General features: G+C 50.8%; 73 protein-coding genes and 1 other RNA gene. 41 read left to right on the top strand and 33 right to left on the bottom strand.

Annotated features, from left to right (window positions below; translation table 11 throughout):
• Positions 1-114: 114 nt before the first annotated feature.
• The 3 genes from NXT09_RS10440 to NXT09_RS10430 form a co-directional block, all read right to left on the bottom strand.
• Positions 115-1,443, bottom strand: a complete 1,329-nt coding sequence (locus NXT09_RS10440) for an MFS transporter (RefSeq protein WP_268579628.1) — start codon at positions 1,441-1,443, stop codon at positions 115-117.
• A gap of 213 nt (positions 1,444-1,656) precedes the next feature.
• Positions 1,657-2,703 (bottom strand): L-idonate 5-dehydrogenase, encoded by a 1,047-nt coding sequence (gene idnD, locus NXT09_RS10435; RefSeq protein WP_268579627.1) that lies wholly within the window; start codon positions 2,701-2,703, stop codon positions 1,657-1,659.
• A gap of 110 nt (positions 2,704-2,813) precedes the next feature.
• Complete coding sequence (locus NXT09_RS10430) at positions 2,814-3,587, bottom strand: SDR family oxidoreductase (protein WP_205554160.1); 774 nt, start codon at positions 3,585-3,587, stop codon at positions 2,814-2,816.
• A gap of 180 nt (positions 3,588-3,767) precedes the next feature.
• Here NXT09_RS10430 and NXT09_RS10425 point away from each other — a divergent pair, with 180 nt between their 5' ends.
• From NXT09_RS10425 to sspB, 4 genes are all read left to right on the top strand, one after another.
• Entirely contained in the window at positions 3,768-4,472 is a 705-nt protein-coding gene (locus NXT09_RS10425; protein WP_010280187.1) for a FadR/GntR family transcriptional regulator, read from the top strand.
• 335 nt (positions 4,473-4,807) lie between these two features.
• Positions 4,808-6,052 carry an enolase C-terminal domain-like protein gene (locus tag NXT09_RS10420; RefSeq protein WP_268579626.1) on the top strand — a complete coding sequence of 415 codons (1,245 nt, stop codon included), beginning with the start codon at positions 4,808-4,810 and terminating at the stop codon, positions 6,050-6,052.
• Between the two features lie 419 nt (positions 6,053-6,471).
• Entirely contained in the window at positions 6,472-7,113 is a 642-nt protein-coding gene (gene sspA, locus NXT09_RS10415; protein ID WP_005975503.1) for a stringent starvation protein SspA, read from the top strand.
• A 5-nt stretch (positions 7,114-7,118) separates the two neighbouring features.
• Positions 7,119-7,622: a ClpXP protease specificity-enhancing factor gene (sspB, locus tag NXT09_RS10410; RefSeq protein WP_205592184.1), complete on the top strand. Its 504-nt coding sequence runs from the start codon at positions 7,119-7,121 to the stop codon at positions 7,620-7,622.
• Between the two features lie 58 nt (positions 7,623-7,680).
• Here sspB and NXT09_RS10405 read toward each other — a convergent pair whose 3' ends face one another.
• The gene (locus NXT09_RS10405) at positions 7,681-8,454 is read right to left on the bottom strand and encodes a (S)-acetoin forming diacetyl reductase (RefSeq protein ID WP_268579625.1); all 774 of its coding nucleotides are present in this window, start codon (positions 8,452-8,454) and stop codon (positions 7,681-7,683) included.
• 379 nt (positions 8,455-8,833) lie between these two features.
• Here NXT09_RS10405 and NXT09_RS10400 point away from each other — a divergent pair, with 379 nt between their 5' ends.
• Positions 8,834-9,247 (top strand): GFA family protein, encoded by a 414-nt coding sequence (locus tag NXT09_RS10400; RefSeq protein WP_268579624.1) that lies wholly within the window; start codon positions 8,834-8,836, stop codon positions 9,245-9,247.
• Between the two features lie 81 nt (positions 9,248-9,328).
• On the opposite strand, the gene NXT09_RS10395 is transcribed toward NXT09_RS10400, so the two are convergent.
• Complete coding sequence (locus tag NXT09_RS10395) at positions 9,329-10,747, bottom strand: glutamate synthase small subunit (RefSeq protein ID WP_268579623.1); 1,419 nt, start codon at positions 10,745-10,747, stop codon at positions 9,329-9,331.
• Between the two features lie 9 nt (positions 10,748-10,756).
• A complete protein-coding gene (gene gltB, locus NXT09_RS10390) occupies positions 10,757-15,217 on the bottom strand; it encodes a glutamate synthase large subunit (protein ID WP_039498171.1) in 4,461 nt (1,486 codons plus the stop codon).
• Between the two features lie 651 nt (positions 15,218-15,868).
• Here gltB and mnmL point away from each other — a divergent pair.
• The 5 genes from mnmL to NXT09_RS10365 all read left to right on the top strand — a co-directional run bounded on the left by mnmL (position 15,869) and on the right by NXT09_RS10365 (position 22,516).
• The gene (gene mnmL / locus NXT09_RS10385; protein ID WP_268579622.1) at positions 15,869-16,798 is read left to right on the top strand and encodes a tRNA modification radical SAM protein MnmL/YtqA; all 930 of its coding nucleotides are present in this window, start codon (positions 15,869-15,871) and stop codon (positions 16,796-16,798) included.
• A 111-nt stretch (positions 16,799-16,909) separates the two neighbouring features.
• Positions 16,910-19,279 carry an aerobic respiration two-component sensor histidine kinase ArcB gene (arcB, locus tag NXT09_RS10380; protein WP_205554153.1) on the top strand — a complete coding sequence of 790 codons (2,370 nt, stop codon included), beginning with the start codon at positions 16,910-16,912 and terminating at the stop codon, positions 19,277-19,279.
• Between the two features lie 467 nt (positions 19,280-19,746).
• Positions 19,747-20,400: an isoprenoid biosynthesis glyoxalase ElbB gene (gene elbB / locus NXT09_RS10375; RefSeq protein WP_010280199.1), complete on the top strand. Its 654-nt coding sequence runs from the start codon at positions 19,747-19,749 to the stop codon at positions 20,398-20,400.
• Positions 20,397-21,131 (top strand): monofunctional biosynthetic peptidoglycan transglycosylase, encoded by a 735-nt coding sequence (gene mtgA / locus NXT09_RS10370; RefSeq protein ID WP_120358114.1) that lies wholly within the window; start codon positions 20,397-20,399, stop codon positions 21,129-21,131. The genes elbB and mtgA overlap by 4 nt, the downstream gene beginning before the upstream one ends.
• Positions 21,132-21,220: 89 nt before the next feature.
• Positions 21,221-22,516, top strand: a complete 1,296-nt coding sequence (locus tag NXT09_RS10365; RefSeq protein WP_268579621.1) for an alginate lyase family protein — start codon at positions 21,221-21,223, stop codon at positions 22,514-22,516.
• Positions 22,517-22,657: 141 nt separating this feature from the next.
• Here NXT09_RS10365 and dolP read toward each other — a convergent pair whose 3' ends face one another.
• From dolP to NXT09_RS10345, 4 genes are all read right to left on the bottom strand, one after another.
• Entirely contained in the window at positions 22,658-23,230 is a 573-nt protein-coding gene (gene dolP / locus NXT09_RS10360; RefSeq protein WP_120358112.1) for a division/outer membrane stress-associated lipid-binding lipoprotein, read from the bottom strand.
• An 11-nt stretch (positions 23,231-23,241) separates the two neighbouring features.
• Positions 23,242-23,832, bottom strand: coding sequence for a DnaA initiator-associating protein DiaA (gene diaA, locus NXT09_RS10355; RefSeq protein ID WP_005975525.1), 591 nt, complete (start codon positions 23,830-23,832; stop codon positions 23,242-23,244).
• Positions 23,833-23,895: 63 nt separating this feature from the next.
• A complete protein-coding gene (locus NXT09_RS10350; RefSeq protein WP_039279491.1) occupies positions 23,896-24,252 on the bottom strand; it encodes a YraN family protein in 357 nt (118 codons plus the stop codon).
• Positions 24,249-26,267 (bottom strand): penicillin-binding protein activator, encoded by a 2,019-nt coding sequence (locus NXT09_RS10345; RefSeq protein ID WP_268579620.1) that lies wholly within the window; start codon positions 26,265-26,267, stop codon positions 24,249-24,251. Before NXT09_RS10345 ends, NXT09_RS10350 begins: the two co-directional genes overlap by 4 nt.
• 61 nt (positions 26,268-26,328) lie before the next feature.
• Between NXT09_RS10345 and rsmI the strand changes: the two genes are divergently transcribed.
• The 6 genes from rsmI (at position 26,329) to ygiD (ending at position 32,297) form a co-directional block, all read left to right on the top strand.
• Positions 26,329-27,216: a 16S rRNA (cytidine(1402)-2'-O)-methyltransferase gene (rsmI, locus tag NXT09_RS10340; protein ID WP_039510034.1), complete on the top strand. Its 888-nt coding sequence runs from the start codon at positions 26,329-26,331 to the stop codon at positions 27,214-27,216.
• Between the two features lie 25 nt (positions 27,217-27,241).
• Positions 27,242-27,620: RNase P RNA component class A (gene rnpB, locus NXT09_RS10335), an RNA gene on the top strand.
• 310 nt (positions 27,621-27,930) lie between these two features.
• A complete protein-coding gene (locus NXT09_RS10330; protein WP_039510035.1) occupies positions 27,931-30,123 on the top strand; it encodes an AAA family ATPase in 2,193 nt (730 codons plus the stop codon).
• 680 nt (positions 30,124-30,803) lie between these two features.
• Positions 30,804-31,058: a type II toxin-antitoxin system Phd/YefM family antitoxin gene (locus tag NXT09_RS10325; RefSeq protein WP_039282788.1), complete on the top strand. Its 255-nt coding sequence runs from the start codon at positions 30,804-30,806 to the stop codon at positions 31,056-31,058.
• On the top strand, positions 31,048-31,335 hold the full coding sequence (locus NXT09_RS10320; RefSeq protein WP_039282785.1) for a type II toxin-antitoxin system RelE family toxin: 288 nt from the start codon (positions 31,048-31,050) through the stop codon (positions 31,333-31,335). The genes NXT09_RS10325 and NXT09_RS10320 overlap by 11 nt, the downstream gene beginning before the upstream one ends.
• Before the next feature lie 176 nt (positions 31,336-31,511).
• Positions 31,512-32,297, top strand: coding sequence for a 4,5-DOPA-extradiol-dioxygenase (gene ygiD / locus NXT09_RS10315; RefSeq protein WP_268579619.1), 786 nt, complete (start codon positions 31,512-31,514; stop codon positions 32,295-32,297).
• Positions 32,298-32,367: 70 nt separating this feature from the next.
• Here the strand turns inward: ygiD and NXT09_RS10310 are convergent, their stop codons facing one another.
• The 3 genes from NXT09_RS10310 to tolC form a co-directional block, all read right to left on the bottom strand.
• A complete protein-coding gene (locus NXT09_RS10310) occupies positions 32,368-33,528 on the bottom strand; it encodes a glutathionylspermidine synthase family protein (RefSeq protein WP_268579618.1) in 1,161 nt (386 codons plus the stop codon).
• A gap of 11 nt (positions 33,529-33,539) precedes the next feature.
• Positions 33,540-34,214, bottom strand: a complete 675-nt coding sequence (locus NXT09_RS10305; RefSeq protein WP_010280216.1) for a DUF1190 family protein — start codon at positions 34,212-34,214, stop codon at positions 33,540-33,542.
• 270 nt (positions 34,215-34,484) lie between these two features.
• Positions 34,485-35,879 carry an outer membrane channel protein TolC gene (gene tolC, locus NXT09_RS10300; protein ID WP_039510039.1) on the bottom strand — a complete coding sequence of 465 codons (1,395 nt, stop codon included), beginning with the start codon at positions 35,877-35,879 and terminating at the stop codon, positions 34,485-34,487.
• Positions 35,880-36,216: 337 nt separating this feature from the next.
• On the opposite strand from tolC, the gene nudF reads away from it, so the two are divergent.
• The 14 genes from nudF to NXT09_RS10230 all read left to right on the top strand — a co-directional run bounded on the left by nudF (position 36,217) and on the right by NXT09_RS10230 (position 49,316).
• Complete coding sequence (nudF, locus tag NXT09_RS10295; RefSeq protein ID WP_268579617.1) at positions 36,217-36,849, top strand: ADP-ribose diphosphatase; 633 nt, start codon at positions 36,217-36,219, stop codon at positions 36,847-36,849.
• A gap of 4 nt (positions 36,850-36,853) precedes the next feature.
• On the top strand, positions 36,854-37,285 hold the full coding sequence (locus tag NXT09_RS10290) for a DUF1249 family protein (RefSeq protein WP_268579616.1): 432 nt from the start codon (positions 36,854-36,856) through the stop codon (positions 37,283-37,285).
• Positions 37,286-37,392: 107 nt separating this feature from the next.
• Positions 37,393-38,220 (top strand): 3',5'-cyclic-AMP phosphodiesterase, encoded by an 828-nt coding sequence (gene cpdA / locus NXT09_RS10285; RefSeq protein WP_010297432.1) that lies wholly within the window; start codon positions 37,393-37,395, stop codon positions 38,218-38,220.
• Entirely contained in the window at positions 38,220-38,801 is a 582-nt protein-coding gene (gene yqiA, locus NXT09_RS10280; RefSeq protein WP_039510043.1) for an esterase YqiA, read from the top strand. Before cpdA ends, yqiA begins: the two co-directional genes overlap by 1 nt.
• An 84-nt stretch (positions 38,802-38,885) precedes the next feature.
• Positions 38,886-40,781, top strand: coding sequence for a DNA topoisomerase IV subunit B (gene parE / locus NXT09_RS10275; protein ID WP_039282769.1), 1,896 nt, complete (start codon positions 38,886-38,888; stop codon positions 40,779-40,781).
• A 701-nt stretch (positions 40,782-41,482) separates the two neighbouring features.
• A complete protein-coding gene (locus tag NXT09_RS10270) occupies positions 41,483-42,193 on the top strand; it encodes a ferredoxin reductase domain-containing protein (protein ID WP_268579615.1) in 711 nt (236 codons plus the stop codon).
• Positions 42,162-43,643 carry a 4-hydroxyphenylacetate 3-hydroxylase family protein gene (locus NXT09_RS10265; RefSeq protein ID WP_268579614.1) on the top strand — a complete coding sequence of 494 codons (1,482 nt, stop codon included), beginning with the start codon at positions 42,162-42,164 and terminating at the stop codon, positions 43,641-43,643. Before NXT09_RS10270 ends, NXT09_RS10265 begins: the two co-directional genes overlap by 32 nt.
• Positions 43,627-44,004, top strand: a complete 378-nt coding sequence (locus NXT09_RS10260; protein ID WP_240584334.1) for an NUDIX hydrolase — start codon at positions 43,627-43,629, stop codon at positions 44,002-44,004. The genes NXT09_RS10265 and NXT09_RS10260 overlap by 17 nt, the downstream gene beginning before the upstream one ends.
• On the top strand, positions 43,994-45,199 hold the full coding sequence (locus tag NXT09_RS10255; protein WP_268579613.1) for a M24 family metallopeptidase: 1,206 nt from the start codon (positions 43,994-43,996) through the stop codon (positions 45,197-45,199). The genes NXT09_RS10260 and NXT09_RS10255 overlap by 11 nt, the downstream gene beginning before the upstream one ends.
• Before the next feature lie 12 nt (positions 45,200-45,211).
• A complete protein-coding gene (locus tag NXT09_RS10250) occupies positions 45,212-46,231 on the top strand; it encodes a cysteine synthase family protein (protein WP_174871738.1) in 1,020 nt (339 codons plus the stop codon).
• Positions 46,228-47,283 carry a quinone-dependent dihydroorotate dehydrogenase gene (locus NXT09_RS10245; protein WP_268579612.1) on the top strand — a complete coding sequence of 352 codons (1,056 nt, stop codon included), beginning with the start codon at positions 46,228-46,230 and terminating at the stop codon, positions 47,281-47,283. Before NXT09_RS10250 ends, NXT09_RS10245 begins: the two co-directional genes overlap by 4 nt.
• Positions 47,264-47,917: an orotate phosphoribosyltransferase gene (gene pyrE, locus NXT09_RS10240; RefSeq protein WP_240584338.1), complete on the top strand. Its 654-nt coding sequence runs from the start codon at positions 47,264-47,266 to the stop codon at positions 47,915-47,917. The genes NXT09_RS10245 and pyrE overlap by 20 nt, the downstream gene beginning before the upstream one ends.
• 301 nt (positions 47,918-48,218) lie before the next feature.
• Positions 48,219-48,671: a DMT family transporter gene (locus NXT09_RS10235; RefSeq protein ID WP_240584339.1), complete on the top strand. Its 453-nt coding sequence runs from the start codon at positions 48,219-48,221 to the stop codon at positions 48,669-48,671.
• 81 nt (positions 48,672-48,752) lie between these two features.
• Entirely contained in the window at positions 48,753-49,316 is a 564-nt protein-coding gene (locus tag NXT09_RS10230; RefSeq protein ID WP_268579611.1) for an LOG family protein, read from the top strand.
• Positions 49,317-49,622: 306 nt separating this feature from the next.
• Here NXT09_RS10230 and NXT09_RS10225 read toward each other — a convergent pair whose 3' ends face one another.
• On the bottom strand, positions 49,623-50,276 hold the full coding sequence (locus NXT09_RS10225) for a TetR/AcrR family transcriptional regulator (protein WP_268579610.1): 654 nt from the start codon (positions 50,274-50,276) through the stop codon (positions 49,623-49,625).
• A gap of 82 nt (positions 50,277-50,358) precedes the next feature.
• On the opposite strand from NXT09_RS10225, the gene NXT09_RS10220 reads away from it, so the two are divergent.
• The gene (locus NXT09_RS10220; protein ID WP_268579609.1) at positions 50,359-51,099 is read left to right on the top strand and encodes a 3-oxoacyl-ACP reductase family protein; all 741 of its coding nucleotides are present in this window, start codon (positions 50,359-50,361) and stop codon (positions 51,097-51,099) included.
• 154 nt (positions 51,100-51,253) lie between these two features.
• Positions 51,254-52,150: a LysR family transcriptional regulator gene (locus NXT09_RS10215; protein ID WP_268579608.1), complete on the top strand. Its 897-nt coding sequence runs from the start codon at positions 51,254-51,256 to the stop codon at positions 52,148-52,150.
• Between the two features lie 40 nt (positions 52,151-52,190).
• On the opposite strand, the gene NXT09_RS10210 is transcribed toward NXT09_RS10215, so the two are convergent.
• From NXT09_RS10210 to NXT09_RS10175, 8 genes are all read right to left on the bottom strand, one after another.
• Positions 52,191-52,772, bottom strand: a complete 582-nt coding sequence (locus tag NXT09_RS10210; protein WP_268579607.1) for an NAD(P)H-dependent oxidoreductase — start codon at positions 52,770-52,772, stop codon at positions 52,191-52,193.
• A 203-nt stretch (positions 52,773-52,975) separates the two neighbouring features.
• Positions 52,976-53,836, bottom strand: a complete 861-nt coding sequence (locus NXT09_RS10205; RefSeq protein WP_095993488.1) for a ketose-bisphosphate aldolase — start codon at positions 53,834-53,836, stop codon at positions 52,976-52,978.
• An 89-nt stretch (positions 53,837-53,925) separates the two neighbouring features.
• Positions 53,926-54,777 carry a class II fructose-bisphosphate aldolase gene (locus NXT09_RS10200; protein WP_268579606.1) on the bottom strand — a complete coding sequence of 284 codons (852 nt, stop codon included), beginning with the start codon at positions 54,775-54,777 and terminating at the stop codon, positions 53,926-53,928.
• An 11-nt stretch (positions 54,778-54,788) separates the two neighbouring features.
• The gene (locus NXT09_RS10195) at positions 54,789-55,880 is read right to left on the bottom strand and encodes a PTS fructose transporter subunit IIC (protein ID WP_014913895.1); all 1,092 of its coding nucleotides are present in this window, start codon (positions 55,878-55,880) and stop codon (positions 54,789-54,791) included.
• 26 nt (positions 55,881-55,906) lie between these two features.
• Positions 55,907-56,221, bottom strand: coding sequence for a PTS fructose transporter subunit IIB (locus NXT09_RS10190; RefSeq protein WP_010280229.1), 315 nt, complete (start codon positions 56,219-56,221; stop codon positions 55,907-55,909).
• A 13-nt stretch (positions 56,222-56,234) separates the two neighbouring features.
• Positions 56,235-56,714, bottom strand: coding sequence for a PTS sugar transporter subunit IIA (locus NXT09_RS10185; RefSeq protein WP_095701340.1), 480 nt, complete (start codon positions 56,712-56,714; stop codon positions 56,235-56,237).
• 48 nt (positions 56,715-56,762) lie between these two features.
• Complete coding sequence (locus tag NXT09_RS10180; protein ID WP_268579605.1) at positions 56,763-58,313, bottom strand: BglG family transcription antiterminator; 1,551 nt, start codon at positions 58,311-58,313, stop codon at positions 56,763-56,765.
• A 427-nt stretch (positions 58,314-58,740) separates the two neighbouring features.
• A complete protein-coding gene (locus NXT09_RS10175) occupies positions 58,741-61,152 on the bottom strand; it encodes a TonB-dependent receptor domain-containing protein (protein ID WP_268579604.1) in 2,412 nt (803 codons plus the stop codon).
• A gap of 300 nt (positions 61,153-61,452) precedes the next feature.
• On the opposite strand from NXT09_RS10175, the gene NXT09_RS10170 reads away from it, so the two are divergent.
• The 6 genes from NXT09_RS10170 to NXT09_RS10145 all read left to right on the top strand — a co-directional run bounded on the left by NXT09_RS10170 (position 61,453) and on the right by NXT09_RS10145 (position 68,655).
• Entirely contained in the window at positions 61,453-62,103 is a 651-nt protein-coding gene (locus NXT09_RS10170) for a hypothetical protein (protein ID WP_268579603.1), read from the top strand.
• 36 nt (positions 62,104-62,139) lie between these two features.
• A complete protein-coding gene (locus NXT09_RS10165) occupies positions 62,140-62,643 on the top strand; it encodes an SUKH-3 domain-containing protein (RefSeq protein WP_268579602.1) in 504 nt (167 codons plus the stop codon).
• 211 nt (positions 62,644-62,854) lie between these two features.
• Positions 62,855-65,125, top strand: a complete 2,271-nt coding sequence (gene parC / locus NXT09_RS10160; RefSeq protein ID WP_268579601.1) for a DNA topoisomerase IV subunit A — start codon at positions 62,855-62,857, stop codon at positions 65,123-65,125.
• A 150-nt stretch (positions 65,126-65,275) separates the two neighbouring features.
• Positions 65,276-66,013, top strand: a complete 738-nt coding sequence (locus tag NXT09_RS10155; protein WP_240584347.1) for a 1-acylglycerol-3-phosphate O-acyltransferase — start codon at positions 65,276-65,278, stop codon at positions 66,011-66,013.
• A 102-nt stretch (positions 66,014-66,115) separates the two neighbouring features.
• On the top strand, positions 66,116-67,531 hold the full coding sequence (gene ftsP / locus NXT09_RS10150; RefSeq protein WP_268579600.1) for a cell division protein FtsP: 1,416 nt from the start codon (positions 66,116-66,118) through the stop codon (positions 67,529-67,531).
• A gap of 386 nt (positions 67,532-67,917) precedes the next feature.
• Positions 67,918-68,655, top strand: coding sequence for a GntR family transcriptional regulator (locus tag NXT09_RS10145; protein WP_268579599.1), 738 nt, complete (start codon positions 67,918-67,920; stop codon positions 68,653-68,655).
• Between the two features lie 47 nt (positions 68,656-68,702).
• Here the strand turns inward: NXT09_RS10145 and dkgA are convergent, their stop codons facing one another.
• The 3 genes from dkgA to NXT09_RS10130 form a co-directional block, all read right to left on the bottom strand.
• A complete protein-coding gene (gene dkgA, locus NXT09_RS10140; protein WP_039504208.1) occupies positions 68,703-69,530 on the bottom strand; it encodes a 2,5-didehydrogluconate reductase DkgA in 828 nt (275 codons plus the stop codon).
• A gap of 282 nt (positions 69,531-69,812) precedes the next feature.
• Positions 69,813-70,976 (bottom strand): alcohol dehydrogenase, encoded by a 1,164-nt coding sequence (yqhD, locus tag NXT09_RS10135; RefSeq protein WP_268579598.1) that lies wholly within the window; start codon positions 70,974-70,976, stop codon positions 69,813-69,815.
• 3 nt (positions 70,977-70,979) lie between these two features.
• Positions 70,980-71,720 carry an NADPH-dependent oxidoreductase gene (locus NXT09_RS10130; protein ID WP_268579597.1) on the bottom strand — a complete coding sequence of 247 codons (741 nt, stop codon included), beginning with the start codon at positions 71,718-71,720 and terminating at the stop codon, positions 70,980-70,982.
• A gap of 233 nt (positions 71,721-71,953) precedes the next feature.
• Here NXT09_RS10130 and NXT09_RS10125 point away from each other — a divergent pair, with 233 nt between their 5' ends.
• A complete protein-coding gene (locus NXT09_RS10125) occupies positions 71,954-72,958 on the top strand; it encodes an AraC family transcriptional regulator (protein WP_268579632.1) in 1,005 nt (334 codons plus the stop codon).
• Positions 72,959-72,987: 29 nt separating this feature from the next.
• Here NXT09_RS10125 and NXT09_RS10120 read toward each other — a convergent pair whose 3' ends face one another.
• From NXT09_RS10120 to NXT09_RS10100, 5 genes are all read right to left on the bottom strand, one after another.
• Positions 72,988-73,647, bottom strand: a complete 660-nt coding sequence (locus NXT09_RS10120) for a DedA family protein (protein WP_039499708.1) — start codon at positions 73,645-73,647, stop codon at positions 72,988-72,990.
• Positions 73,648-74,111: 464 nt separating this feature from the next.
• Positions 74,112-75,302, bottom strand: a complete 1,191-nt coding sequence (gene metC, locus NXT09_RS10115) for a cystathionine beta-lyase (protein WP_205554091.1) — start codon at positions 75,300-75,302, stop codon at positions 74,112-74,114.
• 264 nt (positions 75,303-75,566) lie between these two features.
• Positions 75,567-76,859 carry a TRAP transporter large permease gene (locus NXT09_RS10110; RefSeq protein WP_010280255.1) on the bottom strand — a complete coding sequence of 431 codons (1,293 nt, stop codon included), beginning with the start codon at positions 76,857-76,859 and terminating at the stop codon, positions 75,567-75,569.
• Between the two features lie 15 nt (positions 76,860-76,874).
• A complete protein-coding gene (locus NXT09_RS10105) occupies positions 76,875-77,381 on the bottom strand; it encodes a TRAP transporter small permease (RefSeq protein WP_268579596.1) in 507 nt (168 codons plus the stop codon).
• A gap of 108 nt (positions 77,382-77,489) precedes the next feature.
• The gene (locus NXT09_RS10100; protein ID WP_268579595.1) at positions 77,490-78,467 is read right to left on the bottom strand and encodes a TRAP transporter substrate-binding protein; all 978 of its coding nucleotides are present in this window, start codon (positions 78,465-78,467) and stop codon (positions 77,490-77,492) included.
• A 705-nt stretch (positions 78,468-79,172) separates the two neighbouring features.
• On the opposite strand from NXT09_RS10100, the gene exbB reads away from it, so the two are divergent.
• Both exbB and exbD read left to right on the top strand, forming a co-directional pair.
• The gene (exbB, locus tag NXT09_RS10095; RefSeq protein WP_268579594.1) at positions 79,173-80,183 is read left to right on the top strand and encodes a tol-pal system-associated acyl-CoA thioesterase; all 1,011 of its coding nucleotides are present in this window, start codon (positions 79,173-79,175) and stop codon (positions 80,181-80,183) included.
• Between the two features lie 3 nt (positions 80,184-80,186).
• The gene (gene exbD, locus NXT09_RS10090; RefSeq protein WP_010280259.1) at positions 80,187-80,612 is read left to right on the top strand and encodes a TonB system transport protein ExbD; all 426 of its coding nucleotides are present in this window, start codon (positions 80,187-80,189) and stop codon (positions 80,610-80,612) included.
• A gap of 110 nt (positions 80,613-80,722) precedes the next feature.
• Here exbD and NXT09_RS10085 read toward each other — a convergent pair whose 3' ends face one another.
• From NXT09_RS10085 to NXT09_RS10075, 3 genes are read right to left on the bottom strand one after another with little or no spacing between them, the layout of a single operon-like run.
• Entirely contained in the window at positions 80,723-81,742 is a 1,020-nt protein-coding gene (locus tag NXT09_RS10085) for a substrate-binding domain-containing protein (protein ID WP_240584351.1), read from the bottom strand.
• 30 nt (positions 81,743-81,772) lie between these two features.
• Positions 81,773-83,182, bottom strand: coding sequence for a glycoside hydrolase family 32 protein (locus tag NXT09_RS10080; RefSeq protein ID WP_268579593.1), 1,410 nt, complete (start codon positions 83,180-83,182; stop codon positions 81,773-81,775).
• Entirely contained in the window at positions 83,182-84,552 is a 1,371-nt protein-coding gene (locus NXT09_RS10075; protein WP_268579592.1) for a sucrose-specific PTS transporter subunit IIBC, read from the bottom strand. Before NXT09_RS10075 ends, NXT09_RS10080 begins: the two co-directional genes overlap by 1 nt.
• Positions 84,553-84,556: the final 4 nt, after the last annotated feature.

Genomic DNA, 84,556 nt, shown 5'->3' with positions numbered 1-84,556 from the left:
ACAGGATTAAAACGAACAAGGCTCCCTTCTAGGGAGCCCCACTTTAAAGCCACCTCTTCAAGAGGTGGATTTTTACTTAGAATTTAGCGTTTACCTTTACTGCGATGGTGTCTGCTATTCCGTTGCGTTTTTTACATCATGCAGATCGCGATCTTTGACTTCTGGCATCAAAAGGGCGGATAGCAAGCCAATGCAGGAGTAGCAAATTAGCATCACAACGATGGGATACCACGACCCCGTTATTTGGCAAAAAATACCCGCTAGCAAAGGTCCGAGCCCCGTAGCGAATAACCCACCAATTTCTTTGGAAATTGCCATCTGGGAGAAGCGGTTTTTTGAACCGAACATCTCTGCCATTGTGATCCCTTCGATAGCGGCTTGCCCCAACACCGCGATGTTATGAATGAGGATTAAGCATACCGTTATCGTGGCAACTGCCTGCTCTTTATTCACGATGATTGAAATCATCGGATAAGCGAGAAGGATAGAGCCCAGCGTGAGGATAATATAAGGAATGCGGCGCCCGATTTTATCTGATAGCCACCCCATCAATGGGATTGTCAGAAAACCGATGACTGAACTAATCATGATGGCATCGGTGGGGACGGCCTTGCTAAATAGTAGTGTTTGTACCATGTAGCCAGCCAGGAAAGTCTGGATAATGCCCGAGTTCCCTGCCTGTCCGAAGCGAAGGCCTGTTGCAATCCAAAAGGATTTCCCTTTTAGCAAAGACCAAAAAGGAGTGGGCTGTTGAGCGACTTCTTCTGTTTCTTGTACCCCTTCAAATACCGGACTTTCTTTCAGATTCAGACGTAACCAGATAGCAAACCCCATCACCACGAAACTCGCAAGGAAGGGAAGACGCCACGCCCAGTCAATAATCTCTTCATTGCTAAAGAGGTAAAACATCGCAGCCCAAATGGCCGTCGCGCTCAAGGTTCCGCAGTTGGTTCCCATTGCAACCAGCGAGGCAATAATGCCTTTTTTACCCTTAGGCGCATATTCTGCCAGCATGGTACTGGCACCAGAGATCTCTGCACCGGCACCCAGTCCCTGAATAATTCTGAGCAATACCAATAGAATCGGTGCCAGAATGCCAACCTGCTGGTAAGTCGGGAGTGCGCCTATTAATGTGGTACAAACGCCCATTAATGCAATGGTAATAAACAGGACCTTTTTCCTGCCGACTCTATCTCCCATTTTCCCGAAGAAGACGGCACCGACAATACGGGCAATGTATCCTGCACCGTAAGTTCCCATCGCGAGAATTAATGCCATAGCAGCCGATTGTTCAGGGAAGAAAATTTCATGGAAGACCAGTGCGGCACCAAGAGAATAGAGCTGGAAATCCATGAATTCTAGTGTGGTACCGAGCCAGCCAGAAACGGATGCCCTGGCAAGATCGGAGGTGCTTCTTTTAACCTTAACTGGAGATGAGTTCATAGTGTCACCATATGATTATTAGATTTAATTCAATATGTGGTGAGGTATAAATACCTGGTGGCACACACGAAGAATCATTTCCAGACAATGTGTGGAAATAATTAATCGGTAGAAGAATAAGAAAAACACCACATCTTGATTTTTGGTCAACAGCGTATTGTCAGCATTCCTTTGCCGTATTCTTCCGATTTAAAATTAAAGGTGATGTCTTTATTAAAATTTAACGAGTATTTTTGAGGAAATATTTTTATCACTCGCAGCAATTAATGCATCTTCAACATCATGATAAGAATATTCAGCGGAGATAATGGGCTGTGGGTTTATAATACCTTTCTCCAGCCATTTAACCGCAGTAGCAAATTCATTAATGAATCGGAATGACCCTTTCCACGTGAGTTCTTTTACTAGCATTTGTGCAACGGGATATTGAACAGGGCTTGGCCCCATACCAATTTGTACAATCAAGCCATTAGGGCGTGTCGCAAAGACCGATGAGGCGATTGCCGCAGGCGCACCGCTGGCCTCGAATGTCACATCAAAGTAGCCTTTATTTTGGTTATAGATTTCCATTGCACTTTCATCAAGCGGATTGACGGAGGTATCGGCTCCCATTTCCAGCGCGATGTTTCTGCACCTTTCACTGATGTCGGACGCGACAATCTCTACGGCGCCTGAGGCTTTCGCTGCGGCAATTGTCAAGGCACCGATAGGACCCGCCCCGATGACCAGAACTTTTTTACCGACCAGGCTGCCTGCGACGTTGATGGCATGAATAACAACCGCAGTCGGTTCCGCAAGTGCCATAATTTGCGAAGGGACATTTTCGTCATAGGGATAGCACTGCTGTGCGGAAACCGTGACATATTGGGCAAAACCGCCGTGTACGTGCGGATTAAATTGGGCGCTTCCCATGAATCGCATACTGGGGCATTCGTTCTGCTTGCCTTCCAGACAATAGTCGCATTTGTTGCACGGTTGGGAAGGATTGATCGCCACTTTTTGGCCGACTTTTAATGGACTATTGGCAGGAGCCTGATGAATTCTGCCAACAAATTCGTGACCAATGACCATGGGATGTTTTATTACAGACAAACCGGCATGGCCTTCATGATAATAATGAATATCTGAACCGCAAATACCGCCGCATTCAACGTTAACGACAATATCGTTTTCGGTATAAGTCAGTTCACGACTTTCTACTTTTACGTCTTTTTTTCCATGGACAATACATGCATCAAAGGTAAGCGTATCTTGTTTCATATTGATACCTCTAAAATAATATAGTGTGGTTTTCCTTTGTCGCGGTGGAGAGAATTAAAAACCACACGTTGACTTATCAATCATCCCTGACAAATATCGATTCCTGAGAATCAAAGTACCGCTAACCATCCGCCATCAACATAGATGACCTGACCATTGATATAATTCGATGCATCAGCAGACAGGAAAATAGCCGTACCGATAAGTTCTTCGGTTTTTCCCCAGCGTTTAGTTGGGTTGCTACTTTTGACCCACTTGTCGAATTCAACATCTTTAATCAAGGCTTCATTCATGTCGGTCAGGATGTAGCCGGGGCCGATTGCGTTCGCTTGAATGTTATATTCTGCCCATTCCGCCGACATGGAGCGCGTCAACATTTTGATTCCGCCTTTAGCGGCGGTATAAGGCGCGACGGTAGGACGTGCTTGTTCACTGGTCAGTGAACAGATATTGATAAATTTGCCGCCGCGGCCGCGTTTTATCATGCGGATTGCCGCCTCGCGCGATACGAGGAATGTCCCTGTCAGGTGAATGTCCATGACGCGCTGCCAGTCCTGTAGCGCGAGGTCGACTAACGGTTGACGATGCTGGATCCCTGCGTTATTAATCACAATGTCGATTTCTATACCAGCGGCATCCATCAGGTTGAATGCATTGACGATCTGGTCTTCTTTTGAGACGTCAATCACGTAACCTTTGGCGTTATAGCCCTTTGCCGTTAGCTTTTCTACCGCCTCGTTCAGCGTTTCTTCTCTGATGTCGCTGAGCACAATGGCGGCACCCGCTGATGCGAGTCCTTCTGCATAGGAAAAGCCGAGGCCTCTTGCAGAACCGGTAATGAGTGCAGTTTTCCCTGATAGATCAAATAGTTTTGCGGCATCCATTATCAACTCCTTAACTGATTATTGAGCAGTGAATAGGTTATTTTTTAAGAGGTAGTATTGTCATACATCATGTTGTCATACAACTAACGAGTGGAAGTGATGGTGTCGCTTTGTTATACTTCAATCAACAGTCAAAGCGTTTTTTTGTGATCATGATTCCAATAATTGATTTGAGGCGTTATGGACAATATAGAATCAATACCAAGAAATAATATTGCTGAAGCCGTCTATCAGAAGATGCAGAAAAAGATACTCAGCGGTGAGTGGAAGCAGGGTGAGAAATTACCGTCTGAGTTTGAATTAAGTGAAGCTTTTGAAGTAAGTAGAACGAGTATTCGCAGTGCGGTGCAAAAATTGAGGAACCTAGGAATCATCTATACCAAACATGGTCGAGGTTCTTTTGTTTCAAATGAAATTGAAAGCTTCCGTATGCAGGCGAATGACAAGCCGATTCTTCACCTGACGAAAGGTGAATTCATGGACATGATGGTGTTTCGGCAAACGGTGGAATTTAAGTGCATCGAGTTAGCGGCAAAAAATGCAACGGATGAGGATATTGCGCTTATAGAAGATGCACTTAACCGAATGCTGGTCAACAAAAACGACTATAAAAAGTACTCTCAGGCAGACCTGGATTTCCACATGGCGATTATCAATGCGGCGCACAATAAAGTGTTTTCACATGCTATTAAATATGTGAAAAATATGTACTATTTCTATCTGGAAGAGTTAAACCGTGTGTTAGGCATCACGTTAGATAGTATTGACGCGCATATCAAAATTTTTATGGCGATAAAAAATCGTGATGTTGAAACCGCTAAGCTATGTCTGGATCAGGCAATGGAATGTAACATTGTTATGATTAACAACCTTGATAATAACTAACGCGTAAATATCGCCCTATTTCTCAGGTCGCTTACCTCTCCTTTATTCGTATGTCAGTAACGGCCTGCTGATGCTTGCTTTGCAGCATCGGCAATTGATATTACTTCGCGATATTTTTGTATCTGAAATGTACCCATAGCGATCCACTATTTATCTAATTTATTAAAATTACTACCTTTAGTGACACCCCTTCAGCCCGCTGTACTTCCCTGTTTTCTCTTCGATATAAGTTGCTTTTATTTTTTTCTTTTGATAGTAATACCTCAAGAGATATGATGTCATACAACAAATGAGATTCTACATAATCTGATTGTGGCTATCACAGGAGTTTTTGAATGATAAAGGTAACAAACGTAAAGACGATTCTAACGGCACCGGGTGGCATTGATCTGGTTGTCGTGAAGGTCGAAACCAATCAGGACGGCTTATACGGTTTGGGATGTGCAACCTTTACCCAGCGTATTTTAGCGGTTGAAGCGGCCATTAATGAGTACATGAAGCCTTTCCTGATCGGGAAAGATCCTTCTCGTATTGAAGATATCTGGCAGTCTGCTGTCGTGAGCGGCTATTGGCGCAATGGGCCGGTGATGAACAATGCGATTTCGGCTATCGATATGGCGCTGTGGGATATCAAGGGTAAAGTCGCTAACCTGCCGGTCTATGAATTGCTGGGCGGCAAATGCCGTGACGGTATTCCGCTTTATCGTCATTGCGATGGTGCAGATGCGGTCGCGGCGGAAGATAACATCCGTGCGGCAATGGAAGAAGGCTACCAGTACGTTCGTTGTCAGATGGGCATGTACGGTGGGGCCGGGACGGAAGACCTCAAACTGATTGCCACTCAGTTGGATAAAGCCAATATCACGCCGAAGCGCTCACCAAGAACGAAGACGCCCGGTATTTATTTCGACCCTGATGCTTATGCCAGAAGCATTCCGGCCTTTTTCGATCATCTGCGCAATAAGATTGGGTTTGATGTTGAATTTATTCATGATGTTCATGAGCGGGTATCGCCGGTTACCGCGTTGCAAATGGCGAAGTCTCTGGAAGATTACAAGCTCTTTTATCTTGAAGACCCCGTCGCTCCAGAGAATGTTGATTTCCTTAGCGTGATGCGCCAACAAACATCTACCCCAATCGCGATGGGAGAACTGTTTGTTCATGTTGCCGAATATAAGCACCTGATAACCAATCATCTGATTGATTTTATTCGCTGCCATATCAGTATGATCGGTGGGATTACACCAGCCAAAAAACTGGCGACGCTTGCCGAGTTTCATGGCGTGAGAACCGCCTGGCATGGTCCGGGGGATATCTCTCCTATCGGCGTCGTCGCGAATATGCATATTGATATGAGTATTACTAATCTGGGTATTCAAGAATATACGCCGATGAATGAGGCGCTGCGGGACGTTTTCCCTGGTTGCCCGGATATTGAAGGCGGATACGCGTACCTGAACGATAAGCCAGGACTAGGGATTGATATCGATGAGCAAAAAGCGAAGCAATTCCCTGTTGAAGGTGGATTGCCGTCATGGACGAATGCACGCTTGCCGGATGGCACTGCGGCACGACCTTAACCATCGGCTTAACCGCATCAATTTGCTTTAATTTCGCTTACTTAGAAGCCGACGGCCCTCGTCGGCTTCTAGGCGATTGACGACTCAGCGCAGGTCAATACAGGGGATAGATTATTCTCTGGCGGCGTTGTTTAGACTTCGCTATTGCAAATGAAAAATTTGTATTTAATAAAAAAATTATTATTTATCATCTTGTTAAATAAGATTATCCGCTTATATCCCCACAAAACGAACAAAATCTGATAAACTATCCGCCGATTTTATGCCTGTGTGTAAGCTATCGTGTAGCTGTTTAAAACAGCTGGATTTTTGTCCGGTGACGTTTACACACATTGGCGAGCAGCATTTCGAATAGCGGTTTGCAGGTTACTGACTGCGCGGTTATTCGCCATATTTTCTCGATAAACTTGGAGGTTTTCATGGCTGTCGCTGCCAACAAACGTTCGGTAATGACGCTGTTTTCTGGTCCATCCGACATTTTTAGCCATCAGGTCCGCATCGTATTGGCGGAAAAGGGTGTGAGTGTCGAGATTGAGCAGGTAGACATGGATAATCTGCCTCAGGATCTTATTGACCTCAATCCTTACGGTTCCGTGCCAACGCTGGTCGATCGTGAACTGACGCTCTATGAATCCCGTATTATCATGGAGTATCTGGATGAACGTTTTCCTCATCCGCCGTTAATGCCTGTCTATCCGGTTGCGCGCGGTAACAGCCGCCTGATGATGCACCGCATTGAGAGCGACTGGTATTCTTTGCTGAAGAAAATTACGCACGGCAGCGCTCAGGAAGCAGACGCAGCGCGTAAGCAATTGCGTGAAGAGCTGCTGGCGATTGCCCCTGTGTTCAACGAAGCGCCTTATTTCATGAGCGAAGAGTTCAGCCTGGTGGATTGCTATCTGGCTCCGCTGCTGTGGCGTTTGCCGCAGTTAGGCATTGAACTGAGTGGTTCGGGCGCGAAAGAGCTGAAAGGCTACATGACTCGCGTCTTTGAGCGTGATGCGTTCCTGGCTTCCCTGACGGAAGTGGAACGTGAAATGCGTTTGCAAACCCGAGGTTAAACCGTATGGCGTTGTCTCAACTGTCTCCGCGTCGTCCGTATTTATTACGGGCTTTTTATGATTGGTTGCTGGATAACCAATTAACGCCTCATCTGGTGGTAGATGTCACTCTGCCGGATGTTATGGTGCCGATGGAGTTCGCCCGTGACGGCCAGATCGTGCTGAATATCGCACCGCGCGCTGTTGGCGGCCTTGAGTTAGCTGATGACAGCGTTCGTTTCAATGCCCGTTTTGGCGGCGTCCCACGTCAGGTTTATGTGCCCATGGCGGCCGTCATGGCGATTTATGCACGTGAGAACGGGGCTGGAACGATGTTTGAGTCCGAACCTGCTTACGAATCTGCAGGTGAATATGAAGACTTTCAAGATGGCGCACCCGCTTCAGGGACGGTCATGTCGATTGTCGATAGCTCACCTGATTCTGAAGCGCCTGACGATGGCTCGGGTTCTGATGATGAACCACCACAGCCACCTAAAGGTGGCCGACCGTCGCTACGGGTCGTGAAGTAATGTTTAAGGGCACCCTTGTGGTGCCCTTTCTTATTCCCGTTGTTCGCTGAATATGCGATTAACTGAACACCATTCCGCCATCAATCAATAGCGACTGCCCCGTCATATAGTCGGAATCGTGGCTGGCCAGATAGGACACGCAGGCAGCGACATCTTCCGGCTCGGAAAGGCGGCCCAGCGTGATGCGTTTGGCGAATTCTTCCGTCGCATAGCCACGCTGTTTCCCTGCGGATTCGGAGATCTTCCGATCGATTTCATCCCACATTGGCGTTTTTACGATACCCGGACAGTAACCATTGACCGTGATGCCCAGCGGCGCTAAATCGCGTGCAGCCGTTTGCGTTAAGCCACGAACTGCGAATTTACTTGAGCTGTAGACGGCGAGTTCGGGATTGCCCACATGCCCAGCCTGCGAACAGGCATTGATAATTTTTCCGCCGTGACCCAGAGATTTGAAGGCATCGAGCGCTGCTTGAATGCCCCAGATAACGCCTTTGACGTTGATGTTATAAACGCGATCGACAACGTCTGGCGTGATGTCTTCAATCAGGGTTGAAGGGGCAACACCAGCGTTATTGACGATGACGTTAAAGTCACCAAAGCGCTTTTTAGTTTCTGCGACAGCGGCGAAAACTGCCTCACGATCCGCAACGTCCGCCTGTAGTGCGATGGCCTGTCCGCCGGATTTTTCGATTTCCTGTGCCACGCTGTGTGCGGTTTCTTGGTTATAGTCCACGATGGCGACGGCAAAACCGTCTGCCGCCAGTCTGAGAGCAATAGCGCGGCCAATACCTTGACCGGCTCCTGTTACAAGAGCCACTTCGACTGTCATAGTTCCTCCTTAATGAAATCCAATCTCAATAAAGACAAGTTAATGTCGGAGGTAAGTGTAGGTCTTTAACGTGATATTGCAGGATTTATTACGAAAGGTTCTTTAGAACACAGTGGAAAGACGACGATTTTATTAGCCTGTTTGGTGTGATATTCCGAGAAAGAAGTGCAGCACGTCGCCATCGATTGCTACCGCACGACTTATTTCATTTTCTTGCTGCGCCGTTAGGGGAATACCGATTGAACGTTGAGCATTGTCCAATTTCCTGAGAATGAGAAAAAGCACGTATATAACCTATGCTATAACCGACATTCACGGTGATATTCCTTTTTTATAGGGTATTGCGATTCCAGAACGCAGAGCATCAGGAGGGGGAGCAATGCATCAAGGTCGTTGTTTATGCGGTGGTGTGACGATTTCCACGGCGCACTCGGTGAGTAAGGTAGATGCCTGCCACTGTGGAATGTGCCAGACGTGGGGCGGTGGTCCGCTCATGGCTGTTGAGTGTACGGATCCGGCGATTGCTATTGAGGGCGAGGAAAATATTACGGTCTGGCCGTCATCGGAATGGGCCGAGCGCGGTTTTTGCCGCGTATGTGGAACGCACCTGTTCTATCGGTTGCGTAGCGGTGGTACTTATCATATTCCGGCGGGCTTTTTTGCTGACGAGACCAATAAAACGTTGGTATCGCAGATTTATATTGATAAGAAACCGAGCTACTACTCGCTTGCTGAGAAAACGCCGATGCTGACGGAACAGGATGTAATTGACCTGTATTCCGGTAAAGATTGAGTATTCAAATAAAGACGGAATCGGGTGAAGGCTGAAAAAGAAAAGGGCAGCCAGCGCTGCCCTTAAGAGAAGTGGTACGTTCTACACTTCCAGATAGTTCATGATACCGTCAGCGGCTTTACGACCTTCTGCGATGGCCGTAACCACCAGATCGGAACCGCGTACTGCATCTCCACCCGCAAAGATTTTCGGGTTGCTGGTCTGGAACGCGTTATCGCAACTTTCCGGTGCGACAATGCGACCTTGGTCGTCCAGCTTGACGTCATGTTCTGCCAACCACGCCATTTTGTGCGGACGGAAGCCAAACGCCATGATGACCGCATCGGCTTCCAGTACGTGCTCGGAACCCTCTACGATTTCAGGACGACGACGGCCGTTGGCATCCGGTGCGCCCAGCGCCGTACGCGCCATTTTCACGCCGCACACCTTGCCCGCGCCATTGATCTCGACGCTTAACGGTTGCAGGTTGAATTTGAACTCGACGCCTTCTTCACGCGCGTTTTTCACTTCGCGTTTGGAACCCGGCATGTTCTCTTCATCACGACGATAGGCACAGGTAACGTGCGTTGCGCCCTGACGAATCGAGGTACGTACGCAGTCCATCGCAGTGTCACCACCGCCCAGTACCACAACGCGTTTGCCTTGCATGCTGACGTAAGGCTCGTCTGCTGCGGCTTCAAAGCCCATCAGCTGCTTGGTGTTGGCGATCAGGAACGGCAGCGCATCGTAGACGCCCTGAGCGTCTTCATTGTCCAATCCGCCACGCATAGACTGATAGGTGCCGACGCCGAGGAATACTGCATCGTACTCGTCCAGCAGCGCTTTCATCTGCACGTCTTTACCGACTTCGGTATTCAGACGGAATTCGATGCCCATCTCGGTGAAGATCTCACGACGTTTCACCATCACTTCTTTTTCCAGCTTGAAAGAAGGGATACCGAAGGTCAGTAGGCCACCGATCTCAGGATGACGATCGAACACGACGGCCTGTACGCCACCGCGTGCCAGCACGTCGGCACAAGCCAGCCCTGCCGGACCTGCGCCAATGATGGCGACGCGCTTACCGGTCGGTTTGACGTTGGCAACGCTTGGCTTCCAGCCCATCTCTATCGCTTTATCATTGATATAGCGTTCGATGTTGCCGATGGTGACCGCGCCGAATTCATCATTCAGCGTACAAGACCCTTCACACAGACGGTCCTGCGGGCATACGCGACCGCAGACTTCCGGCAGGCTGTTGGTCTGGTGCGATAACTCAGCCGCTTCGATAATGCGGCCTTCGTTCGCCAGCTTCAGCCAGTTCGGGATGTAGTTATGTACCGGACACTTCCACTCACAGTAAGGGTTACCGCACGCCAGGCAGCGGTCTGCCTGGGCTTTGGACTGGCTTTCTGAGAACGGCTCGTAGATCTCAACAAATTCAATTTTGCGAATCTTCAGCGGCTTCTTGGGCGGATCAACGCGCTGTAAGTCGATAAACTGGTAAACATTCTGACTCATGATGACCTCTTACTGCGCCTGAACCCGCAGCTCGGCTGCGGAACGACTACGGTGACCCAACAATGCCTTCACATCACTTGACTTCGGTTTCACCAGAGCAAATTTCGGTGCCCAGGTCGGCCAGTTAGCGAGGATCTCTTCTCCGCGGTGTGAACCGGTATTCTGCACGTGCTCGGTGATCAGGCCACGAAGATGTTCTTCATGGATAGCCAGTTCTTCGACATCCAGCACTTCCACCAGTTCCGGGTTAACGCGTTTGCGGAATTCACCGTCTTCATCCAGCACGTAGGCGAATCCACCGGTCATCCCTGCGCCAAAGTTCACGCCAGTACGACCCAGTACGCAGACGATACCGCCCGTCATGTATTCACAGCCGTTATCGCCGATGCCTTCTACCACGGTGATACAGCCAGAGTTACGTACGGCGAAACGCTCACCTGCACGGCCTGCGGCAAACAGCTTACCGCCAGTAGCGCCGTAGAGGCAGGTGTTACCGATGATGCTTGCTTCGTGGCTGCGGAAGGCAGAGCCTACCGGAGGACGCACGGAGATACTGCCGCCCGCCATGCCTTTGCCCACGTAGTCGTTGGCATCACCAGTTAGTTTCAGTTCCACGCCGCCGGCGTTCCAGACGCCGAAGCTCTGACCTGCGGTACCGGAGAAGTGCGCTTTAATCGGATCGCCCGCCAGCCCTTGATCGCCATGTTTCTCGGCAATTGCGCCAGACAGCGTTGCGCCGACGGAGCGATCGGTGTTGCGGATGTCGAAGTAGAGCGCTTTACCCTGTTTCGCATCGATGTGCGGCTGTGCCTGAGCCAGCAGCTCTTTGTTCAGTAAGCCTTTATCGAACGACAGATTGCTTTCAGTGCAGTACAGCGCTTTGCCCGGCTGAGGCTGTGCCGCGTGCAGCAGCGGCGACAGATCCAGCTTGTTCTGTTTCGCACTGAAACCGTCCAGCTCAACCAGCAAGTCGGTACGACCAATCAGATCCACCAGACGGCTGACGCCCAGCTCTGCCATCAGCACGCGAGTTTCATGCGCGATGAAGTGGAAGTAGTTGGTTACACGCTCAGGCAGGCCGTGGTAGTGATCGCGGCGCAGCTTCTCATCCTGTGTTGCAACGCCTGTCGCACAGTTATTCAGGTGACAGATACGCAGGTATTTACAGCCCAGCGCAACCATCGGTCCGGTGCCGAAGCCGAAGCTTTCTGCACCCAGAATCGCCGCTTTGACGATATCCAGACCGGTTTTCAAGCCACCGTCCACCTGAAGGCGGATTTTGTGGCGCAGGCCGTTGGAGACCAGAGCCTGTTGCGTTTCAACCAGACCCAGCTCCCAAGGGCAACCCGCGTATTTCACGGAGGACAGCGGGCTGGCACCGGTACCACCGTCGTAGCCGGCGATGGTGATCAAATCGGCGTACGCTTTGGCAACGCCCGTAGCGATAGTCCCGACGCCCGGTTCGGACACCAGTTTTACCGAAATCATCGCTTTCGGGTTGACCTGCTTCAGATCGAAAATCAGCTGTGCCAGATCTTCGATAGAGTAAATATCGTGGTGCGGCGGTGGTGAAATCAGCGTCACGCCCGGCACGGAATAACGCAGACGAGCAATGTACGGCGTGACTTTATCACCCGGTAACTGACCGCCTTCGCCTGGCTTCGCGCCTTGCGCCACTTTAATCTGAATCACATCGGCGTTAACCAGATAGGCTGGCGTCACACCAAAGCGGCCAGAAGCCACCTGCTTGATACGGGACACTTTATTGGTGCCGTAACGCGCTGGATCTTCGCCGCCTTCACCGGAGTTGGAGAAGCCGCCCAGTCCGTTCATCGCTTCAGCCAGCGATTCATGGGCTTCCGGGCTGAGTGCGCCGATGGACATGGCCGCGGTATCGAAGCGTTTGAACATTTCAGAAGCGGGTTCGACGCTGTCGATTGCGATGGCCGCGCCTTCTTGCGGTTTCAGTGCCAGCAGGTCGCGTAAGGTCGCTGCTGGACGCTCGTTAACCAGTTTGGCGTATTGCTCGTAATCGCTGTACTCCCCGGTTTTCACCGCGGTTTGCAGCGTGGTGACGACATCCGGGTTGTAGGCATGGTATTCGCCGCCGTGAACAAATTTCAGCAGGCCGCCCTGTTCCAGCGTTTTGCGTTTCAGCCAGGCACGTTTGGACAGGTTCAACAGATCCTGTTCGAAGTCGCTGTAGTTTGCACCGCCGATACGGCTGACGACGCCCAGGAAGCATTGCGTCGACACATCTTTGTGCAGGCCCACGGCTTCAAACAGCTTGGAACAGCGATAAGACGCAATCGTCGAGATGCCCATTTTGGACATAATCTTGTACAGGCCTTTATTGATGCCGTTACGGTAGTTCAGCATCACGGCACGATAAGGTTTGTCGATGGTGTGGTTATCGACCATCCGCGCCAGCGTTTCGTAGGCGAGGTAAGGGTAGATAGCCGTCGCACCAAAGCCTAACAGCACGGCAAAGTGGTGCGGATCGCGCGCACTGGCGGTTTCGACAATGATGTTGGCATCACAGCGCAGGCTCTTTTCGACCAGACGGCGCTGAACGGCACCCACGGCCATCGGCGCAGGGACCGGCAGGCGTGATTCGCTAATGCCGCGGTCTGAGAGCACCAGCAGCACGGCACCGTCTCTGACTTTGCTTTCAGCCTCGTCACACAGTTTCTCGATCGTCTGTTGCAGCGTTTGCTGCGACGGATCAAACGTCAGATCCAGCGTGTCGGCGCGATAGTGCAGTTCATCCTGCGACGTCAACTGGGTGAAATCGGAGTAAAGCAGGATCGGCGATTTAAAGCTCAGGCGGTGAGCCTGACCTTCTGCTTCACAGAACACGTTCATCTCGCGGCCAATGCTGGTCGCCAGTGACATCACGTGTGCTTCACGCAGCGGGTCGATTGGCGGGTTGGTCACCTGCGCGAACTGCTGACGGAAGTAGTCATAAATGATACGTGGACGGCTCGACAGCACGGCGAACGGCGTGTCGTCACCCATCGAACCGGTGGCTTCCTGACCGTTCTCGCCCAGCACGCGGATGACCTGATCCAGCTCTTCGCTGCTGTAACCGTACTGTTTCTGGAAGGTCTCCAGCAGCTCATCGTCGAATTCACGGCTGCCGACCTGATCGTCTGGCAATTCTTCGAACGGCACCAGACGCTTAACGTTTTTCTCCATCCACTCTTTGTAAGGGTGGCGGCTTTTCAGATCGTCATCGGTTTCGGCAGAGTGCAGGATGCGACCGCTGCGGGTGTCGATCACCATCAGTTCGCCAGGACCAACGCGGCCTTTTTCAACCACTTCATCCGGCTGATAATCCCAGATACCGACTTCAGAGGCACAGGTGATCAGCTTGTCTTTGGTGATGACGTAGCGCGCAGGGCGCAGGCCGTTACGATCCAGGTTACAGGCGGCATAGCGCCCGTCGGACATTACGATACCGGCCGGGCCATCCCACGGCTCCATGTGCATGGAGTTAAAGTCGAAGAAGGCGCGCAGTTCAGGATCCATATCCGGGTTGTTCTGCCAGGCTGGCGGAACCAGCAGGCGCATGGCACGGATGATATCCATCCCGCCGCTCAGGAACAGTTCCAGCATGTTATCCAGCGAGCTGGAGTCGGAGCCAGTTTCGTTGACGAACGGTGCGGCATCCTGCAAATCCGGGATCAGCGGCGTTTTGAACTTGTAAGCACGTGCGCGTGCCCACTGACGGTTACCGGCGATGGTGTTGATCTCGCCGTTGTGCGCCAGATAGCGGAACGGCTGCGCCAGCGGCCAGCGTGGAACGGTGTTGGTTGAGAAGCGCTGGTGGAACAGGCAAATTGCCGACTCCAGACGCAGATCGGCCAGATCGAGGTAGAAGCGTGGCAGATCCGCCGGCATGCACAGACCTTTATAGATCGTGACCAGATTGGAGAAGCTACAAACGTAGAACTCTTTATCTTCAATGCGCTTTTCGATACGGCGACGCGCCATGAACAGGCGACGTTCCATATCACGTTGACGCCAGCCAGCCGGGGCGTTAACGAAAATTTGCTCAATACGCGGCATGGACGACAGGGCAATTTCCCCCAGTACATCAGGGTTGGTCGGAACTTCACGCCAGCCCAGTACGGACAGCGTTTCGTTCTGCAACTCTTCTTCTACAATCCGACGTGTGGCGCGAGCCAGTTCTTCGTCCTGATTGAGAAACATCATGCCAACGGCGTAGTTTTTGGCTAAACGCCAGCCGTGCTCTTCCGCCACCAGACGAAAGAAACGGTCGGGCTTCTGAAGTAATAAACCGCAGCCGTCGCCAGTCTTGCCGTCAGCAAGGATTGCGCCACGGTGCTGCATGCGTGCAAGTGCGTGAATGGCAGTACGCACTACTTTATGGCTCGGCTCACCTTCTATATGGGCGATTAATCCGAAACCACAGTTATCTCTCTCTTGGGATGCATCGTACAACATGTTAGTGAACCTCCCCAGGCTCTGTGTGACTCTCACAACCTACTGCGAGAAAGCACCGTGGCGTTGAGCGGCTAGTATTACGCTCTCTTCTTCGGCCTCTCGTGACGGTCTCACAAGTGGTAAATGACTTGTTTTTAGAGGGAGTCTTCATTTACTGCATAAATATGACGAGTCGTGAACCCGTCAGGAAAGCTTCCAGCGGATCCCCAAATTAGCGAGAAAGCCTGTTCAGGTCAAATACCAGTGTGAAATGTGCTGATATGCGATAATTTTTAATTATACCTATGAAAGATAATGATTTTTTTAGAAAAACTATCTCGATAAATGGATATGGAGTTTAATTGAAGTGTGAGCTGTATCACTATACAAAAGCGCGGGAACCCTTATCCGTGCTGCATTCTCTCTGCGTCGTAGCATATTATGCTGCATATGACTACTTTTAGATTTCATGAAACTATTTTTAAGTATTGCTTCATCTTTTCATCAAGCGAGCATGCGGGATAAGAAAAATTAATTAACACCGACGTGAGTTTATTTTCACTAAAAGCGAATAAAAATGCATTTCATTGGGATGTGTGTGATTGATCGCGGTCATCGCGAAGGGAGCGAGAGAAAGGTAGTCTGCTGTTCCTCAAGGGAGCAGGTTAGAATATGCAATTGCAAAAATTAATCAATATGTTTGGCGGAAATCTTCAACGTCGTTATGGCGAGAAGATCCACAAGCTGACGCTGCACGGTGGGTTTAACTGCCCAAACCGTGATGGCACGCTGGGGCGGGGCGGTTGCACGTTCTGTAATGTGGCCTCGTTTGCCGATGAGCAGATGCAGCAACGCAGCATCGCGCAGCAGTTGGAAGCGCAGGCGGGAAAGGTGAACCGAGCCAAGCGCTATCTGGCGTATTTTCAGGCGTATACCAGCACCTATGCCGAGGTTCAGGTGCTGGAAAGCATGTATCAGGAAGCGTTGAAGCAGGCTGAAATGGTGGGGATTTGCGTGGGCACTCGCCCCGACTGCGTGCCCGATGCGGTGCTGGATTTGCTGTCCCGCTACCATGAACAGGGCTATGAGGTCTGGCTGGAACTGGGGCTGCAAAGCGCGTGTGACAAAACGCTGCACCGGATTAATCGCGGCCATGACTTCGCCTGCTATCAGGAAACCACCCGCCGTGCGCGTGAGCGCGGTCTGAAAGTGTGTAGTCATCTGATCGTGGGTTTACCGGGAGAAGATGCCCAACGCTGCTTATCGACGCTGGAGCAGGTGGTTGAAACCGGCGTGGAGGGCATTAAGCTGCATCCTCTCCATATCGTGGAAGGCAGCACGATGGCGAAGGCCTGGAAAGCGGGAAGGCTGCCGGAGCTGGCGCTGGATCGCTACGTGGAGATCGCGGGAGAGATGATTCGCCATACGCCGCCGGATGTGATTTATCACCGCATTTCCGCCAGCGCTCGGCGCCCGACCTTGCTGGCACCGCTCTGGTGTGAAAACCGCTGGACGGGCATGGTGGAACTGGATCGCTATCTGCAAACGCATGGCGTACAGGGTTCCGCGCTGGGCACGCCGTACCACTATGCTGATAGGTAATGTGCCGCAGGACATTGGCGGCTGATGCTGTGCCGTGAATCTGTGCGGCAGCACCGTATAAGCCGTCGTTTTACGTTATGATGCGCGGGTGGGTGACTAAGGGAAATCGCTATGAAGCAAATTCGTCTGTTGGCGCAGTACTATGTTGATTTGATGGTAAAACTGGGGCTTGTCCGTTTTTCACTGCTGCTGGCCTCGGTATTGGTGCTGCTAGCGATGGTGGTGCAAATGGCGGTCACCCTGTTGCTCAGCGGGGAAGTCGAAAATATCGACGTCGTCCGCTCCATTTTCTTCGGGCTGTTGATTACGCCCTGGGCCGTTTATTTCCTCTCCGTGGTGGTGGAACAGCTTGAAGAGTCTCGCCAGCGACTGGCGAAGCTGGTGGCGAAGCTGGAAGAAATGCGCCATCGGGATCTGGAGCTGAATGCGCAGCTTCAGGAGAATATTGCACAGCTCAATCAGGAAATCGCTGACCGTATCAAAGCGGAAGATGCGCGCGTGCTGGTGATGAGCCGGCTCAAAGAAGAGATGTCCCGCCGCGAACAGGCGCAGATTGAGCTGGAGCAGCAATCTGCGCTGCTGCGCTCGTTCCTCGATGCCTCGCCGGATTTGGTTTACTACCGTAACGAAGATAAAGAATTCTCCGGCTGTAACCGTGCGATGGAGCTGCTGGTGGGCAAAAGTCAGAAGCAGCTCATTGGTCTGACGCCACAGGATGTTTACGCCCCCGATATTGCCGAGAAAGTGATGGAAACGGACGAAAAAGTGTTCCGCCACAACGTTTCTCTGACCTACGAACAATGGCTGGTGTATCCCGATGGCCGTAAAGCCTGTTTTGAGCTGCGCAAGGTGCCATTTTATGACCGGATGGGCAAACGTCACGGGCTGATGGGGTTTGGACGCGATATAACGGAGCGTAAGCGTTACCAGGACGCGTTAGAGAACGCCAGTAGGGAGAAGACCACTTTTATCTCAACAATCAGCCACGAGCTTCGTACGCCGCTTAATGGCATTGTCGGGTTAAGTCGCATCCTGCTGGATACGCAACTTGACCCTGAACAGCAAAAATACCTCAAAACCATCCACGTCAGCGCGATTACGCTGGGCAATATCTTTAACGACGTGATTGAGATGGACAAACAGGAGCGCCGCAAGGTGCAACTCGATAACCAGCCGATTGATTTCACCGGTTTTCTGGTGGATCTGGAAAACCTCGGTGGCCTGCTGGCAGAACCGAAAGGTCTGAAGCTGATTATGGACCAGCATCAGCCTCTGCCGCAGAAAGTCATTACTGACGGAACGCGCCTGCGGCAGATCCTGTGGAACCTGCTCAGCAACGCGGTGAAATTCACGCCGAAGGGTGAGAACGGCAAGAAGGGCGAAATTGTGGTGCGCGTCTGGCATGAGAAAGGCGATCGCCTGCGCTTTGAGGTGGAAGATTCCGGGATGGGTATTCCGGCGGATGAGTTGGAAAAAATCTTCGCCATGTATTATCAGGTCAAAGACCAGCACGGCGGGAAACCCGCAACGGGCACGGGAATCGGTCTGGCGGTGTCGAAGCGTCTGGCACAGAACATGGGGGGCGATATCCAGGTTTCCAGTACGCAAGGCAAGGGATCCTGCTTCACCCTGACGGTGACGGCCCCGAGCGTCGATGAAGCGGGAAGCGGCCTGGACGACGACGATGATTTGCCGCTACCGGCGCTGCATGTTCTGCTGGTGGAGGATATTGAACTCAACGTAGTTGTCGCGCGTTCGGTACTGGAAAAACTGGGTAATAGCGTGGATGTCGCCATGACCGGGCAGGAAGCGCTGGACATGTTCGATCCCGATGAGTTCGATCTGGTACTGCTCGATATTCAACTGCCGGATATGACCGGGCTGGACGTGGCGCGTCAGCTGCGTTCACGCTATGGCAAACGTAGTATGCCGCCGCTGGTAGCGCTGACGGCGAACGTGCTGAAAGATAAACGCGAATATCTGGATGCGGGAATGGACGACGTGCTGAGCAAACCGCTCTCGGTACCTGCGCTGACCGCCGTCATCAAACAATTCTGGGATACGCACTCGGTGTGGACGGAAGAACCGGTGATTGAGGAGGAGGATGAAATGGCAAACGCAGAAGAAGATCTGCTGGATATCCCGATGCTGGAACAGTATCTGGATTTGGTGGGGCCGAAATTGATCCACCAGAGTCTGGAGATGTTTGAACAGATGATGCCGGGCTATCTGGCGATTTTGGATTCCAACATGACAGCGCGCGACCAGAAAGGCATTACGGAAGAAGGACACAAAATCAAAGGGGCGGCAGGTTCCGTTGGGTTACGGCATCTGCAGCAAGTTGCCCAGCAAATTCAGACCTCATCGCTACCGGCATGGTGGGATAACGTGCAGGAATGGGTTGATGAGCTTAAGCACGACTGGCGTCATGACGTTCAGGTACTGCGTGATTGGGTAGCAAAAGCCGAAAAAGAATCCTGATACGGTCTGTTGCGGCCACAGGGACGTGGCGAGCAAAACGGCTAGAAAATTTTTTCGTCTTGCACGATATCATGCAAAAAGTGCCAACGGCGGCAGATTGAGTGATGTTTACGATTCTAGGGGGATGGGGATGCGAGGGCTTTGCACGTTTTCATACGGTAGAAAAAAATGACCCCGACCGAAGTCGGGGTGCGCGAATTATGCGCCAACACCAGGGAAAACATGCACCTGCATTTAGATCTCAGGGTTTGTAAACTCGCAAGTGCGGATATTCGTGTCTTAACTATGTTCTTAACGACTACAAATTACAACAGCGACTAAAACCTAGCTACTGTACATCTTCATCAAGCAACAAAATAGCAAATGTAGAAATCTTTGTTACAAGAATCATTAAAATGTGTGATGTAGATTAGTGTTTGTCAATTAAAAAATCAATTAGTTGATGTAATGAAATGAAGGAAAAGATGATGAAACGAGTCGGCATTGTCCTTAGTGGTTGTGGTGTTTATGACGGTTCCGAGATTCATGAAGCCGTATTGACGTTACTTGCGCTGGATCGCGCGGGCGCGCAAGCAGTTTGCTTTGCGCCAGATAAACCACAATTACAGGTGGTTAATCACCTGACAGGTGACGTAACTGGTGAGAATCGCAACGTTTTAGCAGAATCAGCACGGATCGCCAGGGGAAAAATCCAGCCGCTTTCTGCGGCAAATGCACAAGATTTAGATGCGCTGATTGTGCCGGGTGGTTTTGGCGCTGCGAAAAATTTAAGTGACTTCGCGACGCAGGGAACGGCGTGTCAGATTGACGAAACGCTGCAATTGCTCACACAGGAAATTTATAAGCAAAATAAACCAATTGGTTTTATTTGCATCTCACCGGCGCTGCTGCCAACGATTTTGGGTGTACCTGTTCGCGTAACCATTGGTAACGATATTGATACCGCTGAGGCCGTCGACGAGATGGGTGGTATCCACGTGGTTTGTCCGGTCGATGATATCGTGGTTGATGAAGAGCATAAAATCGTGACCACACCGGCCTATATGCTGGCTAACTCCATCAGCGAAGCGGCACAAGGCATTGATAAGCTTGTGGCACGCGTATTGGATCTCACCGAATGAGGTGGAACCGAGGGCGTGGAGGCTTATTCACGTGGCTGAAGCGCCTGATTGTTCGGAGTCTGTTGGTTGTCATCGGTGCGTGGCTGGCTGGCATCCTGCTATTTTCCTTCCTGCCCGTGCCGTTCTCTGCGGTGATGGCCGACAGGCAGATCAGCGCATGGCTGAAAGGCGAGTTCTCCTACGTTGCCCATTCTGACTGGGTGGCAATGGAGGCGATTGCACCGGAAATGGCGCTGGCGGTGATCGCGGCGGAAGACCAAAAATTCCCTCAGCATTGGGGTTTCGATCTGGATGCGATTGGCCAGGCACTGAAGCACAACGAGCGCAACACGCAGCGGATTCGCGGTGCCTCTACGCTGTCGCAGCAGATGGTGAAGAACCTTTTTCTGTGGGATGGACGTAGCTGGGTGCGCAAGGGACTTGAGGCGGGTATTACCACCGGAGTTGAGCTGGTCTGGACAAAACGGCGGATTCTGACCGTGTATCTGAATATCGCCGAATTTGGCCCCGGAATTTTTGGCGTGGAAGCGGCCGCCAGACGTTATTTCAACAAGCCTGCCAGCAGGCTGACGGCAAGTGAATCTGCCTTACTGGCGGCGGTGCTGCCGAACCCCATTCGCTTTCGTGCGAATGCGCCCTCCGGCTATGTTATTCAACGTCAGCAGTGGATTTTGCGCCAGATGAGGCAGATGGGCGGCGACGCGTTTTTGCGAGATAACGATCTGTTGTGAGGTAACAATCTGAATTAAGTCGCTTTGTTCGTTTACTATACCGAGAAATTTTTGCGTTAACGGTCGTGTTTTCGACATCAGGAGAAAGTATGCGGTTACGTTATTGGTCAGGTTTACTGGTTGCATTGTGTTGTGTGGCTTCTGTTGCCCGTGCGGATGCGGAGCCTAAAGCGTCATCCCCCGATAATCCCTACGCCTTCTTGCAGCAGGCTCAGTTATCTTCGGTAAAACAGCAGCTACAGCAGAAAACGGAAAAGCCGCAGACGCGAATGGCGTACGAGCAGCTTATTTCGGAAGCCGACCGCGCGCTGAAAATAAATAATCCCAGCGTGACGGAAAAGAAATCCACGCCACCCAGTGGTTCAAAGCATGATTATTTGAGCCTCAGCGCCTACTGGTGGCCCGATCCCGACAAAGCTGATGGTTTGCCTTGGATTCGTCGTGATGGGCAGGTAAACCCTGCCAGCAAGGATGAGGAGACCGATGGGGTAAGACTGGCAAAATTTACTGCCCAAACGCAGGCGTTGACGCTGGCGTGGTATTTCTCTGGCAAACAGGCTTATGCCGATAAGGCCATGTCGATGATCCGTACCTGGTTTATCGACCCCGCTACGCGCATGAACCCTAATCTCGACTTCGCGCAGGGCGTGCCGGGCATCGCGCCGGGCAGAGGATCGGGCGTATTGGACGGGCGCTATTTTTCCACCCGTATCGTCGATTCGCTGATTATGCTGCGTCAGGCTCCGGGCTGGACAGCTCAGGATGAACAGCAGATGCAGAAATGGATGAGTGATTATCTGCACTGGCTGCAAACCAGCAAACTGGGGAAAAAAGAGGCAACGGCCCAGAACAATCACGGTAGCTGGTATACCGTACAGGTTGCGGGGATCGCCTGGTATCTGGGGAAAATCGACGTGGTGAAATCCATGGCGCAGTTACAGCGGGAAAAATTGGATCACCAACTGCAAGCGGATGGGGCTCAGCCGGAAGAGTTGGCACGTACCCGCTCTTTCCATTACAGCTACTTCAACCTTCAGGCGATAACGGATATGGCGATGCTGGCTTCCCGCGTCGGCGAGAATATCTGGCAGTACCACACGCCGAAGGGAAGCAGTGTGATAAAGGCACTGGATTTTATGGCACCGTATCTGGATGAAAACAAGGCGTGGCCGCGCAAAACGATGGACAGGCAAAGCAGCCGTCTTATCCCGCTGTTATTGCAGGCGGATCGTGGTTTGAAAACGCCGCGTTACCAGACGCAAATCACGCAGGCGGGCTTTGCGGAATTGCTCACCGGTGAGGCCGGCGCGCGCGATAAAGAACCGAGCCACATCAGCGTTGAAACCCGCCGTGCACTCTGGTTGCTCAACCCTGCTATGCCATAATTCTCTTGAGTCCCGATCTCATCGGGCAAAGATACGGCTTCTCTGAAGTGGGATAAAAAGCGCAGAGATAAAAAAAACCGCTGATGTCTTCATCAGCGGTTTTGTTTTTAAAAAGACAAAGGTATTAAAGAAATCAAAACGTTATTGCAGGTAGGTGAAGGCCGTCGTGACGTGTTTCACGCCGCCAACTTTACTGGCGATCTCTGCGGCGGAGGTGCCTTCACGCTGTGTCACCAGACCTAACAGGAAGACTTCGCCGTTTTCCGTTGTGACTTTGACGTTAGAGGATTTAACTGTGTCGCTTGCCAGGATCTGTGAGCGCACTTTGGTTGTGATCCAGGTATCCATGGAGGCGGTTCCCATTGAAACCGGCGTACCTTGGCGTATCTCATTGTAGACTTCGGCTGCGCCTTCCACGCCGAGGGCGATTTGCTTAGCCCGGCTTGCCATTTCTGTGCTCGGTGCTTGCCCTGTTAACAATACTTTCCCCTGATAAGCTGTTGCAATGATACGAGCCTCTTTTTTCAACTGCTCGTCTTTGCTGATTGCATTCGTCACGCGGACTTCCAGTGTGCCATCGTCAACCTGCGTGCCTACGGTACGCGGGTCCGTGGCCGTTTTGGTTGCCACGGCACTGCCAACAGCAACAACCCCGACACAGCCTTGTAGCAGCAGGGCGATAGACAGCACGGCAAATGCAGAACTTATCCTCATGTAGTGCTCCTTCAATCGTTCTGGTGTGGAAAAAGTGTGTTATCAATTAAATCGCACAGGCAGTTGACTGTCAGCATGTGCATTTCCTGAATACGGGCGCTGCGGTGTGACGGGATGCGAATTTCCACATCCTGCGGCCCGAGCAACCCGGCCAGTTCTCCGCCATCGTAGCCGGTCAGGGCGACAATCGTCATGTCGCGGGTAACGGCAGACTCTACGGCTTTAACAATATCGCGGCTGTTGCCACGGGTTGAAATGGCCAATAGCACATCGCCAGCCTGACCTAACGCTCTGACTTGTTTGGCATAGACCTCTTCATGCAAGCGGTCATTGGCTATCGCAGTTAAGACCACATTATCCGCATTAAGTGCGATAGCCGGTAAGCTGGGGCGCTCTGCTTCAAAACGGTTAATCATGCTGGCGGCAAAATGCTGCGAATTGGCTGCTGATGTTCCGTTACCGCAGCACAGAATTTTGTTGCCGTTTAGCAGAGACTGCACCATCGCAATCGCGCCGCGCGAAATGGCGTCCGGCAAGGCTTCTGCCGCTGCAATCTGCGTTTGAATACTCTCGGTAAAACAAACTTTTATTCTATCCAGCACGTTGAATTAACCTACGTAAATTGAAGTCCATTAAGGATAAGATATCTCTGAATGGTAAAAATGTTATCCCTGTGCGGCAAAGGCGTTAGGGAGCCAGTCGAACTGTTCGCCTGTAATTGCCAGCACGTCAAAACGGCAATCCACAGTGTCAAAGCTGGCACCTCGCTGTGCCAACCACACGGCGGCGGCATGCAACAACCGCTGCTGTTTGCGTCGGGTGACGCTGGCTGCGGCATCACCAAAATGGGCGTTGCGCCGATAGCGCACTTCGACAAACACCCAAATATGGCGATCTCGCATGATCAAATCCAGTTCACCGCCGCGTAGCGTAACATTCGCAGCGGTGAAGGTCAGGCCCGCGCGTTCAAGATAACGCCGGGCCTGTTGTTCGTAAACTGCGCCAGCCGCTCGCTGATTCAGAGAACGGGTACCAGCTGACCCTGACGATATTGCTGCCAGGTTAGCTGTCGATTGATGGTGCAATCCGGCCCTGAACTCAGCATTCCTGTTGCCCCAGGAATCTGGTGGCCCGGAATCTGACGCATTTCACCAAAGTGGCTGGCGAGCGTCCAGGCATCCATCCCCATGGCATACAGGCGGACTAACGAGTAATCGTTTTTAAACTGGCTGCTGACCTGCTGCATCAGCGCTGGGTTCGCACCGGCTAACAGCGGAATATCGCTGAACTGCAACCCTTCCATTTCGAGGCGGAAGTCAGGGCCCAACCCAGCCTGGAAGCTACGTGAGCTGGCGTAGAGCGCCGGACGGGCGCGTGACGTGGTGCGCATATCAATCATCGGCTTAATCAGCGCCAGCTCGTCTGGCGTTGCGATGATATAGACCGCATCAATGTTGCCACTCACGGACGAGCTGGTCGTCGGTTGAACCTGAGAAGGAATGGTTAAGCCGCCGATGGTGGTGCCCGGCTGTGCTTGCTGCTGCGACACGTTAACAGGCTGACCGCTCAGGCTTAAGCCCGCGCCGCTATTAATGGCCTGTTTTAACTCCGCCGTGTTGCCGAAGCGCTGTTGCAGAGCGCTGGTGCCGCTTTGCTGGTTCCAGGCCTGAGCGAATGCGTTAATGATACGATCGCCCAGTGCACCGCGAGGGGCTAGCACCAGCGGCTGCTGTTTACCCTGCTGATGGATAAATTTTGCCGCGTCTCGGGCTTCATCTTCTGGAGAGAGGGCGAAGTAGCAGATGTTAGGGCTATTTTCGACATGTTCCGGCTGGTTTAACGCCAAAATATTCAGCGGTGACTGGCTGTTTGCCAACTGATCCACTTCATTTTTCAGCAGCGGACCGATGACCAGCGAAGCACCATCTTGCTGTGCCTGTGTGAGAATATTCGCCAGCGGTTGTGAAGACGTATCATACACTTTGACCGGGAGCGAACTGGACAGCCCAGCGCTTGTCGCCTGTGCTTCCGGTGCAGGCGTCGTGGAGGCTACCGCCTGATCGCTGTACGGCGCAGGCGATGGGGCATTCTGACCTTCTGGCGATGGGGTGACCTGTTCGGCTTGCGTGGCATCCGCTGACGGTGCGGCAGGGGCAGATACGACTGCGGTGGCTATCTGACCGTTCTTGGCCGCGTTAAAGCCTTGCTGGATGGCATTGGCGAAAACCTGCGCCTGACCATTGAGTGGCAACAGCAATGCAATGCTGTTCACCGATGACTGCTGGTAGTTAATGACCTGATTCAACTGCGTAGGCAGCGTTTTTGCAGCAGGGTGGTGCGGATAGCGGGTTTGCCAATCCTGAATCGCGCTCTTTAACTGATCGGGAGAAGTCCGGTTATCCTGATAGTTATTCAGCAGATCGACCCAGCCTTGCAGCACATTTTCATTCGCATTAATCAGCAGCGAGCTGGACTCCTGCGGTGACATTTGCGTCAAAGCCAGCCAGGTCTGATCGAGGTTCATCTGATGCTCGTCGCCTTTCAGCAGCGGCTCTTGAGCGATATAGGCTCGCAGTAGCTCAATGGAAGGACGACCTTGTGCTGTTTTGATTTGCGTCTGGTAGTAACGCTGCTTTTGCTCATCGGAAAGCGCACCCACATCAAGCTGGCTCAGCGCTGCTTTAGCCGCATCCATATTGTTTTGGGCAACGGATAGTTCCGCACTGAGTAACTGCTGTTCTTGCTTTTGCGCTGCGCTCAACTTTTCTGGCAGCGCATTGAACTGCTGGCTTGCCTGAGGGGCTTTCCCTTCCTGTAACAGGGAACGAATAGCAAGTAATTGCCAGTCAGCCTTGTTATTATCGCTACTTTGCTGCATCTGTTGCAGATAATAATCGGATGATGCGTCGGCTTTGCCCTGAACCTCGGGTTGTGGGCTCTGCGGTGCATGACTTGGACAGCCTGCGAGAAACAGTGCCGCTAACAAAACAGGGATAACACGCCCTGCCTGGGTACGGACGAAATGAAAGGGAAGCATACTGTATCCAGTGATTTTTTTTAAAGATGCTCAATATTAAATCGGCAACCCGGATGAAACAATGAATCAAGACCAACAAGCAGACATTTCTGCATCTACCCTCTACATTGTCCCCACGCCAATCGGCAATCTGGGCGACATCACGCAGCGTGCGCTAGCGGTATTGGCGAGCGTTGATCTGATCGCCGCAGAGGATACCCGCCATACCGGTCTGCTGTTACAACATTTTGCGATTAATGCGCGACTGTTCGCATTACACGATCATAACGAACAACAAAAAGCGGATGTGTTGCTGGCTAAATTGCAGTCAGGACAAAGCATCGCGCTGGTTTCAGATGCGGGCACGCCGCTGATTAACGACCCCGGTTACCATTTGGTTCGACGCTGCCGTGAAGCAGGCGTTCGCGTGGTGCCGCTGCCGGGCGCGTGCGCGGCGATAACGGCGCTCTCCGCGTCCGGTCTGGCGTCTGACCGTTTTTGCTATGAAGGTTTTTTGCCCGCCAAAACCAAAGGACGCAAGGATAAGCTGCGTGAGCTAGGAGAAGAGACTCGCACGCTGATTTTCTACGAATCCACACATCGCCTCTTGGACAGCCTGCAGGATATCAGCGAGGTGCTGGGAGCCGAGCGCTACGTGGTGCTGGCACGCGAAATCACCAAAACCTGGGAATCGATTCACGGCGCACCGGTGGGCGAATTACTGGCCTGGGTGAAAGAAGATGAGAATCGGCGCAAAGGGGAAATGGTGCTGATTGTGGAAGGGCATCAGATTGATGACAGCGCGCTGTCGGCGGAAGCGCTGCGTACGCTGACGCTATTGCGTGCCGAGCTACCGCTGAAGAAAGCGGCGGCGCTGGCGGCAGAGATTCACGGCGTGAAGAAAAATGCGCTTTACCGCTATGGGCTGGAGCAAGAAGGTGATAGCGGTGAATCGGGGGATGACAAGTAGGGCAATTTGCCCTATCATCCGCGCCGGAGTTGACCAGACAGTCGCCGCTTCACTGCCGTCCCTTTCGGGGGAGACAGGTGGAGGGGAGGAAAGTCCGGGCTCCATAGGGCAGGGTGCCAGGTAACGCCTGGGAGGCGCAAGCCTACGACTAGTGCAACAGAGAGCAAACCGCCGATGGCCCACGCAAGTGGGATCAGGTAAGGGTGAAAGGGTGCGGTAAGAGCGCACCGCGCGACTGGCAACAGTTCGTGGCACGGTAAACTCCACCCGGAGCAAGGCCAAATAGGGGTTCACATGGTACGGCCCGTACTGAACCCGGGTAGGCTGCTTGAGCCAGTGAGTGATTGCTGGCCTAGATGAATGACTGTCCACGACAGAACCCGGCTTAACGGTCAACTCCACTCCTATTCAAAAACAATGGGTTGGTGTGTCCCGTCTGTATTTCGCGTCAAAGTGAGATACATTATGGGATACTCCAACCGTTGTTCGCTTCCTTGATACTCTTTGTCGAACGGTACGTTCTACCTCTACTTTCGGTTATCTGGTAAACGCTTTTCAAGTCCTTGATCTCCTCCTAATATTGATAAAAACACTTGGGTTGGAAATCATCTTAGGTATTAGTATATTGTTTTTTGTTAGTGATATTCTCAACCAGCTATATGGATGCACAGATAGATATAACATTATTACCACTTCTCTCATAGAGGACTAAACATGAGCATGCTTAGTATTAAGGGCGTCCGTAGCTACAGTCCAGTTGATGCGGTTGAGTTTGACTTTAGTAAGAGGGTTACTTTAATTTACGGGCAAAATGGTTCAGGTAAATCTACTTTATCTGGATATTTTTATAAACCAGAAGATCCTCAGTATAATAAATGTACTTTCTTGCCTGATCCCCGACTTGAATACCTCGTTTTTAATCAGGATTATATAGATGAAAATTTCCATTCCACAACAACTCAGCCAGGAATATTTACCTTAAATAGCGATAATGCAGACATACAAGCTGTTATAGAAGGTAATATAAAAAAAATAAAACAAATTCAATCAGAAATTTTAACTTTAAGCGAAGAACTTCAAGAAAAAGAAGCGCTCAGTGCTAGTGTTGAAGGTACGTTCATTGATAGAGTCTGGAATAAATCATCCTTAATAAGGCGAGCACCTATTGCTTCTTTAGTAACATGGATGACAAGGAAAAGAAGATTTTTTGATGAGATTAAAATTCATACAGAAAGAGAAGAGCTAACTACAGAACAGTTAAATGATGAATTTAATCTCCTTGAAAAGGATAAAGATAAAAGACATTCTCTTCTTGAATTTCCAGTATTCCCTATTTTGGATGAAGATGAAAGCCTTTTACTTAACACCCCTCTGATTATATCTTCAGATAGTCAGTTATCGGATGTGATAAATAGATTGGGAAATGGTGATTGGGTTAAAAGAGGTGAGGAGTATCTCAAGGACGATATCTGTCCTTTTTGTCAGCAAACCCTAAGTGTAGAGCATTTTAAAGTAGAATTGAGTAAGTTGTTTGATGAGTCATACAAGAAAAGGCTCTCGTCTATTGAAGCTGCTAAAGTGAAATATAGTTTATGGATTGATTCAATTCTGGTGTTGCGTAATCAGTTGGATGAATGTAAATATATTTCCAGCGATAATTCTTGCTACGAATTACTTGCTGTCTTGGAAAGTGTGTATAAAGAAAATAGCCAAAGGATTGAGAGTAAGTTATCATCTCCTTCATCATCGATCACGTTGAATGATGTTGAAATTTATTGTAATAAGTTAAAGTATAGCATCAATGTAATTAATGATAATATCGCACAGCATAACTTGAAAATTGATAATTATGACTTGGAAAAAAACAATCTAGAAATTAGATTGTTAAGTTATTTAAGGAGTATTAATGACGAGTTTTTTATTCAATTAGATACTCAGAAAAAAGAGATTGAAACAGCAGTCGATGAACTTAAGAAATCTATTTCTAATAAAAAATCTATTTTGGAAAATATCAAAAAAGAGAACAGTATAAAGTCATCTGAGATAGTGAACATTGAGGAAACAATAGGTAAAATTAATAATACGCTGAAATCTTTGGGGGTTACAGGATTCGAAATTGTTAGACACAGCCCTGAAAAAGAAACGTATAGGCTTCATCGTGAAGGTGGTGGGAATTATCAAAATGTTTTTAAAACATTAAGTGAAGGTGAGAAGACACTGATATCATTCCTGTATTTTATTGAGCAATGTAATGGCAGTTCATCTAAAGAAAATATTGCTAAAGATAAAATGATAGTAATAGATGACCCTATTTCTAGTCTATCTCATAATTTTATTTATGAAATATCTTCAATGATATATTATGGGCTAATTTCAAAGGGTATAGCAAGTAAATTTGTAATTATGACCCATAATCTATTCTTTTTCCAAGAACTGGTGATTACAGCAGGCTCAGATAAAAATGCGATCAAGGGTTGGAAACTATATCGCATAACCAAGAATCAATATAGTCGGTGCCAGGATATTGGTAAGGAAGATGTTCTAAATGAGTATCAGTCTTTGTGGCAAACGTTGAAGGATGTAAAATCTGGAATTGTAAATCCAATCATACTTCCAAACACAATGCGTAATATACTTGAGTACTATTTTAGCTTTGCATGCAAGAAAGAAAAACTTCGGGAAGTTCTCAGGGATTTGGCTCAGAAACATTCTGATCATCGGTATGACTCTTTCTATCGATTTATTAATAGAAATTCTCATTCTGACGGGAGAAATATAACTACTTTTGCAGCAGTAGATGCGGATTCATATTTGGAGATGTTTGAGAAGATATTTATCGATACACAAGATCACGACCATTTTTTGGCAATGATGGGGGGAACGGTTTTGGATGATAAAATTACTTAAATCTCAATAGAGGGATAAATAAATTCTCTATCTCTCTATGGATATTAAAATCTGGGGTTACCACCGTCGGGCATATCATTTAGCTTCTTGGCATTGAGCGTTTGTGCTTACACACATCTTCCCAGCGTCCGAAGCGAAAACGCTTGTACTTGCGTACATTAACAATTTTCGGTCCCATGATAGGTCTCCTATCTTAACCAGTCAACTACTGGCAAGTCCTTGCACCCTGTGTACAAGCACGCATACAGGATCAGGAGAAGAGTAAACCCGGGGTGGTAACTTGGATATTATTATAGAGATATTTTGGTAAGGGGCAATGATATTTGCACAAATGTTCCTATTACAGAACTTGCCCAAGTATAGTGACGTTTTAGTGCGGTTCATTAAAATGTTATACAAACTGAGATACAGGCGCACCATTAATCAAGTGCAACGGCTCCTTCGCAGGGATAGTTGGCTTAACGGTCAACTCCCTTCATCATGAAACGCCGCTTCGGCGGGGTTTTGCTTTATGGGGGTAGGCAAGATGAATGACTGTCCGCGACGCTTTTTATGAAAGAAAGCGGCTTAACGGTCAGTGTGAAGCTATGCTTAGGAAATACTATAGTGAGTGCTTTTAAAAGTGCTATTATTAGTGTGTTTAAGTCACCTTTGACTAACCGAATTGAGTGAATGAAATTATGGCTTTCAACATCCTAACTAACACAGCCGCCAGTATTACTGAGTTGAAACGTGACCCGATGGGGACGGTTCGGGCTGCTGAAGGTGAAACTATCGCTATACTGAACCGGAATGAGCCGGCGTTCTACTGTGTGCCTCCTGCCGTATTCGCTTATTTAATGGAACTGGCTGAAGATGCAGAGCTGGGGCGTACCGTTGATGATCGGATGTCAGAGTTAGCTGACGCGGAAGAGATTTCGCTCGATGACCTATAAGTTAAAATTTGTGCCTTCTGCAATGAAGGAATGGAAAAAGTTAGGGCATCCTGTCCGGGAGCAGTTCAAGAAAAAGCTGGTCGAGCGCTTGGAAAATCCTCGTGTTCCTTCAGCACAGCTTCATGGCCGTAAAGACCAGTATAAAATTAAACTGAAGTCCGCTGGCTACAGGCTGGTGTATTTGGTCCAGGATGAGACCATTACTGTGATGGTTATGGGGGTGGGAAAGCGCGAAGGTAGCCAGATTTATTCTGATACTAAAGGTCGCTCTGCTTAATCTGGTCTTTTGCGAGTTCTATTCCTTATCGGTAGTTTTTCTTGCCGCGTAATACCTTTCAAATTAATTGATGTTCTCCATCACATAACTCTGACTTTTTCTGTGTCATAAAGCGCGTAAAGTAAGGCCATCGCGTGCGGCTGCACGCTCGCTGACATCTTTCAGAGGATATGACTATGAACAACACTTCCCGGATGCCTGCACTGTTCCTCGGCCACGGTAGCCCGATGAACGTGTTGGAAAACAATGTGTATACGCAGGCATGGCAAACGCTGGGTGAGACGCTGCCGCGTCCGAAGGCGATTATCGCGGTTTCTGCCCACTGGTATACCCGTGGTACGGCCGTGACGGCGATGGAAAACCCGCGCACCATCCATGATTTTGGCGGTTTCCCGCAGGCGTTGTTTGATACCCAGTATCCGGCACCCGGTTCGCCTGAATTGGCGGCGAGAATCCAGCAGGTGCTGGCGCCGTATCCCGTTACCGCCGATCAAAGCCAATGGGGTTTGGATCACGGCTCCTGGGGCGTGCTGATCAAGATGTATCCCGATGCGAATATTCCCGTTGTGCAACTGAGCGTGGACGGCACGCAGCCTGCCGCGTATCACTACGAATTAGGGCGTAAGCTGGCAGCCCTGCGTGATGAAGGCTTCATGATTGTGGCGAGTGGCAACGTCGTGCATAACCTGCGGATGGTGAAATGGGACGGTGATGCAGAGCCATATCCGTGGGCTGTTTCATTCAATCAATTTGTGCGTGATAACCTGACTTATCAGGGTGACGACCATCCGCTGGTTAATTTTATGCAGCACGAGGGTGCCGCATTATCCAACCCGACGCCCGATCACTATTTCCCGCTGCTCTATGTGCTGGGAGGCTGGGACGGCAAAGAGGCAATCAGTATTCCGGTTGATGGGCTTGAAATGGGATCGCTGAGTATGCTGTCGGTGCAGGTGGGATAAAATCTGCTGTTTGCTTCAGTAATGAATAAGGCACGGTGAAAACCGTGCCTTATTACTTTCAATTCACTGCTTAATCCAGAATGGTGTGCGGATAGAAGCGCGAGAGATCCTGAGTGATCAGAGCGCGATCTTCACGTACGCCGATACCACAAGGTTGATCGTTCACCAGCCAGCTACCAATCAGCGTGTAGCTGTCGCCGAATTTCGGCAGTTGGTGGTACTGCTGGACGATCATCCCTTCTTCTCCGTAAGGGCCGTCGGCTGACGCAATCTCTTTGCCATTTTCGACGATCTGGATGTTTGCCCCTTCACGTGAAAACAGCGGCTTAATGACGTAGCTGTCCAACTCGGGATGTTCATCTTCCGCGAAATAGGCAGGAAGCAGGTTAGGGTGATTCGGGAACATTTCCCACAGCATCGGCAGCAGCGCTTTATTGGAAATAATGCTTTTCCAGGCCGGTTCCAACCAGCGCACGCCCGCATCTTCCAGCTTGGTGGAAAACATCTCGCGCAGCATGAACTCCCACGGATATAGCTTGAACAGATTACCAATTACCTGATTTTCAGGGTCGGTAAACTGGCCTTTCTCACCGAGGCCAATTTCCTCAATGTACAGAAATTCGCTCGGCAGACCGGCTTCCAGCGCGCAATCCTGAAGGTATTGCACCGTGCCGCGATCTTCTTCCGTATCCTGACAGCAGGCGAAGTGCAGCAGGCCGAAGCCGTGATTGAGCTTCAGCTCTTCAAAGCGCTCGATCAGCTTTTCCTGAATGCTGTTGTACTGGTCTGAATTCTGCGGCAGGTTTCCGGCGTTGATTTGATCTTCCAGCCAGAGCCATTGGAAAAAGGCTGCTTCGTACAGCGACGTCGGCGTATCCGCATTGTTCTCCAGCAGCTTGGCTGGGGATTCGCCGTCATACGCCAGATCGAGGCGTGAATACAGCGAAGGCTGATTGGTGCGCCATGAATGTCTGACGAATTCCCAGGTGTGTTTGGGAATACGGAATTTGGCGAGCAGCGCGTCGCTGTTGACGACTTTTTCCACCACCTGCAGACACATCTGGTGCAGCTCGGCTGTGGCTTCTTCCAGCTCTTCGATCTGGGCAAGCGTGAACTGGTAGTAAGCCTCTTCGCTCCAGTAGGGCTCGCCATACATGGTGTGGAAACGAAAACCAAATTCGGTGGCTTTTTCCTGCCAGTCAGGACGCGCTGTAATATCTATCCGCTTCATCTAATACGTCCTCAGCCGCCCATGCTACGGGAAGAGCTGGAACTTGAACTGGCGCTGCTGCGCTGCATGCTGTTTTGCTTCGCGACGGTTTCACCAAAGCCACCACGCGTGATGGTTGAGGTCGTTGCAGGCTTCGGTGCCAGTGCGGTTTTCGGCACGGTCATCGTGCGGCCTGTTGTCGCGTTGCCGTAGTTTTTACCGGCGGCATCAACGAACTGACCATTGGCCGGGCTGGCTGGCGTTTTTGGACTGAACAGCGGCTGCTGTGCGAAACCGGCACCGCCACCCATCATTCGGCCCATCATGTAGCCGGCCATCAACGGCATCCAGGACATACCGCCGCCCTGCTGAGATTCTGCTGCCATACCGGCCTGTGCCGGTGCAGGCGTTTGAGTACACTGCGCTTCGCCAAATTCCGCTACGCAGTCTTCTTTCGTTGCGTATTTCGGTGCCGTTTTTTCTGCTTCTTTTAACGCATTATTGTATGCAGTGGTGCACTGAGCTGCCATTGACGGGTTAGCTGACGAACAGTCATCCGCATTCTGGTAGAGGGAGACGGTTTCATCAGTTTGCTCGCAGCCCGCGAGGAAAAATACGGCGCTGACGGCCAAAGCAACAGGTGCCAGACGGTGCGTCCGCCATTCCTTGCGGAACGTTTCCTGATTAATATTTTTTGTACGTTTCATCGTGTTTATCCCAGAGCAAAGCATCACGGCCAATAACAAATAAGTGTGCCTAAGAATAGGGGAACGCTGCTTGAATTTAAAGCGGCAATAGGTGTAACGGGAGGTGTCTTTACGTTGCTATACATTCTGTTGTGCAACGTTTCGCTTTATGGCGAAAGAAGGCGGTTCCTGTGTTCTGGTGCTATCGCGTGATTTTGTGGAAAAAGCGCGGGTATAAAAAAGGGGAACCGTGGTTCCCCTGTATTTGATGCGTGTAAACGCGGCTACCGATTAACGCTGCGCTGAGGCGGTAGTGGCCTGCGGAGCGGTGTTGTCGGTTACAGCTGGCGTGGTTGAAACCGGTTGGCCCAGCGATGCATTCAGCGCTTGCAGATCGGTTTCGCTCAGCGTGCCCTGTGCGGATTTTATGTTTAACTGATTGATCAGGTAATCATAACGAGCGCTGGAGAGCTGCTGTTTGGCGTTATACAGCGTGGTAGTAGCATTCAGTACGTCAACGATGGTGCGCGTGCCGACCTGATAACCCGCTTCCATCGCATCCAGAGAGCTTTGTGCAGACACTTCAGCCTGTTTGTAAGCGTTGATGCTGCTGATGGATGCAGAAATATTGTTAAACGATGAACGCACGGTCTGGATAACAGAACGGTGTGCACTTTCCAGCAGTTCACTGGAACTGACGTAGCTGTGCTGCGCCTGCTTCACCTGAGAGTTAGTCGCGCCACCGCTGTAGAGTGGCAGGGTGAAGTTGATGCCGACTTTGTGCTGCCCAGCGTCTGAATCGTTAAACGAGTTGCTGTTATTCGTCCGTGAACCGGAATAGCGAGTATCACTCACGCCGGTTGATGCGGTGAGATCCAGCGTCGGCATATAGCCTGTTTCGGCGGAGCGAATCTGCTCACGCGCCAAATCCTGACTCAAACGTGCGGACAACAGGTTCAGGTTACGGTTTTCGGCTTCTTTCAGCAGGTTGTTAACCGCTTCAGGTTTCTGGGTAGAGAAACGCTCGATGTTCAGACCGGCCAGCTGTGGGTAGAAGTTGCCGGTAATCTGACGCAGGGATTCCAGCGCGTTATCCAGCGTATTACGAGCCAGCACTTCATTTGCCAGCACACTGTCATACTGTGAACGGGCGTTCTGGACGTCGGTAATCGCAACCAGACCAACATTGAAGCGCTGTGTCGTCTGATCTAATTGGCGATAAATCGCCTGCTTCTGCGCATTAATGTAGGACAGCGAGTCAATAGCACGCAGGACGTTGAAATAGGCGGTTGCCGTGTTAAGCATCAGGTTTTGCTGAGCGGTCTGATAGGTAACGTCTTCAATACCCGCTTGTTTTTCCTGCAACGTCAGCGCACGCCATTTGGACATGTCGAACAAAGTCTGGGTCAATTGCAGTGAAGCGCCCTTGACGTTGCTATCGACGCCTTTGCTGTCACGGTAGCCTTTGTTATAGGTATAGTCAGCGCCTAAACCGAGCTGAGGCAGTAACGGGCTACGCGCTTGATTAATTTTTTCAAACGCGGCGTCGCGGGTTGCCGCAGAGCTGCGTAAATCAGGGTTGGTGCTTTTTGCCTGCTGGTAGACTTGTAACAGGTTTTCCGCCTGACTCATGGCGCTAAAACCGCCCAGGCTCAGACCAATAAGAAGAGGGAGCAATTTCTTCATTTGCATTCCTTGTTGTGCAGCAATCTCGCTATGGTAGCGCTGTCTGTAGACGAATAATTGTCGATTCTATCAGAATCTGCCAATAGGATAAGGTAGCTGAACGTGCCATCTTTCAGCGGAATATGCCCACAGGGTCAGGTAAATTGACCTGTTGGATGATTCAGTGCGGCGTTTTTCTGTTCAGTAAGGCACCGAAAAGTGATGCGATGGGTGAGAATCACCCTCACTTGGCCGACGTCACGCCTAATAAACGTTCAAAAACAATGATGAGTATAATGACAGCGGATTCCGCCATACAATACCGGATTCCATTAATACTTGTTACAGGAGTGCAGTTATGTCGTCTTCCGCATCCGGTCCAGTTACTTTCACCAAAGATGATGTAGAAATTATTGCACGCGAAACGCTGTACGACGGTTTTTTTTCGCTGGAGCGTTACCGTTTCCGTCATCGCCTGTTTAATGGCGGCATGAGCGATGAGGTCAGCCGTGAGATCTTCGAACGTGGCCATGCCGTGGTGTTGCTGCCTTACGATCCGGTGCGTGATGAAGTGGTATTAATTGAACAGATTCGTATCGCTGCCTATGACACCAGCGCGTCTCCCTGGTTGTTTGAGCTGGTGGCTGGCATGATTGAGCCAGGAGAAAGCCACGAAGAGGTGGCGCGGCGCGAAGCAGAGGAAGAAGCCGGATTAAGGGTTGGCCGTTGTCGACCGATAATCAACTATCTTGCCAGCCCCGGCGGTACCAGCGAGCGTCTGGCGGTGATAGTGGGTGAAGTGGATACGCGTACGGCGAAAGGTATTCACGGTCTGGTGGACGAGAATGAAGATATCCGCGTACATGTGGTGAGCCGTAAACAAAGTTATCAATGGGTTGAAGAAGGCATCGTTGATAACGCCGCGTCTGTCATTGCCTTGCAATGGTTGGCGTTGCACCATGAAGAACTGAAACGTGAGTGGGTGGATTGAATTTATGAAACGTTATACTCCGGATTTCCCGGCCATGATGAGGCTATGTGAAACCAACTTCATGCAATTGCGGCGTTTACTGCCAAAAATTGATGAAGTCGGTGAAATCGCGGTTTATCACGTCAATAATGCGATCTATCAACTGACAATTCTTGAGTCTACTCGCTATACCTCATTGGTGGAAATTAAGCAGACAGCGCCCACTGTCAGCTATTGGAGCCTGCCAATGATGAGCGTTAGGTTGTATCATGATGCGTTGGTTGCGGAAGTGTGTGCCAGCCAGCAGATCTTTCGCTTCAAAGCACGTTATGATTATCCTAATAAGAAGTTACATCAACGTGACGAAAAGCATCAAATTAATCAGTTTCTTGCTGATTGGCTAAAGTATTGTTTGGCGTATGGTTCGATGTCGATACCGGTTTTTGATACCCAATAGATTTCAAGACGCAGGACGGCGACAGTCGAACCAACAAGGGAAGGCAGCGTATTCTGCAATTTGAAAGATGACGGGTAGAGACAGATTTACGTAACCAAGGACACCATTTGGAAAGCCTGTTGACACTGCCTGTGGCGAGTGGCGCCAGAGTCAGGATTTTACAAATAACCGATACCCATCTTTTTGCGGGCGAGCATGAAACCTTGCTGGGTATCAACACCTATCGTAGCTATCACGCTGTGCTGAATGCCATCAAGGCTCGGCAGGATGCGTTTGATTTGATCGTCGCGACGGGCGATTTGGCGCAGGATCACACGCTGCAAGCCTACCACCATTTCTCACGCGGGATTGCGCAGATCCCCGCACCTTGCGTATGGCTTCCGGGTAACCACGATTTCCAACCGGCGATGGTTGATGCGCTGGCTGACGCCGGTATTGCGCCGTCCAAGCATGTGCTGCTGGGCGACAAGTGGCAAATCATCCTGTTGGACAGTCAGGTGTTCGGCGTCCCACACGGCGAGCTGAGCGAATACCAGCTTGAATGGCTGGAGCGCAGTCTGAAAAGTCAGCCCGATCGCTTTACGCTGTTGTTGCTGCACCATCATCCGCATCCTTCCGGCTGTACCTGGCTCGATCAGCACAGCCTGCGTAACGCGCATAATCTGTCTGCGGTGCTGGATCGCTATCCACAGGTGAACACCGTGCTGTGCGGACATATTCATCAGGAGATGGATTTTGACTGGCACGGCCGCCGCTTGCTGGCCACGCCGTCGACCTGCGTACAGTTCAAACCGCACTGCACTAACTTCACCATTGATGACGTGGCGCCGGGCTGGCGCTATCTGGACCTGCTGCCGGATGGCCGTCTGGAAACCGAGGTCTATCGTCTGTCAGGCAGCGAATTCCTGCCTGACATGGATTCGGACGGTTACTAATGCCAACGCTTCTTTATCTGCACGGCTTCAACAGTACGCCACAGTCGGCGAAAGCGACGGCTCTGCAAACGTGGCTGGCAGAGCAGCATCCTGAAATTGATATGGTGATTCCACAGCTTCCACCGTATCCGTCGGAGGCGGCTGAGATGATGGAGTCGCTGATTATGGAGCGGGCCGGTCGTCCGGTGGGCATTGTTGGCTCTTCCCTCGGTGGTTATTATGCCACCTGGCTATCCCAGTGTTTTATGCTGCCTGCCGTGGTGGTGAATCCTGCGGTGAAGCCGTTTGAACTGTTGCTGGACCATCTGGGCGAATATCAGAACCCCTACACCGGTGAACAATATGTGCTAGAGTCTCGGCACGTTTACGATCTGAAGGTCATGCAGGTTGACCGACTGGAATCGCCGGATTTGCTCTGGCTGCTGTTGCAGACAGGGGATGAGGTTCTGGACTATCGTCAGGCAGTCGCGTATTACACGGCCTGCCGTCAAACTGTGGAGTCAGGGGGCAATCATGCCTTTGTCGGATTTGAGCACTTTTTCACGCCGATTGTGAATTTTTTAGGGCTCACGACAGACTGAATCGCCACCTATGCATTGAAAAACGAGCTGCCGAAAGCGGTTCGTTAAACACCATTCACTGAACTCAAAGAATTAACGCAAACTATGGCTCAATCAAGTTATAACGCTGATGCGATTGAAGTACTCAGCGGACTGGAACCGGTGCGCCGTCGTCCGGGAATGTACACCGATACCACGCGTCCTAACCATCTGGGACAAGAGGTCATAGATAACAGCGTTGATGAAGCGCTGGCGGGTCATGCACGCCGAATTGATGTGATTCTGCACGCCGATCAGTCGCTGGAAGTCATTGATGACGGTCGTGGGATGCCGGTGGATATCCACCCGGAAGAAGGCGTACCCGCCGTTGAACTGATCCTGTGTCGTCTGCACGCAGGCGGCAAATTTTCCGGTAAAAACTACCAATTTTCGGGCGGCTTGCACGGCGTAGGGATTTCAGTGGTGAACGCCCTGTCTACCCGCGTTGAAGTGACCGTTAAGCGCGACGGTCAGGTGTACGACATCGCGTTTGAAAACGGCGATAAAGTGCAGGAACTCACCGTCACTGGCACCTGCGGACGTCGCAACACCGGCACGCGCGTGCATTTCTGGCCAGACGAGAAGTTCTTCGACAGCCCCCGTTTTTCCGTCTCCCGTTTGACGCACCTGCTGAAGGCCAAAGCGGTCTTATGCCCCGGTGTGGAAATCATCTTCAAAGATAAAGTTAACAACACCGAGCAGCGCTGGTGCTATCAGGATGGCCTGAATGACTACCTGTGCGAGGCGGTAAATGGCCTGATCACGCTGCCGGAAAAACCGTTTCTGGGGTCGATTACTGGCGATACTGAAGCCGTGGACTGGGCGCTGCTCTGGCTGCCGGAAGGCGGTGAGCTGCTGACGGAAAGCTACGTTAACCTCATTCCGACGCCAATGGGCGGGACGCACGTTAACGGTCTGCGTCAGGGGCTGCTGGATGCGATGCGTGAATTCTGCGAATTCCGCAATATTCTGCCGCGCGGCGTGAAGCTGAGTGCAGATGACATCTGGGAACGCTGTGCTTACGTGCTGTCGGTCAAAATGCAGGAACCGCAGTTTGCCGGACAGACCAAAGAACGCCTCTCTTCTCGTCAGTGTGCCGCATTTGTGTCTGGCGTCGTGAAAGACGCCTTCAGCCTGTGGCTGAACCAGAACGTGCAGGCCGCGGAACAGCTGGCCGAGCTGGCGATTTCCAGCGCGCAGCGCCGTATGCGCGCCGCCAAAAAAGTGGTGCGTAAAAAGCTGACCAGCGGGCCGGCGCTGCCTGGCAAACTGGCAGATTGTACCTCGCAGGATCTCAACCGGACGGAGCTGTTCCTGGTGGAAGGGGATTCGGCGGGCGGATCGGCGAAGCAGGCGCGCGAGCGTGAATTCCAGGCGATCATGCCATTGAAAGGCAAGATCCTGAATACCTGGGAAGTCTCCTCCGATGAGGTGCTGGCGTCGCAGGAAGTACACGATATTTCAGTCGCGATCGGTATCGATCCTGACAGCGCCGACCTCAGCCAGCTGCGTTACGGCAAGATCTGTATTCTGGCGGATGCGGATTCCGATGGTCTGCACATTGCGACGCTGCTGTGTGCACTGTTTGTCCGCCATTTCCGGGCGCTGGTTCAGGGCGGGCACGTTTATGTTGCCATGCCGCCGTTGTACCGTATCGATCTGGGCAAAGAGGTGTACTACGCACTGGACGAAGAGGAAAAAGCGGGCGTGCTGGAACAGCTTAAGCGCAAGAAAGGCAAGCCGAACGTACAGCGCTTTAAAGGTCTGGGCGAAATGAACCCGCTACAGCTGCGTGAAACCACGCTGGATCCGAATACGCGCCGTCTGGTGCAGTTGACCATCAACGAAGACGATATCGATCAGACGATGGCGATGATGGATATGCTGCTAGCGAAAAAACGTTCTGAAGATCGCCGCAACTGGCTGCAAGAGAAGGGCGACAAGGCGGAGATCGAGGTCTAAATGCCAACGAATAGCGTTTTATAAATCATCCAGAAAATGGATATTAGCCGTCTTTTAAGCAAGGATGCTTTATTGGACCCATCCTGATTAAATGAAATGCTCTAGTAAAAAATACCAAGGGATTCCTTTCCACCATATTGGATGGTCGAGGAATCACCTTTGTTGAATCATGGCTAGAACCTATGCATTGCCTGAATACCGGATTTGATCCAGATATGCTTGCCCCTTTCCCCCACCTTTCCAGATACCCTCAGACGCCTCTGGCGTAGAATGCACTCCTGACCTTTAGAGCCATACTATTACGTACGTCTGTCAGTAGATTCTCTTAGCTATGGCTGGTGATGCATTTATGCTCAGGGTGACAGCATCTCATAGCCGATGTAAGGCCCAATAGAAATTGGGTTTTTATTGATCCCACCCACTTGAATTAAAATCAGATTCCCATTTTTTTGTAAAAAATGTGACATATATCTCTTTTTTTGATGAGTATACATTTCTATTAAGTTAATAATGAGATTCATCTCTCATTATGGTCAGTTAAATTTGATTCATTAAAACGGGTTTGTAATTTATAAATATATCTTATGTTTTGACCTATACATCACAGGGACGCGATGATGAAAATAACAACGTGTAATTAATTTTATTTTTAATGATTAGCTTATTTATTTTAATTTAAAAAACGGTAAAGTACCTAAAACATGTCTTTTATTAGTCAAGAAATAATGATCGAACCTAGCCAGATCGACTTAAGGAAATTAAATGAGAAGACTTATCTGGTGAGAATTTGCATAGCCTCCTATCATTATTTACCTGGCCAATATGTAAAATTAAGTTGTGGGGGGGAACTCGAAAGATATTTTTCTATATCCTCCTGGAATAAATCGAATCATAAGTATGATGAGATTGACATAGAGCTAATTATTGGATTTAGCGAGTTATTCTCCGTATCACATCGAATTATCCTCGAAATACAATCTGGCAACAGTGTCTCTGTCTCATTACCAATGGGGCAGGCGCATTGGCGGAAATCTGATTATGGTAACGTGCTAATCGTATGTGATACCGGATATAGTTATGCTAGAGGGATCATTCAATACCTAGCGAAGCATTACAGTGAACAACCGACACTATTAATCTGGATAAATGATAAAGGTGTTAATTATTTCACTGATAATGATATTCATGATGTTTTTATTTCAAATGAAAATTTCAATTTCAGTGCAATCCAAAGACATCACGACAATAGGGATATCTCTTTTATAAAGAAAACAATAAATACCATTAGTCCATCACACTTTTCCCTATCCAACTTCTATATCGGAAGTGGTAAAACTTTCTTCAAGTTGATAAAAAATGAACTTCATACCCTAGGGGTTAATGAAGATAGAATTATTTCAGATAATTGCTAATAAGGCTGCTTTTATGTTAAAGGAAGATTACTTACGCAGATTGAAAATTCCGCGACAGGTTTATATTGATTCTAAATTGGTATCCGACGTATATAAAGAACCATCATTCCGCGGGGCAATTGATAGCATTGCTGAATTCTATCAGCTTCAGGAATCGCAGCCTGAATTGTTTACTTATGAAGAAAATGGTAGAAATTATCATATCAGTACGCTTGCTCCTAAAACCAAAACGGATTTGGCGAGAAAGAGAAACAGTTATAAAGCCATTGCCGATTTATCATTTGGAATGTTGGGAAGAACACCCGATTTCATCAATAGCGCTTTAGCGGCTATGGCAACAAACTCCCATGTTCTCGGATCGGGTCAATACACTGATTTTTCTAGTAATGCAGTCAAATACTATGAACGATGCCGAAATGAAAATTTGTTCGTGGGCCACGGCGCAATTAATCCTCAAATTGATAGGGGTATTCAGTTAGGGTTACAAGAAAACAAATACTGTGGGGTTCGGTCTATTTCCCATGATTCAAAAGGAATGATCGTCCGCGGCGCTAAAATGATAGTGACGTTGGCTCCAATTGCTGATGAGCTCTTAGTATTTAATATGCCGGGATTGATCCCCGGTGACGAAGACTTTGCCCTCGCATTTGCTGTACCGGTTACGGCTCCGGGCGTGAAGCTCATTTGTCGAAAGCCTCTTAACCATAATGGTTACAATCTGTTAGACCATCCAATTTCAAATCTTTTTGATGAGTCGGATGCGTATATGGTTTTTGAGGATGTCTTTATTCCATGGAGTGATGTTTTTGTCTTCAGGGATATAGAGAAGTCGAATGCATTTTACGATAAGACAAGAATTCGAAACCATAATGGACATCAAGGGATTGTTCGAGGACTGGCAAAAGCTGAATTACTGACTAGCGTTGCGATTGAACTGGCTAATAAAATGGGCTTGGGGAATTTCTTGAACGTCCAAGAACAACTCGGAGAGATGACCTCAAGTCTGGAGTTAGTTCGTGGTGCGATCTTGTTAGCTGAAGAAGATGCAACCTTAGAAAATGAACTTTTAAATCCTAGCATTCATGCTATTCAGGCTATCCGTTATCATTTTCCTAAGTGGTATCATCGGATGGTTAATATCATTCAATCTCTCTCTGCGGGTTCAATGCTTGCTGTTCCTCACCATGGAGACTTTGAGAATAGCAATGGGTCGGTTCTTAAAGAAGCGTTAAGAAATAAAAAAATAAGTGCGGAAGATAGATGTTTCCTCTTGAATTTGGCATGGGATCTTAGTGGCGATGGCTTTGGCCAAAGGCAAATGGTATATGAAAAATATCATGCAGGCGATCCTATAAGAATAGCTGCAATGCATTATTCAAATTATCCAAAAGATGAATTATCTAAACATCTCGATAATATAAAGAGAATTTATCATGATTCATTGTGCTAGCTTGGCATATATCAAGCAAGGCAAAGTGTTGTTGGTTCGTGTTCGGGACAATACGGTGTGGTATTTTCCTGGTGGAAAAATATCGCCAGGAGAAAATCCTCAAGAAACATTAATACGAGAGCTTGAAGAGGAACTCGGGTTCACTGCTCCTGCATCCGAATTGCGCTTTCTGACTACAGTAACCGGACCAAATCATGATGGTAGCGATAGCGTTCATCTGTCTATTTTTACCATCTCATGCTTACCACCTGTTACCCCATGCGCTGAAGTCAGTGAATTGGGATGGTTTTCTCTTTCTGATACTGCGCGAATGGCTCCGGCTGTCGTAAAAACGCTCAAGGTTATTAACAATGGCTTATGATACGTCTCAAATCCGAGATCTTTTCGACAGAGAAAAAATAGACTTATTGATTGGATCAAGCAGAGAAAATATTCACTATTTCACGGGTTTTTCACCTGTTGTTAAAACGCTGAATCCCTATCATGGGCAATGCTATGTATTACTTCATCGGCATGATATTGGTGCTGTTAGCATCGTGCATTCGATTGGCGAAATAGATCAAGTACTTGATGCGGATGTTCCCGTCCAACATGTTCAGTCCTACGGGACATTTTACCGTGAATATGATGGCAAAATTAGCTTAAAGGAAGATGAAGCTGAACTTCAGAAACTTAGCAATATAGCGCTATCTCAGGCCTCACCAGCTGAAGCTTTGGAAAAGCTGATTCGTAAACTACGAGACTATGGTGACATAACTAGCATCGGGTTTGATGCAGATGGCATGCCACTACAGACCTTGGATTATCTTAAGAAAAACTTGTCCGGCATCAAATGGATCGACGTATCTAAAGAGATACGCCAGGCGAGGAGGCATAAAACGCCAAAAGAAGTCGATATGCTGACAAAATCGGCTCAGATTAATGAGGCTGCGATTTATGAGGCGATAAATTTAGTCAGCATAGGTTCCAGTGAGACTGAAATAGCAAGTTGGTTTAATCAGGCACTTGTAAAAAAAGGTGCTTTCCCTTCCCTGACGATGCTTAAAGTGGGACGAGCTGCAGTTGGTGGACAGAGGCGACAAAATGAAGAGTTGTGTCTGAAATCAGGCGATCTTCTTTGGTTTGATTCTGACGCAGTTTATCAAGGCTATTGGTCAGATATTGCACGAGTATATGCAATCGACAGTGTGGAGCCTTTTATACTAAAGCGTTATCGGGCACTGCAAAATGGAATGTTATCGGCGCTTGATTTTATCCGGCCCGGACAAACAGGAAAGCAAATTTTTTCTCATATTATGGATGTTGTCCACCGTTCCGGTTTTCCTGAATATCGCCGTCATCATGTTGGGCATGCCATTGGTTTAGAACCTTATGAACTCCCTATACTAAATCCTGCTGACGAAAATATTATACAAGAAGGGATGGTTTTGTCGGTAGAAACACCTTACTACGAGTTTGGAATGGGAGCCCTACATATAGAGGATCCGCTTTTTGTCGGCTCTTCTTGCAACCATTTTTTAACTTCTGATCCAGCGCCTAACTTCAAGATTCTATAAGGGAATATAAATATGTACACAGTAACTAATGTGAGTGAACTGATTGGTAATACTCCGGTTTTTTCTCTTGAGCATCCTTTGGTTCCAAAGAATAAAAAGCTTTTTATTAAACTTGAACAATTCAATCCAAATTTTAGTATAAAAGATCGGACTGCATTGGGATTGATTAACAAAGCATTCGAAAGTGGTAAATTGCGTCCCGGTGGTACAGTTATTGAATCTACGTCGGGCAATTTGGGAAAATCCCTTGCCATGCTCAGCGCTTGTATGGGGTTTAATCTCATCGTCGTTGTCGATCCGAAAGTAAGTAAGAATTCACTTAATTGGTTTACCGCTTTTGGTGCTAAGGTGGAAGTTGTCAATACTCCCGATGCTTCTGGCGGATATCAAAAGGCAAGAATTGAGAGAGTTAAAGCATTATTGAATCAGAACCCCGAAGCATATTGGACCAACCAATATGATAATCCCGACAATCCTGAGTATCATGAAACAGTCACAGCAAGAGAATTTCTTGAAGTCTCTGTAGATATGTTGGTTGGTTCAGTAAGTACAGGAGGGCATTTCGGCGGTATTACTAAGGGGGTAAAGGCTGTTTACCCCCACGTCAGATTTATGGCATGTGATGTTGCCGGATCGGCGATTTTCGGGAAACCTTTTCATCCTTACTTATTAAATGGGTTGGGATTAAGCTGGCGAGCTGATAATACCGATCTGGATGTATTCGATTTTCTCCACAGCGTGAGCGATCAAAACGCAATATCATTATGCCGACTGCTTGCAAAAGATGTCGGGCTTATGTTGGGTGGTTCTTCCGGCGTTGTTATATTCTCAGCATTGATGGCTTTACAGCTTCCGGAGATTAATTCTGTCATGGCGATTGCACCAGATTCCGGCGTGAATTACCTTGAGCAGTTTTATGATGATTCTTGGCTTGAGGAGAAAAATGTAAAATTGCTGACGGGTGAACAATTAAAGAATCAAATAAAAATCAGTTTCGATGCATTTCAGGATAATCTGGTAACCGAAAAATGATTCTTGAACTCTGTCGAAAAACGTTACTTCGACTTCCACCAGAAACCGCGCATCATCTTGCAATTTTTAGCTTGAGCCGTTTTTCATATAAAAACAGTATCGCTATACCTGATGGTGTTTCTCAGACAATATGGAATAAAAACTTCGTTCACCCTTTGGGGATTGGGGCTGGATTTGATAAAGATGCCGAAGCTTATAATGCACTGGGGAAACTAGGTTTTAGTTTTGTAGAAGTTGGTTCAATAACGCCGAAAGCACAGCCAGGTAATCCTCGACCACGTCTATTCCGATTAAAGGATATGGGCGCAATAATTAATCGTTATGGTTTTAACTCTAAAGGTATGTTATATGCTCAACAACGCTTAATTGAAGATAAGAAAAACGTTATTTTAGGTGTGAATCTTGGAAAGAATAAGGATTCGGTAGACTATCTTGACGATTTCATGTGTGTTGCTGAGGGACTTATAGATTATGCAGACTACTTAACTATTAACCTGTCTTCGCCTAATACCCCAGGGTTAAGAGATTTACAGCATGCTGAGACTATTGAACCGTTGTTAGAAAAATTACATCGGTTAAGGCTGGAGAAGAAGGTAGATTGCCCGATCCTTATCAAGTTATCTCCAGATATGGAATCGCATGACGAAGCCAATTTGCTCACTTATCTGGCTGGCTCTTTAGTTGATGGCCTGATTGTGAGTAATACAACCGTTAGCAGGCATAACTTTTCACCGGTCCCTACAATGTTACAAACTGGTGGGATGTCTGGTAAACCGTTACAGGAAAGAGCGCGTGATATGCTTACGAGAGTCTTTAAGGAAATTGGTTACAGCAAGCCCATTATAGCTTCTGGTGGCATTGATAGTGGAGCGGAAGCTTATAGACGCATTTGTTTAGGTGCAAGTCTTTGCCAAATATACACCGCCTTTATATATGAAGGTCCCGCCATTTTGCCGAAGATGCTAGCTGAAATTGAATATCTTATGAGGCAAGATGGGTTCGAAACAATTAGCCAAGCAATAGGTTCATATTATGAAAAACACTCAGGATGAGTTTGCGAAATTTTTAATTGATAGTCAGGTAATAGAATTTGGTGAGTTTAAACTTAAGTCATCTAGAATTAGTCCTTATTTTTTCAACTTTGGAAAGTTATCAAGTGCTAGCTTATTAAATAAAACAGCGCATTTCTATGCACGCTTCATTATAGAGAATGGCTTAAGTCCCGATATAATTTTTGGACCAGCATATAAAGGTATACCGCTGGGTGTGGCGACGGCTTTGGCTTTGCAACGTGATTTCGATTATGAAGTTAAGTATTCTTTTAATAGAAAAGAAGTGAAGTCATATGGTGATGGTGGTCTTCTGGTTGGCGAGTCGTTGTCAAACGCCAGTGTAATGATCGTTGACGACGTTATAACCTCTGGAATGACAATCGATGACACAATAGAGATCATCCGTTCGCAAGGCGGGCATCCCCTGGCATATCTTGTTGCGTTAGATCGTCAGGAATGTGCTCTGGATACGGAAAATTCAGCGTTACAAGCTGCTATGGAACGCTTGGATTTGAATATTTTTTCTATCACCACCATTCAGCACGTGATCAGTTGTTTGCAGAAATATGGTCAGGAGCAAGAGAAAATCGATGCTATCCAGATCTACCTCAATAAATATGGGGCTAAGCGCTGATATCCTGAAAAAGGAATCCGGAACTTACTATATCTAATTTTAATAATTTCGCCCGGCGATAGTTGGGGGACGATTGGATACAGGTAATGCTAACTATTCATCTAACCAGATTAGATTAGAAGGATTCTAAAAAGTCGTGTTGCCAGTAGGGAGCATACTCGGTTGGTATCTTTTTTCCTGACAAGATTGCTAAGTACTGGCTTCACTCATCTTTCCAGGTGTATTGTTAGATATATTATTTAAAATTCAGCGAGATAGGAGAAGATTAAATAGATATCTAACATAATTAGCAGGAGCTTCCTTGAGCTTTATTTATTATTTTTTAGCTGTAAGCGTGGGTATTGCTATAGCGACTCAATCTGCAGTCAATAATCAACTGAAATCGATACTGGGTGGTAGTACCATGCTTGCCGCATTAATTTCATTTATTGTTGGCACGCTATGCCTTTTCTTCCTGTGTGCGGCATCGGGAGAACGTTTTAATCAGCTGATTCAATTACGCCATTGCAACATAGGGTTGCTATCTGGTGGAGTTTTGGGCGCATTTTTCGTTTTTGGCACGACATTCCTTGCTCCCAGATTAGGAATAGCGGCCATGATTTCTCTTGTTATTTTTGGACAGATATCAATGTCTTTATTATTAGATAAGTTTGGGCTTCTTGGCTTACCTATACGAGAGATTGCACCCATGCGACTCGTGGGCGTATTATTAGTTTTAGCTGGAGTATTATGCGTTAATCTAAAAGCTAGTTGATATATGAAGCATAATACATTTGGTATGCGAGTAAATGCTTTTAGTTAGCAGAATTATAATTACTATGGAATAAGGTTGAATATGCGTGCAGCTGTTTTCTGCGGTTCCAGTCACGGAACAGATCCTGAATATGTAAGAGAAACTGAAAGCCTGGCTTTAGCAATGGCGCGAGAAAAGGTTGACCTGGTTTATGGTGGTGGACGAGTCGGATTGATGGGGACACTCGCTGACGCTGCGATATCTTCAGGCGTCCATGTTATCGGGATTATGCCTCAATCTTTAGTCGATCATGAGCTGGCCCATCGCGAAGTACATGAGCTTAAAGTTGTTAAAGATATGCATGCCAGAAAGTCATCAATGGCAGAGCATGCTGATATCTTTATCGCTTTACCAGGGGGAGCGGGTACGTTAGAGGAGATTTTTGAAGCTTGGACATGGGCGCAACTTGGTTTACACAATAAGCCCTGTGCGTTTCTTAATATAAATGGCTATTACGATGACTTGTTAGCCTTCATTGACAAGATGATCAGCAAGGGTTTTATGAAGCAAGAGTACTCTGAAATGCTGATTGTTTCACATGACCCCGAAGACCTTCTCCAGAAAGCGTTATCCTATGTCCCACCAAAACCGAAATGGCAGCGCTAGAAATGCGAAAAGGTATAGTGCGGGTTTATACCCGTACGAGTTGAGCATCCCTTCATGATGAAAATTAGTGAGAACATCACTGGTTTTTTCTTGTTAAATCATCGATCTCCTGATTCAGGCCACATATTTATGTGTGGCCTTTGAATGTATTGCGTCGAAATTGAATGATACCGCTATGGCGTTGCCGCCCACTAAGGCGATCTCCGTGGTAGGGGCAACGAAAAACACCATATCGACGGCGCGGCATTTTCAACGATCGGTTTGCAGCAGCTAATTTTCAATAACCAATTTTCAACTTCTGGCTTTTCAACCTTTCGTAGTCTGCGCATCCCATCCTGACAGGGCGTATTGAACGATATTCTCAAGTTCCGCGCGGCTGGTGCCATCGCGTGATTGCAACACCATTCCGCCCTGTATCGCGAGAACATAGCGCGCCAGCCCGTTAACATTCAGCGTGGCGTCCAATTCCCCCTCAGAAACCGCTTGTGCAAAGCGTACTTCTAGCTTTTTCAGCGCCTGCGCGCGCGCGTCCCGCACGATAGCGCCAAGGGTAGAATTCCCCTCTTCGCCGACGGCGGACAGCACCAGCATGCAGCCGGGAGGATCGTCTGAACCGTTTGCTCCGGTAAGCGCTGCGGCTGAATCCATCAGGTAGGCCTGAACGGCATCACGGGCCGTCCGGGCGCTCTCGAAACCCGCCCAGACGCGTGGGCCGTAGTGTTCGGCATAGTAGCGAAGCGCTTCGGCGTACAGCTCCTCTTTCGACCCAAACGCGGCATATAGGCTGGGCGATCCGATCCCCATGGCGGCAGTGAGATCTGACATCGAGGTAGCGGAAAAGCCCTTGTGCCAGAAAAGGTGTGTTGCCTTTTCCAGTGCTTTTTCGCGATCGAACGCCCGTGGTCGCCCTTTGGCAGGACGTTCCGTTGCTACGTTTTTAGGAGTAAATGAATTCTGCATCGTTCGTTACATAAATGGATTGACGGTTACCCAGAGGGCGTTTATAACATTATATATCAATCACTACAAAATAGGGTAAACGATGACCGAACTTGCAGGTAAAAAAGCGCTGGTGACTGGCGCATCTCGCGGCATTGGTGCGGCCATAGCGCTTGAACTGGCGGAGAAAGGCGCAGATGTGGCGATCACCTACCAGAACTCTGAGGCACGGGCATTGGAGGTAGTGCGGGCGATTGAAGCCAAAGGTCGTCGCGCCTCCGCGATAAAGGCCGATAGCGCGGACGCCGAAGCCGTTGTGCGTTCGGTGAACGAGGCAGCAGACGCGCTGGGCGGTCTGGATATTCTCGTCAATAACGCGGGGATTGCCCGCGGCGGCATGCTGTCTCAGCTGAGCCTGGCGGATATTGACGACACGCTGAACGTGAATGTGCGTGCTGTTCTGTTGGCATCGCAAGCGGCCATTCCGCATTTAGGTCAGGGCGGTCGTATTATCTCGATAGGATCGAGTGTCGCCGAGCGTGTTCCGATGCCGGGAATGTCGGTCTACGCGATGTCTAAATCGGCGCTACTGTCTTTCACCCGCGGGCTGGCGCGTGAGCTGGGGCCGAATGGCATCACCGTGAATCTGGTGCATCCGGGGTCAACCGATACCGATATGAACCCGGCTGACGGCGAGCATTCGGAGGCGCAGCGTTCGTCGATCGCGCTGGGCCATTATGGCAAGCCTGAAGACATTGCGGCCGCCGTCGCGTTTCTGGCGAGTCCGGCAGCCCGGCAGATTACGGGAACCGGGATCACGGTGGATGGCGGATCTAACGCCTAACGCGATCTTTATCCTGTTTCATCTTGCCGAGGTGGATAAGCCGCTCGGCAGGATGATGTTCAGGCGGTGGCGGTCATTTACTGGTGGCTGCGGTATGATGCGAGTACACGATAACGTTTGGTGAATACCGAATCGACGGCAGGTGTACGCGCTTATGAAAGTCACGCTTGAGGAACTTCAGGCTTTTGTGGTGGTGATCGACACCGGTTCGATCACGGCGGCAGCGGAACAGCTTGGGCAAACCACGTCGGGCATCAGCCGGGCGCTGCGGCGTCTGGAGGACAAGCTGGGGACGACGCTGCTGCATCGCACCACGCGACGCCTCTCGCTTTCTGAAGAGGGCATGATGTTTCTTGAGCACGCCCGTGGCGTGATTCACGCCGTGGAACATGCTGAAGAACAGGTGCTGCTGCGCCATGAGCAACCGAGCGGACGGTTGCGGATTAATTCAGGTTCGGCATTTATGCAGCATGTGATTGTGCCGCTGGTGCCGGAATTTCGCCGCCGCTATCCCAAGATCGTTCTTGAACTCAATACCGATGATTTCATTATTGATTTGCTTGAACAGCATACCGATATTGCCATTCGCATTGGCACGCTCAAAGACTCCACCATTCATGCCCGATCGCTCGGCGCAAGCAAGCTGCGAATCGTCGCCAGCCCTGACTATCTGGAACAGTATGGAACACCTGCGACGGTCGAGTCATTGGCCAATCATCGTTGTCTGGGGTTTACTCAGTCGGAGTCCCTGAATCACTGGCCGCTGCGGCACGGGCTTCAGGATTTCTATCCCATCACGCCTACATTGTCGGCATCAAACGGTGAGATATTGCGTCAGCTGGCGCTACGGGGCGAAGGGGTTGTACGCATGTCCAACTTCCTGATTAGGGACGATTTGGCGGCGGGGCGACTGGTGCCGATCCTCACCGAAGAGACGGTGGACGCCAGCCTGCCGGTTTACGCGGTGTATTATCGCAATAGTCAGCTAGCGGCGCGTATTACCTGCTTTCTCGATTTTATGAGCGAACAACTCACGGAAAATCCGCTGTGAGGCGTGACCCACAGCGGTAGAGAGTCGGGGAAAACGCCGATCAGGAAAAGTGTTCGTCCAGATGCTGGCGGTAATTCGCAAGATAAGTCGGGACGTCCGGTTCTTTCATCACATCATTGCAGATGAAGGTCGGCAGTGGGGATAACCCGATGAACTGGTTCGCTTTATGGAACGGCAGATACACACTGTCCACGCCCACACCGTGGAAGAACTGTTCGGGATCGTTGAAGGCCTCCAGCGGCGCATTCCACGTCAAAGACAGCATGTATTTCCGGCCTTGTAACAGCCCACCTGAACCGTACTTCTTGCTGGCATCTGAACGGCTGCGACCATCGCTGGCATAAAGTGAACCGTGACCGGCGGTAAACACCTCATCGATGTATTTCTTCAGGATCCACGGCGTATCCATCCACCATCCGGGCATCTGGTAAATGATGGTGTCCGCCCACAGGTAGTTCTGAATTTCCTTTTCAATATCATAGCCGTTGTCCACGACCGTCACGCGGACGTCGTGACCTTTGTCGCGCAGGAAACTGGCGGCGACATCGGTAAGGGTATGGTTCAACTCCCCCTTGGAGTGGGCGAATGACTTGCCCGCGTTAATCAGCAAAATGTTCTGCATAAGTCTGTTCTCGAATCGGTTATCAACGAAGATGTTGGGCGTAGTCTAGAGCAGAGAGCAGTGCAGAAAAATGTGCGCTAGCGCATAACACTATTGACTGAATATCAACAATCAGAAGTCGGTGGACGTCATATTGAAATAATGTGGGTGGGGTAAAAAGGCAAGAGAATCCTTCCCTTGCCTTGTTCAGTGCGTTTAGCGAATCAATATAAATCGGCTTTTCCTATTGAACCGAAGAGCGCCATTTTGTAGCGAATCACCTCTTTTGCCGCGTTAATCGGTTCTGGATAGATGGCATTAGGATCCCACCAGGTTTCACGACTGAGGATTTCCCGCGCTTTCTGGAAATAGGCGAATTTCATGTCGCTGGAGATATTGATTTTGCCCACGCCAAGTGTCACTGCTTCGGCAATTTCGGCGTCTGGGTTGGCGGAGCCGCCGTGCAGGACGAGTGGGATCGAAACCCGCTGCGAGATATCCCGCAGGATATGCATTTGCAGTTCTGGCTTCAGGTCTTTGGGGTAAATACCGTGTGCGGTGCCGATGGCGACGGCTAACGTATCAACGCCGGTCCGGTTGACGAAATCTTCCGCCTGCTCGGGGTCGGTGTAGATTACTTTGCTCACGCCGCCTTCTATCGTGGTGCCAGTATCACCAATCGTACCTAATTCCCCCTCCACGGAAACGCCCACGGCATGCGCCAGCTTCACCACTTCGGTCGTGAGCGCCACGTTCTCCTCATAAGGCAGCAGCGAGCCGTCGATCATCACGGAGGTAAACCCGCACTGAATGGCGCGTAGAACGTGTGCGATCGATGCGCCATGATCGAGGTGAATGACAAATGGCACCGGGCTGCGCAGCGTTCTTTCTCGCACATAGGCGAAGAATTCATCTGTCACGAATTCCAGCTCGCTCGGGTGGATAGAGATAATGGCTGGGGTATGCGTTGCTTCGGCTTCTTCCACCACGGCGCGGATAAAGCAGCTGTCGGCCACGTTAAAGGCGCCGATAGCGAAGCGATGTTCACGCGTGGGTTTTAGGATGTCGGTCATTGAAATCAACATGTTATGTCTCTCCTGTGTCGGATAAAGGGCAAAGCGTTCCTGTACCAGTGGAAAACCACTGATGGCGAAAGTCGGTAAAGGGCGAACGGTCAGGCTTGGTTGGCGGAACCTGACCAACTGAGATAATCGGCGACCACATCGCGGCAGGCGGATTCCATCGTTGCCAGCAGGTCGGACAGCTCTGTTGTCGGGTGCTGATGCAGTGCCTGCTGCAACGCGGTTTTGCCGGCCTCAAAAACGGCCGCGCCGACGTTGATTTTGGCGACGCCGTGGCGGCTGACGCGGCGAATATCGTCGGCTTTGGTGCCGCTACCGCCGTGCAGCGCCAACGGCACGGTCGATTCCCGATGCAGGGCTTCGAGACGCTCAAAATCAATCTGTGGCGTCACCCCCGGTGGATAAATGCCGTGAGCGGTGCCGACCGACACGGCAAGCAGGTCGATACCGGTTTGGTGGATAAAGGGAGCGACGTCTTCCACCTGCGTCATTTTCACAGCGGCATCCTCTTGGTCGTAGACGGGCGCGTCGGCGATATGCCCAAGCTCGCCTTCCACGCAGACGCCCGCCGTCGCGGCGATGGTCACCACCTGCTGGGTGCGCAGGATGTTTTCTGCCAGCGGGTGACTGGAGGCATCGATCATCAGTCCGGTAAAGCCGGCGCGGAACGCCTGCCCAATCAGGCTGAAAGCTGTACCGTGATCCAGACTGAGCGCCACCGGAACGGTGGCCTGCTCGGCCAGCGCGTTGACCAGCGGCACCGCGAGATGCGGCGGAAAGTGTGCGGAGTGACCCTGATACACATTAAGAATCAGCGGCGCACGCTGTTGCTCGGCGGCGGCAATCGCCGCACGGGCGGTCTCCAGATTGAAACAGTTGATGGCGAGCACGGCATACTGCTGTTGATACGCGTCATCAATGAGGGCTTTCATTGCGGCATACATGGCAGCTCCTGTTATTCGAGAGTGAATTTAATGTCTTCGTCACGCACGCTGCTGTCGTCAACGTCGTCGAACTCTTCATCTGCCTGCGTGACGCGTTTCTTAATCAGCGACAGCATCACGCCGCAGATGACCGTGCCGATACCGAGCGCCAGACAGAACATCAGCGGCTTGGTAAACAGCGGAACTACAAACATGCCGCCGTGTGGCACGGGAGCCTCCACGCCCCAGACCATGATGAGCCCGCCCGCAATGGCGGAGGCGACGACGCAACTGGCAACTACCCTGAATAAGTCGCGTGCGGCAATTGGGATCACCCCTTCGGTAATCATGCAGATCCCCATCGGGAAGGCGGCTTTCAGCGCCTCTTTTTCAGCGCGGGTGTATTTGTAGCGGGTCAGCAGGAAGGACAGCGTGATGCCGAACGGCGGAATCATTGAACCGACAAACTTGACGGCTTCCGGCCCGTAGATGCCATCGACCAGCATACCGTCTGCGAAGAGCGACATCGTTTTGTTCACCGGTCCGCCGAAATCGAAGGTTGCCATCGCCCCCAAAATCGCGCCCATCAGGAATTTCGAACCGCCCTGCATGGATTCCAGCAGATGAATCAGCGTTTTTTGCAGCCAGACGATGGGCTGGCCGATAAACGTCATCATCAGCAGCCCGGCGATGATGGTGCTGAGCAGCGGCAGGATCATGACGGGCATCAGCCCCTGCATCGAGGTGGGCAGTTTGATGTAGCGACGCAGCAGCAGTACGGTGTAGCCGACTAAGAAGCCGCCGAGAATACCGCCGATAAACCCGGTTTGAATCTGGCCGCAGATAAAACCCACGATCAGGCCGGGAGCGAAGCCGGGGCGGTCGGCAATGGAGTAAGCGATAGCGGCGCTGATGAGCGGCACAATCAGCCCCATGCCCCAGCCGCCGATCTGGTTGAGCATCCACGCAATGCTACCGGTTTGCTTACCGACATCCGGGCCGCCGATAACCTGACCGAGCGCAATACAGATCCCGGCGGCGACAATCAGCGGAATCATCCAGGAAATACCGGTAAGGAGATGCCGTTTTATTTCCTGTCCAACAGTGATTTTTCTGGTGTTCATTATGATTACCCCGAAAAATGAGCTATTCAGGCACCCGCTAAAGAACTAGCGACTTTTTCCAGAAATTTAATGGGAGATTTAATAACGACCTCCGTTTTTACTCGAACGACGGGTTTACCCTTAAACCGTTCTTCGCCTGTTATTTTGATATCGATGGCCAGAATAACCACATCGGCTGCGGCTATTTCCTCGGGCGTTAATTCATTTTCAGTGCCAATGGTGCCTTGGGTTTCCACTTTAATGGCGTAATTTAAGGCGTTCGCACCCTTAATGAGTTTCTCGCGTGCGATATAGGTATGCGCAATACCGGCCGTGCAGGCGGCAACACAAACAATATTCATTTTGAGCCTCGTCTTATGTCGGAGTGACGGGAGCTGTTTCTGCATACTGACTAAACAGCCGAATAATTTTATGGGGATCGGATTCGTCGAGCAGTTGAGCAATCACCTCATCGTCGGCCAGTGCACTGGCAACCTGAGACAGCAGGCGAATATGTGTCGTGTTCTGATCTTCCAGACGCACGGCAAAAAGAATAATGCAGCGGACCTGGCTACCGTCCAGTGTTTCCCAGGGAATATCCTGACGGGTGCGGCCAATCGCGAGCGTCGTCTGTTTGACGGCAGAGGATTTTCCATGAGGGATCGCGATATGGTTTTCAAAACCAGTCGATCCTTCCGCTTCGCGTAACCAGACGTCGTGAATAAAATCCTGTTTATTGGTAATGGCACCATCGGCATACAGCAACTCGGTTAATTCATTAATGGCTTCGTCTTTATTGGTTGCGGACATGTTTAACTTCACGCGATTAGCATTCAGTATTTTATTGATATCCATTGTTCACACCTCATCTATAAAATTAAAAAATTAACGTTCGGCCGATAATCAGTGAGGGACGGCCTGATGCAATTGACTAGCGATAACTTTTTCGGTAACACGCTTAATGTCATCGTCATTAAAAAAGGCGGAAACATAGACGACGGGAATGTGTTGCTCTTCCAGATGAATCGTGGAAATAATCAGCTCAATCTCTTCCTGTTGGCAAAATGCCTGCATATTACTGGCAGAGATCACGCCAACAATAATCCAGTCAGGAAACGCGCGCAGAATACGGTTTTTTAACAGATGGGACGTTCCTACGCCGCTGGAACACACCACCAGAATACGTTTATGCGCAATTTGGCGTTCCAGCGCGGCTTGAAAATGAATGGTCAGATAGCCGACTTCATCCTCAGCGACCGATTTTAATTGAAACCGCTGACAGACTTCGCTCATGGCTTGCTGCGTCATTTCATAAATATCGACAAACTCGCTTTTGATATCGTCTAGTAACGGGTTGCGAATATGTATTTGGTACTTTAATCGGTTCAGTAACGGCTTGATGTGAATAAGTAGCCCTTCATGTAATAACTTATCCGTGCGCAGGTCTACATTAATTAAATCAGAAAATATCTGCGTCAAGGCACGCGTGATTCTGCGTGATTCACCGTTAGAGAATTGATAACGCAGCAGTTGATTATTCTCCCGCTCCTCCATCACAATGCCCGAAGAAATAATATATTGGTAAATGAACCAGACTTCATCAGAAGGCAGCGTGCTCTCGACCCGCAGCTCTATTTGGTTCACCATATTTTGAGCGATGGAGAATATACGACTATCAACTTGCTGATGCACCGATTCTTCCGCCATCATTAACGCTTTTCCCTGCGCAATCCGGTGCATCATAATTAAGGTATGCGTGAATATGTTGATGTAATAAGGCTCGCCGAGCGGATAAGAAAGCTGCCGCTCCATGCCTTGTAACAGCGATTCGACGAAGGATACGTCTTCTTCACCGAAATAATTAATCAGCGCCTTATAGCTGCCGGGGTCGAGACGAGAATGGCTAAGCGGGCCGGGTTCTTTATGGTGCATCACGTCATTAATGAGCGAAGCCATCGCCTGACGCACCTGATTTTCACTGCCTTCAATGTGCGTGCCGCTCTGGCTGCGCACCAGCGATAATCCCAGCGGATGTAGCCAGCTTTCGATGATTTTCAGATCGTTAACGATAGAGGCGCTGCTGATAAAATAGCGCTCAGACAGCTTGCTGATGGATGTTTCATGAGGCGTATCGCTTAACAGCTGCGAGGCAATTTTGACGCGGCGAGCATTGTTGATTAGGGCATCGGTGTCTCCATCGTCCACGACAATCTGCTGTTCCAGCAGCGCTAGGTGTCGGTCGTCATCTGTTGTTAACATGATTCCCGCACCGACCTTTTTGTCTGGATAAATATTCCAGACAGAAAGGAAGGCTTCAACAAATTGCATATCACGATAGACCGTTTTTTCCGACACATCCAGGTAATGTGCAATATCTCTAACCGTTACATATCCCTGGTGTTGTAACAGATATTTCAATAAACGGTTCTGACGGGAGGTGAGTGGCTGCATCATATTACCCTCATTTGTCTTTAGATTTTCTGATGCTTATCGAATTGATAACTTTTTCTAAATAATTTCCTGTTTTATTTTCTCTTTTGGTTTATTTAAATAGGATGCTGTAGTGATTAATCTAGTCGTGATAGTCGATAGGGACAATACTAAATGCTGTCCGCTGAATAGGACAAAATTAAAACATGGCGTTAACTGAATAGTAATTGAGACCGCGATCACGTTATTTAAGACCGACATTTTTATCGGCATATTCATTATTTAATGCTGTGAAAATAACGATGTTGGCGTAATTAAACGGGGAGTGACGGGAAGAGCGTGTAGAGGAAAATAAAAAGGCAAGAAAGCGGTGGTGTGCGTTCTTGCCTGATTACAACGGCGATGCCCGAATGAGGCACCGCCTGTTCAATGACAGCGTGAGCGATGCGGATTAGAAATCCACGTTCACGCCCAGTTGGAAGGAACGACCAGGTTGCACGGAGAGGGCGCGGTCATACTGTCCCTGCCGATCGTTGGTTTCAATCTGACGGCTGCTGAGATAATCCCAATATTTACGGTCAGTCAGGTTATACACGCCACCGTTGACTTTCACGTTCTTGCTGATGCGATAGTAGGCGGTCAGGTCAACCATGCCATAGCCGGGAATCCGCATATATTCGGTATTCGAGGTGGCGATCGCGTTGCCAGCATTGGTATAGCTTTCGCGGCTGGTATCCTTCGCCTGCTTCCCTTTCTGGAAGGTCGACGTCAGGGCGGCACCGTAGCGCTGAGCAGGATCGTCGTAGGCGATACCTATCACGGCTTTCATTGGCGCGACGCTGTCGAGATCGACATAGCGGTCGCCGAGGTAGCGCGATTGCGATTGGCCTTTGGTGTAGCCAAACGCCAGCGTGGTGCTGAGCCCATCAACTGCTGGGAACCAGGTGCCTAGCTGTATTTTGCTGCTGACTTCGCCGCCGTAGATATAAGCCTTATCGCGGTTTTCTGCTTGGAATATCGTATGGATATTACTTGGCACATTGGTGAATTTATCGGGGTTAGTGCTACGGCGATAGCGGGTGTTGGCGATAAAGTTCTTATACGTGTTGTAGAATAGCGCGGTACGGAAGGTGATCCCCTCCGTCGCTTCGCCTTTTAATCCCCACTCGACGTTGTTACTGGTTTCCGTTTTGAGGTCGCTATTGCCGATAAAGGCGTACTGGAACGGTCCGAAAGCGTTAGCAAAGTTGGCATCAAGGTTGGTGCTGCCATAAAGCTGGCTGGCATCCGGGAACTGTGCGCCACGACGGTACTGCACATAGGTCGTCAGCGTCGGGGTGATGTCGTAGAGGAAGCTCAGCGACGGCAGGACTTGCGTATCGCTGTTGGCTTTGCCGTACAGTCTGTTGACATCGGATTCACTGATGACACTGCCGTCACCGCTCAGGCGAACCGTATTGGTTGGTTTGGTACGCTGGTGAATGGCGCGCACGGCAGGGACAACCGAGAAGGCGTGCCCCGCCAGATCCCACGTAGCGGTATCCTGCACAAAGCCGCCAACGGTATAGCTGTTGCTATCGGCTTCCGGCTGCATGATGTTGTTGGCACCCGTTTGGTTAGGCGACTGCCTGAACGGACGCTCTGTTTTGCTTTGGCTGGCGTTAAGGCCCCAGCTGAACTCGTGGCGATCCCAGCTTTTCACCATATGGGTATCGAATCCATAGGTGGTGACATTGTAGTCGGAATAGACCCGGTGGCTATCTGCCGCCGCCATCCCTGTGGTTGCGGGCAGCCAGGTATTGTCGTGTGATTCGCTGTTTTGGAAGTAAATACGGCTATCAACCAAATCGACCAGCGTGTTGTTAACCGGCGTCCAGCGATCTTTCAGGCTGGCGGTCCAACGGCGTGTCTGGCTGCTTTGTTGCGCCGTGCCGTAAATGGTGTTGTTGTCGCTTGGCAGACTACCCCAATAGTCATAATGGGTGTGGTTGGTTTTATGGTAATAATCCAGCGTACCGGTGAGCTGATGCTCGTCGTTAGCCTGCCAAATGCCGGACGCTAAAATGGCGTTAGAGTGCCAGTTGGCGGGATAAGCGGCGATCTCGTCGCTGTTATTACGCGTTTGCTGACCGTCACGGCGGCTAAATACGACCACACCGCGCAGGTCGTCATCACCGCCTGCGGCGGTGATGCCATTATGCCAACCATGGTTGGCGGAATCGTAGTCGCTCTGAAAACCGAAGTAGTCCTGCTTGCCTGCTTGCAGATAGTCATCGGCAGATTTTGGCCGAAAGGAGACGCTGCCCCCGAGTGCGTTGACCGTATTTTCTGCGGAGGTGACGCCCGACTCAATATCGACGCTGCTGTAGATATAAGGATCAATATAGTCGCGTCCCATCCCGAAGGTATTGAATCCGGCACGGCTGGCGTAGCTGCGGCCCGTGGCATTGGGCAGGGCGATGCCATCGGTATCGATCGCAACACGGTTGCTTTCAATGCCGCGAATGTTGTAACCCGTGTAACCGCCGCGGTCGAAGCCGCTTTTCCCTGTATTACTGCCGCCGCTGGACCCGGTTGCGCTCACCAACGGTTGATAACGCATGATCGTGCCGAAATTATTGCCGCCTTCTCTTTGCATATCTGCGGCAGTTAGCGTCGTGCTTGAACCGGCTTTTTTCTCGACTTTTGGCGAGTGAACCGTCATCACATCGTCAGTCTGTCCCGTTTTCGCCGCCGAATCGTCTTGGTTCTTCACGTTGAGTGCGTTGTTGCCCGTGGTGCTATCCGCTGCCATGCTGTTCAGCGCGACGCCAGTCAAGATGCCGGTGAGAAGAATTTTATTTAAATTCTTGTTAATTAACATAATGATACTCTGCTATAAGGTTGTTCTGGCCAGCGGCGTTGGGGAAACATGGCGTGCTGGTCGCTAACGTCTGCAAGGAAATGCAAAACGGCGAATAACATTAATTATCATGTGGTAATGATAATTATTATCAATATGCTAAGCATTATCATCTGATGTTGCAACGATGATGAATAATTCTTAATGAAACGGTATGTGTGCTATCAAAGCGGAAGTGATTGGCTATGCACTAATGAGGCGTAATGAAATTACCGACTTACGAAACTGACTGCTATGAGGGTTGATAGGGTATTTATATAGATGAAAATCTCTGCACTTAGGTCGAAGGCTCGGCGTAACACGCTTGAGGTTGAGCATATTCTTGCCGCAGCGAAAGCGCGTGTGCCAGGGTTACGCGATGAACTTAATCGGCTGTCCGATGAATTTGGCTGGTCTCACTCACCCTATTTACCTGACGGCACACATGTTGTTCCGTTAGCGAAATGGGCTGAAATTGCAGGCGCTTATGCAGAAGAAGGAATTGACGCTCTCGGCGTCTTGGCGGCCGAACCCGACAATGCCGCGTATGTGATTGGCCTGCTTGAAGAACTTCGATCACACGCGGCGGTGAATGCATTGATGGCTTTCTTTGCTGGCGTCATGCAGGCACCTGAGTTAGCGCCTGAAACGGCATGGCGTCTTACTTCTACCTTTAACTTACTCCTGAGCATTAAAGACGGCGTTGTGGCGACGGACGAGCAGGCTGCGGCAGTGCGCGCTTTCCTGATGCGGCTGTTACCGCTGGCAACGTCGGAACACCAGATCTTCCTGATATTCTGTGCGCTCCGTGGCGTTGGTGATTCATCGTCTCTGGAACGGTTGTCAAACCATCGCGATCTGGTTTCACCGTATGAAACGATAAGAACGAGTACGATACGCGCTATTCGCCAGCGGCTGAAAAATCAACGCTGATGTTATTCCTTTACCACCATGATGAGATGACGAACGATGTCGATTGAAATCCCCAAATCTGTTCTTCCACTGTTTCACGCGGCAGGCTGGCCGCGTGCTGAAGCGCAATCAGTTCTGCCGTTTGTGCCAGAGCATCATCCGGCCTTCGCTATCCTGCACGCGTTCGGCGGGCTGACGGTCGGGCAATGCGGTGCAGGAGAAGAGTGTGCCACTTGCGATATCGCTTTTGGCGGCAGCGAGGATTTGCAGCAGGATGAAACGCTGCTTGAGTGGCAAGGCATTCTGAACTCGACGTTGATTCTTGTCGGCGAAACCCATCATGCGCACGGTGCTCTGCTGATGGATAACGCGGGAGCCTGCTACGGGATGAGCTTTATACATGAGGCATTCTGGTTTGAAGGGGCGTCTTTCGGTGCTGCCGTTGAACGCATTCTGCTTGGCCGTAAGGGGAAACCGATGCTGCGGCCCGACGAGCCGTCAATTTCCATCTATGGAGAAACGATTACCGCCGATCACCCGAGCGTTCATCGCTACCGCTAGCCACCTTCTCCGGCAACTGTCGGATTCACATCGGCAATCGCTGGTGTGATGATTTCCTGAGATGACCGCGTTCCCTGTGGCGTGATTGGCTGCGAATGGTTCCCTGTGACATCACCTCATCAGATAAGGTACTATTCCCGCCAAACATACCGCCGCTATGGCGTGCCGGAAAGCGTAACCATCGCGCCGCGATGTGAGGGAAGTGAGATAAATGAGTGAGATGACTCATGACGGCGCAGAAAGCCTTGCGCTGCGCACGTTTACCGAAAATGCATACCTAAATTATTCCATGTACGTCATCATGGACAGGGCATTGCCGTTCATTGGCGATGGCCTGAAGCCTGTGCAGCGTCGCATCGTGTATGCGATGTCCGAGCTGGGACTGAATGCCAGCGCCAAGTTTAAAAAATCCGCCCGTACCGTGGGTGACGTGTTGGGTAAATACCACCCGCACGGCGACAGCGCCTGCTATGAAGCGATGGTGCTGATGGCGCAGCCGTTCTCTTATCGCTATCCGCTGGTGGATGGTCAAGGGAACTGGGGGGCGCCGGACGATCCGAAATCCTTCGCCGCTATGCGTTATACCGAATCGCGGCTGTCCAAATATGCGGAACTGCTGCTGTCCGAACTCGGGCAGGGCACGGTCGATTACACCCCGAACTTTGACGGCACGATGCAAGAGCCGAAGATGCTGCCTGCGCGTCTGCCGAATATTCTGCTGAACGGCACCACAGGGATCGCCGTCGGGATGGCAACAGATATACCGCCACATAACGTGCGTGAAGTCGCTGCTGCCGCCGTGATGCTGCTGGAAAACCCGAAGGCCTCGCTGGAAGAGTTATTGCAGCATGTTCAAGGGCCGGATTTCCCGACAGAAGCCGAAATCATCACGCCACGCGATGAAGTGCGCAAACTCTACCAGAATGGCCGTGGTTCCGTGCGTATGCGCGCGGTGTGGAAGAAAGAAGACGGTGATGTTGTGATTACCGCGCTGCCACATCAGGTTTCCGGTGCCAAAGTGCTGGAGCAGATTGCCAGCCAGATGCGTGCGAAGAAGCTGCCGATGGTCGAAGACCTGCGTGATGAATCCGATCACGAGAATCCAACCCGTCTGGTGCTGGTGCCACGCTCGAACCGGATCGATATGGATCAGGTGATGAACCATCTGTTCGCCACGACCGATCTGGAAAAAAGCTATCGCGTTAACATGAACATGATCGGTCTGGATGGTCGTCCTAGCGTGAAAGGGCTGGTCGAGATCCTGAGCGAATGGCTGGTCTTCCGTCGCGATACCGTGTGCCGCCGTCTGAACTACCGTCTGGAAAAAGTGCTCAAGCGCCTGCATATCCTTGAAGGCTTGCTGATCGCGTTCCTGAATATCGATGAAGTCATTCATATCATCCGCACGGAAGATGAGCCGAAGCCCGTTCTGATGCGTCAGTTCAGCCTGAGTGAAACACAGGCTGAAGCGATTCTGGAGCTGAAATTACGTCATTTGGCCAAGCTGGAAGAGATGAAAATTCGCGGTGAGCAGGACGATCTGGCAAAAGAGCGCGATCAGCTTCAAGCGCTGCTGGCGTCAGACCGTAAGCTCAGCAACCTGATTAAGAAAGAAATTCAGTCCGATGCGCAAGCCTATGGTGACGAACGTCGTTCGCCGCTGCGTGAGCGTGGCGAAGCGAAAGCGATGAGCGAGCACGACTTTGTGCCGTCCGAACCCGTTACCATTGTGCTGTCGGAAATGGGCTGGGTACGCAGTGCGAAAGGGCATGACATCGATCCTGCCGGACTGAGTTATAAAGCGGGCGATAGCTTCCGCGCCGCCGCGAAAGGTAAGAGCAATCAGCCCGTGGTGTTCATTGACTCCACCGGGCGTAGCTATGCGCTGGATCCGATCACACTGCCTTCTGCACGCGGTCAGGGTGAGCCGCTGACGGGCAAACTCACGCCGCCGCCGGGCGCGACGATTGAGCAGGTGCTGATGACCGCAGACGATCAGCCGTTGCTGATGGCATCGGATGCGGGCTATGGTTTCGTGTGTACCTTCAACGATCTGGTGGCGCGTAACCGCGCGGGTAAAGCGATTATTACGCTGCCAGATAACGCGAAGGCGCTGGCACCGATCGAGATCAAAGGCGACGATAACCTGCTGATGGCGATCACCGCTGCAGGCAGAATGCTGCTGTTCCCTGTCTCCGATCTGCCACAGCTGTCGAAAGGCAAGGGCAACAAGATTGTGTCCATCTCCTCGGCTGATTTTGCGGAAGGCAAAGACCGTCTGACCTGGCTGTATCTTCTGCCACCACAGGCGTCAGTCACGCTGTACTTCGGTAAGCGTAAGCTGGTGCTGCGTCCAAACGAGCTTCAGAAGTATCAAGGGGAGCGCGGGCGGAAAGGCACATTGCTGCGTGGGCTACAGCGCATCGACCGAATTGAGGTGGATGCACCACAGCAGATTAGCACCGGCAGCAGCGAAGAATAATTCCTCCATATTGTCATGTGCATGTTGAGAAAGGCGGTGTTATACCGCCTTTCTTTAGTTTCCGGTTGCCATCCTGCCGCAAATTGAATCACCGTGTGTTTTAGCGCGAAATCGCTATACTAGCGGCGGCTGTCGGCTAATGAGGTTGCTATGTTATCCATTTTGCGTTTTTTTATTGTCGTTATATTTTCGATTTTGGTCTGTGTTTTTGGCTTGTTTTACTGCCTGTTCAGCCCTAGAAATCCCCGTCATGTGGCGACCTTCGGTCATCTTTTTGGGCGCTTGTCCACGGTGTTTGGCCTGAAAGTAGAAATGCGGATACCGGAAGAAGCTGCGCATTACGGCAACTGCATCTATATCGCGAATCACCAGAATAATTACGATATGGTCACGGTCTCAAGAGCGGTTCAGCCTCGTACCGTTACCGTGGGCAAGAAAAGCCTGCTGTGGATCCCGTTCTTCGGGCCGCTTTATTGGCTGACGGGCAACTTGCTGATTGACCGTGAAAACCGTGCTAAAGCGCATGGCACCATTGCCCAGGTCGTGAAGCATATTAAAGAGCGCAACACGTCTATCTGGATGTTCCCCGAAGGTACGCGTAGCCGTGGACGCGGCCTGCTGCCTTTCAAAACCGGTGCTTTTCATGCTGCGATTAGCGCAGACGTGCCGATTGTGCCGATTTGCGTGTCTACGACCAGCAACAAGGTGAAGTTGAACCGCTGGAATAACGGACTCGTTATCGTAGAAATGTTGCCACCCATCGATACCCGCGCATATACCAAAGAGCAGGTTCGCGAGCTGGCTGCACATTGCCATGATGTGATGGCTGCCAAGATTGCGGAGCTGGATGCGGAAGTGGCGGCGCGCGAAGCAGCAGACAAAAAATAAACTTACCCCATCGAGTTACGCGATTATTTCTTCCGATTGTCTATTCAAGAACGAATCGGAAGATAAACTTTGCTTACGGTTTATTGGATTTACGGAGTCATTATGTCACTCAGCCGACGTCAGTTTATTCAGGCATCGGGTCTTGCGTTATGTGCGGGTATGACGCCACTGGCAACCAAAGCCAGTGGGAATCCCGGCGCATTGCCGATACCGCCATTACTGGAGTCGCGCCGAGGCCAGCCTCTTTTTCTGACCATGCAGCGTGCCCATTGGGCATTCTCCGGTGACCGTAAGACATCCGTTTGGGGAATCAACGGCCATTATCTGGGGCCGACGGTGCGGGTCTACGACGGCGACGACGTTAAGCTGATTTACAGTAACCGCCTGAATGAGCCTGTCGCGATGACGATCGGCGGTTTGCAGGTGCCGGGGCCGCTGATGGGCGGTGCGGCTCGCATCATCTCTCCAGGAACCGACTGGTCACCAGTATTGCCCGTTCGTCAGCCGGCGGCGACCTGCTGGTATCATGCGAACACGCCGAACCGCATGGCCCCGCATATCTATAACGGGCTGGCTGGGCTATGGCTGGTAGAAGACAGCGCCAGTAAATCCCTGCCGCTTCCCAATCACTACGGTGTTGATGATTTCCCATTGATTATTCAGGATAAACGACTGGATAACTTTGGTGTCCCTATTTATAGCCCGCCCTCTAACGGCGGATTTGTCGGTGATTCGCTGCTCGTCAACGGCGTGCAAAATCCCTTTGTTGAGGTGTCCCGTGGTTGGGTTCGCCTGAGATTGCTGAACGCGTCGAACTCCCGACGTTACGTGATGCGACTGAGCGATGGGCGAGCGATGCATGTGATCGCCAGCGATCAAGGGTTGCTGCCGGCACCGATGGCAGTGAACCAGCTTTCTCTCGCGCCCGGCGAACGGCGCGAAATTCTGGTCGACATGTCGCAAGGCGAAGAAGTCACGCTGACGGCAGGTGAGTCGGCTGGGATTATGGATCGTCTGCGCGGGCTGTTTGAGCCTTCCAGCATCCTGATTTCGACTCAAATACTCACGCTGAAGCCGACGGGGCTGTTGCCATTAGTCACGGATAATCTGCCGATGCGTTTGCTGGCCGACAACATCATTGAAGGCAGCATCAGCCGCACGCGTGAGTTCCGTCTGGGTGACAGTCTGCCCGGCATCAACGGTGCGATGTGGGACATGACGCGTGCCGATGTGCAAACCCAGCTTGGCCGCTGTGAGCGCTGGATTATCCACGCCGACACGCCGCAGGCTTTCCACATTCAGGGCGTCAAGTTCCTGGTGCGCAGCGCGAATGGTAGACCACCAGCGGTGGAAGACAGCGGCTGGAAAGATACGGTGTGGGTGGATAACGATGTCGAGCTGCTGGTTTATTTCACGCAGCCTTCCTCACTGGCGTTCCCCTTCCTGTATTACAGCCAGACGCTGGAACTGGCCGATCGCGGCTCGACGGGACAGCTCATCGTACAGTCTGCGATGTAAACCAATTTATAGCCTGCCAGTTTCTCCGCGTTACCCCTCCGCTGTGACAAAGGTAACGGCCTTGCTGTCTGACGCACTGCTCGCTCGTCAGACGGCAACGCTTCCGAGATTTATCTGTTTCTTAATGTGATCCACCTCTATTCAGACAAACCAAAATTAAAGATGCGAAGCCGTGCGGACGATATCTTATATATTGATGTTGCTATTAATTAAGGGTGAATTGCATTTTGCGTCGCGCGCTGTTTCGGGTCTGATTCGTGCTGAAAGAATATTTTTTATTACAACAATGTCAGCGTCCGAGCGTTTCGTTTCGCCATGAAATCAGGTTCACTTTCTGTTTTAACCTGTACGCAGCCAGAACGCTGCGTCACTAAAAGGGCTGCACTATGCGGGAATTACTGCTTTGGGTCAGGGATCAGCTGGCTGGAGCGCCGTCGGCGCCTCGCTACATGCAGCTCGCGTCGTTGCTTGAATCAGAAATCGGCCGCCGTAAGACGTTATCCGGCCAGTTCTTACCTGCCGAAAGACTGATTGCGCAGCAGTTGGGATTATCGCGCGTAACGGTTTCCCGTTCCCTGTCACTGCTGGAAGAAAAAGGGCTGATTGTGCGCCAGCAGGGGGTGGGAACCCGCGTGACTCAACGGCTTAACTACGCGTTGAGCGCCGAGGATGAAGGGTTCACTGCGCTGGTACTGAAACAAGGCGGCGTCGCTGGCAGTCTCTGGTTAGAAAAGGCAATACAGGTTCCTCCAGCCGCTATCGCTGCGAAAATGTCTCTGCCGGAAGGCGAAGCCGTCACCTATCTGCGACGCGTCCGGCTCAGTAATGGCGAACCCGTTTCGCTGGAAACTACCTGGATACCGCAAGAATTCCTACCCGACCCCGAAGCGCTTGAGCAGTCTCTCTATCAGTATTGGATGGCGCGTGGCATCACGCCGGACAAAAAACGCTATCGTTTCAAAGCGATTGCCTGTACGGCAGAAATCGCTGCGCTACTTGGTATTACGGCGGAGGCTCCAGCGCTGTATTGCGAACTGCATGTTTATAACGAACGGGGTGAACTGCTGGAATACAGCGAAGCACATTGCCGTAGCGATGTGTATGAGATTCAGTTTGCTGATTAGATAAGAAGAGAAATGCCAGCCCGGTGCAGGCTGGCATCGAAGGCAGATTAGTCGTTTCTCGGTTCGTCAGGGTCTGATCCCAGACGTTTCCCGCAGTCCAGCTTGGCAATTTCACTGAGCTCGTCTTTATCCAGACGGAAATCAAACACCTCGAAGTTTTCCTTGATACGCGACGGCGTGACCGATTTAGGAATCACCACCAGCCCGCAGTCCAGATGCCAGCGGATCACGATCTGTGCCGGCGTTTTGCCGTATTTTGTCGCCAGTTTACGGATAATAGGATGGTCGAAGACGCCTTCGCCGCCCTGCGCCAGCGGGCTCCAGGATTCTGTCTGGATATGGTGGATGGCATTCCAGGCGTGGAGCTGTCTTTGCTGGAGAAGAGGGTGTAGCTCGACCTGATCGATGACCGGCAATACGCCCGTTTCTTCTTTTAACCGCTGTAGGTGGTGAATATGGAAATTACTGACGCCGATACTTTTTGCCAGACCTTGTTCCTGGAGTTTGATGAGTCCGCGCCAGGCATCCACGAAGGTATTCTGTTGCGGGAGCGGCCAGTGAATCAGGTAGAGATCGATGTAATCTAACCGAAGTTTTCTCAGACTCTCTTCCAGCGCTTTTTGGGGATCGGTGTGATCGCCATTCCAGAGCTTGGTGGTGATGAATACCTCTTCACGCGGCAGATTCGCGGAACTCAGTGCCTGACCAACGGCCTCCTCGTTCTTATAAATCGCGGCGGTATCGATCGCCCGATAACCGATGGACAATGCTTCAGTCACGGCGATCACCGTGTCCTCACTGCTTGCTCGCCAGACACCAAGGCCCAACTGGGGCATGATATTGCCGTCCGCCAGCTTAACTTTCGGTTGCGTCATCTCATTCTCCTTTTATATCCGTTAATCCATAAAAATATCATAGGGTTAACTGGATGGGCGACCTGTTCATATCACGGACATAGAGGAATGTGATCCCTCGCAGGAACAGGCATATGATTTCATTCTAGTAGAAAAATTCGTCGGCTATATGTCGCCAGATGATAAAGGGAGCCGATTGGCTCCCTTTAACAGACACAGCATTGAGGGTATATCATCTGATATAGGCGTGGTTTAAACGATAGCTTTTTCTCCTGTCACTCGAATGATTGGGTGCAGAGGCGCTTAACGCGCCGCTTCGTAAATCTTCTGGCTTTCTTCCAGCGTAATGTCGTGGTGCTCACCCAGTGCAGTCAGACCGTGCTCACTGAGTTTGGCGACCAGTGTCGGGATAGAACTGCCATCCAACTGATAGTCAGACATGCGGGTCGGCACGCCCATCTTCTCGAAGAAATCACGCGTAGCGGCAATCGCGCCGTCAATGCGCTGATCTTCGCTACCGTCACGCAGGTTCCAGACGCGCTCGGCGTATTGCAGCAGCTTGTCGCGCTTCTGGGCTTTTCTTGCCGTCAGCATGGCAGGCAGAACGATAGCCAGCGTTTGGGCATGGTCAAGGCCGTGCAGCGCCGTTAATTCGTGTCCCAGCATGTGAGTTGACCAGTCCTGCGGCACGCCTGCGCCAATCAGGCCGTTCAACGCCATGGTCGCGCTCCACATTACGTTGGCTCTGACCTTGTAATTCTCCGGTTCAGCCAGCGCGCGCGGGCCTTCTTCAACCAGCGTCAGCAGTAAACCTTCCGCAAAACGATCCTGTACTTTGGCATCGACGGAATATGTCAGGTACTGCTCAACCGTGTGAACGAAGGCATCGACCACGCCGTTCGCGATCTGGCGAGCGGGCAGGGTGTACGTCACGACCGGATCGAGCACGGCGAAAAGCGGCTGCGTGTGGCGTGAACGGAAAGAGAGTTTATCGTTGGTCGATTTACGCGTGATGACCGCACCGTTGTTGGATTCCGAACCGGTCGCTGGCAGGGTGAGCACGGCCGCCATTGCGACGCCGCGATCGATTTCCGCGCCGCCGGTTTGCAGAATATGCCATGGGTCTTGCGCGGCCTGATAATCTGCGGCGGCAGCGATAAATTTCGTGCCATCAACCACAGATCCACCGCCAACCGCCAGCAGGAAGTCAATCTTCTCCGCCCGGACAACCTCGACGGCTTTCATCAGCGTTTCGTAAGTCGGGTTCGGCTCAATGCCGGAAAACTCACGGACATTGCGACCTTCTAAGGCGTGATAGACCTGATCCAGCACGCCATTGTGCTTCACGCTGCCGCCGCCGTAGGTGATGAGAATACGGGCATCGGCAGGAATTTCTTTGCCTAATTCAGCAATCTGGCCTTCGCCAAACAAAATCTTGGTAGGGGTATGGAGTGTGAAATTTAGCATAGGTTATTTGTCCAGTTTAAAGCCCTGTTGGAGGATCGCGGGTAAGACTTTCGGGAAGTAAATGTGCTGATAGTAGCTGGCGGTGTTATCACCCCAGTTGTCGCCGTCTGCGCGGCTGGTTTGCTGCCAGTGTGCCACCAGCGTTTGGTTATATTGCTCAATCGCCGCAGGCAGAACATCCTGATGATACGTTTCATCATGGCGGAAGGAATTCAGCGGCAGGCGCGGTTTCTGATGCGCCGGGGTATCCACGTAGCCGATAGCAACGCCTGCAACGGGGAACGTCAGTTCAGGCAGTTCCAGAAAGTCGATCATCGCCTGTGGGTCGCGACGAATACCGCCAATCGGGACGATGCCCAGCCCAAACGAGCGTGCGGCGGCCATCAGCGTGCCGAGCGCGATGCCGACATCTGTTGTGCCGGAGATCAGGCTTTCGAGGCTTTCATGGGCGTGCTGCTGCTTGTCGCTCATGGCAATCCCGACCTGCGTTTTATGCATGTCCAGCACTACGGTGATGAAGACCGGTGCCTGAGCAATCCACGGCTGGCCGCCAGCCAATTCGGCAATGCGTGCTTTGCGTTCCGGGTCGCGGGTGACGACGAGCGAGACCTGCTGAGAGTTCACGGAGGTCGGTGCCAGATGCGCGGACTGAATAATGGCATCCAGCACGTCATCGGGAATCGCTTTATCAAGATAGCTACGTTCACTGCGGTGTGAGGTGAACAGCTCAATCGTTTTATTCATGTCTTTTCCCGTGAGATGAGAGGATGGCTGGTATGCTCAATATTGTCATCAACCTACGTAAGACGTTCAATGCACATTTCTGTTTGGTTGTTGCCTATTTCTCCAAAATATAGGAGAAAAGGGTGATAATAATTCGCAGGTATGTCATTTTGTTTCTTCTGTCAGGAGAGAGGCTTCGGACAGGAAAAGCGAACCCGTAGCGAGAGAACACCATTTTGACGCAAACCCAATGCATGTTGACGGACAGCCAAAGCATGTCTACGGAAAGCCAAGGCGAGCGGCTTCTTCAGGAACCAATAGTTCAGGAAACAATAGTTCAGGAACCAGCAGAACAGACGGTGCGGCAGCGCATCGTGCAGCAGGCAATACGCTGCTCAGCCAAAAGCTGGGCCACGCCTTCGCTCGTCCCGCAGGTCAGAATTCTGTATACGGAACAGCATCATCCACGTGTGCCGGTGATGTATGAACCGACGATCGTCATCATTTTTCAGGGGCAAAAAATTGGTTATCTGGGCGGGAAAACGTTCCAGTATGACCCGGAAAACTACCTGTTGATGACCGTGCCGCTGCCGTTCGAATGCGAAACGATAGCCAGCGTTGAACACCCGCTGGTGGGGATGGCGATCCGTATCGATATCCAGATGCTTCAGGATTTGCTGATCGACATCGGTGACGACGACAGCGCGATCCGCCCCTGTGCCTGCACGTGCGGGGTGAACAGTGTGCCGTTGACCAATGAGATTCTGTGCGCCGTTGAACGGCTGCTGGATGCGATGGATAACCCGCGTGATGCCCGCGTGCTGGGCCCGGCGATTGTGCGCGAGATTATCTATCATATGCTCTGTGGTGAACGCGGTGCGGCGTTACAGGCGCTGGTGAATCGGCACACGCACTTCAGCCAGATTGCCAGATCTCTGCGACGTATCGAAAACCACTACGCCGATAGCCTGAATGTGGAACAGCTGGCGGCTGAAGTGAACATGAGCGTCTCGGCATTTCATCATAACTTTAAGGCTGTCACCAACACATCGCCGTTGCAGTACCTGAAATCCTACCGCTTACATAAAGCGCGTGTGCTGATGATCAACGAGGGGCTGAGAGCGGGCGTCGCGGCGGCTCGTGTCGGGTATGAGAGCGTGTCGCAGTTTAGCCGGGAATTTAAGCGCTATTTCGGCGCGACGCCGAGCGATGAAATCACGAGAGTAAAGGCCAGTAACCTGGCTGTTGAGGAAAGCTGAAGACGTGAAGAAAGCGTGCCGTTGCCCGATTAGGCGACCGCACGTTTTTTGCGCCACACCATGACAGCCATGCCGATCAGGCCGCTAACCAGCAAAATAATCGGGAGCAGGATCAGCGCGGTCATCACCTGATCTTCATAGCGTTTGACCAGCGGAATGTGGCTGAGCGCATAGCCGAGCGTGACAATCCCGCCGACCCACAGCAGCCCGCTGAGCCAGTTGAAAATCTGAAAGCGCGTATTGTTTAAGCCGGAAATGCCCGCCATCGTCGGCAGCAGCGTGCGGATAAACGCTAAAAAGCGGCCAACCAGCAGCGCCATCAGGCCGTGGCGGTGAAACAGGTGATGGGCTCGCTGGTGGTAATGAGCGGGAAGCTGCAACAGCCAGCCTTTTACCAAACGTGTATCACTCAGCCAGCGCCCTTGAAGGTAGCTGAGCCAGCAGCCGAGGCTGGCGGCGACGGTGAGCAGAATCATCGTAGGGAAAAAGCTCATCACGCCTTTGGCAATCATGGCACCCGTGAGCAGCAACAGGCTATCGCCAGGCAGAAAAGAGGCAGGGAGCAGACCGTTCTCCAGAAACAGCGTTGTGAACAGAATGCCGTAAACCACCCAAACAACGTGGGGATCGGCCAGTGCACTAAAATCCTGCTGCCAGAGCGCCTGAATAATGTCGTGAACCACACTCATATTACTTCCCGCCAATGACGATATTCACTATCTCTCAGGCTGCGGCGTGTAACGCTGGGCTACCTGAAATCTACTGCTTATCAAGCCCTAAAATCGGTATGGGCAAAACGCCTTGCCGCATGATGAGAATACGACAGGGCTTAATGCTTAGTTTTGGTTAAGGTAACGCGGTTTTTGGGTAAGCGTTGACTCATGATCATCATAACGCATTACCCACCGCGCCGCAGGGGAAATCAAGATACGGCGGTATTATGGCCGTCACACTTCCTATATTTTGTTTCCTGCCATACCCGTCATACTTCAAGCCGCATGTGCGTTGGCTACGTTCATTCACCCGAATCACTTACCTGAGTAAGCTCATCGGGATTCTCTCTCTTGCCGCCTTCCTGCAACTCGAATTATTTAGGGTATATATTTTGTTTCCTGTCGTTTGGCGAAGCTGAACTCGCTGAGACCTTGCCAGACTAAGCGCTCAGCCTGCTGAAACCCGCAGCCAGATCGTCGATCAGATCGTCACTGTCTTCAAGTCCAATATGTAACCGAATAAGTGTGCCGGTAAAATCCACGCCGCCAGCAGGACGGATGGCGGCCAGATCTTCCGGCTGATTCGCCAGAATCAGCGACTCAAAGCCGCCCCAGGAGTATGCCATGCTGAAGTGCTCAAAATGATCCAGATAGTTCGCCAACGCTTCTTTGCTCAATTTCTCTTTCAGCACAAACGAGAACAAGCCGTTGCAGCCCTTAAAGTCGCGTACGTAGAATTCATGCCCTTTACATTCTGGTAAGGCTGGGTGGTTAACCACCGCGACTTCGGGTTGTTCCGCCAGCCATTTCGCAATGCGGATGCTGCTTTCCTGATGCTGTTTGAGTCTAACGCCCAATGTGCGCAGGCCACGGCTGGCGACATAGGCGGTATCGGCATCGACCATCTGTCCCATCAGGTAAGAGTGTTCACGCAGCTGTGCCCAGCAGCGTTCGTTAGCGACTGCTGTGCCTATCATGGCATCGGAATGGCCGACAATATATTTGGTGGCAGACTGAATGGAGATATCAATATCAAAGTCGAACGCTCTGAATAAAATGCCTGCCGCCCAGGTGTTATCAATCATGACAATGATGTCGGGATTGATGCGGCGCACGGCTTGTACGATGGCTGGCACATCGTGTACTTCCATCGTGATGGATCCGGGCGATTCGAGAAAGACCACTTTGGTATTGGGCTGGATCAGCTCGGCAATATCGGCACCGATCAGCGGGTTAAAGTAGGTGGTGCTGACGTTCATCTTGCTGAGGACTTTATTACAGAAATCCTGCGTGGGTTCATAGGCCGAACCGGTTACCAGCACATGATCGCCTGCTGAGACGAAAGAAAGAATCGCGTTAGAGATAGCCGCTGCACCGCACGGGTACAACACACAGCCCGCGCCGCCTTCCAGTTCAACCATCGCTTCCTGCAGCGAAAAGTGGGTCAGCGTACCGCGGCGTCCATAGAACAGTGCCCCCTTTGCTCGGTTAATCGTGGCGTGCTTTTTGTCCTGCACGGTATCGAATACCAGAGAGGACGCTCGCTGAATAACAGGGTTGACGGAGCCGTGGGTGAATTTCTTGCTGCGTCCTGCGGCGACTAACGCTGTTGCCGTTTTTTTGCTTGTCATAACCACTATCACCTTTTCTGTTCAGTTCTGCCGGATGACTCACTACGCCGACAATTCCCCACGGGAACGCGGAGGGAATGGTGGGGGCACGATTGGATTTATAAGCGTTCGATTGATGAGGTCTACGTTATCACGGCTTGAGCGGCGTGTGGGCTTGAGTGGGATAAGATCGGGTGTAGATGAAAACATTTCAGGTCAGAAAATGTAGGGAAAGCGCCATGTTGTTCTGCATTGCGGCGAACAACATGGCGCAATTGGAGCGTATTAACCCGTATGCACACCAAAGAACTTAGGCAGCCAGAGTGAGATAGCCGGAATATAGGTGACCAGCATCAGCACAAAGAAGAGCCCGCAGTAGAAGGGCAGCATCGCCTTAACGACCTGTTCTATCTTCTGCTTACTCACCGCACTGGCGACGAAAAGTACCGATCCTACCGGCGGTGTAATCAAGCCGATCCCGAGGTTCACCAGCATGATCATACCGAAATGCACCGGATCGATGCCGAGCGAGTGGGCGACGGGCAGCAGAACGGGCGTCAGGATCAGGATCAGCGGTGCCATGTCCATCAGCGTACCGACCAGCAGCAGCATGATGTTAATCCACATCAGGATGACGTACTTGTTATCCGAAATGGAGGTGAAAAACTCGGTAATGCGGCTCGGCAACTGCATGTAAGTCATGATGGCACCGAACGCGGCAGCGAAGCCGATCAGGATCATCACGATCGTGACGGTTTTTACCGTGCGGTACATCAGCTTGGGCAGTTCTGACCACTTGTAATCTTTATAGATGAACATGGTCACGAAGAAGGACCACAGGCAGGCGATAGCCGCAGACTCGGTTGCGGTAAAAATACCGGACAGAATCCCACCCATGATGATGACGACCGTCATCAATCCCCACAGGGTATCGACAAAGATTTTCAGCGCCTGACGGAACGGTACGCGTTCGCCTTTTGGATAACCGCGCCGATGTGCGAAGCCGACGCACATCACCATCAGCGTTAGGCTGAGCAGCAGGCCAGGTAGGATCCCCGCAATAAACAGCGAAGCGATGGATACGGTACCACCGGTTGCCAGCGAGTAGATCACGGAGTTGTGGCTCGGCGGTGTCAAAATCGCCTGCACAGAGCCGCTGGCGGTGACGGCAGCGGAGAAGTCGCGCGGGTAACCTTTCTTCTCCATTTCCGGGATCATCACCGAACCGATAGAGGCTGTGTCTGCCACGGAAGAACCGGATATTGCGCCGAAAAACGTTGATGCGACGATGTTAACCAGCGATAAGCCGCCGCGAATAAAGCCGACAAAGATATACGCGAAGCTGACCAACCGACGGGCGATGCCGCCTTCGGCCATAATCGCCCCAGCCAGAATAAAGAAAGGGATCGCCAGCAGCGAAAATTTGTTCACGCCGTTGGTAATCTGAATCATGACTGCCTCAAGCGGCAGGTCGATCCAGAACGCGCCAACAATCGCGCTCAACCCTACTGCGTAGGCGACGGGAACGCCAACCGCCAACAGCACGGCCAGCGTGGCAACAAGAATAAATGCATCCATGGTATTGGCTCCGAATTAAGCACTGCCAAGCATTACCACAGGGCGTTTATCCTGCGGGCCGAAAAGCATTTTTTCGATGATGAAGAGCACGGTAATTAACGAACCGATAGGCAGGGGCAAATAACTTTCGCCTGCGGTTAATAATGGAAACTCCGCGACGGGTTGTTCCCATAACTCCATGCAGAGCACCGTGCTGTAATAGAGAATAAACAGGCTGATTAAGAGCATCAGAATATTCGACAGGTGAACGCAAATCTTCTTACCGAATTCTGGCAATCTGTCGGTCAACATGCTGACGGCAATATGTGAGTTAGAACGGTAACTGACTGCGGCGCCGACAAAAGTAAACGTCACCATACAAATAATTGAAATGGGTTCTGGCCAGGATAATGCGGCATTTAAAACATAGCGTGCGAATATGCCGACAGGAATTATTAGCGTCATAATTAATAACGCCAGACCAGAAACCCACATGGCAATACGATAGAGTACATCCATGCTGAAAAGATAAGACTGTGCCATTGTGCCACCTATATTCGCTAAGCAATAAGCGAAGGATTACATTGATATCAGGCTATTCATGGTGGCGGATAAATAGCAGGCTATTTATCCGCTGAGATGAGGTGCTGATTATTGAACGTCGGCGACGGCTTTAATCAGATCTTGATATTTGGCACCAAACTGATCGCGGACGGGCTGCGTGGCTTTGAAATAGTACTCGGTATCAATTTCATGGAACTGAACGCCGCCAGCTTTCATTTTATCCAGAGATTGCTGAGTATATTCATTCCACAGCACGCGCTGTTCTTGCTGCGCTTCTTTCGCCAGCTTCAGGATAAGCTCCTGATCCTCTTTAGAAAGTTTGTCCCACTTGGTTTTGGAATACAGGAACAGCTCAGGAATAATGAAGTGGCGGCTCCAGGTGAAATTCTTGGCAACAGGCATGTAGTTATGTGCAACATAGGTTGGCGGGTTATTTTCGGTGCCGTCAATTACGCCGGTTTGCATGCCGCTGAAGACTTCGCTGGTGCCCATTGCAATCGCGTTAGCACCCATGGCTTTCAGCGTTGCGAGAGCAACCTGGCTGGTTTGAACACGAATTTTCATGCCCTTGAGGTCTTCTGGCTTCGCCACTGGCTCTTTGGTAATTAAGTTACGTGTGCCCGCGTCCATCCAGCCCAGAAAAATCAATTTTGATTTGCTGCTATGGGTAATCTTGTCACCAATTTCCTGACCGATTTTGCCATCCAGCACTTTATGCAGATGATCTTCATCACGGAAAATATAGGGTAGCGTGAAGACTTCTATTTCCGGTAAAATAGCGGCAACGGGCGTCATTGATACACGGATAATATCAATGGCACCGAGCTGCGCCTGCTCAATCATTTGTTTCTCATCGCCCAATACCCCGCCAGGGAAGGTTTTAATTTCCAGCCTGCCATTTGTGGCGGCTTTTAATTTCTCTCCCATTTTTTGAACGGCAACGACATTAGGGTAACCTTCAGGGTGAACATCGGAGGCTTTAATTTGTTGTGCCTGAATTGCTTGGCTCATCAGGAGTGCAGTAGAACCCAGACAAACGCCGATCAATGCTTTCGACAGCTTCATTGAATTATCTCCAGAGGTGGGGTGACATTATCGATAATCAAAGGGTGATTTAAAAATATAAACCCATGAAAAATAGCGTAATGAAGAGTGGGTTTAATGATGAGAGGACGACCGCCTATTACGTATTATTGTGGCGTGTGTCAGTATTCTCTGTGAGTTAAGCTAACCTATTATACAACTTCGTAGAATGACTCGTGTCACAAAAGAAAAAGCTAATATGAAATGCTGTTTTATATGGACTTTATTCCTGTTTGACTTATAGGAATATACGTAACTTGGTGTTTTTATTTATCTTATTATGTACATGTGTATCCATTTATTTCAGTAAACTTATCGCCAGTCATCATGAAATGGTGTGATAACTTAATGTTGATCACAAAAAGCCGATCGTAAAAATCTTGGCTATCGCACCGTGTTTTAGGGAGATCTCCCGCCTGATATATTCCTGAATGCTATTCTTCTTGTCGTTCTTATGCTTTTCCTGCTGATGTGCGAGCAATACCCTCTGAAATCCTGTCAAAACGCAAGGAAAGTGCGTTATCTGATGTAAATAATAATGAGAACGACTATCAATTCGTTCAGGGTTTGGTATCATTTCAGGCTGCGTTATTGCGGCATTATACCTGCGAATATGTGCGGATATTGTACAGAACAGATGATTGTACAGAACAGATGATTGTACAGAACGAATGGTGGAGGCACAGCGTGAAGACGGCTGTCAGTAATACAACTCAACAGGTGTTATCAACCTGGCAAAAAAAACGTGGCGCGTTCAGCGCATTTTCCCGTAGCGTGCTGGTTATCCTGCTGTGTACGGCGGGACTAAGTGGAAATGCGTTTGCGGCTCCAGCAACGGCACCGTTATCGACAGAGAATGCAGCACCAGCCGCTCAGCCTGCTGCTGCGTCGCCTTCCGCTCCTGTGACGACCGATTCACAGGTTCCGGCATCAGCACTCGCGCTGCCTGCCAGTGCGGCACCGGGCACCAATAACCTGATGAAAACCGATTTGTCCGTCTGGGGTATGTACCAGCACGCCGATGCCGTGGTGAAAACGGTGATGATCGGTTTGCTGCTGGCCTCCGTGATTACCTGGGCGATCTTCTTTAGTAAAAGCGTTGAGATGTCTGGCGCGAAACGTCGCCTGCGCCGTGAGTATCTGGCGCTGGAACAGGCGAAAACGCTGGACGACGCGCTGGAAACTGCGGACGCGTTCAAAGCCGGCAGCGTCGCACAGCAACTACTGGTCGATGCGCAGAACGAGCTGGAGCTTTCCGCACGTTCTGATGACAACAACGGCATTAAAGAGCGCACCGCGTTTCGTCTGGAACGTCGCGTGGCGGCTACTGGGCGTCACATGGGGCGTGGTAACGGCTATCTGGCAACGGTCGGTGCGGTTGCCCCGTTCGTGGGGCTGTTCGGTACGGTATGGGGTATCATGAACAGCTTCATCGGTATCGCACAGACGCAAACCACTAACCTGGCGGTCGTTGCGCCGGGGATCGCAGAAGCCCTGCTGGCGACGGCGATTGGTCTGGTTGCTGCGATTCCTGCGGTGGTCATCTATAACGTCTTTGCTCGTTTGATTGCTGGCTACAAAGCGATGGTTGGCGATGTGGCTGCACAGGTGCTGCTGCTGCAAAGTCGCGATCTCGACGTGGCTGCCAGCAATGATAACCGGGCGTCTTCAGCAGCGCATAAACTGCGGGTGGGTTAAGTCATGGCGATGCATTTGAAGGAGGACGTGAGTGATGACGGTGAAATGCATGACATTAACGTCACGCCGTTCATTGACGTCATGCTGGTTCTGCTGATTATCTTCATGGTGGCGGCCCCGCTGGCAACGGTAGACATTCGTGTCGATCTGCCAGCCTCATCGGCAGCACCGCAGCCGCGGCCGGAAAAACCGCTCTATCTGACGGTAAAAGCAGATAAGCAAATGTTCTTGGGGGAAGAGGTGGTTAGCGAGCAATCGCTGGCGCAGGTGCTGGATGCGAAAACCAGTGCCAACAAAGAAACGACCATCTTCTTTCAGGCTGATAAAAGCGTCGATTATGAAACCATCATGAGCGTGATGGATTCACTGCGCAAAGCGGGCTACCTCAAGGTCGGTCTGGTCGGTGCGGAAACCGCGGCCGCTAAATAACGGCTGAGGTTGGCGTTTAAAGAAGGAATGCGGACGTTCAAACCGCGTTCCTTTTTTTACGTCTATAGGTTTACATCTGGGTGAGATGGCAGGGTGGTTGGGCGTTAAATCTACGCCCGCGAGTCAGGATGACGCCAGTGAATACGCGTCGGGATATAGCGCCGATCTTCTTGAAGTGGCTGTTGTGCAATCAGGCTGGTCACCATCTCAAAGCTGCTGCGCGCCAGATTTTCACAATCCTGCGCCACGGTATCGATCTTCAGCGGTAAGCAATCAAACAGATAGTGATCGTCAAAGCAGCACAGTCGAATGCCGCTTTCCATCAGGTTATGCTGGTTCATGTAGCGCAGCACGCCTTCCATCAGGCCACAGGCGGCGACAAACAGCGCTTTTGGCGGGCGACCCAGCGTTGCACACAGCTGAGCAAACATTTCATAACCCGCGCTGGGGTGATAGCTGCCGTGAATAATCCACTCCGGCTTGCAGTCGATACCTGCGCGCGTCAGCCCAAGCTGGAAGCCTTCCAGACGGTGGCGAGTCGGGGAGATTCGCGGCTGGCCGCCAAGGAAATAGAATTCATCACGATGCTGGCGGGCGATACGTTCGACCATTTCCGCCGTGGATTCTACCGCTTCGGAAATCACCATCGGTAGTGTGGAATCACCAATCACCCGGTCAAACTGCACGACGGGCAACTGCTGGTTAATTTTCTGATATTCAACATCGCTTAACAGGCTGGAGGCGACAATCAGGCCATCGACCTGGCGCTGCACCAGACTGTTGACCGCCATCATCTCCTGACTGGCATTTTCGTCGGTGCAGGCAATCAGCAACTGTAGCCCCGCTTCACGACACAGCATCTCCAGCTCGCGGGAAATCACGGCAAAGCCGTAGTTGGTCATTTCCGGCACCACCAGCCCCAGCGTGTTGCTGCGTGAGGAACGCAGCGAACGTGCGTGAATGCTGGGCTGATAACGCTGCTCGTGTGCGACAGCTAAAATGCGATCGCGGGTGTCATCAGAAACGCGAAACTCTTTGCTGCGCCCGTTAAGCACCAGACTGGCGGTGGATTTTGATACACCAGCCAGCGCGGCGATGTCACTGATTGTTATGCGTTTAGTCGGTTTCACCGCGAGGTCTGCTATCAGAAATAAGGGAAGTTATTCTATCACGCATGGCGCTAACAGCCAGTGCTGTAGCGTTAATTGCCCAGAGCCGCTGAACGTCACGAACGGCTCGCTTTCCGGGAAGTAGCGTGCAGACATCACGGCTTCGCCGTCGTTGATAAAAATTTCAACGCTGGAGCGATCGCACAGGATCTGCAATTGGCTCAAGTCTCCACGCCAGTAGCGATGCTCGGGCTCGCCGGTGCGACGGTTACGTCGGCTCAGCGTGACGCGTTCTCCGTCCCAACAGAGAACCAACTGGGAAGCGAGGTTGAGCTGGAATTCCCCTTGCACGGTGATGAGGATTTCCGCGCTGCTGGCGTCCAGCGGAGACGCGTAGTCTGCGGCACCCTGCCAGGTGTAATGCTGTCCGCGCAGCTGCTGCAATTCGCGCGCGGGATGTTGATAAACGCGATCGTCATGCAGCGTGAGTTCACGCGGGCAGGTCATGGTATGGATCCAACCATGTTCGATCGTCGGTTCAAAAAATTCATTGTCGTCAGGAATCGACATCCAGCCGAACAGCAGGCGTCGCCCGTCTTCACTCAGCGTGGTTTGTGGAGCGTAAAACTCGAAGCCGAGATCCAGTTCGTGGAAATCCTGATGCGGGTAAGCGCCGTTTTCGTAATTGAGTGAGCCGATGAAATAGCCAGCCTGAAAGGTATTCAGGTAACGTTCCTCTTCGGCGGGAACCCCTTGTGGACAACAGATCAGTACGTCTTTGCCATCCAACGGGAACAGGTCCGGGCACTCCCACATATAGCCAAAATCACCGAGCCCGCCCAAACGGGAACCGGCGATCTCGCCGATCTTTTCCCATGCCAGCAGATCGGCGGAACGGTAGAGCAGCACTTTACCTTGCAGGTCGAGATCCTGTGCGCCGAGAACCATGTACCAGTGGTCGTCATGACACCACACTTTGGGATCGCGAACGTGGCCGGTGTAGCCGTCGGGGAGCGTTAGAACTGCTCCCAGCTTGTCATATTCACCGTTAGGATTCTCACGGGCGAGGCACTGAAACGCGGTGCGTGAGCCGTCATCGTATTTGACGTTACCGGTGTAAATCAGCGTGATCGCGCCATGATCCACTACGGCAGAACCGGAGTAGCAGCCGTGGCTTTCATAGCTTTCGCTCGGTACCAGCGCGACGGGTTCATGCGTCCAATTCACCAGATCGGCGGAACTCCAGTGCCCCCAGAATTTCGCTCCGTGGGCACAGGCTAAAGGATTCCACTGATAAAACAGATGGTAACGCCCGTTATGATGAATAAATCCGTTCGGATCGTTGAGCAGACCAACATTCGGAGACAGATGCCATTCCGGGCGATACGGATCTTCCTGTTTCCGTGAATGGCCTGACATCAGGGCGTGCGCCATGCGCTTTAGTAAGTGGACTTCCTTCATTATTCGCTATCCGTTTTATATTTCAGCAGTAAGGAAATGATAAAGGCGGCACCGAACGCAATTAACATTCCGATCAGGTAGTTAAGCATCGATCCCCCTTGCACAATCGCCAGCCCCGGAAAACCGGTCAGCCCGACGGCCGTCATATTGACGTGATTGAAGACCACCCATGCGCCACCGAGTGCACCGCCTGCCAACGCCGCCAGGAACGGTTTAATGAAGCGCAGGTTGATACCAAATATCGCCGCTTCCGTGATGCCCAGCAGACAAGACAGTCCGGCAGGAACGGCAATCGCTCGGGTTTTGGCATCACGCGTTTTGAAGTATACCGCCAGACACGCGCCGCCCTGTGCTACGTTCGCCATCGCCCAAATCGGCAGCAGGAAGTTGACGCCGATATTCGGGTTGCCAAGCAGTCCGGCTTCAATGGCATGGAAGCTGTGATGGACGCCAGTGATCACGATGACGGAGTAGAGGCCACCGAACAGCAAACCGGCCAGCCAACCTGCGTGAGTAATCAATGTGCTGAGAACCAGAGAAATACCATCGCCCAGCGCACGTCCAGCCGGACCGATGAGCAGCATGGCGACAAAGCCGGAAATGATGACGGTCAGGAACGGCGTGACGATGATGTCCAGCGCATCCGGTACGATCTTACGCAGGCGTTTTTCCACGATGCTCATGAACCAGACGGCCAGCAGGACCGGAAACACGGTGCCCTGATAGCCGATCATGGCGATGTCCATGCCGAAGAAATGCATGGTCTGGAAACCACCGGCGACGCCCCAGGCGTTGGTCAGCGCTGGGTGAGTCAGGATACCGCCCAGCGTCGCGCCCAGATAAGGGTTGCCGCCGAATTCCCGCGCGGCGGTAAAGCCGATCAGGACAGGCAGGATAATAAATGCTGCGGAGCTGAACATATCCAGCATCACGAAGATCGCGCTGCTGGAATCGACCCAGCCGTAGGTCTTGATCATGCCGAGCAGCCCCATCAGCAGGCCGGACGCGATAATCGCCGGCATGATAGGGACGAAGATGTTCGACAGCAGGCGCGCCAGACGTTGCAGCGGGTTCAGCTTTTTCGCGGCAATTGAGGCCGCTTCGGATTTGCTCGATTCACTGATGCCTGCCGCTTTGATGAACTCGGCATACACCTTGTTAACCAGCCCTGTGCCGAAAATGATCTGCATTTGTCCGGCGTTCTGGAAGCAGCCTTTAACGCCGTCGACGTTCTCGATCGCTTTCTTGTCAGCCAGACTGTCATCATTCAGCACCAGACGCAGGCGAGTCGCACAGTGGGCTGCACTGGCGATGTTCTCTTTCCCGCCGAGAAGGTGGATGAGCGCGGCGGCAGTAGCGTTGATATCCATGTTA

The organism is Pectobacterium jejuense (assembly GCF_026800125.1).
GTDB lineage: Bacteria > Pseudomonadota > Gammaproteobacteria > Enterobacterales > Enterobacteriaceae > Pectobacterium > Pectobacterium jejuense.
Note: the sequence above shows the minus strand (reverse complement) of the source record. Positions and strands in the feature narration are given on the sequence as shown.

What these genes read in the sequence shown, in the direction of transcription:
- NXT09_RS10125 (WP_268579632.1), top strand. Translation starts at nt 71,954, where the DNA reads ATGTTGACGGACAGCCAAAGCATGTCTACGGAAAGCCAAGGCGAGCGG.
- yqiA (WP_039510043.1), top strand. Translation starts at nt 38,220, where the DNA reads ATGCCAACGCTTCTTTATCTGCACGGCTTCAACAGTACGCCACAGTCG.
- ygiD (WP_268579619.1), top strand. Translation starts at nt 31,512, where the DNA reads ATGAACAACACTTCCCGGATGCCTGCACTGTTCCTCGGCCACGGTAGC.
- NXT09_RS10365 (WP_268579621.1), top strand. Translation starts at nt 21,221, where the DNA reads ATGCGGTTACGTTATTGGTCAGGTTTACTGGTTGCATTGTGTTGTGTG.
- sspB (WP_205592184.1), top strand. Translation starts at nt 7,119, where the DNA reads ATGGCGTTGTCTCAACTGTCTCCGCGTCGTCCGTATTTATTACGGGCT.
- NXT09_RS10305 (WP_010280216.1), bottom strand. Translation starts at nt 34,214, where the DNA reads ATGAAACGTACAAAAAATATTAATCAGGAAACGTTCCGCAAGGAATGG.
- dolP (WP_120358112.1), bottom strand. Translation starts at nt 23,230, where the DNA reads ATGAGGATAAGTTCTGCATTTGCCGTGCTGTCTATCGCCCTGCTGCTA.
- NXT09_RS10175 (WP_268579604.1), bottom strand. Translation starts at nt 61,152, where the DNA reads ATGTTAATTAACAAGAATTTAAATAAAATTCTTCTCACCGGCATCTTG.
- NXT09_RS10170 (WP_268579603.1), top strand. Translation starts at nt 61,453, where the DNA reads ATGAAAATCTCTGCACTTAGGTCGAAGGCTCGGCGTAACACGCTTGAG.
- NXT09_RS10405 (WP_268579625.1), bottom strand. Translation starts at nt 8,454, where the DNA reads ATGACAGTCGAAGTGGCTCTTGTAACAGGAGCCGGTCAAGGTATTGGC.
- rsmI (WP_039510034.1), top strand. Translation starts at nt 26,329, where the DNA reads ATGAATCAAGACCAACAAGCAGACATTTCTGCATCTACCCTCTACATT.
- ftsP (WP_268579600.1), top strand. Translation starts at nt 66,116, where the DNA reads ATGTCACTCAGCCGACGTCAGTTTATTCAGGCATCGGGTCTTGCGTTA.
- dkgA (WP_039504208.1), bottom strand. Translation starts at nt 69,530, where the DNA reads ATGACGCAACCGAAAGTTAAGCTGGCGGACGGCAATATCATGCCCCAG.
- NXT09_RS10075 (WP_268579592.1), bottom strand. Translation starts at nt 84,552, where the DNA reads ATGGATATCAACGCTACTGCCGCCGCGCTCATCCACCTTCTCGGCGGG.
- NXT09_RS10395 (WP_268579623.1), bottom strand. Translation starts at nt 10,747, where the DNA reads ATGAGTCAGAATGTTTACCAGTTTATCGACTTACAGCGCGTTGATCCG.
- mtgA (WP_120358114.1), top strand. Translation starts at nt 20,397, where the DNA reads ATGAGGTGGAACCGAGGGCGTGGAGGCTTATTCACGTGGCTGAAGCGC.
- NXT09_RS10330 (WP_039510035.1), top strand. Translation starts at nt 27,931, where the DNA reads ATGAGCATGCTTAGTATTAAGGGCGTCCGTAGCTACAGTCCAGTTGAT.
- NXT09_RS10255 (WP_268579613.1), top strand. Translation starts at nt 43,994, where the DNA reads ATGGCTTATGATACGTCTCAAATCCGAGATCTTTTCGACAGAGAAAAA.
- gltB (WP_039498171.1), bottom strand. Translation starts at nt 15,217, where the DNA reads ATGTTGTACGATGCATCCCAAGAGAGAGATAACTGTGGTTTCGGATTA.
- NXT09_RS10145 (WP_268579599.1), top strand. Translation starts at nt 67,918, where the DNA reads ATGCGGGAATTACTGCTTTGGGTCAGGGATCAGCTGGCTGGAGCGCCG.
- NXT09_RS10345 (WP_268579620.1), bottom strand. Translation starts at nt 26,267, where the DNA reads ATGCTTCCCTTTCATTTCGTCCGTACCCAGGCAGGGCGTGTTATCCCT.
- NXT09_RS10100 (WP_268579595.1), bottom strand. Translation starts at nt 78,467, where the DNA reads ATGAAGCTGTCGAAAGCATTGATCGGCGTTTGTCTGGGTTCTACTGCA.
- NXT09_RS10210 (WP_268579607.1), bottom strand. Translation starts at nt 52,772, where the DNA reads ATGCAGAACATTTTGCTGATTAACGCGGGCAAGTCATTCGCCCACTCC.
- NXT09_RS10310 (WP_268579618.1), bottom strand. Translation starts at nt 33,528, where the DNA reads ATGAAGCGGATAGATATTACAGCGCGTCCTGACTGGCAGGAAAAAGCC.
- parC (WP_268579601.1), top strand. Translation starts at nt 62,855, where the DNA reads ATGAGTGAGATGACTCATGACGGCGCAGAAAGCCTTGCGCTGCGCACG.
- NXT09_RS10320 (WP_039282785.1), top strand. Translation starts at nt 31,048, where the DNA reads ATGACCTATAAGTTAAAATTTGTGCCTTCTGCAATGAAGGAATGGAAA.
- NXT09_RS10425 (WP_010280187.1), top strand. Translation starts at nt 3,768, where the DNA reads ATGGACAATATAGAATCAATACCAAGAAATAATATTGCTGAAGCCGTC.
- NXT09_RS10325 (WP_039282788.1), top strand. Translation starts at nt 30,804, where the DNA reads ATGGCTTTCAACATCCTAACTAACACAGCCGCCAGTATTACTGAGTTG.
- exbD (WP_010280259.1), top strand. Translation starts at nt 80,187, where the DNA reads ATGGCGATGCATTTGAAGGAGGACGTGAGTGATGACGGTGAAATGCAT.
- arcB (WP_205554153.1), top strand. Translation starts at nt 16,910, where the DNA reads ATGAAGCAAATTCGTCTGTTGGCGCAGTACTATGTTGATTTGATGGTA.
- NXT09_RS10195 (WP_014913895.1), bottom strand. Translation starts at nt 55,880, where the DNA reads ATGAACACCAGAAAAATCACTGTTGGACAGGAAATAAAACGGCATCTC.
- idnD (WP_268579627.1), bottom strand. Translation starts at nt 2,703, where the DNA reads ATGAAACAAGATACGCTTACCTTTGATGCATGTATTGTCCATGGAAAA.
- NXT09_RS10165 (WP_268579602.1), top strand. Translation starts at nt 62,140, where the DNA reads ATGTCGATTGAAATCCCCAAATCTGTTCTTCCACTGTTTCACGCGGCA.
- NXT09_RS10220 (WP_268579609.1), top strand. Translation starts at nt 50,359, where the DNA reads ATGACCGAACTTGCAGGTAAAAAAGCGCTGGTGACTGGCGCATCTCGC.
- NXT09_RS10130 (WP_268579597.1), bottom strand. Translation starts at nt 71,720, where the DNA reads ATGAATAAAACGATTGAGCTGTTCACCTCACACCGCAGTGAACGTAGC.
- NXT09_RS10250 (WP_174871738.1), top strand. Translation starts at nt 45,212, where the DNA reads ATGTACACAGTAACTAATGTGAGTGAACTGATTGGTAATACTCCGGTT.
- NXT09_RS10265 (WP_268579614.1), top strand. Translation starts at nt 42,162, where the DNA reads ATGAAGATAGAATTATTTCAGATAATTGCTAATAAGGCTGCTTTTATG.
- NXT09_RS10440 (WP_268579628.1), bottom strand. Translation starts at nt 1,443, where the DNA reads ATGAACTCATCTCCAGTTAAGGTTAAAAGAAGCACCTCCGATCTTGCC.
- metC (WP_205554091.1), bottom strand. Translation starts at nt 75,302, where the DNA reads ATGACAAGCAAAAAAACGGCAACAGCGTTAGTCGCCGCAGGACGCAGC.
- nudF (WP_268579617.1), top strand. Translation starts at nt 36,217, where the DNA reads ATGTCGTCTTCCGCATCCGGTCCAGTTACTTTCACCAAAGATGATGTA.
- NXT09_RS10180 (WP_268579605.1), bottom strand. Translation starts at nt 58,313, where the DNA reads ATGATGCAGCCACTCACCTCCCGTCAGAACCGTTTATTGAAATATCTG.
- NXT09_RS10225 (WP_268579610.1), bottom strand. Translation starts at nt 50,276, where the DNA reads ATGCAGAATTCATTTACTCCTAAAAACGTAGCAACGGAACGTCCTGCC.
- NXT09_RS10260 (WP_240584334.1), top strand. Translation starts at nt 43,627, where the DNA reads ATGATTCATTGTGCTAGCTTGGCATATATCAAGCAAGGCAAAGTGTTG.
- NXT09_RS10120 (WP_039499708.1), bottom strand. Translation starts at nt 73,647, where the DNA reads ATGAGTGTGGTTCACGACATTATTCAGGCGCTCTGGCAGCAGGATTTT.
- NXT09_RS10430 (WP_205554160.1), bottom strand. Translation starts at nt 3,587, where the DNA reads ATGGATGCCGCAAAACTATTTGATCTATCAGGGAAAACTGCACTCATT.
- mnmL (WP_268579622.1), top strand. Translation starts at nt 15,869, where the DNA reads ATGCAATTGCAAAAATTAATCAATATGTTTGGCGGAAATCTTCAACGT.
- NXT09_RS10155 (WP_240584347.1), top strand. Translation starts at nt 65,276, where the DNA reads ATGTTATCCATTTTGCGTTTTTTTATTGTCGTTATATTTTCGATTTTG.
- NXT09_RS10245 (WP_268579612.1), top strand. Translation starts at nt 46,228, where the DNA reads ATGATTCTTGAACTCTGTCGAAAAACGTTACTTCGACTTCCACCAGAA.
- NXT09_RS10190 (WP_010280229.1), bottom strand. Translation starts at nt 56,221, where the DNA reads ATGAATATTGTTTGTGTTGCCGCCTGCACGGCCGGTATTGCGCATACC.
- sspA (WP_005975503.1), top strand. Translation starts at nt 6,472, where the DNA reads ATGGCTGTCGCTGCCAACAAACGTTCGGTAATGACGCTGTTTTCTGGT.
- NXT09_RS10230 (WP_268579611.1), top strand. Translation starts at nt 48,753, where the DNA reads ATGCGTGCAGCTGTTTTCTGCGGTTCCAGTCACGGAACAGATCCTGAA.
- yqhD (WP_268579598.1), bottom strand. Translation starts at nt 70,976, where the DNA reads ATGCTAAATTTCACACTCCATACCCCTACCAAGATTTTGTTTGGCGAA.
- elbB (WP_010280199.1), top strand. Translation starts at nt 19,747, where the DNA reads ATGAAACGAGTCGGCATTGTCCTTAGTGGTTGTGGTGTTTATGACGGT.
- NXT09_RS10080 (WP_268579593.1), bottom strand. Translation starts at nt 83,182, where the DNA reads ATGAAGGAAGTCCACTTACTAAAGCGCATGGCGCACGCCCTGATGTCA.
- NXT09_RS10110 (WP_010280255.1), bottom strand. Translation starts at nt 76,859, where the DNA reads ATGGATGCATTTATTCTTGTTGCCACGCTGGCCGTGCTGTTGGCGGTT.
- NXT09_RS10185 (WP_095701340.1), bottom strand. Translation starts at nt 56,714, where the DNA reads ATGGATATCAATAAAATACTGAATGCTAATCGCGTGAAGTTAAACATG.
- NXT09_RS10270 (WP_268579615.1), top strand. Translation starts at nt 41,483, where the DNA reads ATGTCTTTTATTAGTCAAGAAATAATGATCGAACCTAGCCAGATCGAC.
- parE (WP_039282769.1), top strand. Translation starts at nt 38,886, where the DNA reads ATGGCTCAATCAAGTTATAACGCTGATGCGATTGAAGTACTCAGCGGA.
- NXT09_RS10205 (WP_095993488.1), bottom strand. Translation starts at nt 53,836, where the DNA reads ATGTTGATTTCAATGACCGACATCCTAAAACCCACGCGTGAACATCGC.
- NXT09_RS10105 (WP_268579596.1), bottom strand. Translation starts at nt 77,381, where the DNA reads ATGGCACAGTCTTATCTTTTCAGCATGGATGTACTCTATCGTATTGCC.
- pyrE (WP_240584338.1), top strand. Translation starts at nt 47,264, where the DNA reads ATGAAAAACACTCAGGATGAGTTTGCGAAATTTTTAATTGATAGTCAG.
- tolC (WP_039510039.1), bottom strand. Translation starts at nt 35,879, where the DNA reads ATGAAGAAATTGCTCCCTCTTCTTATTGGTCTGAGCCTGGGCGGTTTT.
- NXT09_RS10420 (WP_268579626.1), top strand. Translation starts at nt 4,808, where the DNA reads ATGATAAAGGTAACAAACGTAAAGACGATTCTAACGGCACCGGGTGGC.
- NXT09_RS10290 (WP_268579616.1), top strand. Translation starts at nt 36,854, where the DNA reads ATGAAACGTTATACTCCGGATTTCCCGGCCATGATGAGGCTATGTGAA.
- NXT09_RS10215 (WP_268579608.1), top strand. Translation starts at nt 51,254, where the DNA reads ATGAAAGTCACGCTTGAGGAACTTCAGGCTTTTGTGGTGGTGATCGAC.
- NXT09_RS10400 (WP_268579624.1), top strand. Translation starts at nt 8,834, where the DNA reads ATGCATCAAGGTCGTTGTTTATGCGGTGGTGTGACGATTTCCACGGCG.
- NXT09_RS10200 (WP_268579606.1), bottom strand. Translation starts at nt 54,777, where the DNA reads ATGTATGCCGCAATGAAAGCCCTCATTGATGACGCGTATCAACAGCAG.